General features: G+C 71.2%; 76 protein-coding genes, 1 pseudogene and 1 CRISPR repeat array. Of the genes and pseudogenes, 45 read left to right on the forward strand and 32 right to left on the reverse strand.

The genetic code is table 11. The features are described from left to right. The first annotated feature begins 225 nt into the window (after positions 1-225). Positions 226-741 (forward strand): DUF456 domain-containing protein, encoded by a 516-nt coding sequence (locus LXN57_RS15140; RefSeq protein ID WP_251798803.1) that lies wholly within the window; start codon positions 226-228, stop codon positions 739-741. Between the two features lie 8 nt (positions 742-749). On the opposite strand, the gene LXN57_RS15145 is transcribed toward LXN57_RS15140, so the two are convergent. Together LXN57_RS15145 and LXN57_RS15150 are read right to left on the reverse strand one after the other, a co-directional pair. After that, complete coding sequence (locus tag LXN57_RS15145; RefSeq protein ID WP_438872876.1) at positions 750-1,994, reverse strand: D-alanyl-D-alanine carboxypeptidase family protein; 1,245 nt, start codon at positions 1,992-1,994, stop codon at positions 750-752. After that, a complete protein-coding gene (locus tag LXN57_RS15150; RefSeq protein ID WP_221377811.1) occupies positions 1,994-2,422 on the reverse strand; it encodes a hypothetical protein in 429 nt (142 codons plus the stop codon). The genes LXN57_RS15145 and LXN57_RS15150 overlap by 1 nt, the downstream gene beginning before the upstream one ends. Positions 2,423-2,656: 234 nt before the next feature. On the opposite strand from LXN57_RS15150, the gene LXN57_RS15155 reads away from it, so the two are divergent. Then, positions 2,657-3,010 (forward strand): histone-like nucleoid-structuring protein Lsr2, encoded by a 354-nt coding sequence (locus tag LXN57_RS15155; protein WP_251798869.1) that lies wholly within the window; start codon positions 2,657-2,659, stop codon positions 3,008-3,010. Between the two features lie 79 nt (positions 3,011-3,089). On the opposite strand, the gene LXN57_RS15160 is transcribed toward LXN57_RS15155, so the two are convergent. From LXN57_RS15160 to LXN57_RS15170, 3 genes are all read right to left on the reverse strand, one after another. Continuing rightward, positions 3,090-3,548 carry a MarR family winged helix-turn-helix transcriptional regulator gene (locus LXN57_RS15160; RefSeq protein WP_251798805.1) on the reverse strand — a complete coding sequence of 153 codons (459 nt, stop codon included), beginning with the start codon at positions 3,546-3,548 and terminating at the stop codon, positions 3,090-3,092. Between the two features lie 66 nt (positions 3,549-3,614). Further along, the gene (locus LXN57_RS15165; protein ID WP_251798806.1) at positions 3,615-4,757 is read right to left on the reverse strand and encodes a PP2C family protein-serine/threonine phosphatase; all 1,143 of its coding nucleotides are present in this window, start codon (positions 4,755-4,757) and stop codon (positions 3,615-3,617) included. Positions 4,758-4,849: 92 nt separating this feature from the next. After that, positions 4,850-5,242, reverse strand: a complete 393-nt coding sequence (locus tag LXN57_RS15170) for an ATP-binding protein (RefSeq protein ID WP_251798807.1) — start codon at positions 5,240-5,242, stop codon at positions 4,850-4,852. 161 nt (positions 5,243-5,403) lie between these two features. On the opposite strand from LXN57_RS15170, the gene LXN57_RS15175 reads away from it, so the two are divergent. Continuing rightward, a complete protein-coding gene (locus LXN57_RS15175; protein ID WP_251798808.1) occupies positions 5,404-7,254 on the forward strand; it encodes a sigma-70 family RNA polymerase sigma factor in 1,851 nt (616 codons plus the stop codon). A gap of 9 nt (positions 7,255-7,263) precedes the next feature. Next, complete coding sequence (gene fgd, locus LXN57_RS15180) at positions 7,264-8,262, forward strand: glucose-6-phosphate dehydrogenase (coenzyme-F420) (protein WP_251798809.1); 999 nt, start codon at positions 7,264-7,266, stop codon at positions 8,260-8,262. Here the strand turns inward: fgd and LXN57_RS15185 are convergent. Continuing rightward, the gene (locus tag LXN57_RS15185) at positions 8,259-9,521 is read right to left on the reverse strand and encodes a glycosyltransferase family 2 protein (RefSeq protein ID WP_251798810.1); all 1,263 of its coding nucleotides are present in this window, start codon (positions 9,519-9,521) and stop codon (positions 8,259-8,261) included. The two genes, fgd and LXN57_RS15185, sit on opposite strands and share 4 nt — an antisense overlap. A gap of 336 nt (positions 9,522-9,857) precedes the next feature. On the opposite strand from LXN57_RS15185, the gene LXN57_RS15190 reads away from it, so the two are divergent. The 4 genes from LXN57_RS15190 (at position 9,858) to LXN57_RS15205 (ending at position 12,915) form a co-directional block, all read left to right on the forward strand. After that, entirely contained in the window at positions 9,858-10,514 is a 657-nt protein-coding gene (locus LXN57_RS15190; RefSeq protein WP_251798811.1) for an HAD family hydrolase, read from the forward strand. A gap of 89 nt (positions 10,515-10,603) precedes the next feature. Continuing rightward, positions 10,604-12,274, forward strand: coding sequence for a sodium:solute symporter family protein (locus LXN57_RS15195; protein WP_251798812.1), 1,671 nt, complete (start codon positions 10,604-10,606; stop codon positions 12,272-12,274). Positions 12,275-12,286: 12 nt separating this feature from the next. Beyond that, positions 12,287-12,577 (forward strand): hypothetical protein, encoded by a 291-nt coding sequence (locus tag LXN57_RS15200; protein ID WP_251798813.1) that lies wholly within the window; start codon positions 12,287-12,289, stop codon positions 12,575-12,577. An 86-nt stretch (positions 12,578-12,663) separates the two neighbouring features. After that, positions 12,664-12,915, forward strand: a complete 252-nt coding sequence (locus tag LXN57_RS15205) for a hypothetical protein (protein WP_251798814.1) — start codon at positions 12,664-12,666, stop codon at positions 12,913-12,915. Positions 12,916-12,971: 56 nt separating this feature from the next. On the opposite strand, the gene LXN57_RS15210 is transcribed toward LXN57_RS15205, so the two are convergent. Further along, positions 12,972-14,093: a PQQ-dependent sugar dehydrogenase gene (locus LXN57_RS15210; RefSeq protein ID WP_251798815.1), complete on the reverse strand. Its 1,122-nt coding sequence runs from the start codon at positions 14,091-14,093 to the stop codon at positions 12,972-12,974. Between the two features lie 78 nt (positions 14,094-14,171). Here LXN57_RS15210 and LXN57_RS15215 point away from each other — a divergent pair, with 78 nt between their 5' ends. From LXN57_RS15215 to ggt, 5 genes are all read left to right on the forward strand, one after another. Further along, on the forward strand, positions 14,172-15,635 hold the full coding sequence (locus LXN57_RS15215) for an alpha/beta hydrolase (protein WP_251798816.1): 1,464 nt from the start codon (positions 14,172-14,174) through the stop codon (positions 15,633-15,635). Positions 15,636-15,646: 11 nt separating this feature from the next. Next, positions 15,647-16,840 carry an MFS transporter gene (locus tag LXN57_RS15220; protein ID WP_251798817.1) on the forward strand — a complete coding sequence of 398 codons (1,194 nt, stop codon included), beginning with the start codon at positions 15,647-15,649 and terminating at the stop codon, positions 16,838-16,840. A 22-nt stretch (positions 16,841-16,862) separates the two neighbouring features. After that, a complete protein-coding gene (locus LXN57_RS15225) occupies positions 16,863-18,695 on the forward strand; it encodes an ABC transporter ATP-binding protein (RefSeq protein WP_251798818.1) in 1,833 nt (610 codons plus the stop codon). Then, positions 18,692-20,611 carry an ABC transporter ATP-binding protein gene (locus LXN57_RS15230; RefSeq protein ID WP_251798819.1) on the forward strand — a complete coding sequence of 640 codons (1,920 nt, stop codon included), beginning with the start codon at positions 18,692-18,694 and terminating at the stop codon, positions 20,609-20,611. The genes LXN57_RS15225 and LXN57_RS15230 overlap by 4 nt, the downstream gene beginning before the upstream one ends. Positions 20,612-20,712: 101 nt before the next feature. Then, positions 20,713-22,509, forward strand: a complete 1,797-nt coding sequence (gene ggt / locus LXN57_RS15235; RefSeq protein WP_251798820.1) for a gamma-glutamyltransferase — start codon at positions 20,713-20,715, stop codon at positions 22,507-22,509. 618 nt (positions 22,510-23,127) lie between these two features. Here ggt and LXN57_RS15240 read toward each other — a convergent pair. Next, on the reverse strand, positions 23,128-23,376 hold the full coding sequence (locus LXN57_RS15240) for a GntR family transcriptional regulator (protein ID WP_251798821.1): 249 nt from the start codon (positions 23,374-23,376) through the stop codon (positions 23,128-23,130). 325 nt (positions 23,377-23,701) lie between these two features. Between LXN57_RS15240 and LXN57_RS15245 the strand changes: the two genes are divergently transcribed. Continuing rightward, positions 23,702-24,994 (forward strand): hemolysin family protein, encoded by a 1,293-nt coding sequence (locus tag LXN57_RS15245; RefSeq protein WP_251798822.1) that lies wholly within the window; start codon positions 23,702-23,704, stop codon positions 24,992-24,994. Between the two features lie 145 nt (positions 24,995-25,139). Here the strand turns inward: LXN57_RS15245 and LXN57_RS15250 are convergent, their stop codons facing one another. The 8 genes from LXN57_RS15250 to LXN57_RS15285 form a co-directional block, all read right to left on the reverse strand. Further along, positions 25,140-25,622, reverse strand: a complete 483-nt coding sequence (locus tag LXN57_RS15250; protein ID WP_251798823.1) for a GNAT family N-acetyltransferase — start codon at positions 25,620-25,622, stop codon at positions 25,140-25,142. Between the two features lie 211 nt (positions 25,623-25,833). Beyond that, entirely contained in the window at positions 25,834-26,334 is a 501-nt protein-coding gene (locus LXN57_RS15255; RefSeq protein WP_251798824.1) for a GrpB family protein, read from the reverse strand. Continuing rightward, positions 26,331-26,840 carry a pyridoxamine 5'-phosphate oxidase family protein gene (locus LXN57_RS15260; protein ID WP_251798825.1) on the reverse strand — a complete coding sequence of 170 codons (510 nt, stop codon included), beginning with the start codon at positions 26,838-26,840 and terminating at the stop codon, positions 26,331-26,333. The genes LXN57_RS15255 and LXN57_RS15260 overlap by 4 nt, the downstream gene beginning before the upstream one ends. Beyond that, positions 26,837-27,388, reverse strand: a complete 552-nt coding sequence (locus tag LXN57_RS15265; RefSeq protein WP_251798826.1) for a uridine kinase family protein — start codon at positions 27,386-27,388, stop codon at positions 26,837-26,839. The genes LXN57_RS15260 and LXN57_RS15265 overlap by 4 nt, the downstream gene beginning before the upstream one ends. Positions 27,389-27,624: 236 nt before the next feature. Then, positions 27,625-27,840: a hypothetical protein gene (locus LXN57_RS15270; protein WP_251798827.1), complete on the reverse strand. Its 216-nt coding sequence runs from the start codon at positions 27,838-27,840 to the stop codon at positions 27,625-27,627. A 119-nt stretch (positions 27,841-27,959) separates the two neighbouring features. After that, positions 27,960-28,406, reverse strand: a complete 447-nt coding sequence (locus LXN57_RS15275) for a restriction system modified-DNA reader domain-containing protein (protein WP_251798828.1) — start codon at positions 28,404-28,406, stop codon at positions 27,960-27,962. A 403-nt stretch (positions 28,407-28,809) separates the two neighbouring features. Continuing rightward, complete coding sequence (locus LXN57_RS15280) at positions 28,810-32,526, reverse strand: hypothetical protein (RefSeq protein ID WP_251798829.1); 3,717 nt, start codon at positions 32,524-32,526, stop codon at positions 28,810-28,812. Positions 32,527-32,547: 21 nt separating this feature from the next. Further along, positions 32,548-32,847, reverse strand: coding sequence for a hypothetical protein (locus LXN57_RS15285; protein ID WP_251798830.1), 300 nt, complete (start codon positions 32,845-32,847; stop codon positions 32,548-32,550). 773 nt (positions 32,848-33,620) lie between these two features. On the opposite strand from LXN57_RS15285, the gene LXN57_RS15290 reads away from it, so the two are divergent. From LXN57_RS15290 to LXN57_RS15320, 7 genes are all read left to right on the forward strand, one after another. Beyond that, positions 33,621-34,226: a hypothetical protein gene (locus tag LXN57_RS15290; RefSeq protein WP_251798870.1), complete on the forward strand. Its 606-nt coding sequence runs from the start codon at positions 33,621-33,623 to the stop codon at positions 34,224-34,226. 254 nt (positions 34,227-34,480) lie between these two features. Next, a CRISPR array of direct repeats spans positions 34,481-35,484; the repeat unit is 28 nt; unit sequence GGACCATCCCCGCGTGCGCGGGGAGCAG. A gap of 1,114 nt (positions 35,485-36,598) precedes the next feature. Beyond that, complete coding sequence (locus tag LXN57_RS15295; RefSeq protein WP_251798831.1) at positions 36,599-37,561, forward strand: TolB family protein; 963 nt, start codon at positions 36,599-36,601, stop codon at positions 37,559-37,561. A gap of 64 nt (positions 37,562-37,625) precedes the next feature. Next, positions 37,626-38,006 carry a hypothetical protein gene (locus LXN57_RS15300; RefSeq protein ID WP_251798832.1) on the forward strand — a complete coding sequence of 127 codons (381 nt, stop codon included), beginning with the start codon at positions 37,626-37,628 and terminating at the stop codon, positions 38,004-38,006. A gap of 55 nt (positions 38,007-38,061) precedes the next feature. Continuing rightward, positions 38,062-38,700: a tRNA (guanosine(46)-N7)-methyltransferase TrmB gene (gene trmB / locus LXN57_RS15305; protein WP_251798871.1), complete on the forward strand. Its 639-nt coding sequence runs from the start codon at positions 38,062-38,064 to the stop codon at positions 38,698-38,700. 23 nt (positions 38,701-38,723) lie between these two features. After that, positions 38,724-40,727: a sensor histidine kinase gene (locus tag LXN57_RS15310; RefSeq protein WP_251798833.1), complete on the forward strand. Its 2,004-nt coding sequence runs from the start codon at positions 38,724-38,726 to the stop codon at positions 40,725-40,727. Between the two features lie 196 nt (positions 40,728-40,923). Further along, the gene (locus LXN57_RS15315) at positions 40,924-41,562 is read left to right on the forward strand and encodes an alpha/beta fold hydrolase (protein WP_251798834.1); all 639 of its coding nucleotides are present in this window, start codon (positions 40,924-40,926) and stop codon (positions 41,560-41,562) included. Positions 41,563-41,582: 20 nt separating this feature from the next. Beyond that, complete coding sequence (locus LXN57_RS15320; RefSeq protein WP_251798835.1) at positions 41,583-42,323, forward strand: alpha/beta hydrolase; 741 nt, start codon at positions 41,583-41,585, stop codon at positions 42,321-42,323. On the opposite strand, the gene LXN57_RS15325 is transcribed toward LXN57_RS15320, so the two are convergent. After that, the gene (locus LXN57_RS15325; protein ID WP_251798836.1) at positions 42,324-43,235 is read right to left on the reverse strand and encodes a proteasome assembly chaperone family protein; all 912 of its coding nucleotides are present in this window, start codon (positions 43,233-43,235) and stop codon (positions 42,324-42,326) included. A gap of 54 nt (positions 43,236-43,289) precedes the next feature. Continuing rightward, complete coding sequence (locus LXN57_RS15330) at positions 43,290-45,617, reverse strand: putative bifunctional diguanylate cyclase/phosphodiesterase (protein ID WP_251798837.1); 2,328 nt, start codon at positions 45,615-45,617, stop codon at positions 43,290-43,292. Positions 45,618-45,699: 82 nt separating this feature from the next. Here LXN57_RS15330 and LXN57_RS15335 point away from each other — a divergent pair, with 82 nt between their 5' ends. Then, the gene (locus LXN57_RS15335) at positions 45,700-46,455 is read left to right on the forward strand and encodes an EcsC family protein (protein ID WP_438872875.1); all 756 of its coding nucleotides are present in this window, start codon (positions 45,700-45,702) and stop codon (positions 46,453-46,455) included. A gap of 116 nt (positions 46,456-46,571) precedes the next feature. Beyond that, positions 46,572-47,153: a fibronectin type III domain-containing protein gene (locus LXN57_RS15340; protein WP_251798839.1), complete on the forward strand. Its 582-nt coding sequence runs from the start codon at positions 46,572-46,574 to the stop codon at positions 47,151-47,153. A 37-nt stretch (positions 47,154-47,190) separates the two neighbouring features. Here the strand turns inward: LXN57_RS15340 and LXN57_RS15345 are convergent, their stop codons facing one another. Genes LXN57_RS15345 through LXN57_RS15380 form a run of 8 tightly spaced genes read right to left on the reverse strand, consistent with a single transcriptional unit; the run spans position 47,191 to position 54,519 of the window. Further along, positions 47,191-48,024 (reverse strand): NAD-dependent epimerase/dehydratase family protein, encoded by an 834-nt coding sequence (locus tag LXN57_RS15345; RefSeq protein WP_251798840.1) that lies wholly within the window; start codon positions 48,022-48,024, stop codon positions 47,191-47,193. Between the two features lie 10 nt (positions 48,025-48,034). Further along, positions 48,035-48,232, reverse strand: coding sequence for a hypothetical protein (locus LXN57_RS15350; protein ID WP_251798841.1), 198 nt, complete (start codon positions 48,230-48,232; stop codon positions 48,035-48,037). Further along, positions 48,229-49,464, reverse strand: a complete 1,236-nt coding sequence (locus LXN57_RS15355) for a cytochrome P450 family protein (protein ID WP_251798842.1) — start codon at positions 49,462-49,464, stop codon at positions 48,229-48,231. Before LXN57_RS15355 ends, LXN57_RS15350 begins: the two co-directional genes overlap by 4 nt. Next, positions 49,461-51,080, reverse strand: coding sequence for an AMP-binding protein (locus tag LXN57_RS15360; protein WP_251798843.1), 1,620 nt, complete (start codon positions 51,078-51,080; stop codon positions 49,461-49,463). The genes LXN57_RS15355 and LXN57_RS15360 overlap by 4 nt, the downstream gene beginning before the upstream one ends. Continuing rightward, the gene (locus tag LXN57_RS15365) at positions 51,080-51,814 is read right to left on the reverse strand and encodes a glycosyltransferase family 2 protein (protein WP_251798844.1); all 735 of its coding nucleotides are present in this window, start codon (positions 51,812-51,814) and stop codon (positions 51,080-51,082) included. Before LXN57_RS15365 ends, LXN57_RS15360 begins: the two co-directional genes overlap by 1 nt. Next, positions 51,811-52,800 (reverse strand): 3-oxoacyl-ACP synthase III family protein, encoded by a 990-nt coding sequence (locus LXN57_RS15370; protein ID WP_251798845.1) that lies wholly within the window; start codon positions 52,798-52,800, stop codon positions 51,811-51,813. The genes LXN57_RS15365 and LXN57_RS15370 overlap by 4 nt, the downstream gene beginning before the upstream one ends. Before the next feature lie 5 nt (positions 52,801-52,805). Then, on the reverse strand, positions 52,806-54,284 hold the full coding sequence (locus LXN57_RS15375) for a cation:proton antiporter domain-containing protein (protein ID WP_251798846.1): 1,479 nt from the start codon (positions 54,282-54,284) through the stop codon (positions 52,806-52,808). A 4-nt stretch (positions 54,285-54,288) separates the two neighbouring features. Beyond that, positions 54,289-54,519 carry a cation:proton antiporter regulatory subunit gene (locus LXN57_RS15380; protein ID WP_221377874.1) on the reverse strand — a complete coding sequence of 77 codons (231 nt, stop codon included), beginning with the start codon at positions 54,517-54,519 and terminating at the stop codon, positions 54,289-54,291. Between the two features lie 235 nt (positions 54,520-54,754). Between LXN57_RS15380 and glgX the strand changes: the two genes are divergently transcribed. The 4 genes from glgX to nhaA all read left to right on the forward strand — a co-directional run bounded on the left by glgX (position 54,755) and on the right by nhaA (position 62,293). Next, entirely contained in the window at positions 54,755-56,866 is a 2,112-nt protein-coding gene (gene glgX / locus LXN57_RS15385) for a glycogen debranching protein GlgX (protein ID WP_221377876.1), read from the forward strand. Further along, positions 56,866-59,136 (forward strand): malto-oligosyltrehalose synthase, encoded by a 2,271-nt coding sequence (gene treY, locus LXN57_RS15390; RefSeq protein WP_251798847.1) that lies wholly within the window; start codon positions 56,866-56,868, stop codon positions 59,134-59,136. The genes glgX and treY overlap by 1 nt, the downstream gene beginning before the upstream one ends. Next, complete coding sequence (treZ, locus tag LXN57_RS15395) at positions 59,133-60,863, forward strand: malto-oligosyltrehalose trehalohydrolase (protein WP_251798848.1); 1,731 nt, start codon at positions 59,133-59,135, stop codon at positions 60,861-60,863. Before treY ends, treZ begins: the two co-directional genes overlap by 4 nt. Before the next feature lie 104 nt (positions 60,864-60,967). Then, positions 60,968-62,293 carry a Na+/H+ antiporter NhaA gene (gene nhaA / locus LXN57_RS15400; protein WP_251798849.1) on the forward strand — a complete coding sequence of 442 codons (1,326 nt, stop codon included), beginning with the start codon at positions 60,968-60,970 and terminating at the stop codon, positions 62,291-62,293. A gap of 23 nt (positions 62,294-62,316) precedes the next feature. Here the strand turns inward: nhaA and LXN57_RS15405 are convergent, their stop codons facing one another. The 3 genes from LXN57_RS15405 to LXN57_RS15415 all read right to left on the reverse strand — a co-directional run bounded on the left by LXN57_RS15405 (position 62,317) and on the right by LXN57_RS15415 (position 65,650). Continuing rightward, a complete protein-coding gene (locus tag LXN57_RS15405) occupies positions 62,317-63,951 on the reverse strand; it encodes an ABC transporter permease (RefSeq protein WP_251798850.1) in 1,635 nt (544 codons plus the stop codon). Then, positions 63,948-64,844, reverse strand: coding sequence for an ABC transporter ATP-binding protein (locus tag LXN57_RS15410; protein WP_251798851.1), 897 nt, complete (start codon positions 64,842-64,844; stop codon positions 63,948-63,950). The genes LXN57_RS15405 and LXN57_RS15410 overlap by 4 nt, the downstream gene beginning before the upstream one ends. A 110-nt stretch (positions 64,845-64,954) precedes the next feature. Then, on the reverse strand, positions 64,955-65,650 hold the full coding sequence (locus LXN57_RS15415; protein WP_251798852.1) for a hypothetical protein: 696 nt from the start codon (positions 65,648-65,650) through the stop codon (positions 64,955-64,957). Positions 65,651-65,732: 82 nt separating this feature from the next. Between LXN57_RS15415 and LXN57_RS15420 the strand changes: the two genes are divergently transcribed. The 4 genes from LXN57_RS15420 to LXN57_RS15435 all read left to right on the forward strand — a co-directional run bounded on the left by LXN57_RS15420 (position 65,733) and on the right by LXN57_RS15435 (position 71,056). Next, positions 65,733-66,851, forward strand: coding sequence for a transporter substrate-binding domain-containing protein (locus LXN57_RS15420; protein WP_251798853.1), 1,119 nt, complete (start codon positions 65,733-65,735; stop codon positions 66,849-66,851). Then, positions 66,844-67,872, forward strand: coding sequence for a hypothetical protein (locus LXN57_RS15425; protein WP_251798854.1), 1,029 nt, complete (start codon positions 66,844-66,846; stop codon positions 67,870-67,872). Before LXN57_RS15420 ends, LXN57_RS15425 begins: the two co-directional genes overlap by 8 nt. A gap of 70 nt (positions 67,873-67,942) precedes the next feature. After that, on the forward strand, positions 67,943-68,665 hold the full coding sequence (locus LXN57_RS15430; protein ID WP_251798855.1) for a PP2C family protein-serine/threonine phosphatase: 723 nt from the start codon (positions 67,943-67,945) through the stop codon (positions 68,663-68,665). Between the two features lie 81 nt (positions 68,666-68,746). Continuing rightward, a complete protein-coding gene (locus tag LXN57_RS15435) occupies positions 68,747-71,056 on the forward strand; it encodes a putative bifunctional diguanylate cyclase/phosphodiesterase (protein WP_251798856.1) in 2,310 nt (769 codons plus the stop codon). Positions 71,057-71,164: 108 nt separating this feature from the next. On the opposite strand, the gene LXN57_RS15440 is transcribed toward LXN57_RS15435, so the two are convergent. Next, entirely contained in the window at positions 71,165-73,801 is a 2,637-nt protein-coding gene (locus LXN57_RS15440; protein WP_251798872.1) for an ATP-dependent RNA helicase, read from the reverse strand. A gap of 189 nt (positions 73,802-73,990) precedes the next feature. Between LXN57_RS15440 and uraD the strand changes: the two genes are divergently transcribed. The 10 genes from uraD to LXN57_RS15490 all read left to right on the forward strand — a co-directional run bounded on the left by uraD (position 73,991) and on the right by LXN57_RS15490 (position 84,457). Continuing rightward, a complete protein-coding gene (uraD, locus tag LXN57_RS15445; RefSeq protein ID WP_221377888.1) occupies positions 73,991-74,497 on the forward strand; it encodes a 2-oxo-4-hydroxy-4-carboxy-5-ureidoimidazoline decarboxylase in 507 nt (168 codons plus the stop codon). Further along, entirely contained in the window at positions 74,487-74,849 is a 363-nt protein-coding gene (uraH, locus tag LXN57_RS15450) for a hydroxyisourate hydrolase (RefSeq protein ID WP_221377889.1), read from the forward strand. The genes uraD and uraH overlap by 11 nt, the downstream gene beginning before the upstream one ends. 6 nt (positions 74,850-74,855) lie before the next feature. Further along, positions 74,856-75,716, forward strand: a complete 861-nt coding sequence (gene pucL, locus LXN57_RS15455) for a factor-independent urate hydroxylase (RefSeq protein WP_221377890.1) — start codon at positions 74,856-74,858, stop codon at positions 75,714-75,716. After that, positions 75,713-77,062, forward strand: coding sequence for an 8-oxoguanine deaminase (locus LXN57_RS15460; protein WP_251798857.1), 1,350 nt, complete (start codon positions 75,713-75,715; stop codon positions 77,060-77,062). Before pucL ends, LXN57_RS15460 begins: the two co-directional genes overlap by 4 nt. Before the next feature lie 230 nt (positions 77,063-77,292). Next, positions 77,293-78,801: a DUF1996 domain-containing protein gene (locus LXN57_RS15465; protein ID WP_251798858.1), complete on the forward strand. Its 1,509-nt coding sequence runs from the start codon at positions 77,293-77,295 to the stop codon at positions 78,799-78,801. Between the two features lie 175 nt (positions 78,802-78,976). Then, positions 78,977-80,521, forward strand: a complete 1,545-nt coding sequence (gene aceB / locus LXN57_RS15470; RefSeq protein WP_251798859.1) for a malate synthase A — start codon at positions 78,977-78,979, stop codon at positions 80,519-80,521. A gap of 37 nt (positions 80,522-80,558) precedes the next feature. Beyond that, the gene (locus LXN57_RS15475) at positions 80,559-81,698 is read left to right on the forward strand and encodes a DUF6986 family protein (protein ID WP_251798860.1); all 1,140 of its coding nucleotides are present in this window, start codon (positions 80,559-80,561) and stop codon (positions 81,696-81,698) included. A 107-nt stretch (positions 81,699-81,805) separates the two neighbouring features. After that, positions 81,806-83,119, forward strand: a complete 1,314-nt coding sequence (gene allB, locus LXN57_RS15480; RefSeq protein ID WP_251798861.1) for an allantoinase AllB — start codon at positions 81,806-81,808, stop codon at positions 83,117-83,119. Beyond that, positions 83,119-84,108, forward strand: coding sequence for an allantoicase (gene alc, locus LXN57_RS15485; protein ID WP_251798862.1), 990 nt, complete (start codon positions 83,119-83,121; stop codon positions 84,106-84,108). The genes allB and alc overlap by 1 nt, the downstream gene beginning before the upstream one ends. Continuing rightward, positions 84,098-84,457: a TfoX/Sxy family protein gene (locus tag LXN57_RS15490; protein ID WP_251798863.1), complete on the forward strand. Its 360-nt coding sequence runs from the start codon at positions 84,098-84,100 to the stop codon at positions 84,455-84,457. The genes alc and LXN57_RS15490 overlap by 11 nt, the downstream gene beginning before the upstream one ends. On the opposite strand, the gene LXN57_RS15495 is transcribed toward LXN57_RS15490, so the two are convergent. Continuing rightward, positions 84,426-84,638: a hypothetical protein gene (locus LXN57_RS15495; protein ID WP_251798864.1), complete on the reverse strand. Its 213-nt coding sequence runs from the start codon at positions 84,636-84,638 to the stop codon at positions 84,426-84,428. The two genes, LXN57_RS15490 and LXN57_RS15495, sit on opposite strands and share 32 nt — an antisense overlap. A 259-nt stretch (positions 84,639-84,897) precedes the next feature. On the opposite strand from LXN57_RS15495, the gene LXN57_RS15500 reads away from it, so the two are divergent. Further along, on the forward strand, positions 84,898-85,857 hold the full coding sequence (locus tag LXN57_RS15500) for a hypothetical protein (RefSeq protein WP_251798865.1): 960 nt from the start codon (positions 84,898-84,900) through the stop codon (positions 85,855-85,857). Positions 85,858-86,203: 346 nt separating this feature from the next. Then, on the forward strand, positions 86,204-86,611 hold the full coding sequence (locus LXN57_RS15505; RefSeq protein WP_251798866.1) for a cupin domain-containing protein: 408 nt from the start codon (positions 86,204-86,206) through the stop codon (positions 86,609-86,611). Here LXN57_RS15505 and LXN57_RS15510 read toward each other — a convergent pair. Then, the gene (locus tag LXN57_RS15510; protein ID WP_251798867.1) at positions 86,574-87,635 is read right to left on the reverse strand and encodes a hypothetical protein; all 1,062 of its coding nucleotides are present in this window, start codon (positions 87,633-87,635) and stop codon (positions 86,574-86,576) included. The genes LXN57_RS15505 and LXN57_RS15510 overlap by 38 nt on opposite strands. A gap of 68 nt (positions 87,636-87,703) precedes the next feature. On the opposite strand from LXN57_RS15510, the gene LXN57_RS15515 reads away from it, so the two are divergent. After that, positions 87,704-89,068 carry a phosphotransferase family protein gene (locus LXN57_RS15515; protein ID WP_251798868.1) on the forward strand — a complete coding sequence of 455 codons (1,365 nt, stop codon included), beginning with the start codon at positions 87,704-87,706 and terminating at the stop codon, positions 89,066-89,068. Next, positions 89,065-89,693: pseudogene (locus LXN57_RS15520) on the forward strand (DUF3800 domain-containing protein); the annotation flags it as partial. The gene LXN57_RS15515 and the pseudogene LXN57_RS15520, both read left to right, overlap by 4 nt.

An 89,693-nucleotide genomic window follows, 5' to 3' on the forward strand; every position in this document is an offset into this window, starting at 1 on the left:
GCTCAGCCCACCCCCGCAGAAATCCGCCAAGTCCAGCAGGCATGGGCACTAGCCGCCGCATAACTGCGAAAGTCGAGAAACCCCGCGACGTCGAAAAACCGACGGCTTCCTCATCAGCGGGGCGACCGCGGGTCTGTTGCTCAAGTCATCGGTTGCGGCTGTGGGTTGGTTGAGACTTCGGCTCCGTGTCTTTTCGTGCGTGCGTTGGGCTGGCACCTTGGGCGCATGGGTCTGACCGACAGCGGATGGGTGATCAACTTGATCGCCGGCCTGGCGATCGCCGTGGGCGTCGTCGGGGTTGTGGTGCCGGTCCTTCCCGGCCTGCTGCTGAGCTGGGCCGGCGTGCTGTTGTGGGCCGCGCTGGGCGAGGGCAGCGTCGCGGTCCGCTGGCTGACCTTCGGCGTCGCCACCGCCGTGGTGCTGCTGGGCACCTTGATCAAATACCTGGTCCCCGGCCGCCGCCTGAAGAGCGCCGGCGTCCCCAACTCGGCCCTGCTGGCCGGCGGCCTGCTCGGCGTGATCGGCTTCTTCGTGATTCCGGTGATCGGCCTGCCGCTGGGCTTCGTCCTCGGCATCTACCTGGTCGAACGCACGCGCCTGGGCCCCGGCCAGGCCTGGCCCTCGACGAAGCGCGCCGTCGCCGCGGCCGGCATGGCCCTGCTGATCGAGTTCACCGCGGCCCTGGCCGTGGCCGTCATCTGGGTCTTCGGCCTGCTCTGGTCAGGCTGGCAGCTGCCCTGACGTCGTGCTCAGCGGGTGCGGCGGCCCGGGCGCCGACGGCGGCGCTGGGTCAGCAGGAGCAGGAGCGGGGTCGCGGCCAGCACCAGGGCCACCGTGACTGCCGCGACAAAGGACAACGGTTGTGACGAGTCATCGCGATCGGACCGGGTCGCGGCGGCCTGGGGCGCGGCGGGCGCCGGCTTCGGCGTCGGCGCGGCCGGGGCCAGGTCGCCGGGGGCGACGAGCTTGCCCACGGATTCGTCGCGGGGCTGGGCGAAGCCCCAGTCGAGCAGGGCGGCGCCCTGTTGCCAGCCGCGCTGGGGGCGGGCCTCGGCGCCGAGCAGGGTGACCACCAGACGGCGGCCGTTGCGTTCGGCGGCGCCGACGTAACTGTGCCTGGCCACCGTGGTGAATCCCGTCTTGCCCCCCAGCGCACCCGGGTAGTTGAAGATCAATTTGTTTTCGTTCTGGAACTGGAAGCCGCCCTTTTTCAACTTGGGCTGGGCGGGCATCTGCGCGCTTTTCGTCAGTACGTAGCGGCGGAAGTCGGCATTGGCGAAACACACCCGGGCGATCAGAGCCAGGTCGTACGCGCTGGTGAACTGGCCCGGTCCGTCAAGGCCGGACGGGGTGACGGCGTGGGTCTGGTACGCGCCCAGGCGTTTGGCGTTGGCGTTCATCGCCGCCACGGTCTTCGCCACGCCGTCCGGGCCGCCGCCACCGGCCAACCGGGCCAGTGCGTTGGCAGCGTCGTTGCCCGAGTTGAGCATCAGGCCCAGCCACAGCGTGGAGATCGGGTACTGACCGCCGACGACCAGGCCGACCGCCGAGCTGCCGGGTTCGATGTCGAGGTCGCTGCGGGCGACGGTGATCCGCTGCTTCGGGTCGAGCTTGTCGATCACGGTGGCGGCCAGCAGGGTCTTCTGGACGCTGGCCGGGGTCTGGAAGACGTGCGGGCCGCAGCCGCCCAGCACCTCGCCGGTGTCGAGGTCGGCGACCATCCAGGTGGTGGCCGTGACGGCGGGCGGCTGCCGGGCCCCGGCCGGAATGACCAGGCCGTGGGTGGCCAGCGCGTCGCCGCCGATCGCGCTGCCCACCGGGTCGTCCGCCGGCGGCACGGGTCGCGGTGGCCGGTTGGGCGGTGGTGCGACCTTCGGCTTGGGGCAGGGGACGTCGACCGCGGCACCCGCCCGGCCCGCCGCGTGCGCGGCGGTGGGGGCGGCGAGGGGGACGATCAGCATGGCCGCGCCCAGCGCAGCCAGGGAACGGCGGATCAAGGCCAGGAGACTCCCGCCTCGAGACGCTGATCGAGCAGCTGGCGCAGCGGCACCGTCTCGCCGTCACCGCCGCCCGCGCCGACGATCAGCCGGGGCGTGCTCGGGGTCAGCTCGGCCCCGGTGAAGCGGGCCCGCAACGACGCCGGCACGGTCAGCACGTAGTACTCCCCGTCGTCGCCCACGGCGACCGAGCGGTTGGACTTCAGATACCAGCCACGCACATGGGTTCGATACGTGGCGCGGCCGTCGAAGGTTCGAGCCATCAGGATATTTGGTGTCAAACCACGCTCGGCGGCCCGGCGCACGAAGTCGTCGATCAGGGCCGACGCCTCGCGGGCCTCGGCGGCCCGGCCGGCCTCGAGCGCGGCGGCGTGACCGGCGATGGCCTGCCGTCGCTGTTCCTGCCAGTCGGCGTCGCGGTCCATGCCAGCGACACTAGGTGATGCCCGGCCGACCGGCCAAGCCGAGCTTTCCCGTGGTGATTCCGGTGAATGTCGCCGGCCATAATTCGCCTTCCGTCTGTTCGGCGCCGGCGGGACGGGGCAGCCGGATGGAAATTGACGAGGCGAAAGAATGCGAATATGGCCGGGACAGTTGCGCACGAAGGCAGCGGCGCGCAACACTTGGGCGCGGTTGGTCGGATGGACTCGGGAGTCGTCATGGCGCGCCAGGTAATCACCACTCTGATCGACGATCTGGACGGAAAGAAGGCCGATCGCACGGTCGACTTCAGTCTGGACGGCATTAACTACACGATCGACCTTTCCGAGGCCAATGCGGGGAAGCTGCGTAAGGCCCTGGATCCGTACATCAACGCGGGCACCCGGCTCGGCCGGGCGGCTGCTCGCGTCTCACCCCGGCGTGCGGGTGCGCCGGCCGGTCGCACGGCCGGCTCGCGCGACGAGAATCGCCAGATCCGTGAGTGGGCGACGGCCAACGGACATCAGATTTCCGAGCGCGGCCGCATTCCACAGAGCGTGACGCAGGCATACCGCGCGGCGAACGGTCACTGACCCGCCGCCGGCGCCGAATTGCGTCCCGGCCGGAGGAAAGGCGGGGCCGGGCAATGGCAGCTGCCCGAAAGTAAAGCTTTCAGGCCGTCCGCAAGGTCTCGTTCCCGACCTCGCCGCCGGCGGCGTCGGCAAAGGCGCGCAACGCGTGCACGAGCTCGTGGCGGTCGGTGGCGGACATGCGGCCGAGCACGTCGGCCAGGGCCTGCCGGCGGCGCTCCCGCAATTGGTCGAGCAGTTTGCGCGCGGTCGGGGTGAGCAGCAGCCGCACCTCACGACGGTCGCGCGGGTCGGGCACCCGGCGCAGCAGCCCGGTGGCCTCGAGGCGGTCACACAGCCGGCTCGCCGACGACGGCACCACTTCGAGCGCCTCGGCCAGCCGGCTCATGTTCGTGTGCTGGTTCTGTGCGACGACCGTCAGCACCCGCAGCTGAGCGGGCGGCACGCTCGGGTTCTGCGCCTGGTCGGCGCCGTCGAGCACGGCCACCAGCGCGCCGACCGTCGACTCGACGGAGGCGGCGACATCGGTGAACCGATCCATGGCGGCTGTTTTCCTGTCCGTCGGACGTATTCGGTTGCGCAGTGCCCTACCCGCCCGCGGCCGAATTCATGCCGTCCGGCGGAGCCAATCGAGACAGACGATCACTGCGTCGTCCGCTGCTTCGGCGCCGGCGTGGTAATCGCGCAACGCGCGGATCACCGTACCCACCGCCTCGGTCGGGGGCTGCAGCCGCGTCCGGCGCAACGCGCTGAGCAGGCCGGAATCGCCGTACGGGGGCTTGCCGCCGGGTGTCGCCGCGTGCACGCCGTCGCTCACCACGAGCAGGCGGTCGCCCGGCTCGAGCTGGAACTTCTGCGTCTCGTAGCGGCTGTCGCCGAACATCCCGAGCGGCAGCTGCTGTTCCAGGCTGACCGGACGGATGCCGCCCTCGCGGGCGATCAGGGCCTTCGGCGAGCCGGCGTCGACCGCCTCGACGGCGCCGCCGGTCAGGTCGATCTCGAGCAACAGGGTGGCCAGGTGCGACTTGCCGCCGTAGCGCGAGTAGACGGCGTCGGAGGCGAGTTCGGACTGTTCGACGATGTTCGCCCCGGAGCGCCGGGCGTTGCGCATGGCGTTGACCGCGACCGTCGTCAGCAGGGCGGCCTCGATGCCGTCGCCGTCGCCGTTGAGCACGGTGAGGGTGAGCCGGTCGTCGGTGACGGACCAGTCGTAGTGGTCGCCGTACATCGCGTACGCCGGGTCGAGCTGACCGGCCAGGCGGAACCGTTCGCCGCCGAGCGAGCGGCCGGGCAGCAGTTCCCACTGCAACTCGGCGGCCATGGTCAGGCGCTGCCGCCGCGCCACCTGGCGGTAGCGGTCGGTGTCCTTGTCGGCGGCGCGCAGAGCGATGGCCAGCTCGTCGGCCACCGAGGCGAGCTCGGCCAGTGTCTCCCGCTCGGGAGTGCTGGTGAACCGGATGTACAGGACGCCCAGCCGGTCGCCCCACGTCGTGAGCGGCAGCAGCACGGTGCCCGTGCCGTTGTCGGTGACCGGCTGCTGGCTGCCGAAACAACGCTGCGCGAGCGGGCCGCCGGCCGCGGCGTCGGGGTCGATGACGGGCCAGAGCGCGGTCATGGTCAGGTCGCTGAGAAACAGTTCCACGTCGTCGACGGGAAACCAGGTGCGCAGATGCTGGGCCACCACCTCGGGAAGTCGGTCGGGTGGCGCTGCGCGCAGGAACGTGCCGACGGAAGCCGGACGAACGGACACTCGATCTCCTCTCCGCGAAGACGTGGGCAGGGCAATAGTTGCCGAAGAGCAAGCATCATATGCGGTGCTTCCGGGACTCCGGCGCCAGGTGCCTAGGCGAACGACTTCTCGAAGTGGATCAAGCTGCCGTTCCTCGGCACGGAGTGCATGCGGACGTTCTCGCCCAGGGCCTTGATCAGCTCCAGCCCCCGGCCGCTCTCGCTGCCGGCTTTCGACGGTCCGACCTGGTCCGGATCGAATCCGGGGCCGTTGTCGAGCACGTCGATCGAGCAGTGGTCGTCGCCGACGTCCAGGCAGACCTCGAACATGTCGGCGCCGGTCGCGTGCCGGACGACGTTCGAGCAGGCCTCGGTGACCGCGATCTCGAGGTCGTCCTGGGCCTCGTGGTCGATGCGCAGCACGGCGAGGGTGGAACGCAGCAGCCGGCGGACGGTGGGCACGCTGCCCGCTTCACGGGGCAGATCCAGCCGGACTGTCATACGCATGGTCCTGTGGTGCCCGCTCCGCCCGGCCGCTAATCGTGGCTTGCGGCGCACCGCCTCATCCGATCATCACGAGAATACGTGTTATCCAGGGGTGGCACGGACGTCTCCCTTCCCGTGGCCGGTTGGCCATCGGTATGGGAGTCCCTCGGGAAGGTTGGACAATGGCGGAACAACCCGACATCTCGGTCGTGATCGCCGCGCGTGGCGGCGATCCGGTGGCGGTCGACCGGCTGGTCGCCGGCTACCTGCCACTGGTCTACACGATCGTGGGGCGGGCGCTCGAGGGCCACGCCGACGTCGACGACGTGGTGCAGGACGTCATGCTGCGCGTGTTGCGCAACCTGGGCGACCTGCGCGAGCCCGAGGCGTTCCGGTCGTGGCTGGTGGCGATCACCGTGCGGCAGGTGCGCGAGCGCTTCCGGGCCCGCCGCGGCGCCCCCGAGCCGCTTGTCCATGAGGACGTCCGCGATCCCGGCGCCGACTTCACCGACCTGGCGATCACCCGGCTCGAGCTCAGCGGCCAGCGCCGCGAGACCGCCGAGGCCACCCGCTGGCTCGACGAGGACAATCGCGAACTGCTGTCGCTGTGGTGGCTGGAAGCCTCGGGCGAGCTGACCCGCGACGAGATCGTCGAGGCCACCGAGGTGACCCGCCAGCACGCCGCCGTCCGCATCCAGCGCATGAAGGGCCAGCTCGAGACGGCCCGGGTCGTGGTGCGGGCGCTCACCGCCAGCCCGCCCTGCGCCGAGCTGCAGATGCTCACCGTCGAGTGGGACGGGCGGCCCAGCCCGCTCTGGCGCAAGCGCATCGCCCGGCACACCCGCGAGTGCCGTTCCTGCTCGCCCTCCTGGAACGGCCTGGTCGCGGCCGAGCGCCTGCTGGCCGGGATGGCTCTGGTCCCGCTGCCCGCCGGCCTGTTCGGGAAGGGCGCGCTGGCCTCGCTCGGCGCGGCCAAGGCCGGCGCGACGGCCGGCGCCGCGAAGACCGGCGCCGCGATCAGCGCCAAACACGTCGCGGCCAAGGTCGGCTTCAGCCTTTCCCGCAAGGTGCTCACGGCCGCGCTGTCGACCACCGCCGTCGCCGGTGGGGCCGCCGCCGTGGTGGTCACCCAGCAGTCCGACCCGCCGCCGGTCACCACCGCGGCCGTGGTCGCGCCGCCCAGGGTGACTCCCACGAGCGCCGCGCCGGCCCCGTCGAAGAAGCCCACGCCGAAGCCGACGACGCAGAAGCCCAAGCCCGAGCCGACCACCAAGGCGCCGGTGGTGATCACCGCCAAGGCGAGCAAGAAGAAGGGCGTCGGCGTCTGGGAGTTCGCCCCGGCCAAGGCGGCCCTCGACGACGTCGGGGCGAGCTGGTACTACAACTGGTCGTCCACCAACCGCAGCATGCCCGGGCCGGCCGACGTCGAGTTCGTGCCCATGATCTGGGGCCAGAAGAACGTCACCGACGCCACCCTGGCCGAGGCCAAGAAGGAGGGCGATGTCCTCCTGGGGTTCAACGAGCCCGACATGGGCGGTCAGGCCAACATGACGGTCGAGGCCGCTCTCGACGCGTGGCCCCGGCTCGAGTCGACCGGCCGGCGGTTGGGCAGCCCGGCGGTCGCGTTCGGCGGCGACACCAAGGGCGGCTGGCTCGACCGGTTCATGACCGGCGCGGAGCAGAAGGGCTACCGCGTCGACTTCATCACCCTGCACTGGTACGGATCCGACTTCTCCGGTGCGGCCGTCGAGCAGTTCCTCGGTTATGTCGACGCCGTGCACAAGCGCTACAACAAGCCCATCTGGGTCACCGAGTACGGCCTGATGAACTTCAGCGGCACGCCGAAATACCCGACGCAGGCGCAACTGGTCGCCTTCATCGACGGCAGCACCAAGGGCATGCAGAAGCGGTCGTTCGTCGAGCGTTACGCCTGGTTCGGTCTGCCCGCCGTGGGCGACAGCGTCGATTTCGGCCTGTACAAGGACGGGAACAGCCCGACCGAGGCCGGGAAGGCGTACCGGGCCGCGGGTTAAGGTCGAATCATGATTCGGTTCGGGTACAAGGCTTCGGCGGAACAGTTCCCGCCGGTGGAACTCCTCAGATACGGCGTGCTGGCCGAGGAACTGGGCTTCGACTCGGTCTTCGTGAGCGACCACCTCCAGCCGTGGCGGCACGACGGCGGGCACGCCCCGGCCGCGTTGCCGTGGCTGGGCGCGCTGGCCGCCCGCACCGAGCGCATTCTGATCGGCACCAGCGTGCTGACCCCCACGTTCCGGTACCACCCGGCCGTGGTCGCGCAGGCCTTCGCCACGCTCGGCTGTCTCGCGCCGGGCCGGGCCATCCTCGGCGTCGGCTCGGGTGAGTCGCTCAACGAGGTGCCGCTGGGCCTGGAGTGGCCCGACGGCAAGGAGCGGTTCGCGCGCCTCAAGGAGGCCGTTCTGCTGATCCAGAAGCTCTGGACGGAAGACCGCGTGACGTACGAGGGTCAGTTCTACAAGACCGAGAACGCCACCATCTACGACAAGCCCGAGACGCCTGTCCCGATCTACATCGGCGCCTCCGGCCCGGCCGCCACGCGGCTGGCCGGCCGCATCTCGGACGGCTTCATCACCACCAGCGGCAAGGGCCACGCGCTCTATACCGACACGTTGCTGCCCGCCGTGCGCGAGGGGGCCGAGAAGGCCGGTCGCAAGATCGACGACCTTGACCTGATGATCGAGGTCAAGGTCAGCTTCGACGACGACTACGACAAGGCGCTCAACGACACCCAGCACTGGGGTGCGCTGGCCCTCTCGCCCGACGAGAAGACCGGGGTGGAGGACCCGATCGAGATGCAGCGGCTCTCCGACGCCCTGCCGGTCGAGCGCACGGCCAGCCGGTGGATCTGCTCGTCCGACCCCGACGAGCACCTGGGCAAGGTCGTCGAGTACCTCGACATGGGCTTCAAGCACCTGGTGTTCCACGCGCCCGGCCCCGACCAGGAGCGCTTCCTGCGCCTCTACTCCGAGCGCATCCTGCCCGAGCTGCGCAACCGCGCTTAGATCTGCGGCTTCTTCACCGAGCGGAGGCGGGCGCGGCGGCCGGTGGCCGCGCCCGCGCCCTCGCCGTTGATCACGCGCAGGTCGGGCTGGGACTGGCGGATGCCCGCGATGCGGCGCCGTCGCGAGCCGATCTCCGGGCGGAACGAGGGCTGGGTCGTGCCGCCGTCCGGCCACGGCGCCGAGTCGGGCCGGGGCTGGGTGTCGGGGCCACCGAGTCGTTCCGGATGACCGTCGCGCCACACCGGCGGAGCCGCGTTCGGCAGCTGGTGCGCGCCGGCCGTCCCGCGCCCGTACGACGCCCAGAGCGGGCGGACAGTGCGGCGGTCGGCCTGCTCCCAGCCCTTGGCGACGGTGAGCCGGCGAGTGTGATCGCTCTTCTGCCGTTCGGCCGCGAGGGCCTGGACGGCGCGGCGGTCGAGAGCTCGTCGTCCCGCGCCCGCCTCGTTGGTCTTCCCCGCCCGGCGGTCCTGCTGGTTGCGGTCCTGCTGGTTGAGCACGGGCAGCGATCGTGGGGCGAGCGGCCCACGGTCCAGCTCATGGACGGCGGGCAGCGAACGTGGAACGAGCGGCCGCGGGGCGCCGGTCGCGTGGCGTCCGCCCGTCTTCCGCTCGCGCAATGCCGTCCGCAGCCAGTGGTGCAGCCGCGGACGGTCGGATCGCAGCGCTCGGCGGATCGGCGGGAAGGCGACGCTGGCGACCTCGGCGACGCGCAGGCCGCGCACCGCGGGCCGCAACGCCAGCAGCGGCCCTACCTCTGGTCCCGCGCCCCAGGCGGCATCCGCGCCGGCCGTCGCGCCCGGCGAAGGATCCGGGAGGCCGAGGTCCGGCACGGTGTCGCGCCAGAACGCCGCGTACCCGAAACCGGGGTCGGTGCGGTGGGTGCCCAGCAACGTGTTGAGGCACCAGATCAGCAGCAGGTTGGCCCAGCGGCGGAACCGGCCGCCGGTCAGGTCGCGCCCGCCGGCCGAGTAACGCGAGCCCAGGGCGACGTCGGCCCCGCCGACCAGCGCGGCCACGAACCGGGGGATCTCGGCCGGGTCGGTCGAGCCGTCCCCGTTGAGGGTGACCACCACGTCGCCCCGGGCCACCCCGACGCCGGAGGCCAGCGCGTTGCCGGCTCCGGCCGAACCGGGCCGTACGAGGATCGCGCCCGGCTGCTCCGGCAGGGCGCTGTCGATGTCCACCACGACGATCTCGTCCACTCCGGGCATCCCGCGCAGCATCAGGCGCAGCGCCGCGGGATCGCGGACGGGGATCACGACGCTTACAGAGGGTGACTCTGTCCGGCGCCGGTTCGTCGCTGCGGAAGGCGGCGAAGGAAGCATGGCGGTGCTCCTCAGGCTGGTTTCTGATCAAGGAAACTACCGGTCGGCAACCGAACAGCAACTCGCCGAAACGGTGGAGGGCGACACCCGCCCGTCGGGTCCGGGCGGACCGAATGGCCCCGGGTCGCCGCTACGCTCCGTACGGGAATGGGGGTTTCGGGGTAGGGTTTGATCGGTTGCGGGGTATGTCCTGGTCGACCGGGAAACACACCCCGTGCCGTTCGAGATCTGCGCTGAAGAGATCATTCCGGCCGTGGAGGCGTTCTGAGCATGGGCATCGAGGCGGTCGTCTTCGACCTGGACGGCGTGATCATCGACTCCGAGGAGGTGTGGGAGGAGGTCCGGCGCGGCTACGTGGCCGAGTACGACCGCGAATTCCTCCCCGACACCCAGGACCGCATGATGGGGATGAGCACCCCGGAATGGTCCGGGCACCTGGCGAACGAGGTCGGCGTTCCGCGTACGCCCGAACAGGTCGCCGCCGAGGTGCTGGGCCGGATGGCCGAGCGCTACCGCACCGCGCTGCCGGTGATTCCCGGTTCGGTCGAGGCCGTACGCCGTCTCGGCACCCGCTTCCCCCTCGGCCTGGCCAGCTCGTCGGCCCGCATCCTGATCGACCAGGTGCTCGAGACGGCCGGCCTGACCGACGCCTTCCGGGTCACGCTCTCCACCGAGGAGGTGCCTCGCGGGAAGCCGTACCCCGACGTCTACCTCACCGCCGCCGAGAAGCTCGGCCTGAGCCCCGCCGTCTGTGCCGCCGTCGAGGACTCGAGCAACGGGTTGCGCTCGGCGGCCGCCGCCGGGCTGGCCGTCATCGCCGTCCCGCACGGTGTGTATCCGCCGGCGCCGGACGCGCTCGCCCAGGCGTCACTGGTCGTCCGGAACATCGCCGAACTCACCGCGGAGATGATCGACACGCTTCGGTGATTCGTCACGGTTAACACGCATTACACATCCAGGTGTGAAACATTCTCGCGCCGGGTAGGTGGCGGGCGACTTTCCCTTGGAGGTGGCCTGTGGCGCTTGCCGCGGAGAGCGGGCTGAGGCTCGATCTCGACATCATCGACTACCTGATCCTGATCCTCTACTTCGGCACCGTCCTGGGTGTCGGCTTCGCGGCACGAAGAGCGATCAAGACCAGCGCCGACTTCTTCCTCTCCGGGCGCTCGCTGCCGGCCTGGGTGACCGGCCTCGCGTTCGTCTCGGCCAACCTGGGCGCGCTGGAAATCCTCGGCATGGCCGCCAACGGCGCCCAGTACGGCCTGCTCACGCTGCACTACTACTGGATCGGCGCGGTGCCGGCCATGGTGTTCCTCGGCATCGTGATGATGCCGTTCTACTACGGCTCCAAGGTGCGCAGTGTCCCCGAGTTCCTGAAGCGGCGCTTCAACAAGCCGACGCACATCTTCAACGCGATCAGCTTCGCCGTCGCGCAGGTCCTCATCGCCGGCGTGAACCTCTTCGCGCTCGCGCTGATTCTGGACGCGCTGCTCGGCTGGGAGCTCTGGGTGTCGATCGTCGTCGGGGCCGCGATCGTGCTGACCTACATCACGATCGGTGGCCTCTCGTCGGCGATCTACAACGAGGTGCTGCAGTTCTTCGTCATCCTGGCCGGCCTGATCCCGCTCACGATCATCGGTCTGGTCAAGGTCGGCGGCATCGACGGCCTGTTCGACGCGGTCCGCAGCGGCCCGCTCGGCGACGCCGCCCTGCACACCTGGTCGAACACCGGCAACAGCGCCGACAACCCGCTCGGCGCCAACTGGATCGGCATCCTCTTCGGCCTGGGCTTCGTGCTGTCGTTCGGCTACTGGACGACCAACTTCGCCGAGGTGCAGCGCGCGCTCTCGGCCAAGAACATGAACGCGGCCCGCCGTACGCCGATCATCGCTGCCTTCCCCAAGCTGCTGATCCCCGGCGTGACCGTGATCCCGGGTCTGATCGCGGCCGTCACGATCACCGGGCTCGGGGCCAAGGAGGGCGACCTCACCTACAACAACGCGATCCCCCTGCTGATGGAGGATCTGCTGCCCAACGGCGTGCTGGGCGTCGCGGTCACCGGTCTGCTGGCCTCGTTCATGGCCGGCATGGCGGCCAACGTCAGCGGCTTCAACACCGTCTTCACGTACGACATCTGGCAGGCCTACATCAAGAAGGGCCGCAGCGACGAGTACTACCTGCGGATCGGCCGCTACGCCACGATCGGCGGTGTGATCATCGGTATCGGCACGGCGTTCATCGCCTCCGGCTACGGCAACATCATGGAGTACATCCAGCAGCTGTTCTCGCTCTTCAACGCGCCGCTGTTCGCCACCTTCATCGTCGGCATGTTCTGGAAGCGGATGACGCCGTGGGCCGGCTTCTGGTCGCTGCTGCTGGGCTTCCTCGCCTCGCTCGCGCTCTACGTGGCCTACCTGACCGACGCCCTCACGTTCAACTCGGCGCTGGAGCAGAGCTTCTGGGGCGCCGGTGTGGCCTTCGTGACAGCGGTCGTCGTGGCCGTCGCGGTCACCTTCTTCACGCCTTCGAAGCCCGAGGACGAGCTGCGCGGCCTCGTCTACGGTCTCGGCGGCACCAGCAACGGCACGGTGGTCGTCTCCGGCGAGAAGGTCTGGTGGCGCAACCCCGTCGTGCTCGGCACGATCGCCGTCGTGCTGGCCATCGCCCTGTACATCCCGGTCTGGTAAGGAGGCCTCGACATGGCAGACAACGACCAGGTCGACGAGAAGAAGTTGTCGGCGGCGGCAAAACTCTTCGACGTGCGGCGGGTGATCGGCGGATTGTTCGTCGTCTACGGCGTGATCGTCACGGTGGTGGGCATCTTCGACACCCAGGCCGAGATCGACAAGGCCCAGGGCGTCCGGATCAACCTGTGGATGGGCATCGGCATGCTCGTGCTGGGGTTGCTCTTCCTGCTGTGGCTGCGGCTCAACCCGCCCGAGCCGCCCGCCCCTTCGGACATCGACGACGAGCGGCCCCCGGCCGACTGATGTCCTCCGCGGTGTGACCCGGTAGCCATCGGGTTGCACCGCCCCCGAATTCTCGACTCAGGGCCGGGGTAACCGATACCCCCGGCATGGAAGCCATCGCCCCCATCAGCAACGCCAGGTCGGGCGGGTACCGTACCGCCGGCTGGCAACAGCAGGTCCGTGTCGACTACGCCGTAAACAAGATCATGCAGACCCATCGGGGTCACAACGAGGATCAGGTCGCCCAGGCCATTCACGACCAGCTCCGCGCCGTCGGCGTGGTGCCCAACGGCCGCCAGATCGCCCAGTACGCCGCGGCGATCTCGGCCCTGCCCGAACTGCCGCCCAACAACAAGTAGCGAGTGGCCCGGTCCGGTGACCGGGCCACTTCTCTTACGGGGCGGCGAATCTTCTCTTACGAGGCGGCGAATCGCAGGATCTTGTCGTCGCCCTCGCGCGGGTCGCCCCGGCCGTCACGGTTCGAGGTGGTTACCCAGAGCGCGCCGTCGGGCGCCACTGCCACCGTACGAAGCCGGCCGTACTCGCCGTTGAGCTCGGCCTTGGGCTCGCCACCGCCCAGCGGGACTGTCCACAACCGCTCGCCGCGCAGGCCGGCCACGTAGAGCGTGTCACCGGCGACCGCCGCCCCCGACGGGGAGGCCTCGTCGGTGCTCCACTGCACGAGCGGGTCGACGTACCTGCTGTTGCCCTCCTTGCCCTCGGCCTCGGGCCAGCCGTAGTTCCGGCCGGGCTGGATGACGTTGACCTCGTCCCACGTGTTCTGGCCGAACTCGATGCCGTACATCTTCTTGTCCGGTCCCCAGGCCAGGCCCTGCACGTTGCGGTGGCCCAGCGACCAGACCCGGGAGCCCTCGTCGGGGTTGCCGGGCGCCGCCCGGCCGTCCCGGGTGATCCGCAGGATCTTGCCGTTGAGGTCGTCGCGGTCCTGCGACTCGCTGCCGTTGCCGGCGTCGCCCGTGCCCACGTACAGGAAGCCGTCGGGCCCGAAGGCCAGGCGCCCGCCGTTGTGGACGCCGGCCTTGTCGATGCCGTCGAGGATGATCCGCGGCTTGCCGTCGCCCAGCCGGAACTGGATGATCCGGTTGTCGCCGGACGCGGTGAAGTAGGCGTACACGTATTTGTTCCGCGCGTACTCCGGGTCGACGGCGATGCCGAGCAGCCCGCCCTCGCCGCCCGCGTCGACCCCGTCGACCTGGTGGACCCGCTCCGGGTCGCCGCCACCGGCCGGGATCCGCAGGATGTCGCCGCTGTCGCGCTCGCTCACCAGGGCCGAGCCGTCGGGCAGGAAAGCCAGCCCCCACGGCACCTCGAGCCCGCTCACGATCGTCTGCGGCTTACCGAGATCAGGCGACTTCGCCGCGGTCGCGGTGGCGGACGGGGACGCGGCGGCCGACGAGGGCGGCGGAGCGAAAGTGGTCTCGCCGCGGGGCGTGGCCGCCTCGCCGTCGGAGCAGGCGACCAGGAGGAACGTGCCGGCCGTGGCGAAGACGAGACGTGTCCGGGCAACGGGTTTCATCGCCCAACGGTGCCACGGCACGCTGAACTTCACCTGATTACCGCACTCATGATCTTCGTGGCGGCCAGGATGGGCGGGGTGCGAGCTCTCCCGGCCGCGGCCCTCGCGGTGGTCACCCTGCTGGCGTACGGGGCCCTGCCCGTCCACGCCCGTCCGGCGGCCCCGAGGATCACCTGGGCCGCCTGCCCCGAGGACGCCGGGGTGCAGTGCGGCACTATCAAGGTCCCGGCCGACCACGCCCGCCCGACCGGCCCGGCGATCACGCTGACCATGGCGCGCCGCCCGGCCGGCGACCCCGCCCGCCGGATCGGCACGCTGCTGGTCAACCCGGGCGGACCGGGCGGATCGGCCGTCGACTTCACGTTCAACGCCTACTCGTTCTTCGGCGCGGAGGTGCGCGCGAGGTTCGACATCGTCGGGATGGACCCGCGCGGGGTGGGGCGCAGCTCGCCCGTGCTCTGCTCGCGCGACCTGGTCGACACGCAACCGTCCGTGCTGATCGAGTCGGAGCAGCAGTACGCCGCCATGCTCGCGTACAACCGCAAGCTGGCCGCCGACTGCGCCGCCCGCAGCGGCCCGGTCTTCGGCCATGTCGACACGGCCGCCGTCGCGCGCGACCTGGACACCGTCCGCGGGGCCCTGGGCGAGCAGAAGATCACGTTCTACGGCGCCTCGTACGGCACGTTGCTCGGCCAGCAGTACGCCGAGCGCTACCCCGACCGGCTGCGCGGCCTGGTGCTCGACGGCGTGATGGACCACAGCGCCGATCTCGACCGTTTCCTCGTGCAGGAGACCGCGGCCGCCCAGGACTCGTTCGACGAGTTCGTGAAGTGGTGCGCCCGCGACCAGAAGTGTGTGCTGCGCGGCCAGAACATCCCGAAGCTCTTCGTCGCCGCGCTGGCCCGGGCCCGGGCCGGTCAGCTGATCAACCCGTACGACCCGCCCAACAAGCTCGGCGCCGCCCAGCTGACCATGGCCGCGTTCACCGCGTTCTACGACCCGCAGTGGTATTCGTTCGCCTACTACCTGCGCGACGCGATGATGACCGGCCGCCGGGCCGCCCCGAGAGCCGCGCCGGCGATCGACCTCATCGACCACAGCTTCGCGCCGGTCTTCTGCGAGGACTGGCGCTTCCCGGTCACCGGCTACGCCGACCTCCAGCGCCGCCTGCGGGCGCCGGCCGCCTCCGCGCCGCAGATGCTGGTCTCGCCGCTCGCCATGACCGCTGTCGCCGGTTGCCTGGGCTGGCCCTCGCCACCGGACAACCCGCAGCGCCCGGTGCCGCCGCTGACCGGCCCGGCGTCGGCCCTGCTGGTCAACTCGGTGCACGACCCGGCCACCGCCTACGCGTGGGCGCAGCAGGTGACCGCGCGGCTCGGCCCGTCGGCGCGGTTGCTCACCTACGACGGCTGGGGTCACGTCGTCTACAAGAAGAGCCCGTGCGTGTCCGCCGCGGTCGACCGGTATCTGCTCACCGGAGCGCTGGTGGCGGCCGGCACGCGCTGCCCGGCGGTCGAGCCGCCTCCGTTCGGCGTCGGGTAGCTTCTGCTCACGTGTCGTCCTCTGTCGTCCTGGCCCGCTATCTGGGCGTGGCGGTCTGTGCCCGCCTGGCCGACGAGGGCGCCCGGGTGGCGATCCTGCTGCTCGTGCTCGACCGCACCGGCAGCACCTCGCTGGCCGGCGGGCTGATCGCCGCGCTGATGGTGCCGCACGTGCTGGCGGCGCCGCTCGTCGGCTCGTTCGCCGACGCGGCCCGCAACCGTCGCCTGCTCTATGCGGTCGCCTACCTTACCTACGCCGCTTGTCTGGGCGCCGCCGCGCTGCTGGTGGGCCGGTCCACGGCGGGAGCGGTGGCGGCGCTGATCGTGGCCGGCTGCGTCGCCCCGCTGCTGATCGGCGGGCTGAGCAGCCTGCTCGGCGACCTCGTGCCGGGGCGGCTGGAGCGGGCGTTCGGGCTCGACGTGATGTCGTACAGCGTGGCCGGGATCGCCGGGCCCGCCCTGGCCGCGGTGCTGGCCGGGCTGGCCGGGGCAGCCTGGGCCACGGCCGGACTGGCCTCGCTGGTGGTGATCTCGGCGGCGCTGGTGATCACACTGCCGTTGCCGGTGGGCACGGGGCCGAGGCGGCTCGCCTCACCGTTCGCGGCGCTCGGGCTGATGTGGCGGCGCCCGAGGCTGGGCGCGGTCACCGCCGGCACGATCTTCAGCATGGTCGGCGTCGGCGCCCTGCCGCTGGTCGCGGCCCTGCTGGCGGCACAGCAGAACCGGCCCGAGCTGACCGGCGTGATCCTGTCGGCGGGCGCGGCCGGCGGGCTGGCCGGCTCGCTGCTGCTGACCCGCCGGCCGATCCGCCGGTGGCGGCCGGAGTGGGTGGTGGCCGTCTCGCTGGGTCTCAGCGCGGCGCCGCTCCTGATCCTGATCTTTCTGCCCGGCGGCTGGATCGGCCTGCCGTTCTTCGCGCTCGCCGGTGGGCTGGGCGTCCCGGTGTCGGTCGCTGTCTTCGCCGTCCGCGACCAGGAGTCCCCGCCCGGCCTCCGCACGCAGGTGTTCACGCTCGGCGCCGGGCTCAAGGTCACCGCGGCTGCGGCCGGGGCCGCCGGGGCCGGGCTGGCGGCGGGCCTCGGCGCCCCCGCTCTGCTCGCCGCGGTGGCGGCCTGCCAGGTGCTGGGTGCGATCGCCGTCGTTCTGGTGTGCCGCGTCACTCCGGCGACCGAACCGGCGGATAGTATCGTTAGCCAGGCTAACTAGATCGTCACCTCAGGAGGCGCCGTTGAGCCGCCGCGCACCCCGGGCGTCCATCGATCCGGACGTCGGCAAGAGCTGGTTGCGCCGCGCGCTACCCCTCGTCAAGGCGCATCGGGCGCTGCTGATCACGTCGCTCGTGCTCTCGTTCGCCGGCCTGATCGTGCAGGTGCAGATCCCCAACCTGGTCCGCATCGGCATCGACCGGGCCATCGTCGACCGGACGGCCCAGCTCGGCACGTACGTCTGGTGGATCGTCGGCTTCGCCCTGCTGCAAGGCCTGATCAACTTCGCGGCCCGGCTCTACCTGCTGCGCACCGCCTACGAGCTCGAGTACGACCTCCGCAACATCGTCTACACCCACCTCGTCCGCATGCCGTTCGGCTTCTACGACCGGGTGCAGACCGGCGAGCTGATGTCGCGCTCCGGCTCCGACATCCGCGCCGTGCAAATGTACCTGTCGTTCGGCCCGTCGATCCTGGTCCAGTGCCTGATCGCGGTGGTCGCCTTCGGACTGATGCTCTCGATCAACGTGCCGCTGGCGATCGTCGCCATGGCCACCATGCCGGTCATCGGGATCCTCGGCGTGACGATGCGCAAGGCGATCTTCCCGGTGTCCTGGATGATCCAGGCCCGCCTGGCCCAGCTGGCCACTGTCGTCGACGAGAACATCCAGGGCGTACGCATCGTGAAGGCGTTCGCCGCGGAGGGCCGGCAGCTGCGCACGCTGGCCGAGAGCGCCGACCGCATCCGGTGGGCCTACCGCCAGGACGCGCGCATCCGCAGCCGCTGGAACCCGTTGCTCGACAACCTGCCCCGGCTCGGGCTGGCGCTGGTGCTGCTGGTCGGCGGCTACATGGTGATCGACGGCAGCACCACGGTCGGCACGATCGTCGCCTTCAACTCGTACGTCCTGATGCTCCAGCCGCCGTTCCGGATGCTCGGCATGATGATCATGATGGGGCAGCGGGCGTCGGCGTCGGCCCGCCGCATCTACGAGATCCTCGATACGCCGAGCGAGGTCGTGGACGGCCCCGATCCGCTCGTCGTGCCGTTGCGCGGTGACCTCGCGTTCGAGAACGTCAGTTTCGCCTACCCGAACGGCACCCCCGCACTCGACGGCTTGAATCTGCGCGTACGCCCGGGGGAGACGGTCGCCGTGGTCGGCGGCACCGGGTCGGGCAAGTCGACGCTCGGCCGGCTGGCGGCCCGGTTCTACGACGTCACCGAGGGGCGGGTGACGATCGACGGGCACGACGTGCGCTCGCTGTCGCTGGCGTCCCTGCGCGAACAGGTGGGCATCGTGCCCGACGAGCCGTTCCTGTTCTCGCTGTCCCTGCACGACAACATCGCGTACGGGAAACCGCACGCCACCCGCGACGAGGTCATCACGGCGGCGGTGGCGGCCGGCGCCGACGAGTTCATCCGGGACCTGCCCGACGGCTACGACACGGTCGTGGGGGAGCGCGGCTACACGCTCAGCGGCGGGCAGCGGCAGCGAGTCGCGATCGCCCGGGCGCTGCTGGTCAACCCGCCCGTGCTGGTGCTCGACGACGCCACCAGCGCCATCGACGTCACCGTGGAGCAGCGCATCCACGCCTCGCTGCGCGACCAGATGCGCGGGCGCACGACGCTCATCGTGGCCCACCGGCTCTCGACCATCGGCCTGGCCGACCGGGTCGTGCTCATGGAAGCGGGCCGTGTGATCGCCGACGGCACCCACGCCTCGCTGCTCGAATCGGAGCCGCGGTATGCGCAGGTGCTGGCGGCAACAATCTCCTCCGACTCCTCTGACTCCTCAGGCGGCGGCCCACCCACGTCCTCCACGCGCGCGGCTGATGCGGGGGTGGCCGCGAAATGAGCATGTTCGGAGGCGGCTTCGGGGGCTTCAACGTCGGTGGCCGGCCGACCATGGGCGCGGCCGGGCGCAAGGGCAACGGGCTGCCGTTCGCCGGCATTCCGGAGGACCTGCAGGCGGGTGTGGCGAAGCTCGAATCGCGCGAGCCCTCCCATGGCGACCCGGGTGTGGCGTTCGACCCGGTGGGCGACTCGGGGGGCAGGATCTCGCTGAGCCGCCTGTTGATCGGGCGGCCCGGCCTGCTGCTCGCGGCGTCGGTCGCGATCCTGGTCGAGACCCTGCTGCTGCAGGCCGGGCCCTACCTCGTCCAGGTGGGAATCGACCACGGCGTAGCCGCCGGGAACCTGCGCGTGCTCATCGTCGCCACGATCTGCTTCGTCGCCGCGGTGCTGCTCACCGGCCTGGCCACCGCCATCCGCATGCGCAAGAGCGGCCTGCTCGCCGCGGCCGCCACCCGTGACCTGCGCGTCCGCGTCTTCGCCCACCTGCAGCGGATGTCGCTCGACTACTACACCCGCGAGAAGGCCGGCGTCACCATGACCCGGATGACGTCCGACGTGGAGTCGTTGCAGAGCCTGCTCCAGGACGGCTTCGCGCAGTTCCTCATCCAGGGCCTGACCATGGTCGTCGTCACCGGGCTGCTGTTCCACTACAACCCCACGCTGGCCCTGATCACGCTGGTGCTGGTCGTGCCGCCGCTGACCGTCGCCTCACTGTGGTTCCGGCACGCGGCCGACCGCGGCTACAACCGCCAGCGCGACGCGATCGCCGCCATGTTCGCCGACCTCGCCGAAAGCCTCAACGGCGTACGCGTGGTGACGGCCCACAACCGGCAGGACCGCAACGTCGTCGCCCACCGCGAGGTCGTCGGCGGTTACCGCGACGCCAACGACTTCACCGGCCGGATCAACGCCGTGTACGGTCCCGGCACGTCCGTGATCGGCCTGATCGCGATGGCCGTGCTGCTGCTGATCGGCGGCCGGATGGTGCTGCGGGGCACGCTCACGATCGGCGAGCTGACCGCGTTCGTCCTCTACATCAACTCCTTCTTCCAGCCGGTGCAGCAACTGGTCCAGCTCTACACGCAGTACCAGCAGGGCAAGGCGGCCATCGGCAAGATCCGCGGCTTGCTGGCTCTCGCGCCCGCTGTCGCTGAGAAAGCCGGGGCGGCTGCGCTTCCCCCGGTCCGCGGCGAGATCGTCTTCGACGACGTCACGTTCGGCTACCTGCCCGACCGGCCGGTCCTCGATGGCGTGAACCTGCACATCTCGCCGGGCGAGACCGTGGCGTGCGTCGGCCCGACCGGCGCCGGCAAGTCGACGCTGGCCAAGCTGGTGACCCGCTTCTACGACCCGTCGGCCGGCCGCATCCTGATCGACGGTCACGACCTGCGCGACGTCACCCTGTCGTCGCTGCGCACCCAGATCGGCGTCGTCCCGCAGGAGCCGTTCCTGTTCGCCGGCTCGCTGCGCGACAACATCGCGTTCGCCCGTCCGGCCGCCACCGATGCCGAAGTCTGGGCTGCCGTCGACGCCGTCGGGCTGCGCGAGCTGGTTGAACGCTCACCGGAGGGCCTGGACACCCCGCTGCACGAACGCGGCCAGTCCGTGTCGTCCGGCGAGCGGCAGTTGCTGGCGCTGGCCCGCGCCTTCCTGGCCGAGCCGCGGGTGGTCGTGCTCGACGAGGCCACCTCGAGCCTGGACCTGCGCTCCGAGCTGCGGGTCGAGGCCGCCCTGGACGCCCTGCTCGACGGCCGTACGGCGATCCTGGTCGCCCATCGCCTGTCGACGGCGATGCGGGCCGACCGGATCATCGTGGTCGACGACCATCGCATCATCGAGACCGGTTCGCACGCCGAACTGGTCGCCGCCGGCGGCCGGTACGCGGACATGTTCGCGACCTGGGCGGCGCACTCCTGACGTCGTCGCGGTGCTGCTTTCGTGGCTCGAGCAGCGCAACACCGGCGGATCTGGTAGGCAGAGATAGACGGAACGCTCTGCGCTACATCTTCGGAGGATCAATGCGGATTCGCCCGGTCCTAGGCGTGCTAACTCTCTCCGGGGCGCTGCTCGTCGCGCCCTCACCGGCCTTCGCCGGCGGTGGTCCCGCTCCGGCCCTCGGCCCGACGGCGACGGGGTACGGCGGCGCGGTGTCCACGGTCGACCCGACCGCCACCGCCGTCGGCATCGACGTGCTGCGGCGCGGCGGCAACGCGGTCGACGCCGCGGTCGCGGCGGCGGCCACCCTCGGCGTCACCGAGCCGTTCTCAGCCGGCATCGGCGGCGGCGGCTTCTTCGTCTACTACGACGCCCGCAAACGCAGCGTCCAGACCATCGACGGCCGCGAGTCCGGCCCCGCCACGATGAAAGAGTCCCACTTCATCGACCCGGCCGACGGCCTTCCGTACGACTTCGCCGAGGCCCGCGTCTCCGGCCTCTCGGTCGGCACACCCGGCACCCTGGCCACCTGGGAATCCGCCACCAAGAAGTGGGGCACCAGGTCGCTGGCCAGCCTGCTCCAGCCGGCGGCCAAGGTCGCCGACCGCGGCTTCCCGGTCGACGCCACGTTCCGCCAGCAGATCGCCGACAACGCCGCGCCCTTCGGCCAGTTCGACTCCACCAAAGCGCTGTACCTGCCCGGCGGTCAGCCGCCCGCCGTCGGCTCGATCCAGCGCAACCCCGACCTGGCCGACACCTACCGCCTGATCGCCCGCCAGGGCACCGGCGTCCTCTACCGGGGCGCGGTCGCGCGGGACATCGTGCGCACGGTGCAGAACCCCCCGGTCTCGTCCACACCGGCCGGCGCCTGGGCCTACCCCATCCGCCCCGGCACGCTGACCCTGTCCGACCTGGCCCGCTACGACCTGCGCCACCCCGCACCGACCCGGTCGACGTTCCGTGACCTCACCGTCTACGGCATGAACACCCCGTCCAGCGGCGGCATCGCCGTGAGCGAGGCCCTCAACATCCTCGAGACCGCCGGTCTGTCCAAGTCGGACGTCACCAAGGCACTGCACTACTACCTCGAGGCGACGGCGCTGTCGTTCGCCGACCGCAACCGCTACGTCGGCGCGTACACCCCGCAGCCGGTCGTCAAGAAGCTCATCTCGGACGAATGGGCAAAGCAGCGCGCCTGCCAGATCAACCCGGCGAAGGCCCTCACCAAGCCCGTCCCGCCCGGCAACCTGAACGACTCGGGCTGCACCCCGGCGAAGGCCGGCGGCCCCACCGAGCAGGGTCAGAGCACGACGAACCTGACCGTGGCCGACCGCTGGGGCAACATCGTCGAATACACGTTCACGATCGAGCAGACCGGCGGCAACGCCATGGTCGTCCCCGGCCGCGGCTTCCTGCTCAACAACGAGCTCACCGACTTCAACTTCACCAACACCCAGGCCCCCGCGGCCGACCCCAACCTGCCCGGCCCCAACAAGCGCCCGCGCAGCTCGATGTCCCCCACCATCGTCCTCAAGGACGGCAAGCCGTTCCTCGCCCTGGGCTCGCCCGGCGGCGCCACCATCATCACCACGGTCCTGCAGATCCTGCTCAACCGCGTGGTCCTGGGCCAATCCCTGCCCCAGGCGATGGCCGCACCCCGCGCCTCCCAGCGCAACTCAGCCGGCATCCAGGCCGAGCCCGCCTTCCGTACGACCTACGGGCCGTCCCTGACCGCGCTGGGCCACACCTTCGCGGCCGACGTCCCCGAACTGGGCGCCGCCACAGCCATCGAGTTCACCAAACACGGCGGCTTCATAGCCTCAGCCGAACCCGCCCGCCGAGGCTCCGGCGCCGCCGCAGTCGTCCATCCAGCTCGCTGACCCCCATCTGATCGTGGGGCCCGGCCGGCCCGTCCGGCCGGGCCCCACGCTGCGGCGACTGTCGCTCTCAACGGCGGATGACGCACCAAGAGAGCTCGCCAACCGGCGTCATGGTCGGCTGGACAACCACGTGTCCGGGGATAGGGCGGCGGGCTGCGCAACAAGACGCAGTTCAAGGGATCATCCCCGCGCACGCGGGGATGGTCCCATCTCGTACGAGAAGGACCGCGACCGGTGAAGCTGCTCCCCGCGCACACGGCGATGATCCGGACAACGGGTTGGCCGAGATCACCGGCATTGGCTGCTTCCCGCGCATGCAGGTGATGGGCCCGACCTGCGAGGTCAACCCCATCGAGGAGCCGCCCCTGCCCGCCGCGTACGCGGGATGTTCCCTTCTACACCCACACCGGCATCGTCGTGAATCTCTGCTCCCCGCGAGCGCGGGGGATGGTCCGACATGGCGATCAACGCCGTGCTGCGATGACTCCTGCCTTGAGCGCATGCGGATGACCCCAGCGGCTTGATCAACCAGCTACCCAAGCTGTCCTGCTCCGGGTAGGTCTTCCGCGCGGCACTGATTGGGACGTAGATCGATTTGCAGCACTTCTGCCAGCTTTTTTACGGTCGAGGGCTGACGAACGAGCCGCGACCGGCCACTGTGTAGACAAGACCGCGTTCTCGCAGCTCGGCGATCGCGTGGCGAGCGGTAGCGCGCGCCACGCCCCAGCGCTGGCGGATGTCGTTCTCGCTGGCGATGGGCGAGTCCACGGGAGCCTTGGCGATCTCCTGAGCGAGCTCTTCCGCGATCATCACGTACACCGGGCGGGGCGTCCGGTGACGATAAGGCTCCTGGATCTCATCGCTCATAGGGCGACAGTAGGCGGGTGCCTATGCCTATCTCCCACCATCAACGCTTACATACGTATGCATGGATAAGTTCTTGAGTGCCGGTTGAAACTTGCTTCGGACCGCAGGGATCACTTGATCCCCTGCTGGCAGCTCGGCCCCGACGTGTTCACGGCGTCGGGGCGAGCGGCGCCGTAGAAGCCCTCGCGTCCGAGGTCTCGGTGTGGGGCGTGACGGCGAAACCGCAGATCGTCGGCCGTCATGACCGGTTCGTCCTTCCTGAGAACTGCTTTCAGCTTGCTCCCGTACCGTTCTTGGTTCCGATCTTGAAGGGAGTGAATCCGCCTTGGGCGGCTATGGGTGGCAGGTTGTACTGGTTGTTGTGCTGGTGCTGTTGAATGCCGCGTTCGCCGGCAGTGAGATGGCGCTGATCTCGTTGCGGGACAGTCAGCTCCAGCGCCTCGAGCGCCGCTCCAAAGCGGGCGCCACGCTGGCCAAGCTGGCCCGCGACCCCAACCGGTTCCTGGCCACGATCCAGATCGGCATCACGCTGGCCGGCTTCCTGGCGTCGGCCTCGGCCGCGGTCTCGCTTTCCCGGCCGTTGACCGGGCCGCTCGGGTTCCTGGGCGGGGCTGCCGAGCCGGTCGCGATTGTGCTCGTCACCATCGTGCTGACGTTCTTCACGTTGGTCGTGGGTGAGCTGGCGCCCAAGCGGATCGCCATGCAGCGGGCCGAGAGCTGGGCTCTGATGGTCGCCCGGCCGCTCGACATGCTCTCGACACTGTCCCGGCCCGTGATCTGGCTGCTCGGCCGGTCGACGGACATGGTCGTACGGCTGACCGGCAGCGATCCCGACGCGGCGCGCGAGGAAGTGTCGACTGAGGAGATCCGGGACCTCGTCACCCAGCAGCAGGAGTTCACGCCGGAGCAGCGCACCATCATCAGCGGCGCGTTCGAGATCGCCGACCGGGTGTTGCGCGAGATCCTCGTACCGCGAAGGGATGTCGTGACCCTCACGGCCGACGTGTCAGCGCACGAGGCGCTGCGGAAACTGGTCGCCGGCGGGCATTCGCGGGCGCCCGTCACCGGGCCGATGGGGCTCGACGACGTACTCGGGGTGGTGCACCTGCGTGACCTGATCGACGCGACCGGCGTGGTCGGCGACCACATGTTCGCCCCGACGTTCCTGCCCGACTCGCTCAAGGTCTCCGACGCCATGCGCCAGCTGCGGGTCGACCGTCAGCAGCTGGCGCTGGTGGTCGACGAGCGCGGCGCGATCGACGGCATCGTCACCATGGAGGACCTGGTCGAGGAGGTCGTCGGCGAGATCTACGACGAGGCCGACCGCGACGTGCAGTCGGTGGTCCGCGAGGGAGACGGGGCGATGCTGCTGCCGGGCACGTTCCCGGTGCACGACCTGCCCGACATCGGCGTCGACGCGACCAACCTGATCGACGGCGACTACACGACGATCGCCGGGCTGGTGCTGGCGCGGCTGGGCCACATCCCGACCGGCCCGGGCGAGGTGGTGGCCATCGACGGCCATTCGGCCGAGGTGGTCGAGGTTACCGGTCGCGCCATCACCGGCGTACGGCTGAGGGCCGTGACCACCGGGGCCGAGGAGCAGCCGGCCTCGTAGCGGACGCAGATTCGCGGATTCGCCACAGGCGCGGTTTTGCAGTAGGCGCAGCTTCGTGGACTCGCCGCAGCCCGGCCGTGTAGAGGGCGCAGTCTCGCGGACTCGCAGTCGGCACAGCTTCGCGGACTCGCCGCACGTGCCCGGCCTAACTGGCCTCGTAGTGACGCAGTCTTACCGGCTGGCCGTCCGGCCCGGCCCAGTCGGCGTCCGAGACATGGGTGAAGCGCCAGCCCGTTGCCTCGTAGAAAGCGACTGCGGCCGACCGTTGCTCGTCGACGACGTTCAACGTGAGGCTGTAGCCGCGCTCGGCCGCCCACGCTTTCGCCCGCTCGACCAACGCCCGCCCGATTGAGACGCCGCGCTCCAGCCTTCCTTCTTCCCGGAGCGGCGGCTCCTCCTCGCTGCGGACGCGGGGTGATCGGCTGCGGCGGCGCGCTTCCGGAATGACGAAGAGGCGGCACAATTCGCCCCGGCCCTCGATTTCCCGCACGGCGACGTGCCCGGTGATCGTGCCGTCGGCCGCCTCGGTGACCCAGGCCGCGTCGGCCGGGGCCAGCCAGGCTCGCGGATCGCGGGGCCAGTTCAACGGGTACCCGTCGGCCTCGTGGACCAGGCGCAACGCCTCCACACAGCGATCCAAGTCCTTGTCGCGTCGTGAACGGATGAACACTGCCCCTCCGGCTGGAACCTGATGGTTGATCCAAGCAGGTGCTTCCGGACCGTCGTGAAGCATCGCATCCTCCGACCCTCTCATCACGCCCTCACAGCGGGCACCTTAGAACCGCGGTTCGGTCGCGCCTGTTCGGCCCCCGGGCGATGTCGTGACGGTGCGCTTGAAATCACGACAGGCTTTCGATGAAGGGGGCCTTGCCGGCGCGGTAGCGGGGACGGTCGTGGGAGTCCTCGGCGGCCAGGGACTGCTTGAGCTCGGCGTATGCGGCGGCGTCGGCCTGATGCGTACGCAAGTGGTCTCGGAAGGCGAGCAGGCGGGGCCAGACGTCGGCCGAGTTCTCGTAGATGTGCAGGTGGTGGGTGCGCCGGGCCTCGTCGGGGTAGCAGAACGACCACTTGCGTTTCTCGGCGTCGCCCGGTTCGGGGGCGTGTACCCAGCCCAGCGCGGCCAACGTCTGCTCGATGCCGCCCGCGTCGTACGAGTCGATGCGGGCAAGCATGTCGATGATCGGCTTGGCCGCCAGGCCGGGGACGGCCGTGCTGCCGATGTGTTCGACAGGGCCGGTCAGCCACGGGAGCAGGGCCGGCTCGACGCGGGCGCGCTGCTGCTCGAAAGCGTCGGGCCAACTCACGTCGTACGGAAGGATTTTGATCGGATCTTGTCTCATGCGCGCCTCCAGAACTGGCGGGCGGCGAAGCCCTCGCGGCGCAGCCAGTGTTCGGTGTAGACGATGCGGTCGGGTTCGAGGACGACCAGGGTGTCGCGGGGTGGCTCGGTGACAGGGCGGCCCTGCTCGGCGTGCTCGTTCTCCCAGCGGAAGGCCGGCCAGTAGCGCTCGCGCTCGGGGTTGTCGCCGCCCAGCACGCGTGCCCGGCCGAACAATTGCGCGCCGCGGCTGCTGGCCAGGCCGACCAGCGGCGCGAAGATGCCGACCGAGACGCGCGGGTCGGCGGCGATGTTGCGGACCTTGGGCGACCGCGGCGAGGCGGTGAACATGACGGCGAAGCCGAGCGAGTAGTAACGCACCGGAGTGGCCAGCGGGCCGTCGTCACCGGTGGTGGCCAGCACGCACATGTTCTGCGAGGACAGCAGGTTGAGGATGCGCTCCTCGAGCCGTTCGCGCGGCAGCCTTTCGGCCGGCATGGGCTCGGCGAGCCAGGGGCTGGCCGTCATGCGTGGTGGGTGGTGTCAATGATCAAGTCGGCCCGCTCACGGGTGCCGTCGGCCGCGAAGAACTCGTCTTCCTCGGCCATCCACGTGCGCCAGAGCTGCTCCTTGTCGTCGAACGTGTTGTCGCGGCGCAGGCCCCGGGCGAGGCGCAGCGATGCGGGGGCTTCAACCCAGATTGCGTACGCGACCCTGTTCATCGTCTCCCGCCGAGTGCACGTGACGCCCTCGAAGATCACGGTCGGCGCCCAGGGCTGCGTCTTCCACCCGCCGAGCGTGTCGCCGTGCCAATCTGACCAGTCGCGTGCCTGATACACGGCGTCGTCGCCGCGCAGCAGCGGGGTCAGCACCTGGGCGTCGAAGCGCGGCCACCAACCGGCGAAGTTGCCCCACGAGACGAAGTCGTCGATCTCGATGATCGGAGCGCTCAAGGCTTCGGCCAGCTGGCGGGCCAAGTGACTCTTGCCCGAGCCGCTGGGGCCGTCGATCCCGACGATGCGGATGCCGTCGACGGGCTCGCTGGCGGCAACTTTCCGGACGATGTCGGCGACCACGGAAGCAGCCTAACCAGTTCGCAGCCGCCGCGTCCGGTTCCAGTTGCGGTGATCAAGCCGCTGACCAGGGACTCGCAGAGCAGGTCCGGACACCGTCGCGTCGAACTGTCCGGGACCTACCTTGCGGCTTTCCGTGCAGGTCACCCGATTGCGGACCAGAAGGAACCCCTGAGGCGGGGTTCGTGGCGCCCCGACCCGGCGAGTACGGGTTACACCTCTGCGGCGGTTATCGAGACTCAACCCATCGGGTAGGCAGCGTAGACACGCTCGCGTTCTCGACGGGCAGCCTTCGCGGGGTCCGACTGGTCGTCGTTGGGGCGGTATTGGGCCAGTGACTCGTAGAAGCCGCTACTCGGCAATCCATTCTTGCCTGCGTTCACGACCAGCACCGGAAGCAAGACACCCTTCTCGGCCCATGAGCGCGCACTCACCGCGATCAGTGTGTCGATCATGGCTGGTCCCCGGACCGGTAGACCGGGGACGGTCGAACTCAGGCCGGAGTACGTCACCACATCCCGCATCTGGGCCTTGAGGACCAGGACCTCGTAGGTAGCTGCTACCACCTCGGGTCTCATCGTTGTTTTCCCGCTCCGTTGTCGCGCAGGTCGCGTAGCGTGCGTTGACTGTCTACATGCACCCAGTTGTGCCAACCGTCGATCTGCGACTGAGTGAAGTGCCGCAACGCTGGACTTGGCTCACGGAACGGCGCTGGGACGTCGTCCACTTGTAGACAGCCGCCTTCAGTGATCGTTGCCTCGAACACCTCATTAGTACGTTTGCGGCGGTGACGGACCTTGTCTCCCGGATGTACCAAACCATCCTCAATGAGCTTGGACAGACGGCCAACCGTCGAGACGCCGGGGGGTGACCCCGAGAATGGCTTAGCGGATGCGCTTTGCGTGACAGCTCCGACCTCAGCCAGCAGGCCTTTGATGACGTCGTTTGGCGTGTCGATGAACGGACGCGCGCGGTTCTGGAGTTGGACGAACACTTCGTCCTCGATCTCGATGGTCTGCATCGTGCCCCACTTCGGCTGACTTGGAGTCTTAGAGTGACAGAGTCAAAAGGTGGATGCAAGTGGCCAAGCGGAATTGCTTGCCCGGCGCGTACCCCGGCGGACTCGTGAACGCGGTCAACGACGGGTGAATCCGCAACCGGATTCCGGATTCCGGATTCCGCAAGGTCATCCGCCGGATCGGTCCCCATGCCGCAAGGTTCTGGGCGGATTTTGTCTCTGCTGTCTTGGCGAGTCTCAATGGATCAGCGATGGTTCGAGCATGGAAGGCCTGCCGGGCGTTGCTGAGGTGCTCGACGTCGAAGCTTTCGACGTCGAGTGGTTCGGCGAGGTTCGGCTTCCACTGTCGCGGGTCGTCGAGGTGGCGTTCGAGGATGTCGCGCCGGTCCGGGAGTTGGCGAAGTCCTTACAGATCGGTCAAGCCCGGTTCGGCGTCGCACAGTCCGGCGAGCTGCTCACGCATGTCCTCGACAAGGCCGCGCAGGGTGGGGTTGTCCTCCCCGCTGGCCGATGTCGCCTGGTGCCGGGCCAGGCCCTCGCGCAGGGTCTCGCAGGCCTCGGCCGTCCGGCCCGCCGAGTGCAGCACCTCCGCGTGCACGGTAAACGTGTACGGCAGCACGCCGCTGAACGAGACCTCTGAGTCAGCCCGGCGAATGATCTGCACGGACTCTTCCACAGCCCGCAGTGCCTCGTCGGCACGGCCGAGCAAGCTGAGCGATTTGGCCTCCAGGGACCGTGCCATCGCGGTAAACACAAGCCGAGGGGAGCGCACCGGCAGCCGCTCGGCGAGCGCGACCGTCTCCCTGCTGACGACCAGAGCCTCATCGGGACGGTCCAGCTCGGTCAACGCGCCCGCGTACTGGATCTGAGCCAGCATGAGCTGAGCCGACCACTCCCGGGGTTCGTCCCCCTCGTCCGCCGCCAGCTCTTGCAGCACGTCCACCCGCTCGCGCCCGACGGCCAAGTCCTCGCCGGATTCATCGGCTGTTTCGAGCCGCGCGGCCAATCCCCGCAATGCGGCCAGCAGGCTTTCGCGGGCCTCGGACTGGTCCCCCTCACCGTACTCGGCCAGCCGGCGACGCACCGTCACGGCTTCCCGGGCCGCGTCCAGGGCCTCGGCCGACGAGCCCTCGCCGGGGAAGCCTTCGACCGTGATGGCGAGCGCCTTCAAGGCGTTCGCGGACCGCCAGGACGAGACCGTCTCCCGGCAGAGCAGCACCGCTTCCCGCCAGGCGACGACCGACTCGTCAGGCAGGGCCGTCGCGGCCGACCGGTGCGCGTACGCCCGGAGGAACTCGGCGAGCATCGGCCCGAACAGCAGCCGGTTCCCCCGTTCCGGGTCGGCGAGCTCCCGGGCCAGCTCGATCGAGGCGCGGGCCGCGGCCAGGGCTTGTTGCGGCTCGCCGCAGCCGGCCAACCGGTTGCTGTGCGTGGCCAGGGCGCGGGCCAGCACGAAACGCGCGGTCTCCTGGTCGCCCGCGGCGGCGTCGCGCAGACCCTCACCGATGGCGACCGCCTCCCGCGAGGCAGCCAGGCCCAGGTGGTGCTCGCCGACCGCCGCCAGAACGTCGGAGTGCGACAGGAGGGACTCGGCCAGGCCGGGCAGCCGGATCACCGGGTCGCCCACGGCTGGATCAGCCAGCAACCGGCGAAGCTCGACCGCCTCGGCCGCCGAGGCCGCCCCGTCGACCGGCCTGCCCGCGCCGACCAGCAGCCGAGCCAGATCGGTCAACGCCGCGGCCAGATCGGCGCGGGGCGCGTCGGCAGGCTCGGCCGTGGGCAGCTGCCGCAGGATCTCGACGCTCTCCGTCGCCGCGGTCACCGCCTGCTCGGCGCGCCCCGACGACGCCAGGACCGCGGCGTACACCCCGAGGGCATGCGCCAGCACCGGTAGGCCCGCGTCGGGGTCGCCGTCGCGCGGGTCAGCCGCCCGCCGGCCAACCGCGACAGCCTCTCTCTGAACGGCGAGACCGTGCGCCGTCCGGCCCAGGTCGAGCAGCATCCGCGCCTGATTACCGAGGGCCGCGGCGACAGGCAGATACCGGTCCGGTCCGTCGGCACCGGCCGAGTCGGCCCGCCTGCGGAACTCGCCCGCGGCGGCGGCCATCGCCTCCACTGCCTCCTCGGTGCGGCCGGTCAGCTCCAGGGCCGTAGCCTGGTTGCTGAGGGCATCGGCGAGCCAGCGCCCGTCGTCCGGAAGCTGCCGGGCGAGCGCCACCGCCTCCTCGGCGACGACCGCCGCCTCGTCGGCTCGGCCGACGTCCATCAAGGCGATGACCAGCGCGTCGACGGCCCAGCCCAGCAGGACGAGGTGCCTCTCGGAGGCATCGCTCCCCGCCGCGGAGAGGCGCCGGCCGAGGCCGACCATCTCGCGCATCACCGGCACCGCCTCGGCCCGCCGGCCCAGCCGGCCCAGCAGTGCCCACAGGGTGAACAGCAGACTGAACAGGTGTTCCAGGTCGGCAGGGTCCGCGGCGTCTCGCCGCACTCGTGCGACGACGGCCTCCTGGACGGCGACCGCACCGGCCACGAGGTCCTCGTGCCGCCCAGTGGCAACCCGGCGGTAGGCGGCGTCACCCACCGCCGGGAGCAGGTCGGCGAGTTCCTCGAGCGCGCTGATCCGGGTGAGCGCGACGGCGCCCGCGGCCGGGGCGAGGTCGGGGTCGCGCCGCAACGCCGGGCTCAGGTGCCGCACCGCGACCTCGGGCCACCGCTGCGCGGCCTCGGCCAGGGTGCGCACTACCGCCGGGGCGTGCTTGTCGACCACGAACGGGCCGTGCTGGCCGCCGCCCGGTCCGGCATCTGCCGCGCCCGGCCCCGGGGTGAGCAACCGGTCGAGGGCCGTCGCAGCGAACGGGTCCGCGAGGTCGGCGAGCGAGTCCTCCGTGTGCGGTCCGTCGCCGGTGGCGCCGAGCAAGGCCGCGACGAAGTCCTCGGCCAGGCGGTCCGGCAGCAGTGCGACCAGGCCGGCCGACGGCGTGGGCGGCGGATAGCACCGGCGATGGTCGTCGACGAGGGTCCGGGTGGGTGCGCCGACGTCTTGCGCCGGGCCGCGTTGCACTCGGTCGAGCAGCCGCACCGCCGCCTGATCGTCCGCCGCGCCGCCGGTCAGGGCCAGCACGAAGACGGTTCGGGCGAGCACCCGCACCGAGCAGCGCACCGGTTCGGCCACTCCCGGTTCGGCCAGGCGCCGCCAGGCCCGAACCTCGCGCCGGATGAGGTTGCGCGAGGCGGTGGCCGGGTCGGTCGCGTACCGGGCCGCCTGCGCACCGGGAAGTCCGTCGTGGACGGCAAGCGCGGCCGCGAGCGCGGAGTACTGCACCGCCAGCGGGGTGCTGAAGCACTCCGCGGACAGATCGTCCGGGAAGGGGATCGCCGACGGATCGAGGTTCAGCCGGTCGCTGCTCGCGAAGGCGCCCGCCGCGGTCTCGAACAGATGTCGCCTCTGCCCGTCACCGGCGGGCAGGTCGCCGAGTTCGCGGCGGCTCGCCGCGACACCTGCCGCGCCCAGCAGGTCCGCGAGCGTCCACCAGAAGGCGCCCGACCGGGCCAGTAGCAGGAATCGCAGCCGGCCCCGGTCGGCCGCGCTCTGCACCGTCGGGTCCTCGAAGAGGGTGAGAAGGTCGTCCTGAGGCCAGCGGTCGGCGTAGTCGACCAGAATCAACGTGCCGTGGCGAGATTCGCCGTGCTCGGGCCGGCCGGACGATGAGAACTGCCGCGGGGTGCCGCTCAGCCCGGCGAGCCCGCCGCCGTCGAGGCGGTGCCGGGCCACCAGGACGTCCCAGTCAGCCGCCTCCCGGGCGCACTGCCGCGCCAACCGGGTCTTGCCCTGGCCGCCGGGCGCCGTCATCAACCGGGCTGCGACGGGGGCGTCGGTGACCAGCCAGGCCGCGACCTCGGCCCGTTCGGAGTCGCGCCCGACGTACGGCACGATTTCGTTCGCGGCAACCAGCCAGGCGCTCGGGCCGAGTCCGGCGCCGACCGGCTTGGGCGCAGCCGGCGGGCCCAAGGCGAATCCGGGCCGCCGACCGGCGATCTGGGTGACCACTTGCACCACATCGCCCCGTGCGCGGACCCGCCCGAGCGAGACGTCCTGGCGGGTGGTGCCGTCGTCGAGACTCATCCGATGTTCCGCGCCGGCCGGTCAGTCGCCGGAGCGCTGGTTCACGTTCTGCCGCACCGATCCGCCGGATCTGACCCGGCCGATGCGCACCGACTGGCTCACCCGGTCCCGCGCACCGTCCGCCTGGCTGCCCGAGCGCAAAGCCAAGATCGCGAATATCAGGCCGGGCAGGCCGAGCACTGCGGTGAACCCCTGCACGATGCCCGACCACTGGTTGGCCCGCTCCACGTCGCCGCGCGAGAGCATCCAGCCCAGCGCCGCCGCCGCAGCAGCGGCCACCAGCAGTGACACCGCGACGATCGTTCTGGTTCCCCGGCTCATCCGACACCTCCAGCTTGCGGGGCTCGCGTCCCCCACACCCCCCAGGGTAGGCGTTCGCTCTCCGTCCGTGCCGCGGGCGCGCACCCCCGCCATCGCCCCCGGCGCCCTCAACCCGCAGCCGCCCGGTCAGATCAGCCCGGCCACTACGGAGCGGGTCATGCGTGCTGCGACCGAACGGGGGACAAGTGGCCGACCTGGCCACGCAGCGCTCCGACACGGTCGGTATGCCAGTGCCCCGACCTGCTGAACCCCTTCTATCCTCTGACGCTGCACGGTGTGCAGAACGTGCTGCGCGAGAGCCGCGTTCGAAGGCATGATCGTCAGCACCGACAACGACCGGGGCTGGGAACAGCGCTGCCGGACGTGTTCCGCGGCCGCCCTTGCGAGGGTTACGTGATCGTGTCGGCGGGGGCAGCGTCGACCTTCAAGACGTGGAATCCCGCTCCTCGCCGATGCCGTTCCGCGGCGACCGACCGAGCGCGTACGGGTGACTCGCAACCTCTTCCGGACATCTTTCAAGATCACCTGCATGGCAGCTCGGACACTCGCAAGGTTCCCGTGGAACGGATCGCAGCCGCGGGCCTCCGGCGGCTTGGGAATGTCGTACCCGTCGATTAGAATGTATGTACGAAAAGGGCCTGTGAGCTGCTGATCTTCGGCGTGTCCTGAACGCCGAATGTCAGGTTTGGGCCAGTTAGGAGATCGACGTGACCGCGCCCGTTCGGACTGTCCCCTCGACCAACCCCGTGCCCGTCATCCCGCCCTACGCGACCATGCTCGGCTTCACCCGGTACGTGACCCGCACCGGCCCGGCGAAGGCCACGTTCGTCGGCGGGTTGCGCAAGGCCCGCGAGCGCCGGTCCGGTTTCAACCCGCACGGCCAGCTCGTCAAGGCGCTCAAGGCCGACATCGCCTTCCGCACCGGCGGCAGCTATCTGTCCGGCGTGGTCGACCTCGTCAAGGAACGGTGGAAGCCGCTCTACGAGTCGGTCAGCGCCGGCGCCAAGACCTACCTCGATTCCCTCGGCGACCCCGAGCGGGTCGGCCTGGCTCAGACCCGCGACGCCCTCGCCTCGGTCGGCCCGCTGGTGGTCAAGATCAACCCCCACTTCGGGCTCCGCTACGAGGACGGCCGCCGCGAGGCCGTACGCCTGCACTTCGACGAGCTGCCGCCCACCCCCGAGGCCACCACCGCGATGCTGCACCTGATGGCCCGCCACATGGACCAGATCCTGCCCAACGCCGAGCCCGTCCTGGTCGACCTTCGCCGTGGCGAGGTCCACCGCCTCGACCCGTCCGCCAAGCCCACCGACATCGAAACCTGGCTGGCCGGCGAGGCCGCCGCCTTCACCGCCATGTGGAGCACCGCAGCCGCCTAAAGTGTTGCCGCGCGACCGCCCCGACTCCCCGAATTGCCCCGGGGCGGTCGCCCTTACATCAACAAGGTCAGTCCTCAAGAATCCGAGTCCGTGAGTGAGATCGACCTGTGTCCGCGATGCAAGCGGTTCGGCTCTTGTGGATCAGCCTGTCCACGCTGCGAGTAGTCAGCAAGTCGGCAAGGCGCCAGGCATCGCTCGCGCCTACGCATGCGCGTGCAGCACCTCAGCAGTAACAAAATACTGAAATAGCCCATAGATCAATCCCGCGTGCGCGGGCAGCAGGCGGCACATAACAGCGCCCGGTTGGTGATGCTCGGACCATCCCCGCGTTCGTGGGGAGCAGACCAGCTCCAGCATCGCCTGCTCGGGGTTGCCGGGACCATCCCCGCGTGCGCGGGGAGCGGTGCGCCCATGTCGGCCTCAGCGTCGCCGACGCCGGACCATCCCCGCATGCGCGGGGAGCCGGTGGACAACGGCGTGGGGATCGTCTGTGGCCCGGGGCCATCCCCGCGTGCGCGGGGAGCAGATCGACAGCACGTGGAGGCTGGCGTGCAGCCGTGGACCATCCCCGCGTGCGCGGGGAGCAGGCGATCGTGAAGGTGTCGCCAGCCGTCACCGGAGGACCATCCCCGCGTGCGCGGGGAGCAGAACGCCGTCGACGACACCCCGCCACTGGTCGTGGGACCATCCCCGCGTGCGCGGGGAGCAGGTGTGGTAGATCTGCTGGACTTCGGCCCGGGTCGGACCATCCCCGCGTGCGCGGGGAGCAGGCGCCGCCGAGAAACCAGCCGATCCGTACGAGGGGACCATCCCCGCGTGCGCGGGGAGCAGGACGACGAGAAACGCGCGAAGTTCGTGCACCACGGACCATCCCCGCGTGCGCGGGGAGCAGGTCTGGTACGTGTTGCAGTCCGGCGGCGGCGCGGGACCATCCCCGCGTGCGCGGGGAGCAGGATCTCGGCCGGGTTCAGTGCGACCGGGATGCCGGACCATCCCCGCGTGCGCGGGGAGCAGAACTGGACGACGGCCGGGTGCGGGTCGACCCGGGGACCATCCCCGCGTGCGCGGGGAGCAGGCGCCGTCGTCCGTGCGGGCCGCGGCGAACGCCGGACCATCCCCGCGTGCGCGGGGAGCAGCCGTCGTCACCGCGGCCGCCAGCGCGGCTTTCGGGACCATCCCCGCGTGCGCGGGGAGCAGCCACGCCTTTAACGACGCCTGCCCGACCGTCGAGGACCATCCCCGCGTGCGCGGGGAGCAGGCTAATTGACCTGCAGGTTTGTCGATCAACTTCCCGGACTTTGTTCACTTTGGTGGCAACGGAGTCTGTATGGATCGTGGATCTCAAGGGCGAAGCCGAAACGCTTGGCGGGTTGCCCGCGGCCGATTGGCCGGTTTCGGCGACATGGCTCAGTTTAGCGCCGTCGTTGTCGGCTGGATGTCCTGAGATGCCGCGGAACGCAGGGCGTGGCAACATCAGAAATTGATGGCTGTGACAGCCATCGACTGTTACGCCACGCGCTACCGCCGGTGCCGCTTTCGAGCAGCTTGACGACTACATCTCGGGCTACGCTCTTTGCGGTTGGATCGCCGGCCAGGGTCAGGGTTGTGGCTGCCTGGGCAGGTGTTTGCCGGGTCTTATCTTTCGTAGTACTCGGGGTGGTCGGGCTGGCGCCGGGTGCTGACCAGTCGGTCGACTTGGTCGAGAACGCGGCGTGTGGGCCTGCATCACCGATGCAGGCCATATCCCGTCCCGTCCCGCGCGGGCGGCTGGACGACTGCTGAGCCGTTGGCTGGCGCGATGAGCTTGCGCCCGCTGTGAAAGGTCAGTCTGCAGTCGCCGCACGTCCGCACGTTCAGGCCTGGTCTCCGCGTATCCCGTGGAATGTCACCCTCGTCCGATCAGCCACAACGCCCAGCGCTTCCTGGGAACACCGGGGCACAGGGTGATCGTCGCGCCTGCCCGGTGTGTGGCGTAGGAAACACCCCCGCGTGTGGGGAACGGGCCGCCCGGGTCGGCCGAGATCCACCTGCGGCCGGCGGCATCATGCGACTCGACCACGGGCAGTACGGCTTCTTCCCAACGTTGATCGTCGCGGTCGAGCCGCCGCGCTACTTCGCGTACTGGTAGGCCAGCGGCTTCCCGGGCGAGGTGGCCACCGAGGGCAACGCCACCCTGGTCGAGTTCTTCCTGGAGCCCGAGGCCGACGGCACCCGCCCGCCGCTGGGACGACCGCCTGGCTAGGCAGCTGGCCGAATCCGGCCCGGCGGAGTGAAATTCCGGGGTTTCCCGCCGGGAATCACTTAGGAGCAGAACGGTTGCGACGATCCTCTCGGTGTACGAGGCAGGTCCGACGCGTCGGGGGGCGTTCGTCATGAAGGTGCTGGTCAGGAATTTGGCGTTGGCCGGGGTAGCGGCGGGCGCGATGCTGCACCCGGCGGCGGCGCGGGCTGCGGCGACGCCCGTGAGCCTGTCGAGTCTGGTGGCTTATGTCCGTAACGGTGACATCTATGTCAGCAAGGGCAGTACGGAGAAGCGCCTCACGACCGGCGGCGCTCATGCCCGGCCGCGCTGGTCGCCCGATGGCAAGTCGATCGCGTACCTGAAGGGCGGGCTGCTCTGGGTGATGCGGGCCGACGGCGGCGGTGGGCGCAAGCTCTCGACCCGCGCCGCGGCTGGGCCGTCGTGGTCGCCGGACGGCCGGTCGATCGCCTTCGCGTCGCTGTCGTGTTCGGGTGGGCCCGGGGTCTATCGGATCGCCGCCACCGGTGGGAAGGCCGAGGTGTTGTTCCCGCGGGACTGCCGCGGCGAGGATCTGCCGCCCGAGCCGTTGCCGGTAACCGCGCGTACGGGATCGCTGAGCGAGCGCCTGAGCACGGACGACGCGGTCGCCTGGTCGCCCGACGGGGCCAAGGTGGCGTTCCGGGGCGGTGACTGCGAGTCGGTCTACGACGCCTGCCTCAGCGTGGGGACGGTGGCCACCGGCGGCGAGCAGACGATCACGGCGTACGGCGGCGGCAGCCTGCAGAACAAGGGTTTCGCCGTGGTGCCGAGCTGGCGGGCGGACGGCGCGAAGCTTGCCTGGACCGCGTACGAGAAGGGTGAGACCAAGGCGGCCGACCGGCCCGTGCACCTGGTCGAGTACGACACGAAGACCCGCGCCAAGCGGACCGTCGGGGGAGCGCTCGACCGCGAGCTGGCCTACATCGACGCGAAGCGGGCGGTGGCCACCGGTCAGTACGGCAAGGGCTCCTGGGTGATGATCGTCGGTCTGGCCACCGGCGTCCGCATCCCCTTCCGCGAGGGTTCGCAGCCCAGCGTGCAGCCGGTGCGCTAAGCCGGCCCGCGAGGTTGCCGATGGGGTAGGTGATCGGGAGCAGGAACGTTGCTGAGGAGCATGCATGACCGTCTCCGGGCTGGGCACAGCTCGTGCCCCCCACTCGCCGCTCACGCCGCTGCACCGGGCGCCGCGTACCGAGAAGCCGGCCGACCGTTCGGACGAGAACCTGACCGGCCGCGACCGTGAGCTGATCTTCCAGGTCACCGGTCTGCGTGACCCGGTCCAGCAGAGCGCCACCGCCTTCGCCGCGATTCTCGCCGCCGAGCGTGCCGCGGGCCGGCTCGCGCCCGGCCAGGAGGTCACGGGCCTCTATCTCAAGGACCTCAACCGGCGGTACGAGCGGACCGGCGGCCCCAACCCGGTGGCCGGGCTCCTGCCCAAGGCCCTGACCTACCTCGCGCAGAGCCAGGGCGCCGTGAGCCGGATCGACGTCTCGGCGTAGAAAGACAGGCGTGACCCACCCGCCGATCCGCACCTTCCATCCGCGCCGGGGCCGCATGAGCGCCCGCCACTCCGACGCGCACGCCGCGCTCTGGCCGAGTCTCGGTCTGACCGTCCTGGACGGCGACCGCACCCCGCTCGACCTGGACGAGCTGTTCGGCGATCGGGCGCCCAAGGTGCTCGAGATCGGCTTCGGCATGGGCGACACCCTGGCTGCGACGGCTGCCGCCGAGCCGGGCCGCGACTTTCTCGGCATCGAGGTGCACACGCCCGGCATCGGGAATCTGCTGGCCGAGGTTCAAGATCAAAAGCTGTCCAACGTACGGGTGGCCCGGGGCGACGCGATGCAGTTGGTGCACCGCCTCGCGCCCGGCAGCCTCGACGCCGTGCACATCTTCTTCCCCGACCCGTGGCCCAAGGCCCGCCACCACAAGCGCCGCCTCGTGCAGCCGGCGAACGTGGCCCTGCTGCGCGACCGGCTGCGCCCGGGCGGGGTGTTGCACTGTGCCACCGACTGGCCCGACTACGCCGAGGCGATGGCGGCCACGCTCGACGCCGATCCGGGGCTCGAACTGCTCGACCACGACCGGGCGGGACGCCCCGAGACGAAGTTCGAGCGACGCGGCGCGGGAGCGGGCCGGCCCATCACCGACCTGCGCTACCGGCGTCGTACCGGAAATAGGTCTTCTGCGTAAATAGCGCCTTATAGGCTGGTGGGGTGAAAGAGGCCGGGCGTCTCGACGAGGATCTGCTGCATGAGGTCGCCGCGCTGCACCCCGCCTCGTTGGAGAGCGGCGGCGCCGACGAGCTGGCCGGCCTGCTCGCCGGGGCCGCGCACGCTCCGGTCGGCGTGATCTATCTCGTGCGCGAGGACACCCTGCGGCTGTACGGCGGTCACGGGCTGGCCGACGACTGGGGCCTGGCCGAGGCCCCGCTCAAGGGCAACCTGGCCGCCATCGTGGCTGAGTCCGGCGTCCCGCTGGTCATCGACGACCTCTCGGCCGACGAGCGCGTGCCGCCCGGACGTACCGGCGCCTACCTCGGCCACCCCATGCGCGACGGCAACGGGAACGTGCTGGCCGTCTGCTGCGCCGCCGACCACGAGCCACGGCAGTGGTCGGCCCAGGAACAGTCGTCGGTGGCCGCGGCGGCCCTGGTCGGCGCGCTGCTGATCACGGAGCAGCTCTCCCGGTACGAGATCGACCGCCAGCGCCGCTTCCTCGACGCGGTGCTCGAGAGCCTGCACGACGGCGTGACCGCCTGCGACGAGCAGGGCCGGATCGTCTTCGTCAACGAGCGGATGCGCCGCATCTGGGCCGATATCGGGGCCGCCGGTGAGGATCTGGGCCTGCACAGCGCGCTGCGCGGCGAGCACCTGCGCGACAGCGACGTCGTGCTCCCGGGCCACAACCGCCGGGTCCGGCACTACCTGGTCGACGCGCACCCGATCATCGGGCCGGGCGGGCAGACCGTGGGGGCCGTGCAGGCCGTGCAGGACGTCACCCGCCGCAAGCGGGTCGAGCGGTTCCGCACCTGCGAGCTGGCGGTGACCACGGCCCTGGCCGACTCGCCGAGCATCGAGGCGGCCGGCCCGCGCGTGCTCGAGGCCGTAGTCGGCACGCTGGAATGGGTGCACGCCGAGTTGTGGCTGGTCGACAAGGCGGCCGGGGTCGTGCGCTCGGTCGCGCGGTGGAGCGCGCCGGGCTGGCAGTCCGACATCGAGGTGCCGGTCGACCTGGCGTTCGGGGTGGGGCTGGCCGGGCGGGCGTGGCAGGTGGGCAAGCCGCTGTGGATCCGCGACGTGGGCCGGCCGCAGAGCCTGATCTCGCCCGAGACCGCCGCGTCGGGGGCTCTGCACTCGGCGCTGGCGGTGCCCGTACGGGAAGGCTTCGAGACCCTGGGCGTGCTCACCGTGTTCGCCGACACGGTCGAGGACCCGGAGGACGAACTGCTGGCCCTGATGTCCGGGATCGCCGCGCACATCGGCCAGTTCGTCGAGAAACACCTGGTGGACGACCTGCAACGGCAACTGATCCGGAGCAAGAACGAGTACCTGGCCCTCGTCGGGCACGAGCTACGGACGCCGCTGACGTCGATCAGCGCCTACACCGAGCTGCTGCGCGAGGCCGACGAGGTGAGCCTGATCAAGGACGGCCCGCGGCTGATCGAGGTGATCGAGCGCAACGCGCACCAGCTGCGCGACATCATCAACGAGCTCATGGAGCTGTCCGCGCTCGACACCGGTCACGCCGACGTCCAGCTCACGCCGATGGACCTGGCCGAGGTGGTGCGCGACTCGGTGGCCGAGGCCCGGACGGCGGTCGCCGGCGCGCCCCTGGTCATCGAGGACGACCTGCCCGAGCAACTGGTGCTGCCGGGGGACCGCAAGCGGCTGCGCCAGGTGATCGACAACTTGCTGGGCAACGCGGTCAAGTACAGCCCGGACGGTGGGCACATCGGGATCACGCTCAAGGCCTCGGGCCGGGCCGCCGAGCTGGCCGTGTCGGACACCGGGCTGGGCGTCTCGGTCGACGAGCGGGAGAAGCTGTTCACCGGGTTCTACCGCACCAGCCGGGCCCGCGACTCGGCGATCCCCGGCACCGGGCTGGGCATGACGCTGAGCCGGGCGGTGGTCACCCGGCACCACGGCAGCATCGAGCTGGTCGACCACGAGGGGAACGGCACGACGGTGCTGGTGCGGCTGCCCCTCGACGCCCCTTGACAACCTTCCCGGCCTGGCCGGTCTCGGCGCCTTTTACGGGCCGGCAGCTCGTGGGTCGCCCGGGGCGCCGCCGCTCACTGCGAATTGACTGTTGCTTCGATAAACGTCTCGTAACGGGGGCGGCTGCGACGCTTCGAAATCCGTTCCTGGGGTATGGCGACACTGCGTACTCCCGGCCGATGAAGGACCGACGCTGATGCAGCCGCAGCCTCCACGCCGTTCCACGCACGCGACCAACAGCCCGCTGAACCGGCTCGTCTACGACCGCTGGGGCGAGTTCGGGCGGCCGGTCCTGCTGCTGCACGGGCTGCTCTTCGATCGGACGATGTGGTGGCCGGTCGCGGCCGAGCTGGCCGGCGACTGCACGGTGATCGCGCCCGACCTGCCCGGCCACGGTCAGTGCCCGCCGCGCACGGACTACAGCCTGGAGCAGGTGGCCGCCGACCTGGCCCGTCTCGTGCAGGACCTGCAGTTGCACCGGGCGCCGATCGTCGTCGGCCACGGCACCGCGGCCTGGCTGGCGGTGGCGTTCGCCGACGGGTACGCCACGCACTGCCTGCTCACCCTGGACGAGCCGGCCGGCGAGCTGCCGGACACGGTCGACGACGTCGTGGCGGCGGCCGGGCTGGCGGCGGTGCCCGAGGCGTACCGTCAGTTCGCTGAGCCCCGGCGGGATCCGGCGCTGCTGAAGGCGTACGCGGGCTGGAAAGCGCAACCGCCCACCCGCCGCCTCGCCGTCGCCGGAGCCGGCCCCTCGGACCCGGCGGCGGAACGCGCTTTCGGCCACCTGACCGATCCGGAAGGCTTCGCCGCCCGGCTGCGCGCCCTGCTCTGAGGGTCGGGCACACTGGGCCGATGGCCCTGATCACCGTTGACTTCTACGCCGAGTCGCTCGACCTAGCCACGTCCATGACCGTCGTGCTGCCGCAGGAGGGGCCGGCGCCGCCGCCCGTGCTCTACCTGCTGCACGGCCTCACCGACGACCACACCGCCTGGACCAGGTACACCTCGATCGAGCGGTACGCCTACGACCACCGGATCGCCGTCGTGATGCCGCAGGTGCACCGCAGCTTCTACGCCGACGAGGCGTACGGGATGAAGTTCTGGACGTTTCTCTCGGACGAGCTGCCGCGCGTGGTCGGCCGGTTCTTCAACGTCTCGCAGAAGCGCGAGGAGACGTTCGTCGCGGGCCTGTCGATGGGCGGCTACGGCGCCTTCAAGTGGGCGCTGCGTCAGCCCGAGCGCTTCGCCGCCGCGGTCAGCCTCTCGGGCGCGCTCGACGTGGCCTGGCTGCAGAAGAACGACGACCGCCCGCACATCCGCGAGGTGATGGATCGCGTCTTCGCCGGCCGCGACGCCGCGGGCACCGACGACGACCTGTTCCAGCTGCTCGAACGGGCCGACCGGTCTGCCCTGCCGCGCCTGATGCTGCGCTGCGGCACCGGGGACCACCTGTTCGAGCAGAACGAGCGGTTCGTGCACGCGTGTGCCCGCGCCGGCATCCCGCTGGACAGCGAGTTCGAGCCGGGCGGGCACGAGTGGTCGTACTGGGACAGGCACATCCCGCGCGCCCTCGACTTCATCGCCAAGGGCTGATCAGCTGTCGTTCTCGCGTCCCTGCTGCTCGGCCAGGAAGCGCTCGAGCTCGGCCCCGAGCTCTTCCGCGGTGGGCAGCGGGCGGTCGCTGTCGGCCAGCAGGTTGCCCTCGCGGCCGCGCAGGAAAGCGTCGTATTGGGCCTCGAGCGAGGTGACCAGGCGGCCGGCCTGCTCGTCGTCGGCGACCTGCTTGTCCACGTCCTCCCGGACGACCTTGGCCGCCTCGCGCAGCTCACCGGTCGGCAGGGCCAGGCCGGTGGTCGACGAGACCGAGTCGAGCAGCAGTTCGCTGGCCGCCGGATAGGTCGTCTGGGCCAGGTAGTGCGGCACGTGCGCGGCGAAGCCCATGGCGTCGTGGCCGCTCTCGCCCAGCCGGAACTCGAGCAGGTTGCCGACGCTGGCGGGCACCTGCACCTTCTGCAGCCAGGGCTCGCGGTCGCCGAGCAGCGACTTGTCGGTGGCGTGGGCGGTGACGCTGACCGGGCGGGTGTGCGGCACAGCCATCGGAATGGCGTTGAGGCCCACCGTCAGGCGGACCCCGAACCGCTTGACCAGGCCCGTGACGGCCGCGATGAAACGCTCCCACTGCAGGTCGGGCTCGGGGCCGGCGAGCAGCAGGAACTCGGTGCCGAGCTGGTCGCGCACGAGGTGCAGGGCGAGGCTGGGCTCCTCGTAGCTGACCCAGTGGTCCTCGTCGAAGATCATCGGAGGGCGGCGGGAGCGGTAGTCGAGCAGCTGGTCGAGGTCGAAGGTCGCGACGACCTCACTGTCGAGGCGCTCGAGCAGGTTTTCGCGCGCGAGCTGGATGGCGCTGCCGGCGTCGACGAAACCGGTGAGGGCCTGGACCAGCACCGGCTCGGAGAGCTCGGGCAGCTCGTCGGCCAGCTCGTAGAGCTCGTTCGGATCGAGCACGTCGAGGCCTCCTGTGTTTTCGGGGGTGACCCTGCGAACAACCGGACCCGGTGATTAATTCCGGGCCATGGACGATCTTGCCAACTGGCTCTCGGCGAGGCGCGAGCGCACCTCGGCGGGCGGCAGCGGGCGGGAGAAGTGGTACCCCTGAGCAAAACGGTAGCCCAGGTCGCAAAGTGTTTCGGCCTGGGCGGCTGTCTCCACCCCCTCGGCGACCGCCTGCAGGTGCAGGCCCCGGGTGATCTGAATCATGGCGGCGGCGATCACGGCCTCCTCCGAGGCGCCGTCGATGCCGGCCACGAACGACTTGTCGACCTTGAGCGAGTCGGCCGGAACGGTCCGCAGCAGGCCGAGCGACGAGTGGCCGGTGCCGAAGTCGTCCAGCGCCACCCGCACCCCGAGCTGCTTGAGGGCGACCAGCGTGTCCAGCGCGACACCGCCGTCGAAGACCGCGGTCTCGGTGACCTCGACGACGAACTGCTCCGGGCGTACGCCGAACTCCTCCAGCGCGTCCCGGACCTCCTGGGCAAAGCCCGGCTCGCGCAGCTGCCGGGCCGAGACGTTGACCCCCAGGCGGCGGGGACCGGCCGCACCGAACTCGGCGTCCCAGGCCGCCAGCTGAGCCAGCGCCGTCCGCAGGATCCAGCTGCCGAGCGGCACGATGAGGCCGGTGCGCTCGGCGATCGGGATGAACGTGTCCGGGCCGATCTTCCCCGCCGGCCAGCGCACCAGCGTCTCCAGCCCGGACCAGGCGCCGTCCGGCAGCGACACGATCGGCTGGTAGACGAGGGTGAACTCGCCGGCGTCGAGTGCCCGGCGCAGGTCGGCGCCGAGCTGCTGGTCGGCCTCGTGGGTGCGTTCCAGGGCGTCGTCGTAGATGGCGAACCGGCCCTTGCCGCGGTCCTTGGCCGCGTACATCGCGACGTCGGCCCGCCGCAACAGCTCGGCTGCGGTGGCGCCGGGCCACGCCTCCGCGACCCCGATGCTGCCGCGCGCCAGCAGCTCGTGACCGCCGGCCCGCAGCGGCCGGCCCATCGCCTCGTTCAGGCGGCCCAGCACGGCGGCCGCCTCGGCCCCGGTCAGGCCGGGCAGCAGCAGCCCGAACTCGTCGCCGCCGAGCCGGGCGGCCAGGTCGCCGTGGCGCAGCTGGGTGCGGAAGCGCTCGGCGATGGCGGCCAGGAAGGCGTCGCCGACCGCGTGCCCCAGCCGGTCGTTGATGGTCTTGAAGTCGTCCAGGTCGACCAGGGCCAGGCAGAGCGGCTCGCCCCGGGCCAGCAGAGCCTGCGCCGACTGCTCGAACAGGGCGCGGTTGGCCAGTCCGGTCAGGCCGTCGTGGGTGGCCCGGTGGGTGAGCTCCTCCTGGTACTGGTTGAGCTGGGCGAGCTGCTGGTCGACGCGGTGCAGCAGCCGTCCGTTCTCGCGCAGCGCGCCGATCTGACGCACGGCGACCAGCGTGGTCAGCACGGTGGCGGCCGCCGCCACGACGAGCACGATCCCGCCGGAGTCGCCGCTGACCCACAGCAGCAGGGCGTCGGTGGCGGCCACCGCTGCGTACGGCACCACGCTGAACAGCCGGCGCCCGACCGGCCGGGGCGGCTGGCCGGCGGCCCGGCGCTGCCGGTCGGCGGCGAGCGCGACGCACAGCATCGTGGCCGGGCTGAAGATCTGCGAGACGCTGAGGCCGGGCGGCATGTGCACGACCAGCGGAAGCAGGCCACCACCGACGGTGCCGAGGATGGCGGCCGCGGCGAACCAGCGCAGCGTGCCGTGCTCGAGGCCGCCCATGCCGGTCATCGCGACCTTGACCAGGGCCAGGGCCACGATCAGGCCCAGGACGGCGAGCATCAGCATCGGCACCGTGGTGCGCCGGCCGTCGCCGCTGCCGATGGCTTGTACCGTGAAGTACCACGCGAAGACGGTCACGGTGACGCCGATGGTGAGCGCGTCGAGCACGAAGCGGGTGGTGGTGCTGCGGTTGCCGCCCAGGGGCAGGCGCAGCAGGGCCCAGATGACGAGCACGACGCCGGCCGTATAGCAGATCGACGTGGGCAGATCGTGCTGCTGCTGGCTGACCCGTTCCGGGTGAACCATGGACTGCCGGGCGTCGCCGATCGTGCCCAGGGCGATCAGCGCCGCGCACATAGAGATCGACCGCCATAGCCGTACGGCGACCCGGTCGAGCCCCGGCGTCCCGGCGGTCTGCCAGCATGCGACGGTCGTCACACCCATCAGAACGATGCCCGGCAGCCAGCCCCAGGCCGGGTTGAACCGGGGATGCGTGGCGTTGACCGCGTAGAGCACTATGGCTGTGACCTGCATGAGCGCTGCGGTGGCCAAGAGCGGGGTAAGGCGTAGGCGGGCCACAGGGCGGTCGTTCGTCACGCTCCGGAATATCGGCCGGACAGGTCTCTGGTTGAACACAACGATCACGAAGGCTCGCGTGCACGTGCATGTGCACGGCACAATGGCAAAGGAACGTTCCCTACCCCCTCGGAGCGATCTGGTGACCGAAGCCTCGAATCTGCCCACTGAGCTCACCGAAACCGACGCGCCTCCCGGCAATCTGTGGTCGCGGATGAAGGCCGACCCGCAGTACGCGCCGGAACACCTCGCCCTCGAAGCGGTCCGCCGCCTGGGCCCCGAGGCAGCCGCCTGGGCCGAGCACATGCGGGCCGAAAATCCGGAACGCACCCCCGACCAACTGGCCGACCTGGCCGTCAAGCGGTTCACCACGCTCGCCCGCATCTCGGGCGCCGTCTCCGGGGTCACCGGCCTGCCCGGCGCGGTTCTCGATGTCGGCGTCCTGGCCTGGAATCAGGCGCGCATGGTGCTGCACGTCGCCGCCGCCTACGGCCACGACCCGACCGCGCCCGAGCGGGCCACCGACCTGCTGGTGCTCCAGCGCGTGCACAAGGTGGCCCAGTCGGCCCGCCTGGCGCTGGGCGTCGCCGCCGGTCGCGAGCGTGCCGTCAAGCTGTTCGCCGGGGCGGCCTCGCGCCCGTTGTCCGGCGTGATGCTGCGGCTCGGCATGAAGCTGGCCCAGATGGCGGGCGTCCGCGCGGCCCGGCGCATGTTCGCCAAGATGATCCCGGGCGCGTCGATCGTCCTGGGCACCTGGGTCAACTCGGCCGCCACCAAGGATCTCGCCAACCGCGCCCGCGACGTCTACCGCCACGCCCGCCAGCCCGCCACGACAACTGGGACGAATACGACCGCGTGATGCGGGAGCAGCGCCGCACCGCGGTCCTGATCACCCCCGCACGCGTCTACGGCTAAGCGAATCGCCGCTCCGGACGATCGGTTTCCTCGAACGGATCCGATCCTCAAGGGGGCTGCGTGCGTCGTTGGCTGGGAGTTCTCGTCTTCGCACCGCTCGTGCTGGCCGGTTGTGGCAGCGGCGACGAGGCGAGCACGGCCGAGGGCGAGGGCGGCGGCAAGTCGTGGGTCGTGGTGACCACCGGCAGTGCCACCCCGTCGCCCGTGCCGAGCCGGGCCACCGGCACCCGCAGCCCGTTCCCCAGCGGCTTCCTGCCCCTGCCCACCACCACCGCCAAGCCCAAGGCCACCGGCACCTCCACCTGCCCGCCGGTCAAGGGCAACGTGATCAACGGCGCCGACGCCACCGCGGGAGCCACCAGCGGCACCGTGACCTGGTACGACCCGGCCACGTCGGACATCGTCGAATACCGGATCACCGCCATCAGCCAGGACGCCATGCTCGGGCCCCAGCGCGACGTCGGCTGGACGGTCGTCACGCCCGGGGCGACCTGTGGCTACAGGACAGCCACGGTGACCGGCCTCGACCGCGACACCCGCTACGTCTTCTCGGTCGACATGGTCACCAGCCGCAGAGCCCAGGGCAACGACGGCACGGTCGCGGCGACGGTCGCCCGTTCCCGGGTCGTCAAGACGTCGTGAGCGTTCCATTCTGAGCGCCTGACCGGCCGTCGGATCGTCAGGTCGTCGTGAGACCGGCCCGTGGCGTCCAGCCCTGAACGCGGGCGCGCCCGATGTCCAGCACCAGGCCGTCGGTCACCTGGTCGACGGCGTACGGCGTGAGGGCCCGCACCAGCCCGGCCGAGGCGACCGCCCGCGCGAGCCGCACGGGCACGTGCCGCACCGGCACCCCCAGCACAGCCGCCACCGCCGCGTCCCGAGAGTAGGCCGCCGCGTCAGCGATGTTGTATGCGCCGGTCGGCCACCGCCACGCGGCCAGGCAAGCCGACGCGAGGTTGTCGACGGACGTCAGGCTCAACGGCACATCCGGCCCCGGCAACCAGGCCCGGCCCCCGCGCACGACCCGCCTCAGCCGGGGGAGCAGGTGCGGGTCGCCGTCCCCGTAGACCGCGCGCGGCCGCAGCACAACCGCTCCCGCGGCCAGGGCCAGCCGCTCGCCTGCGGCCTTTGTCCGCCCGTACGCCGTCCGCTGCCGGTCGGCCGGGTGGTCCTCCCGCACCGGCGCCGGATAGGGGCCCGGGCGATAGATGCTGGCGCTGCTCACCCAGACCACCGGGGTGGTGCCGGCCGCCTCGAGAAGCCGTCGCGTCCCGTCGACGTTGACGGCAGCGAACTCCCGCTCGGCCCCGGAGTCACCGACCGCGGCCGCCAAGTGGAGAACGGCGTCGGCCCCGGCCAGATCGGGCGTCGTAGCCGTGGCGTCCCAGTAGACGTGCTTGCCGACCGGCCCCGGCTTCCGCCCCAGGCAGACCACGTCAGCGCCGGCCCCGGCCGCGAGCCGCGCCACCACTCCACCGCAGAAGCCGCTGGCTCCGGTAACCGCGACTCTCACGCTGTGCCTTTCATCGCGCCGGCGCCGACGTCGGGGCGTTCACCTGTGCCGCGTTGTTGTTCGGGGTGCTGCTCACGTTGTGGTCGTTGTTGTTCGGGGTGCTGCACACGTTGTGGTCGTTGTTGTTCGGGGTGCTGCACACGTTGTGGTCGTTGTTGTTCGGGGTGCTGCTCACGTTGTGGTCGTTGTTGTTCGCGGTGCTGCTCACGTTGTGCCCCGGACGATCAGCGAGCGCCAGCCCGGCAGCGCGGCCCGGCGGTCGGCGCGCGCCCGAACGACCACCGGCCGGTAGGGCGCCAGCGCGGCCAGCAGGTCGGCAAGTTGGGCGCGGGCCAGTCCGGCTCCCGGGCAGGCGTGCGGCCCGACGCCGAAGACCAGCTGAGCCGTACGGGCCGGCGCCGGATCGTCCACGCTGGGATCCCGCCGGTGGGCGTCGGCCGCGTGCCGCGCGATCAGCAGCAGCCGATCGCCCGGCTTCACCGGACACCCGCCCACCTCCGCGTCCGCCGCCACCACCCGCGGCAGCAGGGGAGTCGGCGCAACGACCCGGAACAGTTCGTCCACGAGCACAGGGCTCTCCGCGTGCTCCCACAGCCGGTCGTCGCAGACCCAGGCCGCCGCCCGGGGCAGCGCCGCCACCGTGGTGTTGATCGCCGCCACCGCGAGCATCGCGTTCAACCCCGCGTCAGCGGGCCGCCCGGCCGAATCCCGCGCGCAACCGACAGCAGCCTCCACCGAGCCCGCGTTCGAGCCCGCGTCCGAGCCCGCGTCCGAGCCCGAGCCCGAGCCCGCGTCCGAGTTCGTGGCCGCGTCCGAGTTCAGGGCCGCGCCCGACTCTGAGTCGGCGCCCGAGCCGTGCGGGGCGACGAGGTCGAGCAGCTGGTCGGCCGTGCGGGACGCCGAGCTCTGGGCCCGCCGCCCACCCAGCCCCGACAGATGCGCTCGGGCAGCCGCGGCCGCCGAAGACCGGGCCACGTCCGCGAGCCGCACCGGATCGACGTCGAGCTCGAGCAGCGCCGCCGCCGTCGCCCCCGCGATCTCGGCTGTCAGCGGCACGAGGTCGACAGTGCCCCCGGCCCCGAGCACCGGAAGCCGGTCGTCGAGCAGCTTCGCCCAGACCGGCCGCAGCCTCGCTATACCCGCGGCCCCCAGCAGCGCCGCAGTCTCCCGCCGGGCATCGCGATGCTCGTCCCCCTGCTGGTCGAACAGTGCCCCGGCACCACCGAGTTCCCCCGCCGCGCCCCCGGTCGTGCCCGCCGCCGTTCGGTCGAGGGGCACCCGGGTCAAAGCCGCCCGGAACGCCTCACGCTCGTGCACCAGCACCGTGCCGCCCAGCCGCAGTGCCGGCCACCGCCGAGTGGCCTCCAGCAGCGCGAACAACACCGGATGGCTCCGCAGATAGACCCGCCGATCACGCCCCCGGGCCGAGCCGCCGCTCACTCGCCCGCCTCACGACGATCTTGCAGTTCCTCGGAAGCAGCCGCCGCCTCCCCCGCCCACCCTGGGTAGCGGACAGTACGCGATTTCTCCTCGGACGCGGGCTTGCCTGTGGATGAGCGTCGTTGCCGCGGCACCCCCGGAACGTCACCTGTGGATAACTTCCCGCCGCCGGGATGCCGCCCGGGCACAATGGCCCCGCGAGAGAGAACGGCCAGAGCGGCGACCGTGGCGGCCCGGTCGGGCTTGCGGGACCGGCCGGCCAACGGGATCGGCCCGAAGACCACCGCATCGGGCCGGGCCGAGCCCATCCGGGCCAGCGGCTCGCGCAGGGCCTCGCGCACGTCGCGCTCGGCCGCGCCGGCGGCGGCCTGCACGACCGCCACCACGCGCTCGTCGCCGTCCTCGGCGGGCACGCCGACCAGCAGGGCGAGCTCGACCCCGGGCACGTGCAGCGCCGGCTCGTACAGGCCGGGATAGATGTTTTCGGCGCCGCGCAGAATCATGTCCTTCGCGCGGCCGGCCAGTGTCACCGTGCGGCCCTCGACCCGGCCGATGTCGCCGGTGGCCACCCACGAGAACGGCTCCTCGCCCAGGTAGCGGTCGGCGGCGGTCGGCCCGGCCAGCAGCACTTCACCCGAGGGGGACACCCGGGCCTCGACGCCGGGTAGCAACGAGCCGACCAGATCGCCGTCGCCGTCGTAGGCGCTCTTGGCGGCCGACTCCACGGCCGCGGCGGGGAAGACCTCGGTCAGCGCGTAGACCCCCCACGCCTCTTGCGCCCCGGCCCGGCGCACCGCGGCCAGCAGCGAGGCGCTGACCGGGGCCGACCCGCTGTAGACGCGACCGCTGAACCGGCATCCGTCGGCCAGCGCCGCGCGCAACTGCGGCGGGGTCAGATAGACGGCCTGCGGCTGCAGGGAGCGCAGTTGCCGTCGCAGCCCGCGGCGGGCCGGCAGGGCCACCGGCGCCCCACTGGCCAGCGACGGCAGCAGCACGAAGAACGTTCCGCCCAGCACCGGCGAGCCGGGCTGGGGACGCACCAGGTCACGCACCGCGGTCATCCCGGCCGAGATCGAGGCCCGGGTGTGCACGACGGCGCGCGGCCGGCTGGTCGTGCCCGAGGTGAACACGACCACGGCGTCGCCGTCCCCGGCGTACGCGGAAGGAAGCCGACCTCGGCGGGGCGGCAGGGCCGGGTGTGCACCGGGGAGCCGGCGCCCGATGGTGCGGACCGGCGCGATAGCGCTCAGGTCGGGCAGGGCGAGGTGCGCGCGCCGGGCCAGCGGCGCCGCCCACCCGGCCACCGCCTGCGCCGCCGCGTCGGCCAGCACCAGGCGGGGCGACGCCAGCGCCAGCCGGGCCAGCACCACCTCGGGCCCGGCCGTCGGGTCGACCACGGCGATGCGCAAACCCAGGTGGTACGCCGCGAGCAGCGTCGCCAGCGAGCGCGCCCCCGGGCGTACGGCCAGAGCGACCGTCTCGCCGGCGACCAGTCCCTCGGCCGCGAGCGCCACCGCGTAGCCGCGGACCAGTCGGGCCAGGTCGCCGCGGCTGGTGCCGGGCAGGGCCGGGCGGTTGTCGTCCTCGTGCAGGCTCGCGATCAGTTCGGCGAGCATCAGCGAGGATCCGCCGTGCGCGCGCCGCTGCCCTTGTCGAGGTACCACTTCGCGGTGCCGACCACGCCGTACGCCCGGATCCGCCGGGTGGAGTTGGCCACCACCATGTGCCGGCTGTGCACGATCGCCGCAGTGGTGCGGCGTACCCGGTTGAGAAAGGCGCGGTCGGTGGGGGAGGGCCGCCGCGGCATGCCGCCGCACGCCTCGTACAGCGCCGCGGTGATCGCCATGTTGTTGCCGGCGTGCATGCGGTACGGCGCCTTGAACTCGGCGCCGCGGTGGGCCGGGCGCACCCGCCCGAAGGTCGCGGCCAGCGTCACCAGCAGGCTGAAGAACGCCCGCCCGAGGGGCCCGTGCTCGTCGCTGCGGGCGGTGATGCGCCCGCACGCCAGGCCCCCGCTCCGCACGAGAGCGACGCGGGCCGCCGCGACCCAGCCGGGGGCGGGCAGGCAGTCGGCGTCCGTGCGGGCGAGGTGTTCGGCCCCGGCCGCGATCGCGTGCCGGAAACCCGTGTCGACCGCGCAGCCCACACCCTTCTCGGGCTCGACGATCACGTGGACCGGGAAGGGGGCGCGGAATCGCCGGGCCACTTCGCCGGTGGCGTCGGTCGAGTTGTTGTCGACCACCAGCAGCGTGAAGTCGGTGTCGGTCTGCGCGGCCAGCGCCTCGAGGGTGGCGCCGAGGCGGGCGGCCTCGTTGTAGGCGGGCACGATCACCCAGAGCGGGGCGGTCACGAGACCTGCCACACCATCGTCATGAGGCTGACGCCACCGCCGAGCCCGACCATCAGCACCCGGTCGCCGGCGTTGAGTCCCGGGCGTACGCGGCCCAGCTGCACCCCGATCGAGGCCGACGCCATGTTGCCGAGCTCGTCCACCGTCACCTCGAGCTTGTCGCGCGGCACCCCGGTGACCGCGACGAACCTTTCCAGGTAGGGGAGCGTCACCTGATGCACGAGCACCTTGGCATAGTCGTCCCACCCGAGGCCGGTACGAACCGAGACCCGCTCGATGAGGCCGGCGCCGATCCGTTCGAAGACGTCGCGCAGCCGGCGGCCGTCCCCGCTGAAATAGGTGTGCTCCTCGCTGCGCGGGTGCCGTGAGCCGCCGCCGAAGATGCCGCCCACCGCCCAGTGCTCGGAATGCGTCTCGGTGTCCACGTCGAGGATGCCGCCGCCGGTGACCGGTTCGACCAGCACGGCCGCGCCCGCGTCGCCGAACGTGTAGCCCGCGAACGCCGTCCGGGCCTCGGCCAGCCCGCGCAGTCGCGGCCGCATGGCCCGCGTCGGCGTCTCGCCGGTCACCACCAGCGCCTTGCCGGCCCGCCCGGCCAGGATCATCGAGCGGGCCAGGTCGATGCCGTTGAGGAAGCTGTTGCAGGCGTTCGTCACGTCCAGCGCGTGCCCCCGGCTGCCCAGCGCGGCCTGTACGACGTGCGCGGTGGCCGGCTCGGTCATGTCCCGCGTCGCGCTGGCGAACAGCAGCAGGTCGACGTCGAGGGGGTCGGTGCCGGTGTCGGCCAGCACCTTGGTCGCGGCGTCGATGGCCAGATCAGAGGCGTACTCGTCGTCGGCCGCGACCTGCCGCTGCCGGATGCCCGTCGTACGCCGGAACAGCCCGGCCGGCACCGGCAGGCCACCCGCCACCCGCTGCTGCAGGTCGTCGGTCAGCTCGGTCCGGGCCGGCAGGGCGTACGCGACCCCGGTTATGCCCGCGTTCACGCTGCTCAGGAACGGCTCGATCCCGCGGGCTCGCGCACGAGGGTCTGGTCTTCGTAGCAGTACTGCCAGCCGTCACCCTCCTGGAGCGAGCGGATCAGCGGGTGCCGGCTGTCCTCGTAGTGGGCCGTGGCGTGCTTGTTCTTCGAGTCGTCGCAGCAGGCGACCTGGCCGCACGTCAGGCACATGCGCAGCTGCACCCAGGTGTCGCCGATCTCGACGCATTCCTGGCATTCGTCCTCGTCGGTCTCGGTGATGTTGATCCGGTCGAGGTGGGTGCAGGCGGTGCTGATCGTCTCTTCCCGCACATACCGCCAGCGGTCATGCAGCAGCCGGTCGGGGATGATCCGGGCCAGGTATTTCGAGTTGGCGGCCAGGATCGGCGCCAGCACGGCCAGGATCAGCACGTAGAGCGCGATGAACGGGCCGATCCGTTCGTCGAGCCCGGCCCCGATGGCCAGGGTGGCCAGGATCAGCGAGAACTCGCCGCGGCCGAGCACGGTCAGGCCCACGTTGGCCGCGCCGCGCTGGTTGAGCCCGAACAGCCGGGCCGTGATCAGACCAGCGGTGACGTTGGTGACGACCGTCATGCCGACGGCGATGAGCACCGGCACGGCGACCGAGCCGATCTCGCCGACGTCGATGCTGGTGCCGAACGCGATGAAGAAGATCGCGGCGAACACGTCGCGCAGCGGCACGGCGATGCGTTCCGCCCGTTCGCGGATCGACGTGCGGGCCACCACCAGACCGATCATCAGCGCGCCGATCGCGTCCGAGACGCCGATCTCGGCCGAGATGCCGGCCACCAGCACGACGAGGCCGATCATGATGATCGCGACCAGCTCGTCCTCGCGGCTGTCGAGCACCTTGCCGATCCACTTGGCGCCCCAGCGGGCCACGCCGAACAGCACGGCCAGGTAGCCGAAGCTGATGCCGATGCGCAGCAGCAGCTCGCCGGCCGAGCTCGCGCCGGACAGGATCGGGCTCAGCAGGGCCAGGTAGAGGGCCAGAAACAGGTCTTCGATGACGATGATGCCGAGGATGACCGGGGTCTCGGCGTTGGCCAGCCGGCGCATCTCGATCAGCAGTTTGGTGGCGATGGCGGACGACGAGATGCCGACCGCGCCCGCGATCACGAACGCTTCCTTGGCGCCCCAGCCGAGCGCGAAGCCGAGCCCGAGCCCGGCGCTGATGTTGATGCCGATGTAGGCGCCGGCCGCGATGTAGAGCCGCTTGCCGCTGCCCAGCACCTGTTCGACCGGGAACTCCAGGCCGAGGTGGAACAGCAGCACGACCAGGCCGAACAGGGCCAGGATGTCGAGGTCTTCCGGGTGCTCGAAGGCGACCGGACCGCCCGTGCTGGGCCCGAGCAGGATGCCGGCCAGCATGAAGAACGGCACGGTGGGCAGGCCCATCCGCCGCCCGAAACGGGCGAGCAGGCCGGCCACCAGGATCAGCGCGCCCAGCCCGATGAGATTTGCGTGCACGCGGTCAGTCCGAGAAGAACGTGCCGGCGAGCACGGCGCCGACCTTGCGGGCCTGCTCCTCGGTCAGCTCGAGCACCGCGGCCGGGTCGTCGCCGACCGCGGTGAACACGTAGAGGTGCCGCTTGCCGTCCCGGGACACCACGATCGACACGCGCTCGCCGCTGCTGGAGTGAAGATCAACGTCGTAGCGGGTGCCGAGACCCGGAAGCTCCTGGATGCGCACGCCTTTGCCCATGTCCGCAGATCCTAGGGGCAGCCCCGGGGCACTGACCAGGCACTCGGATCATCGTCACGTCGCCGCCGGTCCCCTTCCGCGGGGTATCCGGTCCTCGCCGCGAAGGTTGTCGGAGCCATCCGCGAGAATGGCCCTCGACGGTTACTTCGGCGGCCGGCCGGGCAAATGGGCTTCCGTCGTGGTGACTCGAGCTGTGCGCGGCACAGCACCGACGGTCGAGGGGTGGGAGCACGACATGCAGGTTTGGCCTGGTCACCGGTACCCGCTGGGCGCCACGTACGACGGCACGGGCACGAACTTCGCGATCTTCTCCGAGGGGGCCGAGGCGGTCGAACTGTGCCTGTTCGACCCCTCCGGCAACGAGCGCAAGGTCCAGCTGCACGAGCAGGACGCGTTCGTCTGGCACGCCTACCTCCCGGGGGTCGAGCCGGGGCAGCGTTACGGCTACCGCATGTACGGGCCGTACGACCCGTCCCGCGGGCTGCGCTACAACCCGCATAAGCTGCTGCTCGACCCGTACGCGCGGGCCGTCGACGCCGACATCGACTGGCACCCGTCGCTCTACGCGTACGACATGGAGAGCCCCGACCAGATGTCGGATCTCGACTCGGCCCCCTACATGGCCAAGGGGGTGGTGGTGAACCCCTACTTCGACTGGGGCAACGACCGCCGGCCCGACATCCCCTACCACCACTCGGTGATCTACGAGACCCACGTCAAGGGCCTGACCGAGCGGCACCCCGAGGTCCCGAAGGACATGCGCGGCTCGTACTCGGCGATCGGCCACCCGGCGATCATCGAGCACCTCAAGAGCCTCGGCGTGACCGCGGTCGAGCTGATGCCGGTGCACCAGTTCGTGCACGACAACCGCCTGCACGACCTGGGCCTGCGCAACTACTGGGGCTACAACACGCTGGGCTTCTTCGCGCCCTACCACGGCTATTCGTCGACGGGCACGCTCGGCCAGCAGACCCAGGAGTTCCGGGGCATGGTCAAGGCCCTGCACAAGGCGGGCATGGAGGTGATTCTCGACGTCGTCTACAACCACACCGCCGAGGGCAACCACCTGGGCCCGACCATGAGCCTCAAGGGCATCGACAACCGCACCTATTACCGTCTGGTGGACGATCAGCCCCAGTTCTACATGGATTACACCGGCACGGGTAACAGCCTCAACGTGCGCAGCCCGCAGAGCCTCCAGCTGATCATGGATTCGCTGCGCTACTGGGTCACCGAGATGCACGTCGACGGCTTCCGGTTCGACCTCGCCTCGACGCTGGCCCGCGAGTTCTACGACGTCGACCGGCTCTCCACGTTCTTCGAGGTCGTCCAGCAGGACCCGGTGGTCGGCCAGGTCAAGCTGATCGCCGAGCCGTGGGACGTCGGGCCCGGCGGCTACCAGGTGGGCAACTTCCCGCCCAACTGGACCGAATGGAACGGCAAATACCGCGACACCGTACGGGACTTCTGGCGCGGCGAGCCGGCCACGCTCGCGGAGTTCGCCTCCCGGATCACCGGCTCGGCCGACCTCTACCAGGACGACGGCCGGAAGCCCTTCCACTCGATCAACTTCGTGACCGCGCACGACGGCTTCACGCTCAACGACCTGGTCTCGTACAACGACAAGCACAACGACGCCAACGGGGAAGAGAACCGGGACGGCGAGAGCCACAACCGGTCGTGGAACTGCGGCATCGAGGGACCGACCGACGACGCGAAGGTGCTCGAGCTGCGGGCCAAGCAGCGGCGCAACTTCCTGGCCACGCTGATGCTGTCGCAGGGCGTGCCGATGATCTCGCACGGCGACGAGCTGGGCCGCACCCAGCAGGGGAACAACAACGCCTACTGCCAGGACAACGAGCTCGCCTGGATCGACTGGAGCGGCGCCGACGAGCAGCTGCTCGAGTTCACCCGCCGGCTCACCGCGTTCCGCCACCGTCACCAGGTGTTCCAGCGGCGGCGCTTCTTCACCGGTCTGCCGGTGACCGCCCGCGGTGGCGGCGACCCCCTGCCCGACCTGGAATGGTTCACCCCCGACGGCCGCCAGATGGCCGGCGACGACTGGGGCAACGACTTCGGCCGGGCGGTCGCGCTGTTCGTCAACGGCGAGGGCATCCGCGAGCGCGGCCAGTACGGCCAGCGGCACGTCGACAGCTCGTTCCTGCTGTTCTTCAACGCGCACGACGCGCCCATCGAATTCGCCACTCCGCCCGCGGAATACGGCGAGAAGTGGGAAAAGGTCATCGAGACCGCCGAGCCGTCCCCGGATCGCCCGTCGGTCGTCGAGGCCGGTCACAAGCTCTGGGTACCGGACAGGTCACTCATCGTGTTGGACAGGACGGTTTGATGCCCCCTACTGGAACGTATCGAGTCCAGGTCCGCCCCGAGTTCCCGTTGAAGACGACCGCCGAGCTGGCCGACTACCTGGCCGACCTGGGCGTGAGTCACCTCTACACGGCGCCGCTGCTCACCGCGACTCCCGGCTCCGAACACGGCTACGACGTGGTCGACCACTCCCAGGTCAGTCCCGCGCTCGGCGGCGCCGAGGGCCTGCGCGAGCTGTCCGCCGCGCTCACCAACGCCGGTCTGGGGCTCGTGGTCGACATCGTTCCCAACCACGCCGGTGTCGCGGTGCCGTCCGCCAACCCGACCTGGTGGGACGTGCTGCGCCGGGGCCGGGAGTCGGAGTTCGCCGACTTCTACGACATCGACTGGTCGCGCGGCCGGCTGCTGATCCCGACGCTGGCCGATTCGCCCGAGGCGCTCGACGACCTGCGCGTCGAGGACGGCGAGCTGCGCTACTTCGACAAGCGCTTCCCGATCGCCGACGGCACGGGCGAGGGCGCCCCGCGCGAGGTGCACGACCGGCAGCACTACGAGCTGGTCAACTGGACCCGCGGCGACAGCGAGCTCAACTACCGCCGCTTCTTCGCCATCGTCGACCTGGCCGGCCTGCGCGTCGAGGACCCCAAGGTCTTCGACGCCACCCACGCCGAGATCCTGCGCTGGGTCGACGAGGGCCTCGTGCAGGGCATCCGCATCGACCACCCCGACGGGCTGCGCGACCCCGGCGCCTACTTCGAACGCCTGCACCGCGCCGCACCCGGCACCTGGCTGGTGGTCGAGAAGATCCTCGAACCGGGTGAGGAGATGCCGGACTGGCCGGTCGCCGGCACCACCGGCTACGACGCGCTGGCCGAGGTCGGCGGCGTCTTCGTCGACACCGGCACCGAGGCCTTCTTCGACACCCTGCAGCACCACCTGACCGGCGGCGACACCTCCTGGCAAGACCTCGTGCACCAGACCAAGCTGCACGCCGCGACCACCCTGCTGGCCGCCGAGCTGGCCCGCATGGCCCGGCTCGCGCCCGAGATCGAGGGCGCCCCGCGCGTCCTGGCCGAACTCGCCGCGTGCTTCCCGGTCTACCGCTCCTACCTGCCCTTCGGCTCGCGCCACCTGGCCCAGGCCCGGGCCGAGGCCGGCCGTCGGCGCCCCCCGCTGATTCCGGTGCTCGACCAGCTCACGGCCCGGCTGCGCAACCCCGACGACGAACTGGCGGCACGGTTCCAGCAGTTCACCGGCGCCGTGATGGCCAAGGGTGTGGAGGACACCGCCTTCTACCGCTGGACCAGGTTCACCGCGCGCAACGAGGTGGGCAACGACCCGGCCGACTTCGGCGTCGCCCCCGACGCGTTCCACGACGCCAACGACGAGCGCCGCCGCCGCTGGCCGGACGCGATGACGACCCTCTCCACCCACGACACCAAGCGCAGCGAGGACGTGCGGGCGCGGCTCGCCGTCCTCTCCGAGGTGCCCGGCGACTGGACCGAGGTGGTGCGCCGCTGGGTCCGTACGGCTCCGCTGTCCGACCCGGCGCTGGGCCACCTGGTGTGGCAGGCCGCGGTGGGCGCCTGGCCGATCTCGCGCGAGCGGCTTCAGGCGTACGCGTTGAAAGCGGCCAAGGAGGCCGCCAACGTCACCAGCTGGACCAAGCCGGACGAGCAGTTCGAGACGGCCCTGCGCGCGATGGTCGACCGCATCTACGACGACCCGGCCCTCACCAGCGAGGTGTCGGGCTTCGCGGCGTCGATCACGCCGCCCGGCTGGTCCAACTCGCTCGGCCAGAAGCTGGTGCAGCTGACCGTGCCCGGCATCCCCGACGTCTATCAGGGCACCGAGTTGTGGGACTTCTCGCTGGTCGACCCGGACAATCGCCGCCCGGTCGACTTCGCCGCCCGCCGCGAGCTGCTGGCCCGCATCGACGACGGCTGGGTGCCCCCGGTCGACGAGACCGGCGCGGCCAAACTGCTCGTCACCAGCCGCGCCCTGCGGCTGCGCCGGCAGCGCCCCGAACTGTTCGGCGGCTACCGCCCCGTCTTCGCCGAGGGCCGATGCGGCGACCATGTGCTGGCCTTCGACCGCGGCGGCGCCGTCACCATCGCGACGCGGCTGCCGGTGGGATTGTCACGCCACGGCGGCTGGGGCGACACCGCGGTGTCACTCGACGGACACAGCTGGACGGAAGTGTTCACCAATACCAGCTATGGCGGGAACCGCCTCCCGGTGGCCGAGATCCTGCGTACCTACCCCGTCGCACTCCTGGTGAAAGAGAAATGACGTCCTTCGAGGTGTGGGCTCCGGAGAAGACCGTACGGCTGTCTCTTCAGGGCGAGGAGCATGAGATGGAACGCGGCGCTGACGGGTGGTGGCGGCTCGACGTGCCGTCGGCCGGCCCCGGCGCCGACTACGCGTACGTGCTGGACGGCGAGCAGCGCCCCGACCCGCGCTCACCCTGGCAGCCCCAGGGCGTGCACGGCCCCAGCCGCGTCTACGACCACGCTGCCTTCCCGTGGAGCGACCAGAGCTGGACGGGCCGGCAGCTGCCCGGCTCGGTGCTGTACGAGATGCACGTCGGCACGTTCACGGCCGAGGGCACCTTCGACGCGGCCGTCGACCGGCTCGACCACCTGGTCGAGCTCGGCGTCGACCTGGTCGAACTGCTGCCGGTCAACTCGTTCAACGGCGAGTACAACTGGGGTTACGACGGCGTGGCCTGGTTCGCGCCCCACGAGGCGTACGGCGGCCCCGACGGCCTGAAGCGCTTCGTCGACGCCGCGCACGGCAAGGGCCTGGGCGTGGTGCTCGACGTCGTCTACAACCACTTCGGCCCCAGCGGCGCCTACGCCCCCATGTTCGCCCCCTACCTGAGCGCGGCCGGCGCCAACCCGTGGGGTTCCTCGGTCAACCTCGACGGCCCGGGCTCGGAACAGGTCCGCCGCTACATCATCGACAACGTCCTGATGTGGCTGCGCGACTACCACGTCGACGGCCTGCGGCTCGACGCCGTCCACGCCTTGGCCGACCACTCCGCCGTCCACTTGCTCGAACAGATGGCGGTCGAGGTCGAGTCGCTGTCGGCCCACGTCAACCGCCCCCTGTCCCTGATCGCCGAGTCCGACCTGAACGATCCCCGGCTGATCACCCCCCGCGAGGCCGGCGGCTACGGGCTCGACGCCCAGTGGGACGACGACATCCACCACGCCCTGCACGCCACCCTGACAGGCGAACGACAGGGCTACTACGGCGACTTCGGCAGCCTGGAATGCCTGGAAACGGTGCTCACCAGCGCCTACTTCCACGCCAACACCTGGTCGAGCTTCCGCGGCCGTCGGCACGGCCGCCCGATCGACCGCACCCGGACGCCCGGCCACCGCTTCGTGGCGTTCCTGCAGGACCACGACCAGATCGGCAACCGGGCGACCGGCGACCGCATCTCGGCCACGCTGTCCCCGGGCCTGCTCAAGGTCGGGGCGACGCTGCTGCTGACGTCCCCCTTCACGCCGATGCTGTTCATGGGCGAGGAATGGGCGGCCAGCAGCCCGTGGCAGTTCTTCACCAGCCACCCCGAGCCCGAACTGGCGGCGGCGGTGCAGAACGGAAGAAGGCGGGAGTTCGCGGAGCACGGCTGGGCCGAGGCCGAAGTGCCCGACCCGCAGGATCCGGAGACCTTTCTCCGGTCCAAACTGGACTGGGACGAGAGGTCCAAGCCGGAGCACGCGGAGATTCTGGATCTCTACAAGCGCCTGATCGCTCTGCGCCGCAGCCGGCCGGAACTGACGGATCCGTGGCTCGACAAGGTGGAGGTGTGGCAGGGCGACCAGCATCTGGTCATGCGTCGTGGGCAGATCGCGGTGGCAGTGAATCTGGCCGGGGTTGCGCAGACCGTCTCCCTGCGTGACGTCCCTTCGAAGGTTCTGCTCGCCACGTCGGCCGAAGGTGTCGTGTTGCAGCGTGATCGGGTTGAGTTGCCGGGCGAGAGCGCGGTGATCGTGGCTTACCGCTGAAGTCATGACGCAGCGCCGGACGGTGTTCGCAGGTAGGGTGAGTTTCAGGTGCGCCGGGAAGTCTGGTCGGCAACGTCTGACCCGACCGCGAAAGTAGGAGACTTATGACGGCCGCCCCTCCGAAGGGCTCTCCCTTGTTCGGCCGTGGCTCGTGGCTCGAGGCTCGCCGCATCGGCGACATCCTCCGCAAAGAGACCATCGGCGGCATCCTGTTGCTGGCCGGTGCGGTTGTTGCCTTGATCTGGGCGAACTCGCCGTGGTCGGACGCGTACGAGACGGTCCGCGCGTTCACGTTCGGGCCGAAGTGGCTGCATCTGGACCTCAGCGTGGCTACGTGGGCCGCCGACGGCCTGCTGGCGATCTTCTTCTTCGTCGCGGGGCTGGAGCTCAAGCGCGAGTTCGTGGCCGGCGACCTGCGCGACCCGCGCCGGGCGGCGGTGCCGATCGCTGCGGCGGTCGGCGGCGTGATCTTGCCCGCGGTGATCTACACGGTGATCAACCTGCAGTCGGGCGCGGGCCGGGGCTGGGCCATTCCGACCGCCACCGACATCGCGTTCGCGCTCGCGGTGCTGGCCGTGATCGGCCGCCACCTGCCCAACGCGATGCGAACCTTCCTGCTCACCCTGGCCGTCGTCGACGACCTGCTCGCGATCGTCATCATCGCGATCTTCTACACCACCAGCCTGTCCGTGCTGCCGCTGCTCGGCATGCTCATCCCGCTGGCCCTCTTCACCGTCCTGGTCCAGCGCCGGATCCGCTCGTGGTGGCTGCTGCTGCCGCTGGCCTTCGCCACCTGGACGTTGATGCACGCGTCCGGCATCCATGCCACCGTCGCCGGTGTCCTGCTCGGCTTCGCCGTCCCCGTCATACGCGGCCGCAAAGCCGGCGGGCCCGAGGCGGGTCCCGGCCTGGCCGAGCATTTCGAGCACCGCTTCCGGCCGCTGTCCGCGGGCGTCGCCGTCCCGATCTTCGCGCTGATGTCGGCCGGCGTCACGATCGGCGGGCTGAGCGGGCTGGGCACCGCGCTGACCGACCCGGTCGCCGTCGGCATCATCGCCGGGCTGGTCGTCGGCAAGGCGGTCGGCATCACCGCCGCCACCTGGCTGGTCACCCGGTTCACCCGGGCGAAGATGGACTCGGGGTTCGGCTGGATCGACGTGTTGGGACTGGCCGTGCTGGCCGGCATCGGGTTCACGGTCTCGCTGCTCATCGGGGAACTGGCCTTCGGCGCCGACAGCGAACGCGACGAGCACGTCAAGGTGGCCGTGCTGACCGGCTCCCTGATCGCCGCCCTGCTCGCCGCGGTCATCCTGCGGGTGCGTAACCGCACCTACCGCCGGATCCACGAGGCCGAGAACGTCGACGCGAACCAGGACGACATCCCGGACGTCTATCAGCAGGAGACCACCACCCGCCCCGAATCCGCCTGACGGTCCTCTCTGCCGCGAACCGGTCACCCTCGCAGGTCGCGTCGCTGGTAGCCCAGGGCTCCCGCGGCGATCAGGACGACGGCGAGGCCGGTCATGGTCAGCGTGGCAGCCCAGTCGGCGGTGGTCAGCGGAACCGCTGCCAGATGGGCGAAGGGTGAGATCTCGCGGACCCACCCCGGTGCGCCGATGCTGTCGGCGATCACCAGCAGGAGGAAACCGCCGGTGGCCGGCAACCCTCCGATGACTGAGGCGAACCGGGGAAACCATCCGGCGGCGAGGGCGGCGGCGCCGAGGCAGAGCAGCACGATGGGCAGGGTGTTCCAGGCCCCGGCCAGCGCGGCGGACGGCCGCAGGTCGCCTCCGGTGGCGGTGATGCCGGTCCACGTGGCGGCCCCGGCGACGGTGAGCAACGTGAGAGCGCCGCCGCCGGCCGTGGCGAGTTCGGCGGCGAATAAACGGAGCCGGCTGACCGGCTGGGCAGTCAGGAGCGTGAGCTGCCGGTTGGCCTCGGCCGCCACGAAGGCGGACACGCGAACCGCGACGAAGCCGCCGACCGGCATGGCGAGCAGGGCGAACAGGGTCGCGGTGAACCCTTCGACAACGCCCAGCGAGGCGAATCCGGCGTTGGCCGCCTCACCGGCCAGCGCGGGGTTGTCGGCCAGGAACCCGGTGATCGACACCGCGGTGAAGCCGATGAGCAGGTAGTAGGCGCCGATCCCGAGAGCCCAGCCGAGCAGCGGGCGCAGCGTCCGCCGGGTGGCGAACCCTTCCACCGTGGTGAGCAGACGCAGCCGGGGGCGGCGACCGGAGGAGGCCGCGACCAGACCACCACGTACGTCGCGGTGGCCGGCAACGGCCAGGGCGGCCACACCCAGCAGCGTTCCCGCGGCGAGCAGGATCAACAGCGGCAGGACGCGGTTCTGCGCGTACGGCTCGCTGAGGGCGAGCAGCCCGAACGGGGACAGCCAGCGCAGCCAGCCCCAGTCCGTGAGACCGTCACCGATCATGCGAGCCAGCAGGCCGCCACCCAGCACCGCCACGGCCGCGCCGGTCGCCGTCGCGCGTGCCGGGAACACCTGCGCCGCGATCCCGGCCACGGCTATGAAGAACACACCGGTCAGGCCGATGCCGGCTCCGTGCACGGCGGCACCGGCCGGATCGGTGCCGGCCAGCAACAACACTGCGGACACGGCGCAGCCGGCGGCGACCGCGATCGTCATGGCGGCGGCGAGGTGGCGGGCCACCACCGACCGCAGCACGAGCCGGCCGGACAGCAGGACCTCCCACCGGCCGGCCTCCTCCTCACCCCGCGTGATGCGCGTGGTGGCCAGGACCGACCAGGCGGCCAGCAGGACGGCGACGAAGGTGCCGACCCGCCACACGGTGAATCCGCCGGCCTGATCGAGCGCGACCGGCTCACCGAACAGGGTCCGGATCGCGGGGTTGCCGGCGAGCTTCTCGATGCTTCCCGCCGCGGCCGGATCCGCCATGACACCGGCGTAGGTGCCGGCCACCAGCGCCGGCATGAGAGCGCAGAAGCCCAGCACGATCGGACCGCTCCCGCGTAGCTGGCGGAGCGCCAAGCGGCTGACCGCTTTGCCCGGCGTGGGGAACACGCCGGGTCGGGAGGCGGTGGCCGGCGTCGTCGCGGTAGTCATCGGGGATCCTGCGCACCGTAGTACTCGAGGAAGATCTCCTCGAGGTTCGGCTCGCGGATCGCCAGGGCCGTGACCTCGGCCGCGGCGAGGGCCCGCAACGCCGGCGCGGGCGCACCGATCAGCGAGAACCGCACCCGGCCGGCGCCGATCAGCTCGACCCCGTCGACACCGGGAATGGCGTCGAGCCCCGGCGGTGGCGCGCCGGTGTAGGAGACGGTCACCTCGGCGCGGTGCAGCCCCCGCAGCTGACCGATCGAGGCGATCTCGACGAGCCGGCCGGCCCGCAGGATCGCGACACGATCGCAGACCGCCTCGACCTCGGCCAACTGGTGGGAGCTGAGGAAGACGGTCTGCCCGCGCTCCCGGGCCTCGGCGACGGCGGTGCGGAACTCCCGCTCCATCAACGGGTCGAGACCGCTGGTCGGCTCGTCCATGACGAGCAACGGCGCGCGGGTGGCGAACGCCGCGACGAGCGCGATCTTCTGCCTGTTCCCGGTCGAATAGGTGCGGGAAAGCTTGGCGGTGTCCAGCGCGAACCGCTCCACCAACTCGTCGCGGTAGGCCAGGTCGGTGCCGGGGCCGGTGGACGCCTGCAGGTGCAAGATCTCCGCCCCGGTCAGCTGCGGCCACAACGCCACGTCCGCCGGCACGTACGCCAGCAGCCGGTGCGCCACGGCGACATCCGCGGCGTCGGTGTCGAACACCCAGGCGCGGCCCCCGGTCGGGCGAGCCAGACCCAGCAGCATCCGGATGGTGGTCGATTTCCCCGCGCCGTTGGGGCCGAGGAAGCCGAACACCTCGCCGGCCGGCACCTCGAAGGACAGGTCGTCGACGGCCGTGACACGACCGTACTTTTTGGTCAGATTGACGGCACGCAGCGCAGAAGCATTCATCGGGAGCCCTTGTCAGCCGACGCGGATATGACCGCCGACCAGACTTCCCGGCACACCTGTGCTCACCGTACGCCTGCGCTCGCCCGGCAGGAAGGCACATGACCGGGTGCTCAGCGGTGCAGGGCGGTTCGTTCGACGGCGTGGGGGTCGGGGGCCGTCGGGGTGGCGCCGCGCCAGCGCTGACTCCAGCGGTAGGCGAGGGCTCGAGTGGTGTGGACGGCGCCGGTCGGGTGCAGGTCGGGGGCTGTGTTGCGGATCGGGTCGAAGGCCAGGGCGGCGTCCGTACGGGCGGGAAGCCGGTCGCCGAAGGTCACCCGGCCGAACGGGCGGTCGTCGGCGAGGAGCACGAGTGAGCCGCCGTCGATCTCAGCGAGGGCGCGGCCCAGCGGCTGGTCGGCGCGGGCGCCCAGGTAGATCTTGCGGTTGCTGCCGGTCCGGTAGGCGACGATCGAGCCGTAGAACGCGTCGAACGTGCGCCGCGGGGCGGGCAGGCGCCGGGTGAAGCGGCCCTCGCCGGACGTGGAGAGCAGCAGGTCGATCGGATGGTCGCCGGTCACCCGCACGGCCACTCCACGGATGTCGGCCCGGCCGCCGCGGGTGCCCGCTCCCTTCGAGATCCGGACGACGGCGGAGTGCGTGCCGGGTCGGTCGAGCAGGCCGGCGCCCTCCGTGCGGCCCGTGCCCCAGACGATGAGCTCGCCGGTGAACGAGCGGCCGTCGGGGTGCAGGAAGCGCCGGTGACGAGAGCGGATGACACGGACGCCGACGGCTACGGCGACGACCGCGGCGAGCAGGGGACCCTTCATGGCCGTTCGACTACCCGGAACGGGCGGGTGAAACCCGACAGGAGTGCTCAGCCGTGACATTCATGCGGCACGATAGTCGGCCATGGGTTCCGATCGCAGCGGGGTGGCCGGCCGATTCACATGGCCGGTGCGGCGGCGTACGCCACCAGGGCCGGAGGGCACGGCGGAAGACATCGCCGTGCAGGATCTGGCCGAGCGCGAGGCCGCCGAGCAGCGGTTGCCGCCGCCCGAGCCGGAGCCGCTGATCGAGCCGCCGCGGTTCAACCTGGCCGCGTTCCGGCTGGCCGCGCTCGGGCTGGCCATCGTGCTGGCGCTGGGGCTGGCCATGGTGCGGCTCTTCGTCGGCGGGCCACCGTCCGTGGCCGACCTGCGGGAACAGGCGGGTATCGCGGCGTGGGCGGAACTGCCGATCGGGGTCAAGGACGATCAGCCCGGTTTGGCTCTCCGTGACAAGGACGGGCGGTGGAGCGGGTTCGACGTCGACATCGCGTACATGATCGCGGAGGACCTGGGATTCCGGCGGTCGGAGGTCAAGTTCTATTCGATCGAGAGCGAGGACCGGCCGCGGATGCAGGCGACCAACGCCGAGGGCGAGCGGGTGCCGGTCAAGCTGGTGATCGCCAGCTTCAGCATCACCCCGACACGCATCGCCGACGGTGTGCGGTTCTCCGCGCCCTACCTCTACACCGAACAGTCGGTGCTCACCATGAAGGGCAGCATTCCGAAGGTCTCCTCGATCGCCGACCTGCGCGACAAGCGGGTCTGTTCGATCTCGGCGTCGACGAGCCTCGACGCCCCCGAGGAGGAGGACGCGGTCGTCGTGCCGCGCAACAGGATCAGCGAATGCATCGCCGACCTGCGTGCCGGCCGGGTTCAGGCGGTCACGACCGACGCCGCGATCCTGGCCGGGTTCAAGCACAAATTCCCGGACGACTTCGACCACTGGGACGTCGGGCTGGACCCGACCGAACGGTACGGCGTCAACACCGGCGAGAACCCGGCGTTGCAGAAACTGGTCGATCTGACGCTCTACCGCTCGTACACCGACCCCAAGGACTCCCGCTGGGAGGAAGCCTACGACCGCAATCTGCAGTCCGAGGTGGACAACAACGACAAGGCGCCGATCGCGGTGGCCGAGCAGCCCCGCGTCGTGCGGCCGGACATCCGGGAGCAGCCGTGGGAGGACGTCTTCGGTGAGTGAGAACAGCATCTACGTCAAGGGCGGGCCGATCCCGGCGCGGCGTCGTCGAGCGCAGCTCAACTACCTGCTGACGATCCTGCCCGCGTTCCCGCTCGTGCTGCTGGTGCTGCGGCTCTGGTATCTGAGCCGGCAGGACCTGCCGACGATGCTGCTGCTGGTGCAGTACATCTCGCCGCTCGGCATGATCAGCGCGCTGTTCATCACGCTGATCTGGAGTGTGCCGGCGGTCGTGCTCGTGCTGCGCCTGCTCGGCAGCGTGCTGCTGGTGAGCGCGCCCGAGGACGCGGGCCGATCACTGCTGGCCGTGACCGCGCTGCGCATGCCCGACTGGGTGGTGCTGCTCGCCGCGATGCTGGCCGCGTTCACGTGGCAGCTGCGGTTGCTCCCGCTGCTCGGCATGCTGATCGTCGCGATTCTCGGGCTGACCGCCGCGCAGCGTTTCCACACCGAGCGCTGGCTGATGGTGTGGATCACCATCGGTGTGCCGGTGCTGGTGGGCGCTCTGGTCCTGATCTTCGTGTGGCCGGGCGTGGTGCAGGCGTTCCGGATCGGGGAGACGTCGACGGCCCTGCTGCTGGTGCTGCCGCCGTTGTTCGGCCCGCTGCTGACCGGGCCGGTGCCGGCGCGGGCCGCACGGCTGGTCACGCACTGGCCGGCGGTCGGGGCGGCCCTGCTCGCGCCGCTCGCCATCGGCGTCGTCTTCCTGCGGGCGCCGGTGCTGCCGAACAGCGCCGTCGAGGTCGATGAGCCGGGCAAACCGACTCACGTTTTACGCGGACAGCTGATCGCCGTCGACGACACCTCGACGACAGTGCTCGAAGATGGTGGACTGGTTACGTTCATCCCCAATGATCAGGTGCGATCCAAGACTCTCTGCCCCGAACCGGTACGGCCGCCCGACAGCGCTGTCGCGGTCCGCGGGTGGGCGGTGACCGACTCTGCTTTGTCATGGATCGCACCGACACGCCGCGTGACGGAGGTCGATCCACGATGCCTCGGGCGACCACTGAGCCCCAGCTGATGCCCTTTTCCGGCGAAACGCCGCGGACCGCGTGCAGACAGGGTTGCGATGATCTGGGAAGCTGCACGCCATGACCTTGCACCTGCGGTGGGCCGCCGGCACCGATCAAGGACATGTCCGGAGCAACAACGAGGACTGTTACTACGCCGGTGACCGTCTTCTCGTCGTCGCCGACGGCATGGGTGGGATGGCCGCCGGCGACCTCGCGAGCCGGCTCGCCATCGAGTCGATGACGCCGCTCGACGTCCCGATCGACAACGACCACCAGATGGACGCGCTGCACAAGGCGCTCGAGGTCGCGAACGGGCGGATCGCCGAGCAGGTCGAGGCCGACAACTCCCTGCAGGGCATGGGCACCACCCTCACCGCGGTGCTGTTCTCGGGCACCCGCGCCGCCATGGCGCACGTCGGCGACTCGCGGGCCTACCTGCTGCGCGAGGGCCGCCTCAACCAGTTGACCAAGGACGACACGTACGTCCAGATGCTCGTCGACCAGGGGCTCATCCGGCCCGACGAGGCCGCTGGGCATCCGCGACGCTCCGTGGTCACCCGGGTGTTGCAGGGCGAGCCGGTCAGCCCGGCCTACGTGATCGTGGAGCCCGAGGCCGGCGACCGGTGGATGCTGTGCAGCGACGGCCTGACCGCCGTGGTCACCAACGAGACCATCGAGCAGGAGATGCTCGCCGCCGCCGACCCCAAGTCATGCTGTGAGCGGCTGATCGACCTGGCGTTGCGGGGCGGCGGGCCGGACAACGTGACGGTGATTGTCGCCGATCTGACTTCGGTCGACTGAGCACTCTTTGCCGCGCCGGGAGCTGCGGTAGGTTACACCGGTCGTGGACCTGGGGGCCCGCGGCTCAACTGGGTGGTGATGATGACGGCGCGACTGTTCGTCACGCTGGCGATCGTCCTGGGGGTCACCGCGGCCGGTGAGTTCATCGAGCCGTCGGGCCGGCGTCTGTACGCGGATCTCACGCAACTGGTCGCGGGGGCGGCCGCGGCGTGGATCTGTTTCGCGGCGGCGCGCAGCCGGGACGGGTTGCAGCGGCGGTGGCGGCTGCTCCTCGGCTTCGGGCTCGCCGGCTGGGCGCTGATCCGGCTGTGGTGGCTGCTGCAGGACGTCATGCTTCCCGATCGGCCGGTCACCATGCTGTCCGACTTCGGGTTCTTCCTGCTGCCCGCCTGCCTGGTGGTCGCGTTGCTGCAGGCGCCGTACACCCGGCCCCGTCCGGTGCCGACCTCGGCCCGCCGCGACCAGCTGGCCCTGCTGATCGACAGCGTGCTCATCGCGGGCTCGCTGCTCGCGCTGGTCTGGTCGACGGTGCCGCGCGACTGGTTCCACTGGTCCGGGCAGCCCACCGGCCTGATCGTGGCCGCCGCGGGCTACGCCATCAGCGACCTGGTGCTGGCCACCATGGTGATGTTGCTGCTGCTCACCCGGCCCGACTCGCGGGTGGCTCGCCGGCCGCTCGCGCTGGGCGGACTGGCCCTGGTCGCGTTCGGCGTCTCGGACACGTTGCGGCTCGTACACCTGGCCGATGGGCCGCTGGCGCCGTGGCAGTCGGCCGGGCATCTGCTCGGTCCCGCGCTGCTCGCCGTGGCGGCGTTGTGGTCGCGGCCGGCCGACCCGCCCGCGCCCGTCGAAAGGGGGGAGCGCGAGTGGCTGCACCTGCTGCTTCCGTACGTGCCGGTGACCGCGACCGGCGTGATGATCGCGATCAACAGCGGGGCCGGCAAGCCGCTGTCGCCGTTCGAGGCGTACCTGGGCTGGCTCGGTCTGGGCCTGGTCGTGGCCCGCCAGATGTTCACGATCGTCGACAACACCGTGCTGCTCGAGCGGGTCTCCGAGGGGCAGCGGCGGCTGCGCCACCAGGCCTATCACGACCCGCTGACCGGCCTGGCCAACCGGGCCCTGTTCCGCGAGAGGCTGTCCGAGGCGCTCGGCTCGCGACCGGTCGCGGTGCTCTTCGCCGACCTGGACGACTTCAAGCTCATCAACGACAGCTTCGGGCACGCCATGGGTGACCGGGTGCTGCACGCGATCGCCGAACGCATGCAGCGCTGCGTGTCGCCCGACGACCTGGTGGCGCGGCTGGGCGGCGACGAGTTCGCGGTGCTGCTCGACCATTCGCCGGCCGAAGCGGAACCGACCGGCCACCGCATCCTGGCCGCGCTGCGCGAGCCGTTCGCGATCGACGGCCACACGGTCGGCGTCGGCGCCAGCATCGGCCTCGTGGTGCCCGAGCCCGGCGAGCCGATGACGGCCGACGCGCTGCTGCGCCGGGCCGACGCCGCGATGTACGCCAGCAAGCGCCGCGGCAAGGGCGCGATGGCCCGCTACGCCGGCACGAACGACGGCGGCCCGAACGCCGACCTGCCACACCTGCTGGCCCAGGCCCTGGGCTCGGGGAACCCCGCCGCGGCCGGTTTCGAGGTCTTCTACCAGCCCATCGTGCGGTTCACCGACGGCGCGACGGTGGCGGTCGAGGCCCTGGCCCGCTGGACCTCCCCGGTGGCCGGCCCCGTGCACCCCGACGTCTTCGTCTCGGTGGCCGAACGCACGGGCCTGGTGGCCGCGATCGACGACTTCGTGCTGGAACAGGCCTGCACCGACGCCGCCGCCCTGGCCGGGATCTACGGCCGTCCCATCGACATGCACGTGAACGTCTCGGCCGCCCGCCTGGGCCAGACCGGCCTGGAGGAATCGGTGGTGACCGCCCTGTCCCGCAGCGGCGTCCCCGCCTCCCGCCTGGTCCTGGAGATCACCGAAACCCGCCGCATCCAGGACCTGGCGACCGCCGCGGCCGTGGTGGAGCGCTTGCGCTCCTACGGCGTACGGATCGCGCTGGACGACTTCGGCAGCGGCTTCAACGCTCTGGCCCAGCTGCACTCGCTGCCGGTCGACATCGTGAAGCTCGACGCGACCCTGACCGACGTCGACATCGCCCCCGACCGGGCCGGCGCCCTGTGCCGGTCGGTGCTGACCATCTGCACCGACCTGAACATCGTCGTGGTGGCCGAGGGCATCGAAACCCCGTCCCGGGCCCACGCGCTGGCCGAGCTCGGCTGCCTGGTGGGCCAGGGTTACCTGTTCGGCCAGCCCGGCCCCCTGCACCGCCTGAAGCCCCCGATGATCCCCGCCCAGCCCGTCCCGCCCTCGTCGGCTGCCCACCTGGCCAACTGATTCCCTATCGAGGATTTGTTGTCACGTGTGTGTGACACGGGGCTGGGACTCACCGGTTGGCTCACGGTTCCGGCTCGACCGGAAATCGCACTCCCATCCCGCGCGGCGTCATCGTGCTCGAGGCTTGGTGCGGCGGGTGGGTTCGGCGGTGGTCGGGTCTTCGGGCCAGGGATGCCGGGGATAGCGGCCGCGCAGTTCGGCGCGCACCTGCGGATAGCCCTGCGCCCAAAAGGAGGCCAGGTCGCGAGTGACGGCGACCGGCCGCCCGGCGGGGGAGAGCAGATGCAGCAGAACGGGGATCCGTCCGTCGCCCAGCCGCGGGGCGTCCCGCCACCCGAAGGCCTCCTGCACCTTGACGGCCAGCACCGGCGACTGGGGGTCGGAGTAGTCGACCCGTACCCGAGACCCGCTGGGCACCGGGAGCCGCTCGGGCGCCACCTCGTCGAGCCGCCCGGCCACCGACCAGGGCAGCAACCGGCGGAGCCCTGAGGCCACGTCGATCCGGCCCAGGTCGGACCGGCGGCGGGCCGAACCGAACTCGAGCCAGTCGCCGGCCCGGTCGAGCAGGGCCTCGTCGGACACGTCGGGCCAGGGATCGCCGAGCGCCGCGTGCGCGAAGGCCAGCCGCTCCCGCAGCTCGACCGCGCCGCGCGACCAGGTCAGCAGCCCCAGCCCCTCCCGCCGGAGGCCCTCGGCCAGGGCGGCCCGCACCAGTTCCCGATCCGGGTCGGCGATCCGCCGTTCCACCAGCGTGATCGCTCCGAGCCGCCGCACCGTGCGGGCCACGACGTCACCGCCCACCCACCCGATCTCGGTGGCCTCGGCCAGCAGCGTCGCCGCCGCCTCGATTGCCGTCGCCTCATCGAGCGGCACCGCGGCCCGGACGCGCGCGGTTCGTGCCCCCGCCGCCCGGTCGGCCGAAGCGATGGCGAGCCACTCGACACCGGCCAGCCCGCTGCCGCCGGTCAGTTCGGCCGCCGTTCCGCCCGCCATCAGGTAATCCCGGCCGCCCGCCTCGCGAACCCGAGCCACCCGCTCCGGATAGGCCAGCCCGACCACCAGCCCCGCCGCCAGGTCGTCCGGCAGATTCCCTGATCCGGCCGCCCCCGCGCGCGATCGGCCGCGGTCGGCCGCGAGAGTGCGCTTTTCGTTGCTCGCCGCTGCGTGAACCTCGTCGTCGCCCGCAGCGACTCGGGTCCTGCCGCCGTCGTTCGACGAGGCGCCCGGTTCGGTGTCGACGGCGGCTGCGGCGTCGGTGACGTCGGGAGCTGTCTCGTCGGCGGGGTTGCGGGTGAGGGCGGCCGACAGGCGGCTCACCTCGCTGCGCCAGGCCGGGTCTCGGCTGCCGCGGACCCGGCGCCAGGCGGCGGTGAGGTCGTCGGCCAGGGAGCGGTCGTCGTCGAGCAGGGCCACGATCTCGGCCGCCCGGCGCGGCCCGACCAGCGGCGCACCGTCGAGCAGGGCGCGGGCGAGCCGTGGATGCAGGCCCGCGTCGGCCAGGGCCCGGCCGCGCGGGGTGACCCGGCCGCCGGCGTCGACCGCGCCCAGGTCGCGCAGCGTCGTCACGGCCGCCTGCAGCGCCCCGGGCGGCGGCTGGTCGGGCAGCGACAGCCCGGAACCGTCGGGATGGCCCCACAGGGCCAGGTCGAGCGCGAACCCGGTCAGGTCGGCCGCGGCGATCTCGGGCTCGGGCTGGGCCGGCAGACGGTCGTGCTGGGCGGCGGACCAGCAGCGGTAGACGCGGCCGGGCGCCTCACGGCCGGCCCGGCCCGCACGCTGGACGGCCGCCGCGCGGGACACCGGGACCGTGGCCAGGGCGCCGAGGCCACGGGCATGGTCCATACGCGGGACCCGGCTGAGCCCGGCGTCGACCACCGCCCGGACGCCGGGAACCGTCAGGCTGCTCTCGGCGACCGCCGTCGAGAGCACCACCCGGCGCCGCGGACCCGCTCGCAGGGCGGCGTCCTGCACGGCACCGGGCTGGCGCCCGTGCAGCGGGATCACCTCGGCCGCGACCCCGGACAGGCGGCCCGCGACCGCGTCGATCTCGCGGGCGCCGGGCAGGAAGACGAGCACGTCGCCCTCGCCCTCGGCCAGCGCGCGCCGGGTCGTCGCGGCGACGTGGTCGAGCAGCCGCGGGTCGACGCGCAGGCCGAGCGGCGGCGTGATCGGACCGGCCGGCGGGGCCCAGATCGCGTCGACCGGGAACAGGGGCGCCGTCGCCGTCACCACCGGGGCGCCGCCCAGCACCTCGGACAGCCGGCCGGCGTCGGCCGTGGCCGAGGTGGCCAGCAGCTGCAGGTCGGGACGCAGGGCGGCCCGCGCCTCGACCAGGAAGGCCAGCGCCAGATCGGTGTCGAGATGGCGCTCGTGACACTCGTCGAGGATCACGGCCGCCGTGCCCGCGAGCTCGGGATCGCGCTGGAGGCGGCGCACGAGGACGCCGGTGGTGACGACCTCGACCCGGGTGCGGCGGGAGACCTGACGGTCGCCGCGCACGGTGTAGCCCACCCGCTCGCCGGGGCGCTCGCCCAGCAGCGACGCCATGCGCCGGGCCGCGGCCCGGGCGGCCAGGCGGCGGGGCTCGGCCACGACCACGCGCCCGGGCAGGGCGAGCGGCACCAGCGTCGTCTTGCCCGTGCCGGGCGGCGCCACCAGCACCGCCGCGCCCCCGCCGGACAGCGCGGCCCGGACCCGGGGCAGCACCTCGCGGATCGGAAGGTCGGGCAGGGCGTCGTCGGCGATCAGCACGGCACCATCCTGGCCTACCGGTCCGACAATTTCGCCGGACCGGCCCGGCGCCTGTGGACGACACCGGACTGTGGACAACGGGAAACTGTCGGGCCGGCGTGGCAGGGTGGGCGGAACACAAAGTGCACGACGGGGTCGCAGCCCGGCTGCTTGACTGATCGACAGAAACAGGAAGGGGTGCCGATGGACGCGGTCGAGGTGTTCAACTCGCTGCCCGCCGCCCGTCTCGAGCACGATCTGCAGGCGTGCTGCGCCGCGCCCGCCTGGGGCGCCGCGATCACCGCGAAACGGCCTTACGAGTCGCGCGCCGACCTGCTGGCCGCTGCCGATGCCGCTGCCCGCGCGCTGAGCTGGGCCGAGGTGCTGGCCGGCCTGTCCGCCCACCCGCGGATAGGCGAGCGCGCCGCCGGCGAGTCGCAAGAGGCCGCCTGGTCCCGCCGTGAGCAGTCCGCCGCCGCCCGGAGCGCCGACGAGGCCACCCGGGCCGCGCTGATCGAGGCCAATCGGGCGTACGAGGAGAAGTTCGGCCACGTCTTCCTGATCTTCGCGAGCGGGCGCACGCAGGACGAGATCCTCGCCGCCGCGCGGGAACGTCTGACCCATGACGAGACGACCGAGCGCGCGATCGTCGCCGACCAGTTGCGCCTGATCGCGTTGCTACGACTCGAGCGGGTGCTCGATGCCCTCTGACGACGGCACGGCCCCCGAGTTCCACGCCAAGATCTCGACGCACATCCTCGACACGGTGAGCGGCGAGCCCGCCCGCGATGTTTATGTGCGGTTGGAGCGACGCGACTCGCAGGGGTGGGGGACGATCGCCGAGGGGCGTACGGACGACGACGGCCGGCTGCGCTATCGGGTGCCGCTGCACGAGTGGCAGGCGGGCGGCTATCGGCTGTCCTTCTACGTCGAGCCGTACCTGGGCGCCGACTGCTTCTTCCCGGAGATCACGGTCGCCTTCCACGTCCGCGACCCCGAGCGGCACTACCACGTGCCGCTGCTGCTCAGCCGCTACGGATACACGACCTATCGAGGGAGCTGAACGCGCGTGGCGATCGTGCTCGGAGAAAATCGTTACGGCAAGGCCGAGACGCGGCTGGTCCGTGTCACCCGCGACGGCGAGACGCACACGCTGGCCGATCTCAACGTCAGCGTCGCGCTCTCCGGCGACCTCGTGGCGACCCATCTGACCGGCGACAACTCGGGCGTGCTGCCCACCGACACCATGAAGAACACGGTGTACGCCTTCGCGAAGGAGCACGGCGTCGGCGCGCCCGAGCAGTTCGCGCTCCTGCTGGCCCGCCACTTCGTCGAGACGCACACGCAGATCCGGGCGGCCCGGGTCGGCATCGAGTCGTTCAGCTGGGAAAGGCTCGGCCCGCACTCGTTCCGCCGCCAGGGCGACCACACCCGCACGGCCGAGGTGACCGTCACGGTCGAGCAGGCCCAGGTGGTGACCGGCCTCGCCGGCCTGGTGCTGCTGAACTCGGCGAACTCGGAGTTCCACGGCTTCCAGCGCGACCGTTACACGACGCTGCCCGAGACCACCGATCGCATCCTCGCGACCGCGGTCGACGCCCGCTGGCGGCATCTGGACGACGACACCGACTGGGACAAGTCGTACACGGGGGTGGTCGAGGCGCTGACCAAGGCGTTCGTGACCACACACAGCCTCTCGCTGCAGCAGACGCTGTACGCGATGGGCACCCAGGTGCTCACCGATCAGCCCGAGATCGCCGAGATCCGCCTGGCGCTGCCCAACAAGCACCACTACCTGGTCGACCTCTCGCCGTTCGAGCTCGCCAACGACAACGAGGTCTTCATCGCCGGCGACCGGCCGTACGGGCTGATCGAGGGAACGGTGACCCGCGACGACGTCCCGCCCGCGATCACGGAGTGGTACCCGTGATCGTCATCGAGAACGTCGCCGTCGCGACGGTCGACGCGTCGGACAGCTATCACGCCGACGGTCACGTGGTGGTCGGCGACGACGGCCGGATCGCCGCGGTCGGTGCGGGGCCGGCTGCCGAAGGCGAGGGGCGGCGCGTCGACGGCGCGGGCTGCCTGGTCACGCCCGGCCTGATCAACACCCACCACCACCTCTACCAGTGGGCGACCCGCGGCCTGGCGGTCGACGAGACGCTGTTCGGCTGGCTCAAGACGCTCTACCCGATCTGGGGCCGGCTCGACGCCGAGGTGGTCGGCGCCGCGGCCGGGGCCGGGCTGGGCTGGCTGGCGCTCTCCGGCTGCACTACGTCGATGGACCACCACTACGTCTTCCCGCGCGACGGCGGCGACGTGCTCGAGGCCGAGATCGAGGCGGCCCGGCGCATCGGCCTGCGCTTCCATCCCACCCGTGGCTCGATGGACCTGGGACAGAAGGACGGCGGCCTGCCGCCCGACAACATCGTCGAGAGCACCGACGAGGCCCTGAGCGCCACCGAGAAGGCCATCGACCGCTGGCACGACCCGTCGCCCGGCGCGATGCTCCAGATCGCGGTGGCGCCGTGCTCGCCGTTCTCGGTCACCGAGCGCCTGATGAGCGAGGCCGCCGAACTGGCCCGGCGCAAGGGCGTCCGCCTGCACACCCACCTGGCCGAGACCGACGACGAGGAGGACTTCTGCCGGGAGCGGTTCGGTTGCACGCCGACGGAGTACGCCGAGCGGCTCGGCTGGCTCGGCGACGACGTCTGGCTGGCCCACGGCGTGCATCTGGACGACTCGGCGATCACCAAGCTGGGTGCGACCGGAACGGGCGTGGCGCACTGCCCGAGTTCGAACGCCCGGCTCGGCGCGGGCGCGGCCCGGGTGCGTGAGCTGCTCGACCACCAGGTGCCGGTCGGCCTCGGTGTCGACGGCTCGGCCTCACAGGAGGCGAGCCACCTGGGCGAGGAGCTCCGGCAGGCGCTGTACACGGCCCGCACCCGGGGCGGCCCGGGCGCCCTGAACGCCCGCGAGGCTCTGCGGCTGGGCACGATGGGCGGCGCCCGCTGCCTGGGGCGGCAGGACGACCTCGGCTCGATCGAGGCCGGCAAGCTGGCCGACCTGGTGCTGTGGCGGCTCGACGGGCTCGGCCACGCGGGCATCGACGATCGGCTGGCCGCGCTGGTGTTCGGCCCGGCCGCTCCGGTCGAGCTGGCGCTGGTCGGCGGGCGTCCGGTGGTGGAGCGCGGCGAGCTCGTGCACGCCGACGCCGTAACGCTCGCGCGTGAGGCCGTCCGCGCCCATCGGCGCCTGATGGAGCGGGCCACCTGAGCTCCATCACTCCCCGCGACCGGGGGAGACCTCAGCGGATTTAAGAAACACTTAAGGAAGATTCCCCCGAAAAGCGTTATCGAGAATAGGAATCGCGGCTACCTGCGGCGCTTTCGAATGCCATTCCTAATTCTTTCTCCGCGGATTGAAACAAGTCTCTGAGCTGTGCATACTCCTGGTGAAGCCGCCCCCCACGAATCACCAGAACGGCAGAGACGAGAGATTTAGAAATGCGGACGGAACCCCTCCACGTCGCCCCGCCCAACCCCAAGACCCGTCGCCGCGTGACCCGCGCCGCTCTCGGCGCGGCCGTCGCCGTAGCGCTCGGCGCCAGCGGCATCTACATCGCCAACGCGAACGCGGCTGAGACCGTCGTCGCCGGGCGCCTGCAGGCCGAGGCGTTCGCGGCCCAGTCCGGCAGCCAGACCGAGAACACGGGCGACCAGGACGGCGGCAAGAACGTCGGCTGGCTGGCCAACGGCGACTGGCTGCGCTACGACAGCGTGAGCATCGGCAGCACGGTCACCGCCCGGATCGCGTCGGACAACGCGGCGGGCGGCTCGATCGAGCTGCGCCTGGGCTCGCAGACCGGCACGCTGCTCACCACCATCCCGGTCGCCCGGACCGGCGGCTGGCAGAAGTGGGTCACCAAGACCGCCACGGTGAAGGCGCCGGCCGGCAAGCAGAAGCTCTTCGCGGTGATGAAGAGCAAGCAGGGCGGCGACTTCGTCAACATCAACTGGTTCACGCTGGGCGCGACGGCGACGACCACGCCGCCGGCGACCGCTCCGGCCACGAAGCCGCCGACGACCGCCCCCACGACCGCCCCTACGACCGCCCCTACGACCGCCCCCACGGCCAGCACTCCGCCGGCGAACACCGGCGCCGGCTGGGTCGTCATGGACCAGGCCAAGTGGCAGGCGCAGGTCGCCGAGTTCAACGCCATGAAGATGAAGCCGGTCACCGGCAACCCGGTGCGGGTCGCCGAGTTCAACGCCTCCTGCAAGGTCAGCCACGCGCTGGCCGACGACCCGATCGTGCTGCCGGGCCTGCCGGGCGGCTCGCACATGCACTCGTTCCTCGGCAACACGTCGACCGACGCGTTCACCACGACCGACACCTTGCTGAAGAACGCCGGTTCCAGTTGCAAGCCGGACGAGGACCACTCGTCGTACTGGATCCCGAGCCTCTACGAGAACGGCAAGAAGATCGAGCCGCACGGCGTGACCGTCTACTACGGCTCGCGGCTGCCCGACCCGACCAAGACCATGCCGCTGCCGCAGGGCTTCCGGATGGTCGTCGGCGACGCCAAGCGGCAGGTCGCCACGCCGAAGGGCGCCAACGGCCAGTTCTGGTGCGCGGGCGCCGGCGGCGAGATCGGCCGCAGCGCGGACGGCAACTGGCCGGTCTGCGCCAAGACGGCCGAGCTCACGTTCCACCTGACGTTCCCGGACTGCTGGGACGGCGTGCACCTGGACAGCCCGGACCACAAGTCGCACACCGGCGGGGCCGACTCGTCGGGCAAGTGCAGCGGCAAGTTCCCGGTCGCGATCCCGTCGATCGCCTTCGTCATCGGCTACCCGACCTCGGGCTCCAGCGCCGGCTTCAAGCTGAGCTCGGGCAACGCCAGCTCGATGCACGGCGACGCCTTCCTCGCGTGGGACGACGCCGCCCTCGGTCACCGGGTCAAGGACTGCCTGGTCCAGAAGGCCAAGTGCGACTCGTACGGAAACTTCTGATCGCGAGTGCGGGCACGGCCACCCGTCCCCAGCCGTGACCGCACTCGTCCCCGGTGTGCCCACCCCCGCAGGGACCGCGGGGGTGGGCACACCGGTTTATCCACAAGCGGTTGCGCAGCCTTCCGCCTCCACTACGGTTTGGGGGAGCAGCCGCCAACGAGGGGAGCCGCCGACGATGACCGAGATCCTGTCCGACCAGGCCGTCGCGTTCGTCACCGAGCTGAACAGGCGTTTCCGGCCCCGGCGAGACGAGCTCCTGCGGGCCCGGGCGGCCCGTCGGGCCGAGATCGCGGCGGGCGGATCCTTCGGTTTCCGGCCCGAGACGGCCGACATCCGCGCCGCCGAGTGGAGCGCGCCGCCCGCCCCGGCCGACCTGCGGAACCGCCGGGTCGAGATCACCGGTCCGACCGAGCGCAAGATGACCATCAACGCGCTCAACTCCGGCGCCAAGGTGTGGCTGGCCGACCTGGAAGATGCGAACACCCCGCACTGGTCCAACGTCGTCGACGGCCAGCAGAACCTGTACGACGCGATCCGGCGCACCGTCACGCTCGAGACCCCGCAGAAGACGTACGAGCTGAACGGCGGCCCCTACCCGGCGATCGTCATGCGTCCGCGGGGCTGGCATCTCGACGAACGCCACCTGCCGGTCGACGGCGAGCCGGCCGTCGGCGCCCTGGTCGACTTCGGGCTGTACTTCTTCCACAACGCCCAGGAACTGCTCGATCGCGGCAGCGGTCCGTATTTCTACCTGCCCAAGATGGAATCCCACCACGAGGCCGCCCTGTGGAACGACGTCTTCACGTTCGCGCAAGAGGCGCTGGGCATCCCGGTCGGCACGATCCGGGCCACCGTGCTCATCGAGACGATCCCGGCCGCGTTCGAGATGGACGAGATTCTGTACGCGCTGCGCCCGCACATCTCCGGCCTGAACGCCGGCCGGTGGGACTACCTGTTCAGCATCATCAAGTACTTCCGCGACAACCCCTCGATGGTGCTCCCCGACCGCGCCTCGGTCACGATGACCGCGCCGTTCATGCGTGCCTACACCGAACTGCTCGTCTCCACGTGTCACCGCCGGGGCGCGTTCGCCATGGGCGGCATGGCGGCGTTCATCCCCAGCCGCCGCGACCCCGCGGTCAACGAGGTCGCGCTGGCCAAGGTGCGGGAGGACAAGGAACGCGAGGCCGGCGACGGCTTCGACGGCTCGTGGGTGGCCCACCCCGACCTGGTGCCGGTCTGTCTCGAGATCTTCGACCGGGTGCTCGGTGACCGGCCCAACCAGCTCGACCGGCTGCGGCCCGAGGTCACCGTCACCGCCGAGCAGTTGCTCGATGTCGGCGCGACTCCGGAGGTGACCGAGGCCGGGCTGCGGTCCAATGTGTCCGTCGCGCTGCAATACCTCGAGGCGTGGCTGCGGGGCAACGGCGCTGTCGCGATCAACAACCTGATGGAGGACGCGGCCACCGCCGAGATCTCGCGGTCGCAGGTGTGGCAGTGGATCCACAACGGCGTCCGTCTGCCCGACGGCGCCGAGATCACCGCCGGTCTGGTCGGCCGGATCGAGGACGAGGAACTCGCCCGGATCAGAGCGGCGATCGGCGACGACGCGTGGGCCGCCGGCCGCTTCGACGACGCCCGCAAGCTGTTCGAGCGGGTCGCGCTGGCCGACGACTTCCCCGATTTCCTCACGACCGCCGCCTACGACTCGATCGACTGATGCGAGCCACCACCGCCCCCGTCGGATCGGCCGGCTGATGCGGCTCACCGGCGCCGACTACGACGAGGCCGACGGGCTGCTGGCGGCGCACGACGCGTTCCTCGCCGCGCGCTATCCGGGCGAGAGCGCCGATCGGCAGCCCGTGCACACCGTCTACATCCCGGCCGACCGCCTCGACGGCTTCCGCGAGTGGGGGGCCGAGGCGCTGCGGGTGATGGAACTGCACGACTTCCCGTGGTCGGTGCCGGGCGTCCGCGCCAAGCTGGCGAGCGAGCCGATCGAAGACCTGCGCGTCGACTTCGAGGACGGCTACGGCGTCCGCGACGACGATCAGGAGGATGCGGCTGTCCGCAAGGCGGCGACGATCCTGCGCGCGGGTGAACGGCCGCCCTTCGTCGGGTTGCGCGTCAAGTCGCTCGAGGCCGCGACCCGGCGGCGGTCGCTGCGGACGCTCGACCTGTTCCTGTCGTCCTATCAGGACGCCGACTTCATCGTCACGCTGCCCAAGGTGAGTGGCGCCGACCAGGTGACGGCCATGGTGACGCTGCTCGAACGGCTCGAGAACGGGTACGGCCTGGCCGCCGGGACGCTGCGCTTCGAGATCCAGATCGAGCTGCCCGCCGCCGTGCTCGCGACCGACGGCACAGCCACCGTGGCGCGGCTCCTCACCGCGGCCGGCGGCCGCTGCACGGGCTTGCACTACGGCACGTACGACTACAGCGCCGCGGCCGGGGTGGCGGCGGCCTACCAGGCCATGGACCATCCGGTGGCCGACCACGCCAAGGCGGTCATGCAGGTCGCGGCCGCGCAGACCGGGGTTCGCCTGTCCGACGGCTCGACCAACATCCTGCCCGTCGGCTCGCGCGAAGAGGTGCAGTCGGCCTGGGAGGTCCACCACCGCCTGGTCGGGCGCTCCCTGGAACGCGGCTTCTATCAGGGCTGGGATCTGCACCCGGCCCAGTTGCCGACCCGCTACGCCGCCACGTACACGTTCTTCCGCGAGGGCCGCGACGCCGCGGTCACCCGGCTGCGGCGCTACCTCGACCGGCAGGAGGGCGGCATCGCCGACGAGCCCGCCACCGCCCGCGCACTGGCCACCTATCTGCTCCGCGGCCTCAACTGCGGCGCGCTGACCGACGCCACCTTCAGCCGGGACGAGCTGCTGGCGTTCCTCTGACGTCCGAAGCCCGGCACGTCGCTCGTCCTCAATGGAGTGCTCCCGATCCGGCAGCGCCGCCGCCGATCTTCACTTTTCTGTCGTACGGGAAAGTTAGGCTTCTGCTCATGGTCGAGCTGGTGTTGCGGTCGCGGCGGGTGGTTACCGAGGGTGGTGAGCGGGCGGCTGCCGTGGCGGTCGCGGCGGGCACGATCGTGGCGGTGGGCGGCTACGACGACGAGTTCGAGGCGGCCGTCGACACCGATCTGGGCGAGACCGCGCTGCTGCCGGGGCTGGTCGACACGCACGTGCACGTCAACGAGCCCGGGCGTACGGAATGGGAGGGCTTCGCCTCGGCCACCCGGGCCGCCGCGGCCGGGGGCGTCACGGTGATCGTCGACATGCCGCTCAACAGCCTGCCGCCGACCGTCGACGTCGAGGCCCTGCAGATCAAACAGGCGGCCGCGAGCGGGCAGACGTTCGTCGACGTGGGCTTCTGGGGCGGCGCCGTGCCCGGTAACGCGGCCGAGCTGCCGGCGCTGCACGCGGCCGGGGTGTTCGGTTTCAAGGCCTTCCTGGCCGATTCCGGCGTGCCCGAGTTCCCGCCCGTGTCGGCGGCCGAGCTGCGCCAGGCCCTCGAGACGGTCGACGCCCAGTTCGTCGTCCACGCCGAGGATCCCGAGCATCTCGGCGAGCTCTCCGGCCCGGCCGGCTACGCCGCGTTCCTCGGTTCGCGGCCGGCCGAGGCCGAGCACGCGGCGGTCGCCACCGCCGTCGAGGCGGCGCGCGCCACCGGCGGCCGCGTGCACATCCTGCACCTCTCGGCCGCGTCGGCCCTTCCGTTGATCGCGGCCGCGCAGGCCGAGGGCCTGCGCGTCACCGCCGAGACCTGCCCCCACTACCTGACCCTCGATGCCGCCCACATCCCCGACGGCGCGACCGAGTTCAAGTGCTGCCCGCCCATCCGCGACGCGGCCAACGCCGACCAGCTCTGGCAGGCCCTGGCCGACGGTTTGATCACCTGCGTCGTCAGCGACCACTCGCCCTGCACGCCCGAGCTCAAGAGGCGCGACACCGGCGACTTCGCGGCGGCCTGGGGCGGCATCGCGTCGGTGCAGCTGGGCCTGCCGGTGATCTGGAGCGCCGCCCGCGCGCGGGGTCACTCGTTGGCGGCGGTCGCCGAGTGGATGGCCCGGCGTCCGGCCGAGCTGGTCGGGCTGCACGACAAGGGCCGCATCGCGGTGGGCGCCGACGCCGATCTGGTCGCGTTCGACCCCGACGACACCTTCGTCGTCGAGCCGGCCCGGCTGCACCACAAGAACCCCGTGACGCCGTACGCGGGAAAGAAGCTGCACGGCGTCGTCCGCACCACCTGGCTGCGCGGCCAGGCCGTCACCGGCGGCACCGCGCGCGGCCGGTTCCTGAGCCGGAGGGTTGCCTGATGGAAGAATTCGTCACCCTGCCCGACCTGGCGTCCCGGGCGCTCGGCGGCGGTGTCGTCCACGCCGACGACGAGTTCTTCGCCGCGGCCGACCATCTGGTGCTCCCGCAGCCGCCGGTCTTCGCGCCGCGCACCTTCGACCACAAGGGCCAGGTGTACGACGGGTGGGAGACCCGCCGCCGCCGCGAACCCGGCCACGACACCGCCGTCGTGCGGCTCGGCGCGCCCGGCGTCATCCGCGGCGTCGACATCGACACCGCCTTCTTCACCGGCAACTACCCGCCCCACGCGGCGGTCGACGGGCTGGCCGTCGACGGCTATCCCAGCCCCGCCGAGCTGCTCGCCGCCGAATGGACGCCACTCGTGCCGAGGTCGCCGCTGCAGGGCGACAGCCGCAACCTGTTCGCCGTGACCGAGAAGCGGCGCTTCACCCACGTCCGGCTCACGATCTTTCCCGACGGTGGCGTCGCCCGGTTGCGCGTCCACGGCACCTCGGTGCCCGACCCGCGGTTGCTGCCCGAGGTCTTCGACGTCGCGGCCCTGGCCCACGGCGCCCGCATAACCGGGTGCAGCAACATGTTCTACGGCCATCCGGGCCACATGCTGATGCCCGGCCTCGCCCAGCACATGGGCGACGGCTGGGAGACGTCGCGCCGCCGCGACGACGCCAACGACTGGGTGACGGTCGGCCTGGCCGCGCCGGCCGAGATCGTGCTGGCCGACCTCGACACCACGCACTTCAAGGGCAACGCCCCCGGCTGGGCCTCGCTGCGCGGCAGCGAGGACGGTCAGGAATGGTTCGACCTGCTGCCCCGGGTCGCGTTGCGCCCCGACACACCACACCGCTTCCCGGTACGTGCGGGGCGCGTCGCCGCCCACGTCCGGCTCGACATCTTTCCCGACGGCGGCATGGCCCGCCTGCGCCTGCACGGCCGCCCGGTCGCGGGTTACCTCGAAGACCAGTTCCGGAGGCACACGGATGGCCTATGACGAGACGTTGGCGCAGCGGCTCCGCGACAAGCTGACCGATCCCGCCGTCACCGAGCGCAAGATGTTCGGCGGGCTGGCGTTCTTCACCAACGGCAACATGACGGTGGGCGTCTCCGGCGACGAACTGATCGTGCGCCTCGGGCCCGAGGGGGTGGCGGCGGCGCTGCAACGGGCCGGTGTGCGGCCGTTCGAGTCGGGCGGTCGCTCGATGCGCGGCTGGATCCTGGTCGCGGGCGACCGGCTCGACGATCCCGAACTGGATCGGTGGCTGGCCGAGGCATACGACCACGTGGCGACGCTGCCGCCGAAAGAGAGCGTCAGTCCTGCGAGGCGCCGGCGCGGCGCCTGACCAGATAGGGGCGCGCGAACAGATAGGCGCCCGAGAAGAAGAGGAGGGCCAGCGGCAGCAGCGGAGTGTAAGAGACCCACAGGAGCGGTTCCTCCCGGGCGAGCGCGACCACGGTGGCCAGCACGGTGACGGTGAAAGCGACCGCCACCCAGCGGTGGAACTGCCGGATCCACTTGTTCATCAGTAACTCCTCGTCGAAGCGATGTCTGTGCAGGTCACGCTAGGAGAGAGAGCCTGGCCGGCGCTTCTCGATTCCTGACCGAACGACCGGCGACCGACGGCGTTCCTCGGCCGGAGCGGCTGGCGGCGGGCGGTGTTTCCTCGGCCGGAGCGGCTGGCGAGTGACGGCGTTTCCCTCGACCCGGATGGCAAGCGGCCGATGGCGTTTCTCGACCTGGGCGGCTGGCGGGCGGGGCGGTGGGGGTCGTTGCGCGGGAGGCGTGGCGGGCCTGGCAGCAAATGCCGCCGTGCGCGGGTCGGACGCGACTTGTGAGGCCGTTGCGCAGGGGGCTTCCGGCCCTCCAGGATGGGGGGTGCCCTGGTCTACCTGCACCGACGTGCGCGTGTTTCTGGCTGCCGCCGGCGACTTTCTGGCTACCGACCCGGTCGGCCACACGATCCTGCTGACCGAAGCCGCCTACCTGGAAGCGACCGCACCTGGTGGCGGGGATTCCGCCCAGGGCGCGACCGGAGTTGCGGGCGAGGGCGTCGCGGGGAAGGGGTGTCGGCCGGCGGCGGATGACGACCGTGGTTTCGGGTGGTGGACCGACGCGTTCGGAGTGGTCGGGGCGGCGTTTGTGCGAGCGCCGAATCATCCGCCGGTACTCACGCCCGTACCGGACGCGGCTTTGCCGTCTTTGGTCGATGTGCTGGCCGGGGATCGTTGTCTCGGTGTGGACGGGCGGGATGCTGAACGGGTCGCATCCGCTTGGCGGGAACGCGCGGGTGTGGTGCTCGAGGAACGGTTCCGGGTTGCGCTCTGCCGGCTGATCGAGTTGCGGGCGGGCGTACGGGAACCTGGACGATCGCGCCGGGCCACGCCGGCCGACCGCGAGCTGGTCGTGGGGTGGTTCCACGAGCTGATGGCGGCTAACCCGGGGGATACCAGCGATCTTGCGTACGTCATCGACGAGCCGCTGGGCTACGGCGGCCTGACACTGTGGGAGGTCGACGGCCGGCCCGTGGCCATGGCCGGTCGCAGCCGCGTCGTCGCCGGCATGACCCGGGTCAGCGCGTCCTATGCTCCGGATGGTGACACCGGCGCTGTCTTTGCTGCGGCCTGCGAGGAGGCGGCTCGAGTCGCGGAGCACGTCCTCGTGCTGACCGCCGACGTCGCCGCTCACCGGGCGCTCGGCTTCGAAAAGGTGCTCGACCGCGTGACGCTTGAGGTTGTTGCCTAGCGCGGCGGCTTCGAAAGGTGCTCGACCGCGTGACGCTTGAGGTTGTTGCCTAGCGCGGCGGCTTCGAAAGGTGCTCGACCGCGTGACGCTTGAGGTTGTTGCCTAGCGCGGCGGCTTCGAAAGGTGCTCGACCGCGTCACGCTTGAGGTGTGGCCCAGCGCGGCAGCTTGGAGAAGGTGCTCAACCACGTGACGCGAAATGTTGCGTAGCGCGGTGGCTTGGGACGGTGTTCGACCGCGTGACTCGTGAGGTGTGGCCTTGCGCGGTCGCTTGGAGAAGGTGCTCGACTGCGTCATGGTCGGGTTGTTGCCTGGCGCGGCGGCTTCGGGGAGAGCAGGCTGGGTGGATGGATCAGCCGATCAATCTGACCGAGGCGCTGGCGAGCTTCGACGAGGTCTACAGCCCGCGGATCGTCACGCGCATGAACGACTACGACGTGCGTATCGCGCATGTTCGCGGCGAGCACGTCTGGCATGTTCACGAGGACACCGACGAGTTCTTTCTCGTGCTCGACGGGCAGCTCGACATCGCGCTGCGGGAGCGCACTGTGTCTCTCGGGCCCGGGGATGTGTTCGTGGTGCCCAAGGGGGTCGAACATCGGCCGTCGTCGTCGGGCGGGTCCATTCTCATGTTCGAGCCGTCGGGCACGGTCACCACCGGCGACCGGCACGAGGGGGAGATCCCGGCGCACGTGCACAGCACGGCGGGGCAGGAGCTCAGGCCGCCGGAGCCACCCGCGACGCCCACTGCGTAGCCTCGTCGGCCGGCAGGATGCGGTTGAGCACCACCTCGGGAAGCATCAGGGGGTAGGCGCGGCCGAGGTTCCAACTGCGTTCGTACGGCGGCGGGTCGAGCACGATCAACCGGTGGTCGCCCAGCAGTGGGATGTCCGCCGGCCGGCCCTCGTTCCAGATGGTCTCGCCGGTCGCGTCGGCCAGGTAGAACTGGCCGCGGATGCCGTTCGCGGGCATCAGGTCGCCGTCGGTGGCGGCCGCGATCCAGGCTGCCTCCGGGGGCTCGCCGGGCAGCAGGCCGCGGGACTCGTCGCCGATCAGGGTCGCGGCGAGCAGCGTGTGCAGCTGGAAGTTGTCGCTCACCCCGCTGATGGTCAGGTCGTAGGCCCGGCTGGTCGGGCGGTGCAGCACCAGCAGCGGCTCGTCGTCGAGCACCTCGAGCAGGCCGAACAGCCAGACCGCGTCCTCGACGTGGGTCGTCATCGAGGCCGTGGCGGCGGTCAGCCGGTCGCGGCCGGGCAGCGCCTGGCGCGCGCCCTTCTGTTGCAGCGGCAGCAGCAGGCTGGGGATCCAGTCGTTGACGGTGAACCAGGCCTGCGCGATCTCACCGGCCTCGCCGACGCTGAGCCCGGCCTGGGGCGCGGCCCGGACGAGGCGTTCGCGCAGCTCCTTGTATTCGTCGGCCGACGTCGGGGCGGTCACCGGCCCGTCGAGCTTCTCGGACAGCACGCCGAACTGGGCGGCCAGCTCGAGCCCGGTGGAGACCCGGTCGGCCAGCACCGGCAGCACCGGCAGCGGGTCGGCGCCCTGCTCGATCAGGCCCGCGACCAGCGTGGCCAGCAGCGCGCCGTTGCCGAAGGCGACCTGTTCGAGGGCCGGGAGGAGCGGCGGCAGGGCCTCGTTCAGTTCGCCCGGTTCGGCCTGGGGCAGGCGGTCCACAATGGCGCGATAGTTCCTGGTCGAGGCCTTCGTGTCGAGTCGGATCACCGCCTCGGCCAGGCCGGTGCAGAGCTCGGGCAGGGTGGTGGCGGAGCGTCCGAACATCCGCGCATCGTACCGACGGACGGAAATTCGCGCGAACGAATCGATACGCTCGGCTACGGTTGGCGTTCGTGACGAGAACCGTGACGTTGGTGCTGGTCAGCCCCGGTGGCGAGCTGCTGGGTGAGACCGAGCCGTTCGAGCCGCCGAGTCCGTGGTGGCAACAGGTCGACGACTTCGGCCCCGGCCTGCAGGTGTTGCGCCTGCTGTACAGCGACACCGCCGGCCCGCCGGGCGGCCACGTCACCTATCTCGCCGAACTCACCGACGAAGCCGCAAATATCCGAAAAATCAGGCGGCGTACGTCGGCCGAGCGCAACACCGCGACAATCCCGAGCAGCGCAGCCACCGCAAACAACCCGAGCAGCGCAGCCACCGCAAACAACCCGAGCAGCGCAGCCACCGCAAACAACCCGAGCAGCGCAGGCGCCGCGGCGACGTCGAGCAGCCCGAGCAGCGGAGCGGGGGGTCGGGACCACCGTGCGTACCGCGGGGATTGGCGCGAACCGCACGCCAAGCGCGCCCCCTACGCCGAGCTCGGCGGACCCACCGCGTCGATCGAGTGGGCAACCGGCATCGTTCCGGGCACCACCGCTCACCAGTGCCGCACCTGGAACCTGTCGGCCATCTGGCGGTTCGACGACGAGGACGGCAACCCCGTGGCCTGGCTGAAACAGGTGCCGCGGTTCTTCGCGCACGAGCCCCACGCCATCCGGCTGATCGACGGCGTCGCGCCCGGCCTCGTGCCGCAGCTGATCGCCGACGGCGAGGACGGCCGCATGCTGCTCGCCCACGCCCCGGGCGAGGACCGCTACGGCGCCGGCGCTGACCTTTGCGCCCGGATCGCCGCCGCGTTCCACCCGATCCAGGCTCACTTCGCCGTTCACACGGATGCGCTGGCGCGAATCCCCGACGCACGCCTCGACAAGACGCTCGCCGAATACGTCCGGATCGCCGAGCCCTACTACGACGGCATCCCGGGGCTGCGGGAGCTCATCGCCGATCTGCCCCGGCGCTTCGCGGAGATCGCCGATTGCGGCCTGCCCGACACGCTCGTCCACGGCGATCTGCACCCCGGCAACGTGCGCACCGACGACGCCGGCCGGATCACGATCATGGACTGGGGTGACTGCGTCCTCGGCCACCCGGCGCTCGACATCCTGCGCCTGACCGACGCCGGCACCAACGGCAGCGAGCGCGGCCCCAGTTTGCCCGGGCGTGACGGGCTGCTGGCCGCCTGGGCCGACCGCTGGCGGGAGGGGGTGCCGGGCTCCGACCCGGAACGGGCCGTCGAGTTGATGCGCCCGGTCGCGGATCTGCGGAGTGCGCTCATCTACTCCGAGTTCCTCGAGAACATCGAGCCCACCGAGTGGCCCTATCACGCCACCGACGTGCCCGAGGGCCTGAGCGCGGCCGTGGCTACCGCCCGCGGATGAGAACGCCGCTGCAGGGAGGGCTGCCGCCGGCCGGTGCGGTGGCCGGTCCGGTGGTGGAGATCGCTTGCGACGAGTCCGGGTTCTCGGGCACGAACCTGCTCGACCCGTCGACACCGATGATCACGCATGCGAGCGTCGACCTGAGCGCCGGCGAGGCCGGGCAGTTGATCGCCGAGTTGCGGTCGAGCTCCCACGAGCTGAAGTCCGGGCCGTTCCTGCGGGGACCGCGGGCGCGGGAGGCGCTGGAACTCTTCCTCGGCGCCTTGCGTGGGCGCGCGCTCGTGCACCTCATCGACAAGGAGTTCTTCCTGGTCACCCGCGTCATCGACCTGCTGCTGGCCGAGCCGTCGTATGCCGCGGGTACCCGGCTGACCCAGGATCGGCGGCCGGCCGCCTTCGCGCTGCATCGGGCCCTGCGCGATGCCGGGGAGGACGGGAAAGCGTTCCTCGCGAGCTTCACCGACCTGGTCCGCGCCAAACGGCGCCGGCCCGCGAGCCAGGCCGTGGAACGGTTCCTGCGAGCCCGCGACGCGCTGGCTGGCGACCGGGCCCGCGACGCGCTGGCTGGCGACCGGGCCCGCGACGCGCTGGCTGGCGACCGGGCCCGCGACGCGCTGGCTGGCGA

The sequence above is a fragment of the Paractinoplanes hotanensis genome (assembly GCF_023717965.1).
Taxonomy (GTDB): Bacteria; Actinomycetota; Actinomycetes; order Mycobacteriales; family Micromonosporaceae; genus Actinoplanes; species Actinoplanes polyasparticus.

Coding starts and splice junctions, on each gene's coding strand:
- LXN57_RS15435 (WP_251798856.1), top strand. CDS start 68,747: ATGACGGCGCGACTGTTCGTCACGCTGGCGATCGTCCTGGGGGTCACC.
- LXN57_RS15190 (WP_251798811.1), top strand. CDS start 9,858: ATGGGCATCGAGGCGGTCGTCTTCGACCTGGACGGCGTGATCATCGAC.
- LXN57_RS15490 (WP_251798863.1), top strand. CDS start 84,098: ATGGCCTATGACGAGACGTTGGCGCAGCGGCTCCGCGACAAGCTGACC.
- LXN57_RS15505 (WP_251798866.1), top strand. CDS start 86,204: ATGGATCAGCCGATCAATCTGACCGAGGCGCTGGCGAGCTTCGACGAG.
- allB (WP_251798861.1), top strand. CDS start 81,806: ATGGTCGAGCTGGTGTTGCGGTCGCGGCGGGTGGTTACCGAGGGTGGT.
- LXN57_RS15300 (WP_251798832.1), top strand. CDS start 37,626: ATGACCGTCTCCGGGCTGGGCACAGCTCGTGCCCCCCACTCGCCGCTC.
- LXN57_RS15140 (WP_251798803.1), top strand. CDS start 226: ATGGGTCTGACCGACAGCGGATGGGTGATCAACTTGATCGCCGGCCTG.
- LXN57_RS15210 (WP_251798815.1), bottom strand. CDS start 14,093: ATGAAACCCGTTGCCCGGACACGTCTCGTCTTCGCCACGGCCGGCACG.
- LXN57_RS15495 (WP_251798864.1), bottom strand. CDS start 84,638: ATGAACAAGTGGATCCGGCAGTTCCACCGCTGGGTGGCGGTCGCTTTC.
- LXN57_RS15155 (WP_251798869.1), top strand. CDS start 2,657: ATGGCGCGCCAGGTAATCACCACTCTGATCGACGATCTGGACGGAAAG.
- LXN57_RS15150 (WP_221377811.1), bottom strand. CDS start 2,422: ATGGACCGCGACGCCGACTGGCAGGAACAGCGACGGCAGGCCATCGCC.
- treY (WP_251798847.1), top strand. CDS start 56,866: ATGCCCCCTACTGGAACGTATCGAGTCCAGGTCCGCCCCGAGTTCCCG.
- LXN57_RS15160 (WP_251798805.1), bottom strand. CDS start 3,548: ATGGATCGGTTCACCGATGTCGCCGCCTCCGTCGAGTCGACGGTCGGC.
- LXN57_RS15420 (WP_251798853.1), top strand. CDS start 65,733: ATGGGTTCCGATCGCAGCGGGGTGGCCGGCCGATTCACATGGCCGGTG.
- uraD (WP_221377888.1), top strand. CDS start 73,991: ATGGACGCGGTCGAGGTGTTCAACTCGCTGCCCGCCGCCCGTCTCGAG.
- LXN57_RS15475 (WP_251798860.1), top strand. CDS start 80,559: ATGCGGCTCACCGGCGCCGACTACGACGAGGCCGACGGGCTGCTGGCG.
- LXN57_RS15380 (WP_221377874.1), bottom strand. CDS start 54,519: ATGGGCAAAGGCGTGCGCATCCAGGAGCTTCCGGGTCTCGGCACCCGC.
- LXN57_RS15175 (WP_251798808.1), top strand. CDS start 5,404: ATGGCGGAACAACCCGACATCTCGGTCGTGATCGCCGCGCGTGGCGGC.
- LXN57_RS15255 (WP_251798824.1), bottom strand. CDS start 26,334: ATGAGACAAGATCCGATCAAAATCCTTCCGTACGACGTGAGTTGGCCC.
- LXN57_RS15430 (WP_251798855.1), top strand. CDS start 67,943: ATGACCTTGCACCTGCGGTGGGCCGCCGGCACCGATCAAGGACATGTC.
- LXN57_RS15510 (WP_251798867.1), bottom strand. CDS start 87,635: ATGTTCGGACGCTCCGCCACCACCCTGCCCGAGCTCTGCACCGGCCTG.
- LXN57_RS15295 (WP_251798831.1), top strand. CDS start 36,599: ATGAAGGTGCTGGTCAGGAATTTGGCGTTGGCCGGGGTAGCGGCGGGC.
- LXN57_RS15230 (WP_251798819.1), top strand. CDS start 18,692: ATGAGCATGTTCGGAGGCGGCTTCGGGGGCTTCAACGTCGGTGGCCGG.
- LXN57_RS15405 (WP_251798850.1), bottom strand. CDS start 63,951: ATGACTACCGCGACGACGCCGGCCACCGCCTCCCGACCCGGCGTGTTC.
- LXN57_RS15415 (WP_251798852.1), bottom strand. CDS start 65,650: ATGAAGGGTCCCCTGCTCGCCGCGGTCGTCGCCGTAGCCGTCGGCGTC.
- LXN57_RS15410 (WP_251798851.1), bottom strand. CDS start 64,844: ATGAATGCTTCTGCGCTGCGTGCCGTCAATCTGACCAAAAAGTACGGT.
- LXN57_RS15320 (WP_251798835.1), top strand. CDS start 41,583: ATGGCCCTGATCACCGTTGACTTCTACGCCGAGTCGCTCGACCTAGCC.
- LXN57_RS15290 (WP_251798870.1), top strand. CDS start 33,621: ATGCTCGGCTTCACCCGGTACGTGACCCGCACCGGCCCGGCGAAGGCC.
- LXN57_RS15285 (WP_251798830.1), bottom strand. CDS start 32,847: ATGAGCCGGGGAACCAGAACGATCGTCGCGGTGTCACTGCTGGTGGCC.
- fgd (WP_251798809.1), top strand. CDS start 7,264: ATGATTCGGTTCGGGTACAAGGCTTCGGCGGAACAGTTCCCGCCGGTG.
- treZ (WP_251798848.1), top strand. CDS start 59,133: ATGACGTCCTTCGAGGTGTGGGCTCCGGAGAAGACCGTACGGCTGTCT.
- LXN57_RS15335 (WP_438872875.1), top strand. CDS start 45,700: ATGGCAAAGGAACGTTCCCTACCCCCTCGGAGCGATCTGGTGACCGAA.
- LXN57_RS15465 (WP_251798858.1), top strand. CDS start 77,293: ATGCGGACGGAACCCCTCCACGTCGCCCCGCCCAACCCCAAGACCCGT.
- LXN57_RS15275 (WP_251798828.1), bottom strand. CDS start 28,406: ATGCAGACCATCGAGATCGAGGACGAAGTGTTCGTCCAACTCCAGAAC.
- LXN57_RS15205 (WP_251798814.1), top strand. CDS start 12,664: ATGGAAGCCATCGCCCCCATCAGCAACGCCAGGTCGGGCGGGTACCGT.
- LXN57_RS15280 (WP_251798829.1), bottom strand. CDS start 32,526: ATGAGTCTCGACGACGGCACCACCCGCCAGGACGTCTCGCTCGGGCGG.
- trmB (WP_251798871.1), top strand. CDS start 38,062: ATGAGCGCCCGCCACTCCGACGCGCACGCCGCGCTCTGGCCGAGTCTC.
- nhaA (WP_251798849.1), top strand. CDS start 60,968: ATGACGGCCGCCCCTCCGAAGGGCTCTCCCTTGTTCGGCCGTGGCTCG.
- LXN57_RS15315 (WP_251798834.1), top strand. CDS start 40,924: ATGCAGCCGCAGCCTCCACGCCGTTCCACGCACGCGACCAACAGCCCG.
- alc (WP_251798862.1), top strand. CDS start 83,119: ATGGAAGAATTCGTCACCCTGCCCGACCTGGCGTCCCGGGCGCTCGGC.
- uraH (WP_221377889.1), top strand. CDS start 74,487: ATGCCCTCTGACGACGGCACGGCCCCCGAGTTCCACGCCAAGATCTCG.
- LXN57_RS15360 (WP_251798843.1), bottom strand. CDS start 51,080: ATGCTCGCCGAACTGATCGCGAGCCTGCACGAGGACGACAACCGCCCG.
- LXN57_RS15200 (WP_251798813.1), top strand. CDS start 12,287: ATGGCAGACAACGACCAGGTCGACGAGAAGAAGTTGTCGGCGGCGGCA.
- ggt (WP_251798820.1), top strand. CDS start 20,713: ATGCGGATTCGCCCGGTCCTAGGCGTGCTAACTCTCTCCGGGGCGCTG.
- LXN57_RS15270 (WP_251798827.1), bottom strand. CDS start 27,840: ATGATCGACACACTGATCGCGGTGAGTGCGCGCTCATGGGCCGAGAAG.
- glgX (WP_221377876.1), top strand. CDS start 54,755: ATGCAGGTTTGGCCTGGTCACCGGTACCCGCTGGGCGCCACGTACGAC.
- LXN57_RS15240 (WP_251798821.1), bottom strand. CDS start 23,376: ATGAGCGATGAGATCCAGGAGCCTTATCGTCACCGGACGCCCCGCCCG.
- LXN57_RS15260 (WP_251798825.1), bottom strand. CDS start 26,840: ATGACGGCCAGCCCCTGGCTCGCCGAGCCCATGCCGGCCGAAAGGCTG.
- aceB (WP_251798859.1), top strand. CDS start 78,977: ATGACCGAGATCCTGTCCGACCAGGCCGTCGCGTTCGTCACCGAGCTG.
- LXN57_RS15170 (WP_251798807.1), bottom strand. CDS start 5,242: ATGCGTATGACAGTCCGGCTGGATCTGCCCCGTGAAGCGGGCAGCGTG.